The organism is Lachnospiraceae bacterium KGMB03038 (genome assembly GCA_007361935.1).
Classification (GTDB): Bacteria; Bacillota; Clostridia; order Lachnospirales; family Lachnospiraceae; genus Massilistercora.
In genome coordinates, this window is sequence record CP041667.1 from 1,889,898 (window position 1) to 2,005,240 (window position 115,343).

Below are 115,343 nucleotides of genomic sequence, written 5' to 3' on the forward strand. Positions count from 1 at the left end.
CCCGGATACCATTGAAAATGCATACTTTTGCTCCTTTATTTAAATCGGCCCGAAATTCTTCCATGGAGAAATGACAAACCAGGCTTTTCCATAAATATGGCTCCGTTTTACATTTCCCACGTCCGCGTTCCGGCTGTCCTCGCTGTTTTCCCTGTCATCGCCCAGCACGAAATATTCGTCTGAGCCAAGCGTCATCGGTTCTGATAAGATTCCCACATCATCAATATCTGAAGTCTTATAGTCTTCTTCGATCTTCTCTCCGTTGATATAGATCCGGTTCTCAATGATCTCCACCGTTTCTCCCGGAAGTCCGATGATCCGTTTGATATAATAATGGCTGTTCTCATTCCCCTTAGGCCGGAATACAATAATATCCCCCCGCTTAGGTGTGGTGGCGTTGTACACGATCCGATTGACAAGCACCACATCGCCATTTTCCAGTATCGGCTTCATAGAATCTCCCACAGTACTGACCCGCTGTCCAAAATACCACACCGCCACAAAGGCAAAAAGGCAGACGACGCCGATTTTGAAAGCCCACGCCCCAATCTGCGGAAGATATTCCAGATTCAAATGGAATCTCCTGGGTCTTCTCCTTCTTCTCCTTCTGCTAAAGCCAAGTTGGTTCCTTCTTTTCATAATGTCCTCTTATAAAGAAAAGGACAATCTACGCTCTGTAATTGTCCTTTTCCCAATTCCTCTTATTTTACTAATTCCTTTACCTTCGCTCTCTTTCCAACGCGGTTTCTTAAGTAGTTCAGTTTTGCTCTTCTTACCTTACCTCTTCTGACTACTTCTACCTTTTCTACATTTGGTGAGTGAAGCGGCCATGTCTTCTCTACGCCGATCCCGTTAGAATTCTTTCTTACGGTAAAGGTAGTTCTTGCTCCGCCGCCCTGTTTTTTAAGAACGGTTCCTTCGAAAACCTGGATTCTCTCACGGTTTCCCTCTTTGATCTTTCCATACACTTTTACTGTGTCGCCGACACAAAACTCCGGCGCGTTTTCCTTCAGCTGTTCAGCTTCCAGATTCTTGATAATTTCATTCATAATGTGTGACCTCCTTAATTCATCAGACGTTCTTAATACCATACGTACCAGAGGACCATCCATATTTCTTCACAACATGCTATATTTTAGCATACCCCTCACAAAAAAGCAAGGATTTCTTTCACCAGTTCCTGTTCTTCCTCTGTCAATTCTGCTTCTTCGAGAAGATCCGGCCGGTTCCTGGCCGTGCGCAGGACAGACTGTCTTCTCCTCCATTTCTCAATATTCGCGTGATGGCCGGACAGCAGCACTTCCGGCACCTGTTTCCCGTGCCATATCTCCGGGCGGGAATACTGAGGATATTCCAGCAGATGATCCTGAAAACTCTCAAATTCCGCGGAAACATCGTTATGCAGAACACCTGGCACAAGTCTGGATATGGCATCTACCATGATCATAGCAGGAAGTTCCCCTCCCGTCAGGATATAGTCTCCGATGGAAACATAGTCCGTCACAATTTCTTCTAATACTCTCTCGTCAATGCCTTCATAATGGCCGCACAAAAATACCAGTTCTTCCTCCTGGGCGAATTCTTCCGCCATTTTCTGATGGAAGGTCTGGCCTTGCGGCGACAGATATACGACTCTTGGCCGCTTTCCGATTTTTTCTTCCAGGGCATGATAGCACTGGTATACCGGTTCCGCCTGCATCAGCATCCCCGCGCCGCCGCCATAGGGATAGTCGTCCACACTGTTGTGCTTATTAAAGGCATAATCACGGATGTTTACCGCTTCTACACTGAGCAGGCCTTTCTGGATCGCCCGCCCTGTGATGCTGGTATTTAATCCGTTCATGACCATGTCCGGAAATAATGTCATAATATGAAAACGCATATTCTCCCGCTCCTTTATCCGATCAGTCCGTCCATAACACGGATCTTCATCCGGCCTTTCGGAATATCTACTTCCAGGATACATTCTTTGATAGCCGGAACCAGCACTTCTCCATGTTCCAGACTGTCGATCACATAGACGTCATTGGCCCCCGTCTGGATCACATCCTTCAGGGTGCCGAACCGGCGGCCGTCTTCTTCCGCCACTTCCATGCCAAGCATATCGGCGATAAAATATTCATCCTCTTCCAGCGGGACCGCATCTTTTCGTTCTATCAGAAGGGGACACCTGCGGTAGCGCTCCACATCGTTAATATTATCCAATCCCTTAAATTTCAGGATCACAAATTGTTTGAAAAATCGGACGTTCTGGACCTCCAATAGGATCTTCTCTTTCCCCGTATCCAGCAATACCTCCGTCAGATCCTGAAAACGAGCCGGATCATCTGTTGTTGGAAAAACTTTTACTTCTCCCCGGATCCCGTGGGTAGATGTGATCACTCCCACCTGAAATATCTCTTCCATATTTATCTCCTTCTATACAGAATCGGGACAGACCTGAATGCTTCAGGCCTGCCCCTCCATGAAGGGAACTCCCTTAATCCATAATGTCTACGATCACTTTCTTATCTTCTTTGGCTGCTGCCGCTTTGACCACCGCACGGATCGCCTTTGCGATACGCCCCTGTTTTCCAATGACTTTTCCCATATCAGAATCTGCCACCCGTACTTCCAGGATCGTGGTCTTCTTCTCTTCCCTCTCCGTCACTACAACGCTGTCAGGATCGTCCACCAAAGATTTCGCGATCACTTCCACCAGTTCTTTCATTTCGTACACCCCCAGGACTTTGCTTATTTCTCAATGCCTGCCGCCTTGAAAATCTTGCTGACCGTCTCTGTCGGCTGTGCACCTGTGTTCAGCCATTTCTTAGCTACTTCCTCGTCAACGGAAATCGCGCTCGGTTCACAGTTCGGATCGTAGATACCGATCTCATCGATGAATCTTCCGTCTCTTGGAGATCTGGAATCAGCCACTACGATTCTATAGAAAGGAGCCTTCTTCTGTCCCATTCTTCTCAATCTGATCTTTACTGCCATTTGTTTCACCTCCGTAAATTTCGTTTATTTTTTATGATATAAAACGCATAAATTATGCGGTATATCCTGTTAGAAAGGCATCCGGAATCGATTTTTCCTGCCGCCTTTTCCCAGCATTTTCATCATCTTCTTCATCTCAGCAAACTGTTTCACCATCCGGTTGACTTCGCTGATATCCACGCCCGCCCCTCTGGCGATGCGGTGTTTCCTGGACGGATTCAGAAGATCCGGATTCCTTCTCTCTTCTATCGTCATAGAGTAGATCATGGCTTCCATGCGGGCCATGCTCTTTTCCGCCTGGGCCGTCTGTTCTTCGGTGATCCCTTTCTTCCCAAGGCCGCCCATGCCTCCCATACCGCCAAGGCCCGGCATCATGCTCATGATACTGCCCAAACCGCCCATTTTCTTCATCTGCTTCATGCTCTCCAGGTAATCTTCAAAATCAAACTGGGCTTTCTTGAGCTTCTTGCTCATTTCCTTAGCTTTTTCTTCATCGATCTCAGCTTCCGCCTTCTCAATCAAGGTAAGTACATCGCCCATTCCCAAGATTCTGGAAGCCATTCGATCCGGGTGGAACTGTTCCAGGTCAGAAAGCTTCTCACCCATTCCAGCGTATAAGATCGGCTTGCCAGTCACCGCTTTTACAGACAAAGCCGCGCCGCCTCTGGTATCGCCGTCTAATTTTGTAATGATAACGCCGTCAACACCGGCCTTCTCATTAAATTCCTTTGCCACATTAACCGCGTCCTGGCCGGTCATGGCGTCGATCACCAAGATCGTCTGATGGACCGTCACTGCTTCTTTGATCTCCTGAAGCTCTTTCATCATATCTTCATCGATATGAAGCCGTCCGGCTGTATCCAAAATAATGATGTTGTTCCCGTTTTTCTGCGCGTGTTCCAGGGCCGCCTTAGCGATATTGGCAGGCTTATGGTTCTCTCCCATGGAGAAGACCTCCACCCCCTGCTTTTCCCCGTTGACCTGCAATTGTTTGATGGCTGCCGGACGGTAAACGTCGCAGGCTACCAAAAGGGGCTTTTTCCCTTTCAGTTTAAACTTGCCCGCCAGTTTGGCCGCGGTAGTGGTCTTACCAGCGCCTTGGAGTCCCGCCATCAGGATCACGGTAGCCGCGCTTCCCGGCTGGAGCTGGATCTCAGTCGTCTCAGATCCCATCAATTTGATCAGTTCTTCATTAACGATCTTGATCACCATCTGACCCGGATTCAGACCATTCATCACATCCTGGCCGACCGCCCGTTCCTGGACATTTTTGATAAAGTCCTTGACCACTTTGAAGTTGACGTCAGCGGCCAGAAGCGCTCGCTTGATCTCCTTCATGGCCTCCTTTACGTCGTCTTCTGTCAGCCGTCCCTTGCCTCTTAAGCTTTTAAATATATTCTGAAGTTTTTCTGTCAGACTGTCAAATGCCATTCCTATAACTCCTGTATCTTCTATATCTCCCGCGGCACTACAATTCCTCTATGATCTCTCCGGAAATGCGCCGGATCTCTTCCAGGGCTTTCCTGTCTTTCCCCGCCTCGTACCGATCCAGCAGTTCGTCAATCTGCTTCACCTTATTTTTTACCGCCAGGAACCGCTCTACCAGATGCAGCTTTCCCTCATAGCCATCCAGCGTCTGGGTACATCTGCGGATCAAATCGTGCACCCCTTGCCGGCTGATTCCGGCTTCCTTGGCGATCTCAGCAGAAGAAAGATCATCCAGGATAAATCTTCCGTAGATCTCTTTCTGGTGATCTGTGAGCAGTTCTCCATAAAAATCAAAAAGCAGCGCCTGCTTAAGAATCTCATTCATTCTTATCACCTGAGTGGTATCATACACGAAAAAGAATGGGGTGTCAAGTATTTTTTCTTGACAGCTTTTTTAATTGGGGCCGGGGGATTTTTAAAAATCCCCCGGCCCCAATAAACGTTCTACATCCAGAAGGCCCCATCCGTCTCCGCTTCCAGTCCTCCGGCAGCTTTCCCGCAGTTTTAGTTTTATTTCCACATTGCTCATGTCTGGATATTTGGACAGCAGCATAGCTCCCGCTCCCGCCACCACTGGAGTCGCCATGGAGGTTCCGCTTTTTACGATATAGGGCTTCCGGTTTCTCGCGGAAACCCGATTGCAGGATATGATCTGATAGCCCGGCGCCACCAGATCCGGCTTGACTACGCAGGCTTTTGTAGGCCCCCGCCCGGAACACTCTTGTCCTCTTGCTGTTTTTGCGTATGCCCCCACGGTGATCACTTTCCGGCTGTTGCCGGGTATGGCGATGGTTCCTTGCTCCGGCCCGTAATTTCCCGCGGACACCACCACTACTATTCCCGCGTCCCACAGCCGCTCGACCGCTTCCACCAGCCAGTTTTCTTTCTCTTCATTCAATCCCTCCCTGGCCCCGACAGAAATATTGACAACTTTTATGCCAAATCGGTTTCCATTTCGCATAAGCCAGCAGATTCCTTCCAGAATCTGCCTCATATTTCCCTCCCCTTTCTGATCCAGAACTTTAAGGATCACCAGTTTGGCCTCCGGCGCCATTCCCGCCAGGATCCCCCCGGACATCCGTCCGTCTCCGGCCAGTATCCCCGCCACATGAGTGCCGTGTCCGTTATCGTCATAAAGTTCCCTCCTTCCTCCCACAAAATCTTTGAACGCCAGGATCCTCCCCTTGAAATCCGGATGAGGAGCAATCCCGCTGTCTAAAACAGCCGCAGTCACATTCCGGCCCATACATCTCCCATTTCTTGTATCCGCGCACCAATATCGAACAGCTTGTTTTACTCGGTCCATGTTAGATCCTTTTTCTTATTAGAGTATTCTCCAATTGATTTCTTAGTGAATTTGTCGTAGAATAAATGTGTTTCTTAGGGACAATTGATAAGGGGAGATTCTAAATATGGAAGGGAAAACTTATTACGAGATTCTTGGGGTCTCTTCCAAAGCGACTCTGGAAGAGATCACCGCGGCCAAAAACCGGCTGGCCAAGCAGTACCATCCCGATGTGAATATGAAAAACGGCATCGACACCACGGCTCTTATGCAGGAAGTTCTGGAAGCCTACAGAGTCCTTTCTGATACAGCCGCAAGGGCGGATTACGACCGCAAAACAGCCGGGCGTCCTGCCGTCATGCAGACTTATGATCTGCACAGCGCATCTGCTTCTGAAAATCAGGAGGATCCCGCTTTCGTTACCTACTGGAAAGCTTCCAATGCGCTTTATGATATTGTAACAGAAAGCGATGCCCTCTTTCACCAGAAAGACGAGTCCAGCCGCATAGCCCAGCTTGCCATGCAGGCGCTCAAGCATATCATCACTCTGCGCGAGGGACAGATCCCTGAGCGCTACTGGCATCCGGACATTATGAACTGGCTGCTGTTTGCCTGGTATAAAAATCGGAATTTTACTACCACTTATCTTCTTACACTTTATGACGAACACCTCAAAACCGAAATCCCTGTGGTGGATAAGCTGAAACTAAAAAATAAATCCCTCCGCTATCAGCACTCGGTAAAAAGACTGATCAAATATTAGACCGCTTTTATTTCACACATCCTCCTCCCCCGCATATTATGTTACTGTAAATAACCTATATGGAGGACTTCAACATGAGCGATTTGAGTGCTACAAACTGTGGTTGCGGATGTGACGCCGCAAGAAGAGACGGCGGATGTTTCGGAAACAACAGCTGCCTGTGGATCATCCTTCTCCTGTGCTGCTGCGGCGGCTGCGGAAACGGCTTTGGCGGAAACGGAAATGACAGCTGCCTGTGGATCATCCTTCTCCTGTGCTGCTGCGGCGGCTTTGGCGGCGGATACAATGACTGCGGCTGCTAATCACGGATAAAAAGAACGGACGGAGTACATCACTCCGTCCGTTTTGCCCGATTCGCCTTTTGGTTCCCATTTTCTTTTTTTTTCTTCTCTTTTTCCTTTCGCCTTCTTTTCAGCATACAGTCCTCGTCAATCTCATAAACCGCATTTCCGTCAATGATCAATTTTCTGCGCATTCCAATGATTCCTTTCTTGAGAATTCTACCATATAATATATGAGTTTTCTTCCCCTTTGGTCATAACCAGCTTCTGCTGTGCATATATATTTACAACGTTATTTTAAGGAGTGTGCCTGGATGGAAGCAAGGCCCCCGAAACTGATGACCCCTTTCGACAGTCTCGTGATCTCTGATCCGCTCTACACGCTGAAACTGCTCCTTCCCTACACTCCGCCTTCTGCTCAGCGTATGCTGGCTGTCTATATCAAATTCCAGGAATTCCGCTATACATTGGAATATTTCTGGGGCTTTCCCCGACCAGGTTCTCCCGACCATCTCCTCCAGGACCTGAAGCCCTATATGACTCCCCAAGAGCGGGAAACCATGGAACAGATGGAAGGGATGCTGAATATGATGGAATTGATGCAGGAATTCCCCGTCCTTTCCGGGCAAGAGGAAGACGGCGCCGGATCCGGCGGCTTCCCTTCTTCCATCGATCTGATCAAACATATGCTGACCCCGGAACAGCAGGAACTTTTCCACACTTACAGCACTTTTTTTGACGATGCCCTGGCCTCTTCCCAGGGAGAAGACGCCAAAGGAAATAAAAAAGGAGGATCTGAACATGAATGAATGGATGAATCACCCGGCGATGGAGAATATCGATCCGATAAAACTCGAACTGATCAAAACAGCCGCAAAACAAACCCAGGGAAAAAGCGGCAATTCTCTGGCCCCGGTCATGATGGCCCTCATTACCAGCGCAAATAAAAAAGGAATCCGCTTCCAGCCAGAAGAGATCTCGCTGATCATGGATAGCCTAAAAGAAGGGAAAACAAAAGAAGAACAAGAACAGATCGACAGGATGATGCAGATGGTGAAAGCATATCTGAAACGGTAGGACCGGTCTTCAAAAGGCAGTTCCAGTTACCCGCCATGTTAAAGGCGATGGAAAATGGATCTGCCTTTGGTTTCTGCGTTGACGCAGGACTTAGAACCCTTCTTCCCGCCGCATCATGCGCACATCCCTGCGCTTTCTGGCTTTTTCCCACTCTTCCCGTTCTTCCTGGGTTTCCAGTTCCAGTTTTGGCACCGGCGTGGGCTTATCGTTTTGATCCAGGGCAACCATCGTGAAAAACGCGTGGTTGATCGGCGTCTTCACCCCGTCCAAATCTTCTACGTAAGTATCGACTTTAACTTCCATGGAAGTAGTTCCCACGTAAGTCACTTTACCAATGATCACGATCAAATCCCTCTGATATGCTCCCCGCAGAAACCTCAGATTGTCCACGGAAGCTGTGATCACATTCTGATGGGCATGGCGCTTTGCTACTACTCCCGCCACTTCATCGATCCACTGCATCAGGATTCCTCCAAAGAGGCGGCCTGCGGCGTTCAGATGATTGGGCCTTACAATATGCACCGTCTGAACAACGGATTCAGATACTTTTCTGCTGGTCACACTCATTTGTTCCACCTCACTTTATATGTTTGGGCAAGCCCCAGATAGAACTCCAGGGTCTCTTCCTCTTCACAGAAAATCGGAAAGTTTAATCCATAGTTTCCCCAGATGAGCGCCTTTTGATTCCCCGCATAAAAGCTGGAAAACAGCCACTCTGCCGCGGTGATCTCGTATAAGAAATCCAGCTCCTTTTCCGTCACCGGGTAAAAGATCCGGCCGCTTTCCGTATCCAGCGTCTCTAATCTCTCTCTTTGTTCCCCGGAAAGCCCGGCCCGGAACCGTTCCTGCTCCTGTCTGGGAAGTACGGGATAATAAAAATCCGCATACATCGCCCCTGGATTTCTCTGATATACCGCTCTCAAAAAATCTCTTAAGTCTTCTTTCCTCTGCGCTGAAAGAACCGCGCTTTGATATTTCTGAAACGCTTCCTGTACTGTATCCGCGTACAGACAGCCCGCGGAAAGCAGCGCTTCCTTTGCGACCGGCTTTCTTCTGGTCGGCTCTGCCATAACTTTTCTCCTCATTTTGGTCTAAACATTTCACATTTTCCGTGTCTATCTTACCACACCCCGTCCAGGAAGTCCATGTTTCCGTGATATCCCTATTTTTTGTAGAAATATCGTCCTTTCTGTGGTATCCTAGTTATATTGGCAGTTATGATACCTACGACTCTCTATTTAGGAAGGACAGGGAAATCTTTATGAGAAATATTAAACTTACCATAGAATATGACGGCAGCCGCTACCAGGGCTGGAGCCGTCTTGGCAAAAATGAATCCAACAACACCATATCCAACAAAATTCAGGAAGTGCTCCGGAAAATGACGGGAGAATTCCTGATCGAGCTTTCCTGCGGATGCCGGACCGAGGTTGGCGTCCATGCCTACGCCCAGGTCGTCAATTTTAAAACGGAGAGCGACATAGAGACTCAGGAGATCAAACACTATCTCAACCGGTATCTTCCCATGGACATCGCCATTACCGATGTAGAAGAAGTGCCGGAGCGTTTCCACGCGCAGTTAAACGCGGTCTCCCAGACATATGTGTACCGCATGACCATCGCCGATGTGCCAAGCGTTTTTGACCGCAGACACACCTTCCACTGTTTCAAAGTACCTGATAAAAAGGCGATGCAGCAGGCCGCCATGCTTTTGATCGGGACCCATGATTTCAAGAATTTTTCCGCTTCTAAATCCAGCAAATCTACCGTGCGGGAAATCTTGGATATTGATATATATGGAGACGAAGAGGAAATGCAGATCCTGATCTGCGCGGACAACTTCCTTCATAATATGGCCAGGATGATCATCGGAACCCTTCTGGACATCGGCTTTGGAAGCCGCAGAAAGGAAGAAATCGAAGAAATCTTTGAAGGCGCCAGCGCTTCCAGCGCCCCCTGTGATCCAAAGGGTCTGTATCTGCAGGAAGTCCGGTATTAAACCGGACTTCCTGCTTTTTTCTTTATTCTTCTTTTGCCTATAACCTCTAGTCTCTTGGTTTTTCCATCACAGAATCCAGCTTTTCCTGATTCCGGACAAAGCCATATCTATGATAGAACTCCTTCGCATCTGTAGTATGCAGAACCCCGTGGAGTCCTTTCATATCTTCCATGATCCGATCCATCAGCATGGTGCCAAGCCCCTGATGCCGGTATGGCTCATCGATGATCACGTCCATCAGATAAAAGGTTGTCGCATGATCCGTGATCACTCTGGCATATCCAACCATATAATCCGCTTCATCGTAAACCCCATAGCAGAGAGAATGTTCCATGGCCTTTCGGATCATTTCCTTTGGTCTGTCTTTGGCCCAGTAGGACTGGCGCAGCAAAGCGGCCGCCCGTTCCAGGCTCAGTTTCTTTGGATCTTTACTGACATAATATCCCTTTCGCGGTTTCTCTTTTGCTGTCTCTTTCTCAATCTTTCTCATGGTTTCTTCTCTTACTGCCTCCCTTAGCCGCGCAAGATAGGGAATTTTCTTTGCCTCTTCTGTCCCATAGGTCAGCTGCAGATCATACTCCAGAGGAAGCCAGGTGCCGATCTTGGACTCGTTGTGCTGGATCACCGCCTCTATCTTGTCCAGCGCCTTGGCCGTTTTTCCTTCCAGAGTCTTTGCTTTTTCAAACTCAAGGAGCCGGTCCTGAAGTTCTCTTCCTTTAGCCTCCGGAAGAAGAGCCGCCAGCCTTTTTACCGCCTCTTGTTCCTTTTCCTCATGGGATTTATGTTTCTCAAAGGCAGGGATATCCCCGGTCATCGCCTCGCCAAGATCGTGGAGCAGGCCAAGTTCCATCAGACGCTCTATATCCACAGCCGGCAATTCTTCCTTAAGAAGCCAGACCGCGAGGCAAAGCCTCCAGCAATGTTCCGCAACGCTCTCCCTTCGATCGGAAGAAGTCCAGGCATGCCGTGGGATACACTTCAATCGTTCCGCTTCGTGCATAAATGTTAGAAACTGCGCCTCACTGATCCTCTCCTTGCAGTCTTTCCTCTCTTCGCCCTCGTATTCCATCGCGCGGCCTACCCTTCCAGGATCTTTACGAAGAAACGGCGGTTCCTCGGACCGTCAAATTCGCAGAAATAAACATCCTGCCAGATTCCCAGGACCAATTTCCCTTCTTCCAGGATCAGTGTCTGGGAGGGCCCCACACAGGTTGTCTTCAGATGGGCGTGGGAATTTCCTTCCATATGCTGATAGTAGGATCTGCGGGTGGGGAAGGATTCTTCCAGTCCGCAGAGCATATCGTGGACCACGTCTGGATCCGCGTTTTCATTGATGGTAAATCCCGCCGTAGTATGAGGGGAGTATACAACTACAATCCCATTTTTCACTCCGCTTTTTGCGATATCCTCCCGGATCATCCCGGTCACTTTCGTCATCTGCTGCGGGCTTCCGGTAGATATTTTGTGTTCAAACAGATTCATCTCTCATCCTCCTAGCTATGCTTCCAGATATTTAAGCAGTTCATTATACTGCTTTTTCATCAGCCGGTATCCGTGTTCATAAAAGTGCATCAGAGCATCGTAATTTTTCTCCAGTCTGGAAACCGTAGGGATCAGCGGCCGCAGTACGAAGATTTTCCCCTCGTCCTCCAGCTTCTCGATCAAATTCATCTGCCGGTTGTAAATATAGTTTCTCTGAATGGTCACCGACACCAGATTTGGGTATTTCCTGTATGCTCTTCGATACAAATTGGCCAATCCTTTGGATGTGGGTTTCTTCCGATATCCCGGATTCCGGGTCAGGATCAGCACGATCTTGTCATTGCCGATTTCCATCGCCCGCTCAACAGGGATAGAATCTGCCAGACCTCCGTCCAGATACGGCGTCCCGTCAATATTGACCATAGGCGCCAAAAGGGGCATACTGCTGGACGCCCTGCACAGCTTCATCAGCATATCCCGGTCATGGTCTTCCGTCCGATACTCCGCTCTTCCTGTCACACAGTTTGTGATCACAATCTCGCACTCCATCTCCGATGCAAAATAAGTGTCAAAATCAAAAGGAAAGATCTCGTTGGGATAACGGTCAAACACCATATCCATATCCAGCACGCTTTTTTCTTTGATAAAATCTCTCAGTCCATGATAGTAATTATATTCCTTATCTTTCTGGATCATGCAGTCCCTGGTCCTCCCCGGCTGCTTCGACACATAATCCACGCCGTTGCAGGATCCGGCGGACACCCCGATCACATGAGACAGATATAAATCTTTCTCCATCAGATAATCCAGGACGCCGGAAGTAAACACGCCTCTCGTGGCTCCTCCTTCCAGTACCATTGTTCCAGTCACCATATTCATACCTCCCTTCCTTACCTGTTATTATATACCCATTTTCCAAATTGGCAAACATCTCTTGCCATTTCCAGACGGATTTGTTAAGATAGGCGTTGAATGCAACAGTATTGTTTATTTGGAAGTTCAATAAGGAGTCGTAAGCATTATGATAAGTACAAGCAATATTACTTTACGTGTAGGGAAAAAAGCTTTATTTGAAGATGTAAATATCAAATTTACGGAAGGGAACTGCTATGGGCTGATCGGCGCGAACGGCGCCGGAAAGTCTACCTTCTTAAAAATCCTCTCCGGCCAGCTGGAGCCTACCAAGGGCGAAGTCTCCATCACCCCCGGAGAACGTCTTTCCTTCCTCCAGCAGGACCATTTCCAGTATGACGGATATCCGGTGCTGGATACGGTCATGATGGGCAATGCCAGACTGTATGAGATCATGAAAGAAAAAGAAGTGATCTATGCCAAAGAAGATTTTACCGATGAGGACGGCATCAAAGCCAGTGAACTGGAAGCCGAGTTCGCTTCTATGAACGGCTGGGAAGCTGAGTCTGACGCCGCTTCTTTGCTGAACGGCCTTGGAATTGGAACTGAACTGCACTATGAGATGATGAAGAATCTGGATGGTCCCCAGAAGGTAAAGGTACTCCTTGCCCAGGCTCTCTTTGGCAATCCTGATATCCTGCTTCTGGACGAGCCTACCAACCACCTGGACTTAGACGCCATTGCCTGGCTGGAAGAATTTCTGATCAACTTTGACAACACAGTGATCGTGGTCTCCCACGACCGTTATTTCCTGAATAAAGTCTGCACGCAGATCGCGGACATTGACTACGGCAAGATCAAACTGTATGCGGGAAACTATGATTTCTGGTATGAATCCAGCCAGCTTCTGATCCGTCAGATGAAGGAAGCCAACAAGAAAAAGGAAGAAAAGATCAAAGAGCTGCAGGAATTCATTTCCCGGTTCAGCGCCAACGCTTCCAAGTCCCGGCAGGCTACTTCCAGGAAACGCGCCCTGGAGAAGATCCAGTTGGACGAGATCCAGCCTTCCAGCCGGAAATATCCTTATATTGATTTCCGTCCCAACCGGGAGATTGGAAATGAAGTGCTGACGGTGGAGGGACTTTCCAAAACGATCAATGGGGAAAAGGTGTTGGACAATCTTTCCTTTACCCTTAACCGGGAAGACAAAGTCGCCTTTGTAGGCGGAAATGAGCTGGCCAAGACCACCCTCTTCCAGATCCTTTCCGGTGAGATGGAGCCGGATGAAGGAACCTATAAGTGGGGCATCACCACATCCCAAGCTTATTTCCCCTTAGATCCCGGCGACGAATTCGACAACGACTATACCATTGTAGAATGGCTGACCCAGTATTCTGAAGAAAAGGACGTGACCTATGTCCGTGGATTCCTGGGCCGTATGCTCTTCTCCGGCGAGGATGGGGTAAAGAAGGTCAAAGTTCTGTCCGGCGGGGAGAAGGTCCGCTGCCTTCTGTCCAAAATGATGATCTCCGGGGCAAACGTGCTCATCTTAGACGAGCCTACCAACCACCTGGATATGGAATCCATCACAGCCTTAAACAACGGACTGATCAAGTTCCCAGGCGTGATCCTCTTTAGTTCCAGAGACCACCAGATCGTACAGACCACCGCCAACCGGATCATGGAGATCGTGCCCGGCGGAAAATTGATCGACAAGATCACCACCTACGACGAGTATCTGGAAAGCGACGAAATGGCCAGAAAACGTCAGACTTACTCCGTCAACCAGGAGGAAGACGATTAAAACTAAATCTCCATCATCCCCGACATGATGCAGGCGCCGGCCGCTCCGCAGGAGCAGACCTCTTCCACCTGCCCTGTGCCTGGATGGATGCCTCCGATGCCATAGACTGGGATCGGAACGGCCTGGCAGATTTCCCGAAGGAACGAAATTCCTCTGGGCGCCAGGCCTTTTTTACAGTCTGTCACATAGACGTGTCCTGCCGTCAGGCAGTCCGCGCCCAGCCTCACCGCTTCCAAGGCTTCTTCCAGGGAATGGATGGAAGTCCCGATCTGGTCAAAATCTTCTCTCAGGGATGGCTCTCCTTCCAGGCTGCGAAGCAGAGCCAGAGGCAGGTGGATCCGCCGTACCCCCGCCTGCCGCGCCGCTTCCAGATAGGTATGATAAATACAAGGCACCCCATAAGATTCACAGATTGTCTTTACCCTTCCCGCAAGATCCGCGTATACTTCTTCCGGCAGGTCTTTTTCCCTTACGATCACCGCCGCCGGCCTCAGACGACAGATCCGTTTCATCTGCTCTTCATAGGGACGGCTGGTAAGGCGCCGGTTGGTCACCGCCGTCACACGTCCCCAGTCTTCCCGCCTACACATAGAGATACTCCGCCATGACTGGCTGCAGATGCTGAGCTTCCAGAGCCTGGTAGACCTGTTCTACCGTCCGGCCGTCCGCGATCTCAAACTGCTCGTCTCCCTTATCCGCCACTTCTTCTCCATGTTCTCCGATTCCGGTACTGACTCCCGCCGAGATCTTCGTCGCCGCGATCTTCACCAGATTATCCCGGACTCTCTCACATTCCCGGCTGGAAATGGTGATGCTGGCAAAGGGCATAAACAGCCGGTAGGCGCACACCACTTGGAGAAGCTGGGCCTCGTGGACGTCCATTGGATTGATCTTGTCGTTGTTGATGATGGGCCTTAAGCGGGGACAGGAAAAGGCGATCTCCCCGTGAGGATATTTCTTCTGCAGCAAATAGGCGTGTACCGCGGTGGCAAAGGCGTCCCTGCGGAAATCGTCCAGTCCCAGAAGCGCCGCGAAGCCTACTCCCCGCATCCCCCCTTTCAAAGCCCGTTCCTGAGCGTTGAACCGGTAAGGGAAGATCCGTTTATGTCCGGCCAGGTGCAGGGTCTCGTATTTGTCTGAGTTATAAGTTTCCTGGAACACCGTTACATAATCTGCCCCGCAGGCGTGAAGATAGGCGTACTCATCGGAATTCATGGGATAGACCTCCAATCCGATGACCCGGAAATACTTCCTTGCGATCTGGCAGGCTCTTCCTATATATTCTACCGTAGACTTTTTCCTGCTCTCCCCGGTCAGAAGCAGCACCTCCTGCAGTCCCGTCTTTGCGATAGCCTCGAACTCTCTTTCGATCTCCTCTTCGTTAAGCTGTGCCCGGCGGATCTTATTATGACAGTTAAACCCACAGTAAATGCAGTAATTCTCACAGTAGTTGGCAAGATATACCGGGGTAAACATATTCACCGAGTTTCCGAAATGTCTGCGCGTCTCCCCCTGGGCCGCCTGGGCAATCTCTTCCAGAAGAGGCAGGGCCGCTGGCGACAGGAGGGCTTTCAGATCTTCCAAAGAACGGTGGTCTTTCGCCAAAGCTCTCCTTATATCCGACTCTTTATAAATCTCTGGATCGTATTCCTCCATCTTGCGGATCACTTGATCCATGACCTGGGAGCCGATGTCTTCCATATCCGGCAGATAGGTCATGTGGTCGATCCGGTTTTCTTTTTGATGTTCCCGGATCTCTTCATTTAAAATACTTTCATTGATATGCTCTTGTCTACTCATGCCGTTCTCCTTCTTCTCAGTCTCTCAGGTATCCGGTCAGCGGAGAGGACGCGCTTCCTCCATGGCTTCTTACGCTTCCCATTCCGGCCAGGTAGGCCGCTCTTCCTGCTTCTACCGCAAGTCCCATAGCTTTCGCCATAACTTTTACATCCCCGGATGTTGCGATCGCTGTATTTGCCATAACAGCCGCCGCTCCCATTTCCATCGCTTCACAGGCCTGGGAAGGTTTGCCGATTCCCGCGTCTACGATCACTGGCAGATCGATCTCGTCGATCAGGATCTGGATAAATTCTTTGGTGCACAGACCCTTATTGGAACCGATGGGCGCTCCCAACGGCATGATGCAGGCCGCTCCCGCCTCCGCCATATCCCTTGCGGCGTTCAAGTCCGGATACATATACGGCATGGCCACAAAACCCTCTTTGTTCAAGATCTCCACCGCTTTAATGGTTTCCTGGTTGTCTGGAAGCAGGTATTTGGTATCCCGCATGATCTCGATCTTGATCAGATCGCTTCCGCAGACCTCTCTGGACAGTCTGGCGATCCGCACTGCTTCCTCCGCGTTCCTGGCCCCGGAGGTATTGGGAAGCAGGGCTACTTCCTTTGGAATATAGTCCAAAATGTTGGCGGCTCCTCCTTCATTTGCCCGGCGAAGCGCCATGGTCACGATCTGGGCGCCTGCGTTCTCCACTGCCGCCTGGATCAAATCCAAGGAATATTTCCCAGATCCCAAGATAAACCGGGAGGTAAATTCGTGTGTACCAAGTTTCCATGTGTCTTTCTTTTGTTCCATATGTTTCATCCTTTCCTTCTTTCCTTCTTTCCTTCTATTCTTCTCCCAGGATCAGCCGTACTACCAGATTGGCCTGGTGGGCCGCGCACAAGGCCACTCTTGGCGCCATCAGCCCTCTCCCCGCCTCTGCCTCTGTCTTCTCGTCTCCGCAGAGATAGAAATGAGACGTGACTCTCCTGGTATGGATCTCATTGCTGTCCCCGAAACCTGCCATTCCGCTGGCAGCCACCAGATATTTCTCCGGGAACTCCTCCAGCACCGCCTGGGCCAGCATGGCTTTCTGTTCCGGCACATCGAAAGCCTCGCAGATATACTCTTCCTTCCAAAGCAGCTCCTTTACATTATCCCTGGTCACCCGCAGGCAGTGGGTCTCGATATCCAGGTACGGATTGATCCGCTCCAGGGTCTCCGCAAGGGCGTCCGTCTTATAACGGCCGATCTGGTCTATAAAATATTGCTGCCGGTTCAGATTCGTCAGGTCCACTTGATCAAAATCTATCAAATGGAGCCGTCCCACGCCGATCCTGGCAAGGGAAACGGCAATGTTGGAACCCAGACCGCCCAGGCCTGCCACCGCGACGGAAGCCTTGGAAAGCTTCTCCTGTACTTCCTTGGTATGCCGCAGGCAGAGCGCCTGGCTGATGGCTTCTTTCGCAGGCTGTCCTGTTGCTGCTCTTTCTTTTTGCATGTCTTTCTTTAGCCTCCTCCTACAAAATTCACCACTTCCAAAGTGTCTCCATCCTCAAGCAGGGTATCCCCGTAGGTACGCTTCGGCACAATGGCGCCGTTTCTCTCTACCGCGATCCGGTCCATGCGGTACCCGTTTCTCTCCAGATAGGCCTGGATGGTAAGTCCTTCCTCGTATGGCTCTTCTGCTCCATTTACACGGATCATGCTCACACCTCCTTCCTTCTATAAAAAAAGGTTCATGAAACAATACACCCGCGGTGGTGCACCCCTTCATGAACCTTTTCGTTCACTCTCAACTGTTCTCAAGATTCTGTTTTCCATACGGCTAAGCCCGGATGTACCGGTTTTGTCTGCCGCCTTCATGAAAATAGAAACGGGAAATGGTCAATGCCATTTCCCGCAATTTTCTCATCTTTCCCTACGTTGGCATTATCCAAATCAGGTTTCCGGGTCGAAACTTCCAGTTTCCTCTCAGCCTGTCACACAAGCTCCCCTGTTCTATTTCCATGTTCTACTATAAAAGCTTTTCCGCGGATTGTCAATAGGTTTTAGAGCAACTTACCGGATGCGCTCCGGGAAGCCTACCTTTTTCTGAACTTTCCGCAGAGTCTTGTTGGCAAAATATCCTGCCTTTTCCGCGTTTGTCTTGATAATGCCGTCCAGATAGGCTTTATCCTTCTCCAATCTTGCCGCCTCGTCCTGCAGCGGCTTAAGGATCGCCACAACCGCTTCGCCTACCGCGATCTTAAAATCGCCGTAGCCTTTTCCGTCGAACTCTTTCACCGTCTCTTCCGGCGTCTTTCCGGTGCAGGCGCTGTAGATGTCGATCAGGTTCTTTACGCCAGGCTGTTCATCCCGGTACAGGATCTGGCCTTCGGAGTCTGTGACCGCCCGTTTGCATTTGCGCATGATGGTGTCCGGATCGTCCAGCAGATAGATACTGGCGTTGGGGTTCTCGTCGGACTTGGACATTTTCTTCGCCGGGTCCTGCAGACTCATGATCCTGGCTCCTACTTTTCCATAATAGCCCTCCGGTATGGTAAAGACATTCCCATAAATGTTATTAAACCGCTCGGCAATGTCTCTGGTGATCTCCAGATGCTGTTTCTGGTCGTTTCCTACAGGGACCACGTCCGCCTGATACAGCAGGATATCCGCCGCCATCAACACCGGGTAGGTAAAAAGTCCCGCATTGATGTTGTCTGCGTGTTTGGCGGATTTATCCTTAAACTGGGTCATCCGGTTCAGTTCACCCATGTAAGTAAAACAGTTCAGGATCCAAGCCAGCTCCGCGTGAGCCGACACATGGGACTGATAATAGATGCAGTTTTTCTCCGGGTCAAGTCCCGCCGCGATATAGAGGGTCAAAAGAGCGCGGGCCCGCTTGCGCAGCACAGCCGGATCCTGACGGACCGTAATCGAGTGCATATCTACCACGCTGTAGAAACATTCATACTCATCGCTCAAAGTCACCCAGTTTTTCAAGGCCCCCAGATAATTCCCAAGGGTCAGGTTGCCAGTGGCCTGCATACCGCTGAATAATACTTTTTTGTCGTTGATCATAGTTCTATTTCCTCCTGTATTTCCTACCATGGCTTGACAACATCGTCATAGTAGGCCTTATTCTCTGATAAGATGACTGCTTTTCCTTCTGTCACTTCCACTTCCGTGACTCCGCAGTTCTTGTGGACGCCGGTGCCCCAGTATTCGGAGAGAGGCTTCTTCTTCAGATTGTTCAGCAAACCTGCCATGGCCGCCCCGTGGGTAGTGACAAGGATCGTGCTGTCCTTATATTTTTCCTGATGAAACAGCCAGTCCAGGAACTCTCCCGTCCGTTTCTGTACTTCCCGGAAGTCTTCTCCCCCTTCCGGCGCCTCATAGTGGACCGGATCGTCGAAGAAACGCTGGAAAGAATCGGGAACCTCCCATCCTTCTTTGGAACAGCATTTCCCTTCCAGGACTCCAAAGGCCATCTCTTTGATCCGCTGGTCTTCTATGATGGGAACATCTCTTCCGTTTAAGATAAGAAGGGCCGTTTCTTTAGCTCTCCCGAGGGGACTGGTAAAGCAGACGTCAAAGGGAACGTCCGCAAGGCCTTTGGCCGTTTCTCTGGCCAGATGCCTTCCGAATTCATTCAATGGGATGTCCACCTGCCCCTGGATTCTTCGCTCCTTGTTCCAGTCAGTCTCTCCATGCCGTACAAAATAAATCTTCATCCTGTCTGCGCCTCCTTCATGTACCTTTGTAAGTATAGCACATCTTCCCCCTGTTTTCATAGCAAAATCATAGAAAAGATGGTATACTGGGATAGCAGCTCGCAGGATAAGACAAAAAAGTAAACTGCCGCTGATCATTTTTGTTAATTATTATAAAGAATAGGAGTGTTGCATATGGAAAAGATCACAAGCTTCACCATAGACCATTTAAAGCTGGTCCCTGGCATCTACGTTTCCCGTATCGATCATGTGGAAGGAAATCCCGTGACAACCTTTGACCTGCGCATGACAAGTCCCAACGATGAGCCCGTCATGAACACGGCGGAGATGCACGCCATCGAACATCTGGGCGCCACCTTCCTGCGCAATCATGAAACGTATAAAGATAAAGTCCTGTACTTTGGCCCCATGGGGTGCCGCACCGGCTTCTACCTTCTGCTGGCCGGTGAATACCGCTCCGCGGATATCGTGCCGCTGATCCGGGACATGTACACATTCATCGCGGAATTTGACGGAGAAGTCCCAGGAGCCTCTCCCAAAGACTGCGGGAATTATCTGGATATGAACCTGCCAATGGCCAAATACCTGGCCCGGAAGTATCTGAAAGAAGTGCTGGCGGATATTCGGGAAGACCAGCTCATGTATCCGTAATCAATTGGGGCCGGGGGATTTTTAAAAATCCCCCGGCCCCAATTAAAAATGCCCTGTCCCTTTTTGATCATTTCATCGCCCACAAGAATCCAAACTCTGGAAGAGAAACTTTTTCTTCTGCCAGCTTCCTTCCTCCAAGCAGATCCTGGTATGCTCCCGGTTCCGGGAAATAAACCTCTTTTCCCTGGTCAGTGAAATTAAAGATTCCTACCAGTGTTTTTCCTCCAAGCCTCCGCATAAGCCCCAATACGCCGTCGTCTCCGGTCTCCCAGGTGGAAACCTGCGCGTCCGGTCCCAGGATTTCTTCTTTTTTCCGCAGCTCTTCCATCTTGTGTAATGCCTGGAAGATCTGGCCTTCTACCGTTTTTTTCTTGGTCCGCTGTTCTGCCAGATCCCAGCGGAATTTTCCCCGGTGGATATAACGGGAATCCGCCTGTTTCTCCGGGTCCTCTTTATAGGTATAATCGTTCACCTGACCGATCTCGTCCCCGCTGTAGATCATAGGAAGTCCCCGCTGCAGGAACATATAAGCGTGGAGCATCAGATCCTTGCGGATCGCCTTTTCCATCTTTTCTTCATTCTGTTCAAATCCAGCGCTCTCGATGCCGCACATGGAGGCGGCCGTCCCGCAGAATCTGGCGTCCATGGTCACTGGATCGTCATTATAAAGCTCTCCCCGGCTCTCGCTTCCCGGATATCTGCCTGTAAAGTAATCATTCAGGTACTTCTTATGAGGCACTTCTCCCATCTGCCAGGTACTCAAAGTCCCATAGTCCAGTCCCCAGCCAATGTCATCGTGGCACCGCAGATAGTTGAGGAAAGTATACTCTTCCGGAAGCTGGTTGACGATATCCAGCTGCTTCTTCAAAAGTTTTGTTCCCTGTACCGCCACGCTGTGCCAAGTGGTCGCCATGGTGGTCACATTGTAGAGCATGTGACATTCCGGCTTTTCCACCGTCCCAAAATACGGGACCACTTTCTCCGGCTCCATGACCACCTCTCCCAGAAGGGCAACGGCGGGACACACGATCTCCCCGATCATACGCATCATCCGCACGATGGTGTGGACTTCTTTCAGATTCCGGCAGCTTGTGCCCAGCTTTTTCCAGATATAGGGGACCGCGTCAATCCGGATGATATCCATTCCCTGATTCGCGAAGAAAAGATAATTGTACATCATCTCGTTAAACACCCTGGGATTGGCATAATTTAAATCCCACTGGTAGGGATAAAAACTGGTCATCACATAATGATCGATCTGGGGAAGCCAGGTAAAATTCCCCGGCGCTGTAGTAGGGAACACCTGAGGGACCGTCTTCTCAAACTCCTGGGGAATCCAGGGATTATCGTAGAAAAAGTAGCGGCTCATATATTCTCCGTCCCCGGCAAGCGCCTTTTTTGCCCACTCATGTTCGTTGGACGTATGGTTCATGACAAAGTCCATACAAACGTCAATGTCCCGGTCATGGCACTCCTTTGCCAGCGCCGCCAGGTCCTCCATAGTCCCCAGATCCGGCCGGACTTTGCGGAAATCTGCCACAGCGTAACCGCCGTCAGACTTTCCTTTTACCGTATCCAGGAATGGCATCAGGTGGATGAACGTGGCGTTACATTCTTTCACATAATCCAGCTTTTTCCGCACCCCATTTAAATCTCCGGCAAAATTATCAATATAGAGCATCATGCCCAGCATCCGGTTGTTCCGGTACCATTTGGAATTCTTTGCTTTTATCCGGTCCCTGGCCTTCAGCTCAGGCTTGCGCTCCTGGTAAAATTTCAGCATTTGATCGCATAATTCCGCAAACATTGCCTCATTATCATAGAGTTCCATATAAAGCCATTTCAGCTCATCCCGATGTTTTTCAAAACGTGTGATATATTCCTTATTGATCTTCATATTTGTCTCCATTTTTCATTTGGGCCGGGGGATTTTTAAAAATCCCCCGGCCCCGATTGAAAATTATTGTTTTAAATAAATCTGATATGCCAGGTACTCTCCCTCTTCCACCGGAAGAGGAAGCCCCGCTTCCATCAGAGCGGCGCCGCTGTAGCTTTTGCCGCTTGCCTGGTCCTTATAGAATTTCTCCGGATCCAGGCCCTGCAGTTTCACATAATTGACCGTCATATTCCCATGCCGCCGGATCATGACCGCGTTAAAGAGCACTTCTTTTTTGTCCTCCGATACAAAGGCCCACGCTCCCACTTCATCGGTCTGCGGGCTGGTCAGCCGGTAGCAGTCTCCATTCTGGATCAAAGGCGCGTATTGCTTAAATGTACGTACCTGCTCCCTTACTTTCTCCTTTTCTTCTGCCGACAGAACCGCCAGATCCAGCTCATAGCCAAACGTTCCTGCCATGGCTACGATTCCTCTGGTCTCCAAAGGGGTCACTCTTCCTGTCTGATGGTTTGGTACCGCCGACACATGGGCGCCCACACAGGAGGCCGGATAGATAAAGGATGTTCCATATTGGATTTCCAGCCGGTCAATGGCGTCCGTATTATCACTGCACCAGATCTGAGGCGTATAGTACAGCATTCCGGCGTCAAATCTTCCGCCGCCGCCGCAGCACCCTTCGATCAAAATATCCGGGTATCTCTGGATCAGCCGCTCCAGGAATTCATAAACGCCAAGGACATAGTCATAGAGCAGTTTGCCGTGTTCCTCGCCGATCGCTGAGTAAACGTCATTGATGCTCCGGTTCATATCCCACTTGATATATTCTACTCCCTCATCCAGGACTAAACAGATCTGGTCAAATATATAATCCCGGATATCCTTACGGGAGAAGTCCAGCACAAGCTGATTTCTTGCCCGGACCGGATTCCGCCGCGGAATCTTCAGCGCCCAGTCTGGGTGCGCCCGATACAGGTCGCTGTCTTCAGAGATCATCTCCGGCTCGATCCAAATGCCAAATTTCATGCCCATAGCGTTAATCTTCCGAATCAGCTCTCCCATGGTACATCCCAATTTATCTTCGTTCACCTGCCAGTCTCCAAGGCTGGTATTGTCGTCGTTGCGCTTGCCAAACCATCCATCGTCCAGCACCAGCATCTCGATTCCAAGGTCCGCGGACTCCTTTGCCAGACGGCACAGACTTTCTCCTGTAAAATGGAAATAATCCGCCTCCCAGCTGTTGACCAGGATCGGCCGGACCTGATCGCGGTATTTTCCTCTGCAAAGGTGTCTGCGGAAACATCTGTGCAGATTAGAGGAAAGTTTCCCAAATCCCTGGCCGGAATAGGTCAGCACCGTCTCCGGGACAAGGAAGGTTTCCCCTTCCTTCACCGGATAATTGAAAAACGCCTCCGAAAGTCCCATAACAGCACGGGTTTGGTTAAACTGGTCTTTCTCGATCTCCGCCTCAAAATTCCCACTGTAGACGAACACCATCCCGTAGCAGCCTCCAGATGTCTCATCCGCCCCCGGCTCCGCCAGGATCAAAGAAGGATTATACTGATGGCTGGAAGCGCCTCTTGAGCTTCCGACCGCCTGTTTCCCGTGATGGATCCGGTTCCTCTGGAAATTCCGCTCCATAGCGTGGCGGCCGTAAAAGGTGATCAGATCATACTCTCCACCCAAGAAATCCAGGCACGCGGAAGCGGCTTTCTTTACATAAATTCTGTCAGGACCACAGTTGATGATCCTGACACTCCTGGTAATGATATCTTGTTCTGGAAGAACCCCGTACAGCAGAACTGCCTGTACCTTGGTCACCGAATCCTCCAGCAGGACCTCCAGGGTCTGCGCTTCCGTCTCGGAAGCGTAGACTGCCGGAAGTCCATCTAAGCCATATTTGCCTTTTGTGATCTTATGACTTTTATAACGCAGGTCACAGCAGTGGCTCCCATCACCGTTCTGCACCGAAAGGGCAGTAATCCGGAAATCACCGGTTCCCCGCTGCGGAAACTCCTGAGGGAGAGCATCTAAGGAATACGTTCTGTCCCCCTGTACATCGTAAGGGTTTCCAGAAAACCCTCTGTCATAATAGGTCAAGAGATAGTCCATATCTCCATAGACCGTTTTTCCATAATACAAATGTAAGAGGAAACCATAGGCATCCACCTGAAATTGATAGGTTGTATTTGCCGTCTGCAGTGTGAAAATTCTTTTTCCTTCGTGATATGCAATTCCCATTTGCGCTCTCCTTGTGATGTCAAATATTTTCTGATTACTTCACTGCTCCGTTTACAACACCATTCAGAATCTGTTTCTGGCAGATCACATAAAAGATCAAAATCGGGATCAAAGCCAGCAGGTAGGATGCAAACGCCAGATTGTAGTTTGTTCCAAACTGGGTCTGGAAATTCAACTGTGCCAGCGGCAGTGTGTTCTGTCCAGTACCCGCCATAATGATCAGCGGCGTCATAACGTCATTCCACACCGCCAAAGCTGTAATGATAGCAACAGTAGCGTGCATAGGCTTCATGATCGGGAAGATGATCTTCCAATAGGTGCTCCAGGTGCTGGCCCCATCCACTTCCGCCGCTTCTTCCAGCGCGATCGGGATATTTACCAGGTATCCGGAATAGAGCAGGACGTTCATCGGCATATAGAATACCACATATAGGATAATAACGCCAGCCCAATTTGCAAGTCCTAATTCCGCCGTCTGTTTTGCCAGCGGCATCATCAGGATCGCAAAGGGTACGAACATACCGCTGACAATGAATAAGTACACGAATTTATAAAATTTGCTGTGAGCCCGGTTTCTTCCGATGGCATATCCCATCAGAGAATGAATCAGGATCGACAGTACGACCGTAACCACAGTGATCAGGATACTGTTGCTCAAAGACCTCCAGAAATCCGTCACTTCCATTGCCTCCGCAAAATTGCTGAGGCTCCAGTTGCTTGGCAGAGAAAGAATCCCCGCAATACTGTTAGTCATCTCAGAAGGCTGTTTAAAAGCGATCACGATCGCCATATATAACGGAAAGATAATCGTACTCAAGCCCAGGATCAACAGGATCACAACAGGCCAGTTTGTTCTAGATCCAATTTTCGCTTTCATTATAACTGCTCCTCCTTCCTACTGGATATCATCATCTGCGCGGCGGAAAGAGCCACGATCACGATGAAGAAGATTACCGCGTTAGCGCTTTGATAACCAAATGCTCCGCCTTTCATACCATTGTTGTAGATCAGGAAGGAGATGGACTCTGTACTTTGCGCAGGCCCCCCCTGAGTCATTGCCATGATCTGATCGAATACCATCAGGAAGTTCTTGACACACAGAACCATGTTGATGGTGAAAAATGGAATGATCAATGGGAATGTCAGGTGGCGGAAGCGCTTCCATCCGGTAGCTCCGTCCAGGTCGCCCGCCTCATATACATCTTCTGGAACCGTCTGTAATCCGGAAATGTAAATGATCGTGTTCATGGCGATATTCTGCCAGCAGCATACGATCACAATGGCGAACCAGGCCAGATTCTCATTAGAAAGCAGGCTCTGACTCAATACCGGGCTTCCGATCATCTCTCCCAGCGCGGGGATGATATAGGTAAACAAATACTGGAAAATATAACCTACTACCAGCGCTCCAAGAACGTTTGGCAGGAAATAGGCCGCCCTAAAAAAGCTTTTAGCCCGAATCTTGCTGTTCAGACCCAGCGCCAGGATCAAACTGATCACATTTGTCAAGATCGTAGCAACGACAGCCAGTTTAAATGTAAACAGATAGGAACCGCCGATACGGGAATCTCCGAACAGATCCATATAGTTCCGAAGACCTACCCAGTCGTAGGTACCAAATCCTTTAAAGTTAGTAAAACTATACATAATACCCCGGATCAACGGGATGGTGTTAAAACACACGAACAGTGCCAGGATCGGTATTGTGATCAGCAGGTATGTCCGTTTTTTATTATTTTTCATTCTATCCCCACTCCTTTTCTACTCTGCGCTTCCGTTTTCTTCTTCATACTCCTGTACCGCACGGATGGTGTCACGGTTGTAACGCGCCCAGTCTTTATCAAATCTTGCCAGGAAAGCATCCGTATCCTGATTGATCACATAAGTCTGGAGGATAGCGTCTACAGCCATTTCTGACGGATAATAGTGGTCCTGATAGTCGGTCATGTTTCCGGACTCAATATATTCCGTCATACCATCCAGCATAGGAGCCAGTTCATAATCTCCCTCTTTACAGGAAATCGAGTTCTGGTCGTCAATATATGCCTGGATATTCTCATCTTCATATAAGAAATCCAGAACTTCAAAGGCCGCATCTTTGTCCTCGCAGGCTGCCGTGACGCAGAATCCAAGGTCAATACCAGAGTTCAGAGTATTTTCAGCCGGATCGTCGCTGGCCGGCATCACAAAGGAGTCAATGTTGATATCTGGATTTACAGACTGAATCTGCGGAACCGCGTAGCTTCCGATCGGATACATGGCGGAGTCACCGTTGGCAAAAGCAGTACACGCATCGTTATACCCGTACGCTACCGGGTCGTCCGGGCCATACTCCATAAGCTGGATGTATTTCTCCGCCGCTTCTCTGTATTCCTCTGTAAAGGTGGTCTCGCCTCTGTTCACCTGCTTACATACGTCTGCCGGTGCCAGGTCGACCGCGATCGCGTTCCATGGCGCCAGACAGGTCCAGGTATCACGGAATCCAAAATAGAAGGGAAGGATGCCTTCCGCCTGGATATCTTCACACAGGGAGATCAGCTCGTCCCAGGTAGTTGGGATCTCCCAGCCGTGCTCTTCAAACATATCCCTGTTGTAAAGGATACCTGCGGCATTAGCCATATACGGGGCGATATAGGTTCCATCTGTAGGAACCGTCTCCAAACCTTCCGCAATGTCTATATAAGATTCTTTGATATTGTCCATTCCATCCCAATCGGACAGATCTGCCAGAATCTCCGCATCTACATAGTAGGAATAATTGATGTCTCCGCCGATACCAATGATATCCGGGTAATCCTCACGGATGAACCGGGTCCTCATGATCGTGGATGCATCGTTTGGTGAATCAATCGTCAGATGGATATCATCATGGGTTGCGTTAAATTCTTCTTCCAGAGCGTCAAAATAGTCTGTCGCTTCCATCTTGTACTGAATGATCTCAATCTCAGTCTTGCCGCTGTCACTGCCGTCTCCGCATCCCGCAAGGAGCATAGCGGCCATCATGCAGCCGACTAAAAGTACGCTTACTGCCTTTTTCCCCTTTCCCATGTCATTTCTCTCCTTTCTCTCATCTGCAATCCTTTTTTGCATGATAAGCTTATTATAACATCTCAATATGCCAGCTAAAATACCCATATTTTTATGTTTTCATTCCTTTATGCTATTTTTTTACTTATAGATTGAAGTAATCTAGCATTTTGGTATATAATAAAACAAGAGGGAGGGAGAGTTATGGATAATTACTTATTTTCCGTCTTAGAAAACGAAAATTTTATTGATCTTGTCCTATATCAATGCGGCTGGGAACAGTGTATTCCCGCTCATTCCTGCGGTCCTATAGCGAAATCTCATTATCTGTTCCACTATGTGATCTCCGGAACCGGAACTTTGGATGCGCAGGACAGCAATGGAATCTCCAAGAGATATTCTATTCGGTCGGGACAGGGATTTATGATGTTTCCGGGACAGATATGCAGTTACTGCGCGGACCGCGATCTTCCCTGGGAATACACTTGGCTTGAATTCGACGGTCTCAGGATCAAGGAAGCTTTGCAGATTGCCGGTCTTTCTCCGAGTTCCCCTATCTACCGCACCCATTCTAAGGAACTTCGCGGCAAGATGGAAGAAGAAATGCTCTATATCGTGCATCATGCTAAAGAATCTCCCTTCCATCTTCTGGGGCATGGTTTCCTTTTTCTGGATTATCTGACTCACTCCATTGCTCCTTACCAGGTCGCTCAGAGCGGGAAAATCCAGGATTTCTATATCAAAGAAGCGATTGCCTATATTGAGCAGAATTTTCATAACGATATTTCTGTCGAAGGTATCGCCCGGCACTGCGGACTAAACCGCAGCTATTTCGGTACCCTGTTCCGTCAGTCTCTAGGACAGACGCCCCAAGAATTCTTAATCCGCTACCGAATGGTAAAAGCGGCAGAGCTTCTTAAGCTTACCCACCTCTCCATCCAGGATATCTCAAGTACCGTCGGTTATGCAAACCCGCTGCATTTCTCTCGCGCGTTCAAAAAAGTGTACGGGAAATCCCCCCGGATATGGAGGTCTGACCATCAATCGGGGCCGGGGGATTTTTAAAAATCCCCCGGCCCAAATTGAAAATGCCCTGTCCCTTTTTGTATGTCATGCCAGTTCACATAACTCTTCCGGTTTTTCTATGATCCAATCGGCGCCGGCCTTTTCCAGTTCTTCACGACTTCCAAATCCGTATAAAACACCGATACAGTCCAGCCCTTCTTTTTTTGCGCCGATCACATCATGTTCCCGGTCTCCGACCATAACTGTTTTCCCTCGGTCATCAATGCCGCAGCTTTGCAGGGCGTAAGCGATAACTTCCGCCTTTGTTCCCCGGCCTCCGTCCAGTTCCATGCCGGCCACGTATTCAAAATAAGAGGCCAGCCCAAAATGCCGGATGATCCGCCTCGCAAAAGGCTCTGGCTTTGAAGTCGCCACCATCAGCCGCTTCCCTTTTTCTTTTAGTTGTCTCAGCGTCTCTTTCATCCCTTCATAGACTTTGTTTTCAAAAATCCCTATCTCCCGGTAATACTCCCGATAATATTCTACCGCCTCTATCGACTGTTCCGCAGAGAATCCATAGAATTTCTGAAAAGATTCCGTAAGGGGCGGACCGATAAACGCATAAAGTTTCTTCTGGTCTTCTTCTTCGATCCCATACTTTTTTAACGCGTATATCACCGACTTGGTAATCCCAACTGACGAGTCTGTCAGCGTTCCATCCAGATCAAATAAAAAAACATCGTATGCCATCATTCTCTCCTTCGTTCGTTAATCAATCGGGGACGGGGGATTTTTAAAAATCCCCCGTCCCCGATTGAAAATGCCCTGTCCCTTTTTATATTAACAAGGATTTTCCTGTCATTTCTTTTGGCTGCTCCATTCCCATCAACTGGATCAAAGTCGGCGCGATATCTGCCAGGCAGCCGCCTTCTCTTAATCGATACGCCGGGTCTGCGTTCACTAGGATAAACGGTACCGGATTGGTAGTGTGGGCCGTAAACGGCTCGCCGGTTTCCTCATCTATAAGCTGTTCCGCATTCCCGTGATCCGCGCAGATAAACATCTGTCCATCTACTTCTTTGATAGCCTCTACCGCTTTTCCCACGCACTCGTCTACAGCCTCAATGGCTTTGACCGCGGCCGCTTCTACTCCGGTATGGCCTACCATATCTGGGTTCGCGAAATTGATGATGATCACATCGTACTTTCCGGAGCGGATTGCCTCCGTCAGTTTGTCGCACACTTCATACGCGCTCATCTCTGGTTTCAGATCATAGGTGGCAACCTTTGGCGATTTGACCAGAATCCGGTCTTCTCCTTCGTTTGGCTCTTCTACACCGCCGTTGAAGAAAAATGTTACGTGAGCGTATTTCTCTGTCTCGGCGATCCGGGCCTGCTTCATTCCATGAGCGGCCAGGAACTCTCCAAAGGTATTGGTGATCTCTTCTTTTACGAATGCCACCTGCTTATTCTCAATGGTCACATCGTATTCTGTAAAGCACACATACGTGGTCTTCACCCGCGCTCCCCGGTCAAATCCGGTAAATTCATCGTCGCAGAATGTCCGGGTGATCTCCCTTGCCCGGTCCGGGCGGAAGTTAAAGAAGATTATGGAATCCTTTTCTTTAATGACAGCCGTAGGCTTCCCGTCTTTTACCACTACTGTAGGAAGCACGAATTCATCGGTCTCATCCTTATCATAAGACGCCTGGATTCCTTCCGGGCCGCTTGCCGCCTGCTCTCCTTCTCCATATACCAGCGCCCGGTAGGCTTTCTCTACCCGGTCCCAGCGGTTATCCCGGTCCATAGCGTAGTAACGTCCCATTACCGTAGCCACTTCTCCAACGCCAAGTTCTTTCATCTTCGCTTCCAGCTGCTCCACATATTCTTTTCCAGAGGCCGGAGGTGTATCCCTGCCGTCCAGGAAACAATGCACGTAAACCTTCTCAATTCCCTGCCGTTTTGCCAGTTCCAGCAGACCGAAAATGTGCTCGATATGGCTGTGCACACCGCCGTCTGATACCAGGCCCATCAGATGCAGGCTGGAACCATTCTCCTTCACATTTGCGCAGGCCGCAAGAAGCGCCTTGTTCTCAAAGAAATCTCCATCCTGGATTGCTTTCGTGATCTTGGTCAGATCCTGATACACGATCCGACCGGCTCCCATATTCAGATGTCCCACCTCAGAGTTTCCCATCTGTCCGTCCGGCAGGCCGACCGCCATGCCGCTGGCGTTCCCTTTTACAAATGGATACTCCTTCATCAGCCGATCCATGACTGGGGTCTTGCCCTCCGCCACCGCGTTGCCTTTCACGCTGTCATTCAATCCATATCCATCTAAGATCATCAATACTGTTGGTTTCTTACTCATGATTTGCTCTCCTTCTATCGTTTCTTGTCTATTGCCAAATTACAGTGCTCGCTGCCGCTTTCCCAGGACAGTTACTTCTCGCATAACCGCTTTAGCCAAGCTTGCGCCAAATCGATCCAGCATTGGCAGGATTCCTCCACGCCAGATCCATCCAGCCGCTCCACCAGCGGCGACGCCAGGCTCAGTCCATGGGCTCCTTCCGGGAAAATATGCAGTTCCACTGGAACGCCTGCTTTTTTCAGCGCCATTGCCATAAGGAAGGAATTCTCTACCGGCACCGATTCATCTGCCGCGGTATGCCACAGAAAAACGGGCGGTGTATCCTTCGTCACTTGCAGTTCCAGAGAAAACCTCTCTTTTTCCTTCTCAAATTCTTCCCCCAGCAGATTGCGGAAGCTTTCCAGGTGTCCCTCCGGGTCCATCGCTGTGATCACAGGATAACTCAAAAGCAGCCCCGCCGGACGCAGCGTCTCAGCCGTTGTGCCAAGTCTGTCCGCAAGCCATTCCTGGTTCCAGAACACTCCCAACATTCCCGCTAAATGGCCTCCTGCCGATGCGCCATGCAGGATAATATGACTGGTATCCACATGCCACTCTTCTGCATGCCCATGGATCAGCTTCATTACCTCTCCCAGCTCCAGAAGCGGCGTCGGGTACCTTGCGGGGAGCACCGAATACCGGAGCACACAGGCGTGGTATCCCTGATTCAAAAAATGAATCGCTAAGGGCTCGCCCTCCCGGTAGCTCAGCTTATAGTAGCCGCCGCCCGGACAGATCACGATCATCGGCCGCTTCTGAATCCGGATCTTCTCGCCCGGCGTATCCAGGAGATACGTTTCTAACCTTGCGTATTCCAGGGAATCTTCTGTCTGAATCGGTATTTCAAGATATTTCATATAAATCCTCCTTGTTACCGGATGCTATTATACAACAATTTTCTGATTTTGAAAACCTTTCTTATCTTTCACAGATCAATATCCACTTGGTACTTATCCGCGATCAAAATATATTCCTTCCCGCAGTCCCTGCACTGCTCTAGAATCTTCCTGTTTTCCTCCAACGCGGTTTCCATCGTATATCCACTGTCATCCAGCCGCTTTTCTGCAATATCCGCATATTTCTTGATCTCTTGAAAATGAAGCTTCACATAATCGCCGCTCATAACAAGACAGTAGTATTTTATCTCTGAAAGATACTTAGGCTCAAAATCTCTGCGCCAGTCAAATGGAACATAGCAGCCTTCCACGATCAGGTTCTGCCCGTTTTCAATGGCTGTTTTGATGATCTCCCGCAGGATCGGCCACAGATAATCCGTCAAGTCCCCATCACTGCTCAAAGGCGTAAGCTTCGTATTTCCGCTGCGGATCAGCCCCATCTTGATATGATCCATTTCTTTTCACTCCCTTTTTGCCAAATCCAGGCCGAAAAGAACCTTTTCATAGTCCTTTACATAATAGCGGATATTTTTCCGGCCCCTTTGGATAACCGTATGTCCCTCTGCCTCTAGCTTTTCTCTCTGGGCTTCGGTGCCGCCTGGATATTTGGGATTTAACTCGCCGTTTGCCTTCAAAGTCCGCCAATAGGGTGTCTCATTTTCAGCCCGCTGATGACTTGCCCATGCCGCGATAGACACAAAGATTCCCGCCGTGATTGGGTCTGTAAAATCGGCTCCATTGGTTTTAGCCAGATATTCTCTGATAGCTCCCACCGTGATCACCTTCCCGCAGGGAACGGTTTTCATGAGCTTATCGTACGTAAGGGGCGGAGCAAAATACATCCGTTGGCCGCCGTATTTTTGGATCGTCGCCTCATCTGTTACAATCTGTATTTTAGGCATATCAGTTTCTTTATATAACATTGCGTTAAAATCTTTCTTCTCTTCATGAGCCATATCATCCACCTCCTGCCTTCATTATAGAGGATGGGTCATAAAGCTTGCAATGAGACAGTTTGAAAAATACAGGAAATCTTTCATACTTTGCCGGACTGTTGAAAAAGGCGGTCTGCCTTGTATATGATTACAAGTAAACCGCCTTCCAATGGGTCTCCCCTATCTTTTCGCTATATTCTGCAAAATCGTGGCTATTTATTATAGTTTACGATCTTTCCAAAATCCGCCTTCAGAGAAGCTCCGCCTACTAATCCGCCGTCAATATCAGCCTGAGCAAACAGCTCTGCCGCGTTTCCCGCGTTGACAGATCCGCCGTACTGGATGCGGATCTCTTCTGCGGTAGCCGCATCATACACTTCTGCCACGCACTCACGGATTCCCTTGCACACTTCCTCTGCCTGCTCTGTAGTAGCAGTCTTGCCAGTTCCAATAGCCCAGATCGGCTCATATGCGATCACCATAGCTTTTGCCTGGTCAGCCGTCACGTTCTGAAGTCCTACTTTCACCTGCTGACGGATAAAGTCCATGGTCACGCCCTGCTCTCTCTGCTCCAGGGTCTCGCCGCAGCACATGATCGGCGTAATGCCATGCTCAAATGCTTTCAGGACTTTCTTATTCACATCTTCGTTGGTCTCTCCAAAGTAATCTCTTCTCTCAGAATGTCCAAGAACTACGTATTTCACGCCTGCGTCTACAAGCATGGCAGGAGCGATCTCGCCTGTGTAAGCGCCGCTCTCCTCGAAATACATATTCTCAGCGCCAACCTGGATATTCGTTCCTTTACAAGCCTCTACAACAGGAACAATATCAATAGCCGGAACACAGAATACTACATCTACGTCCTCATTTGCTACCAATGGTTTTAATTCTTCAACCAGGGCAACCGCCTCACTTGGAGTTTTGTTCATTTTCCAGTTGCCTGCGATAATTTTTTTTCTTGCCATTTCTCTATCTCCTTCAAAATGAAATAAAATCAATTTTTGTATATTGCTGCGGCGAACTAAGTTCGCACTAAGACTCCACCTTCGCCTCTGGCTCGCTCTCGTCAAGACGGGTTTGTTCACCTCCGCTACAACTCACGCTTCGCATGCCATGCTCGCGTTCGTCAACTACGGCGAACTAAGTAAGCACTAAGACTCCATCTTCGCCTTTAGCTCGCTCTCGTCAAGTGCTTACTTATCGTTAGCGGCCGCTACGCCCGGCAGTTCTTTGCCTTCCAGGAATTCCAGGGAAGCTCCGCCGCCAGTAGAGATGTGGGTCATTTTATCCCCATATCCAAGCTGGTTCACTGCCGCCGCGGAATCTCCGCCGCCGATGATAGTAGTAGCGTCTGTCTCCGCGAGAGCCTTGGCAACCGCCTCTGTTCCATGCGCGAAGTTTGGCATCTCAAAGCAGCCCATTGGTCCGTTCCATACTACCGTCTTAGCGTCTTTCACCGCTTCGCAGAAGATTTTCTCCGTCTCCGGTCCGATATCCAGGCCTTCCCAATCTTCCGGGATCTCTCCGGCTTTTACGACCTTGCTGTTGGCTTCATTTGAGAAATCATCGGCCACTACGGTGTCCACCGGGAGCAGAAGTTTTACGCCCTTGTCTTTCGCTTTCTGGAGCATATCCAGCGCATACTGGCAGTAATCTTCCTCCAGCAGGGATTTTCCAACGCTTCCGCCCTGGGCCTTGCTGAATGTATAGGACATTCCTCCGCCGATGATCAGTGTATCTACTTTATCCAGCAGATTTTCAATAACAGAGATCTTGCTGGAAACTTTTGCTCCGCCCAGGATCGCTACAAATGGACGTTCCGGGTTGTTGACCGCGTTTCCAAGGAAGTCGATCTCTTTTTGCATCAGATACCCCACAACCGCCGTATCCACAAACTGGGTCACGCCTACGTTGGAACAATGTGCCCGGTGAGCGGTTCCAAACGCGTCATTTACGAAAACATCACACAGAGAAGCCAGTTCTTTGCTGAATTCTTCTCCGTTTTTCGTTTCTTCTGCCCGATAACGAGTGTTCTCAAGAAGAACCACGTCACCGTCCTTCATAGCCTCAACCGCCGCTTTCGCGTTTGGTCCTACTACTTCCGGGTCAGCCGCGAATTTTACTTCCTGTCCAAGAAGTTCGGACAAACGCGCCGCAACCGGCGCAAGAGAAAGCTCTGGAACAGGCTGTCCCTTTGGCTTGCCAAGGTGAGAACAAAGGATTACTTTTCCTCCGTCGGCGATCAGCTTTTTGATCGTCGGAAGGGCAGCCACCAGACGGTTTTCATCTGTGATCTTCCCATCGATCAATGGAACGTTGAAATCACATCTTACCAGGACTTTTTTCCCTTTTACATTAATGTCGTCAACTGATTTCTTGTTAAGCATAGGTCTGCCTCCTTAACTCTTATTAAAATATCACCTAGAAAAAGGTCCGGTCCTCGAAAGACCGGACCCTTTTTGAGTCTTAATTATGCTAATTCAGAGAAATATTTGATTGTTCTTACCATCTGGCTGGTGTAAGAATTCTCATTGTCATACCAGGAAACAACCTGAACCTGTGTAGTTCCGTTGTCCAGTGGAAGTACCATTGTCTGAGTAGCGTCAAACAGAGAACCATATCTCATACCGATGATATCGCTGGATACGATCTCGTCTGTATTATATCCAAAGGATTCATTTGAAGCAGCTTTCATAGCTTCATTAATCTGATCAACTGTTACAGCTCCCTCTACAACTGCTGTCAGGATCGTGGTGGAACCAGTCGGGGTCGGAACACGCTGAGCGGCCCCGATCAGTTTTCCGTTCAGCTCTGGGATAACTAGACCGATTGCCTTCGCAGCGCCTGTGCTGTTTGGAACAATATTGCAGGCAGCGGCGCGGGATCTTCTTAAATCACCTTTTCTCTGCGGACCGTCCAGAGTCATCTGATCGCCTGTATACGCGTGAATGGTGCACATGATACCAGACTTGATCGGCGCAAGGTCATTGAGAGCCTTTGCCATCGGCGCCAGACAGTTGGTCGTACAGGAAGCCGCGGAGATTACGGTGTCTTCCGGTTTCAAAGTGTCGTGGTTTACATTATATACGATAGTTGGCAGATCGTTTCCAGCCGGCGCTGAAATAACGACTTTCCTTGCTCCTGCTTTTACATGAGCGGAAGCTTTTTCTTTGGATGTATAGAATCCTGTACATTCAAGGACAACATCTACTCCGATCTCTCCCCAAGGAAGCTCTTCAGCGTTCGCCATTGCGTAGATCTTGATTTCTTTTCCATCAACAATGATAGAATCGTCTGTTGCCTTTACTGTATCGGCCAGCGCGTATTTGCCCTGTGAAGAGTCATATTTCAACAGGTGAGCAAGCATCTTCGGAGATGTCAGGTCGTTGATCGCAACCACCTCATATCCCTCTGCTCCGAACATCTGTCTGAACGCAAGACGTCCAATACGCCCGAATCCATTAATCGCTACTTTTACTGCCATGATTAATTCCTCCTAAAAGTTTGTTTTCGCCGTTTCCGCGGCTTTATTTGTGAACCCTTTAACATTGTTAAAGAATCATCAACTGTAGATAATTGTACTAAATCCAATGCAAAAATTCAAGTCTATATTTGTATTTTTATGGAAGATGCCCGCAAACACGTGGCTTCTTTCACTTTTTTCATATAGATTCACGTCTGAGGCTTCTGTCTATAATCTATAGAACTCTGGTTTTCTATTCTTAAATTCCGCGTAATAGCGGAAACCACATTCCTCCAGAAGACTCGTCACCACATCAAAATCATAGGCGATATGCTCTGGGCAATGGCCGTCCGCCCCTACCGTAATGATCTCTCCTCCCAGCTCCCGGTAACGTTTCAGCACCTCCGGATGGGGATGGGCGAAAGGAAGTCCGTATTTGAGCCCAGCCGTATTCAATTCCAGTCCTTTTCCATTTTCGATCAAAAACTTTAGGATCCCATCGATCTCCTGGGAGAATTTCCGATAGGAATATTCTTTCTCCCTCGTCTTGCCGTAACGGATCACATAATCCAGATGGCCCAGCACGTCAAAATCCTGAAATGCCCGGATATCTTCCAGTGTTTCCGCGAATGCCGCCCGATATGCCTCCTCATCTGTCCTTCCCTCGAAAAGCTTTCCCGTCGCCGGATCAAAACCTCCGACGCAATGGACAGAACCGATCACAAAATCAAAGGGATGCGCAGATACAAATTCCCGATAGTAGTCTCCAAGATACGGCCTTAATCCCAGCTCGACCCCGATCCTTACATCGATCTTTCCCTGGTACTTCTTCTGAAGGGGCGCAAGGATGCGGAAATATTCTTCCGGGTCAAAGATGCTTTCTTCCCCCCACTCCATATCATCCTTATCAAAATGGTCTGTAAAACATACCATTTCAAGACCTTTCTCAAGGGCTGCCTGTATCATCTCTTCCGGCCCCGTCTGGGAATCATGGGAAAAGGACGAATGCATATGCACGTCCGCCCTTACGCTCTGTCTGTTCATTTCTTGTCTGTTCATTTTCTGCCTATTCATTTCCAGTGATCGTTCCTCCTCCCAGGACATATCCATCTTCATACAGGACCACCGCCTGCCCTGGCGTGACGGCTCTCTGCTCCTCCTCAAAAGTACAAAGGATCTCGTCAGACCCTGTTTTCTCTACGGTACACCAGGCTCCCCGGTGGTTATACCGGATCTTGGCCCACACTCTTCTTGGCTCCTTCAGGTCTGGGACAGCCATAAAATTCACCTGTCTGGCCCGCACGGCCGCGGTCATGGACTCTTTGGCCGTTCCCACTACGATCTCATTGGTCTGCGGCCGGATCTCCAGGACAAATACCGGGCTTCCCATAGAAAGCCCCAGTCCTTTTCTCTGCCCCACCGTATAGTGGATAATACCTTTATGACGCCCCACTACTGTTCCGTCAGAAAGAACGAAATTCCCAGGCTCGATCTTCTGCCGGCTATATTCCCGGATGTAGGAAGCATAGTCGCCGTCCGGCACAAAACAGATATCCTGGCTGTCCGGCTTTTCAGCCACCTTAAGCCCCAGATCCTCAGCCATCTTCCTGATTTCTTTTTTCTCGTAGGCCCCAACCGGCATCAGGGTCCTCTCAAGCTGCTCCTGGGTAAGATTATATAAGGCGTATGTCTGGTCTTTCACGCCGGAAGCCGCCGTGTGGAGCGCCAGTCTCCCATTGGGCAGGCGCTCGATCTGGGCATAGTGTCCGGTAGCGATATAATCCGCCCCGATAGCCATGCTTCTTTGAAGAAGAGCTTCCCATTTTACAAACCGGTTGCAGGCGATACAGGGATTGGGGGTACGTCCTTTCAGATACTCTCCCACAAAATAATCTATGACATGTTTTTTAAATTCCTGTCTGAAATTCATGACATAATAAGGAATATCCAGGGCTGCCGCTACTCTTCTGGCATCTTCTACCGCGCTCAATCCGCAGCAGCCCCCTTCTTCCTCCTGGATTTCCTCAGGTTCTTCCTGCCAGATCTGCATAGTCACTCCGATCACATCATAGCCCTGTTCCTTCAGAAGCCATGCGGCTACAGAAGAGTCCACGCCGCCGGACATTCCCACCACCACTTTTTTCTTCTCCATGCCTTTTGTCTTCCTTCTATATCTTAATACTCTTCGTCTTCCTCTTCTTCCCCTTCATGGATATCAGATTTGGGTTTCTCCAGGCCCTCGATCTCAATACCATTTTTCTGTGCGTAATCCCACAGAGCCGCATGGATGGCTTCCTCAGCCAGAAGAGAACAGTGGACCTTCACCGGCGGCAATCCGTCCAGCGCTTCCATGACCGCCTTGTTTGTCACCTTCATGGCTTCCTGCACCGTTTTCCCTTTTACCAGTTCTGTCGCCATGCTGCTGGTAGCCACAGCGGCTCCGCAGCCAAAGGTCTTAAATTTCACGTCCCGGATGATCTGATTTTCATCCACGTCCAGGTAAATCCGCATAATATCCCCGCATTTGGCGTTTCCTACTGTTCCAACGCCGCTGGCGTTCTCGATCTCTCCTACATTTCTCGGATGCTGGAAATGATCCATGACTTTTTCTGTATACATATCCGTCTCCTCCTGTCTTTTTATTCTTCTTTCTCTGCCGCGATTTCTCTGGGATCTTAGTTCTGTTTCTTTATAAAGTCCTCATACAAGGGGGACATTTCCCGAAGTTTTGTTACGATCTCTTTCAAGCTGTCTACCACATAATCCAATTCTTCCTCCGTAGTCTGTTCGCTGAGCGTCAGCCGCAATGAACCATGGGCGATCTCATGAGGCAGGCCGATGGCCAGCAGTACATGAGACGGGTCTAAAGACCCGGAAGTGCAGGCGGAACCGCTGGATGCGCAGATCCCTTTTCCGTCCAACATGATCAAAAGGGATTCCCCTTCGATAAACTGGAAGCTAAAGTTGGCGTTATTAGGCAGACGGTCCGTCCGATGCCCGTTCAGCCGGCAATAGGGGATCTCTGCAAGCACACGCTCGATCAAATGGTCTCTGAGTCTGGTCTCCTTGGAAATTCTCTCTTCCATCGTCTCTGCCGCAAGGCGGGCCGCTGTTCCAAGCCCCACGATCCCAGGCACATTCTCTGTTCCCGCCCGGCGTTTCCGCTCCTGGCTTCCGCCGTGGATAAACGAACGAAGCCGAAGACCTTTGCGGATATAGAGGAATCCAATGCCTTTTGGCCCGTTCAGTTTGTGGCCGCTGGCGCTGAGCATATCAATATGGTACTCATCCACATGAATGGGAACATGGCCAAACGCCTGCACCGCATCGGTATGGAACAGGATCCCCTTTTCGTGGGCGATCTCGCCGATTTCCTTGATCGGCTGGATCGTTCCGATCTCATTGTTGGCAAACATAACAGAGATCAGGATCGTTTCCGGCCGGATGGCTTTCTCCAGTTCGTCCAGCTTTACCACACCGTCTTCATCCACATCCAGATAGGTCACTTCAAACCCATGTTTCTCCAGAAACTCTGCCGAGTGCAGGATCGCGTGATGCTCGATCTTGGTGGTAATGATATGATTCCCCTTGTTCTTATAAGCCTCGGCCGCAGCTTTTAACGCCCAGTTGTCAGATTCCGTGCCGCCTGCGGTAAAATAAATCTCGTTGCTTTTCGCCCCCAGAATTCCCGCGATAATATCTCTCTGCCGGTCCAACACCTCTTTATTAGCGGAAGCAAAGCTGTAAACACTGGATGGATTCCCATAATTCTCTGTAAAATAAGGCAGCATTGCCTCTACCACTTCCGGCGCCGTCCGCGTAGTCGCCGCATTATCCAGATAAATCAGTTTCTCCATAGTTTGTCCCTCCATTCACATCTATCGATTATATTAGTTTCCACATTTAGGATTTTCACATTCACCAGACGGATTCAATTCTTTGCTCTCCTGTACCAGCTCGTCCAAATGAATCTCATCCACCGTCCGGCTGATGCTTTCATTGATCTTCTGCCACACATATTTTGTCACACATCCGCCTGCCGCCATACATTCCTCGCCATCAGAAAGGGCCGCGCATTTCACTGGTTCCAGACTTCCTTCCAGAGCCCGCAGAACATCTCCTACAGAAATTTCCTCCGGATTCCTTGCCAGCACATAGCCGCCGGACGCGCCCCGGATACTTTTGACCAATCCGGCCTTTTTCATCAGCGCTACCAGCTGCTCCAGATACCGCTCAGAGATCTCCTGCCTGGCCGCGATGCTGTTGATCGAAACCGGCTCTCTCTCACTATATCTCGCCAGATCAATGATGGCTCTCAATCCATATCTTCCTTTTGTCGAAAGCTTCAAATCCTCACCTTCTTTTTAATTCCTACTATTTCACTAGGGATTGTGTCAAAAGTAGGATACCACCCATTTTCAGTTCTGTCAATACCTTCCTTTGAATATGTTAGAACAACAGAGCGCTGTTTGCGTTACAGATCTTAAGGTGGTCCTTCTATGTCTGGAAAACACATCCTCCTAAAAGGAGCTTTCGTCCTGACCCTTACCGGGTTCGCCACCCGGTTTATGGGCTTTTTTTATCGGATTTTCCTAAGCCGCGCCTTCGGCGAAGAAGGCGTAGGGCTTTACCAGCTTGTCTTTCCTGTCTATGCCCTTTGCTTTTCTCTTACCTGCGCGGGGATAGAGACCGCGATCTCCAGATGTGTGGCCAAAAAGACAGCGACCGGCCAGCCAAAAGAAGCTCTTGGCCTTCTCTATACGGGACTTTTTCTGACTCTGACCGCCTCCTGCTGCGCCACTTTATTTCTTCAGAATTTTGCCGGATGGATCGCGGACGTCTTTCTCCAGGAACCACGCTGCAGCCATCTGCTTGTGATCCTCTCCTACGTGTTCCCTTTTGCCGCGGCGCACAGCTGCATTGTTGGATACTATTTGGGCCAGAAGGCGACGCGGATCCCCGCTTCCTCCCAGTTGGTGGAACAGACTGTACGGATTCTTTCCGTTTATCTCCTTTACTGGATCGGAGCCAAAAACGGGGCCTCCTTTGGGATCTCTGTGGCGGTGGCCGGACTGGCGGCCGGCGAACTGGCTTCCTCCGCCTTTTGCCTGCGGGCTGTCCTCCGGGAAGTTCCCAGGAAAAGCCGATCTCGGCTCCGCTTTTTTTCTTTCTTTAAATATGCCAGGGAGCTTCTGACTTTCTCTCTTCCCCTTACCGCCAACCGGGTATTGCTCAATATCCTGCAAAGCGCAGAAGCCATCTCCATCCCTCTGAGGCTGCAGATTTACGGAATGTCTTCCAAAGAAGCTCTGAGCGCTTACGGCGTGCTGACGGGAATGGCGCTTCCCTGTGTCCTCTTTCCGTCCGCCATCACCAACTCACTTTCTACCATGCTGCTGCCCACGGTCGCTGAGATCCAGGCGGCGGATAACCGCAAAGCCTTATCTGGCATTATTCAGAAATCTGTCTATTCCTGTGTCTTCATGGGATCTGTCTGCTGTGTCGCTCTGCTTTGCTTTGGACAATGGCTTGGCGTTCTTCTTTTTGACAGTTCTCTTGCCGGAGATTTTATCGTGACTCTGGCCTGGATCTGTCCCTTTCTTTACGCCGGCAGTACACTCATCAGTATTCTGAATGGGCTGGGAAAGACCGCCCTTTCCTTCCTGATCAACGCCGGCAGCCTGACTGTCCGCATCGGAAGTGTTTTCTTTCTGATCCCTGTCTTTGGGATCCAGGGATATCTGTGGGGGCTTCTGGCAAGTCAGGTCTGTGTATTTGTCTTCTGCGGCGTATATCTGTACATCTGGATCCGTTCAGAAACTCCTCTTTAGTCCATAGCTCAGATTCCAGACCCGCTTCAAAACAGCTGTGTCTACTGCTGAAAAGTTCATAAAAATGTGCTAAACTATATCCAGACACACGCAAAGTCTTTCAAGAAAGGAACTCTTACACAATGGAACTCAACCGCCAAAGAGCTGAAATAGAGCTGGAATACGCAGCTTCTTTAAATCCCGGAGACTGGACGGCACATTCCCGTTTTGTGGCCCTTGCCTGTAAAAATATCGCCTCCCGATGCAAGGACCTATGTTCTGAAACAGCTTATTGTTATGGATTATTACATGATATTGGCCGCTATGCCGGGCGAAGTTCGGAAAAGCATTTGATCGACGGATACCGGTTCTGCATGGAGCGGGGCTGGGAAAAAGCGACGCAGATCTGTATTTCCCATGCTTTTATGATCCAGGATATCACAACCTCTATCGGCGTCTTCGATGTATCGCGGGAAGACTATCAGTTTATGGCAGAATTTATCGAAAACGCCCAGTATGACGATTATGACCGGCTTGTCCAGCTATGCGACGCGTTAGCGCTTCCAAGCGGTTTCTGCCTCCTGGAAAAACGGTTTGTGGACGTAGCTCTCCGCTATGGAACGCCGCCTGTTATCGTCCAGCGTTGGAGAAAAACATTAGAGATCAAAGAAATATTTGAAGAAAAAATCAAGGATTCTATCTACCTTTTCCTCCCAGGTGTGGTAGAGAATACTTTTTCCTGAAAAGCAAGATAAAAGCAAGTGAAAGGCCCTGTTTTCCCAGTTCCTCTCACTTGCTTTCTTTCAGCTCTTCCCTCAGGGATCCTCATTTCCTACAGCAAAAATCTCTCCATCGCATCTTTGGCCGCGCTTTGGCAGCTTATCTTTTCTACAGATTCTGCCGCCGCGACATCCACTCTTCCAATCTCTTCTCCCTCCAAGGTGTACACCGCTTCCCCAACCTTATCCCCCTCCTTCACAGGAGCCTTTAGATCATCATTCCACACCACTTTCCGTTCGATGGCGCTTAGGTCGGCTCCGGCGGTATCTACATATGTAAAAGGTTCTTTCTGGACTGTTTTCACAGAGTCCTTTACTCCCCTCCGGATCTCTACCGCTTCTGTCTTTGGCGCTTCTTCCTCCGCGTATCTGGTACATTTCCCAAATCCATAATTCAAAAGGGCTACCGCATCCTTGGTCCGATCCTTGCTGGTCTTCGCCGCCATGATCACTCCGATCAGTTCCATCCCGTCCTTTTCTGCCGTTGCGGAGATACAGAATCCGGCTTTGCTGGTAGATCCGGTCTTCAGCCCTGTGGCATACTCATAATGCCGGACCAGCTTGTTGGTATTGGACAGGCCAAAAACAGAAGTCCCTTTCTGGGTGGTGTGAGTGATATCTTCCATCCAGATCATACAGTAGTCCCGGATCTTAGGATAAGAAGTGATCAGTTCCCTGGACATCAGCGCGATATCCCTGGCTGTAGTCAGATGACCATCCGCGTCCAGACCATTGCAGTTGACAAATGTGGTATTCTCCATTCCCAGTTCCTTTGCCCGTTCATTCATCCGGACCACAAATTCTTCCTCGCTTCCCCGTATATGTTCCGCCATAGCTACACAGGCATCGTTTGCGCTGGCTACCGCAATACACTTGATCATCGTATCCACCGACTGTACTTCTCCCGGTTCCAGGAACACTTGAGACCCGCCCATGGAAGCCGCGTATTCAGAAGTGGTCACTTCGTCTTCCAGGCTGATCTTTCCCTCCTCCAGGGCGTCAAAGATCAAAAGCAGGGTCATAACCTTTGTCACACTGGCCGGAGGAAGCTGTTCGTCCGGGTTTTTCTCATAGATCACCTGTCCAGTCGATGCTTCCATTAATAATGCGGACGGTGCAGAAAGTTCTGCTTCCGCGCCGTCCGCCTTTTCTTCTGTCTCTTTTGTCTCCTCTTCCTGCTGTATGACTCCGTCAACATCCGCTGCCAGCACTGGCTGTACCCACAGCCCCAGACATAGCAGCCAAGCCAAGATTCGCTTCATTGGCAACTCTCCACATACTACGGTTACTACTAATGTAGTAGCCTTTCCGTGAAAATATGACCAGAAATGCAGTCCTCCCCATTCTCTACTGAACAGAAAGCACGGTGTAATCTTTGTCCTCTACCGTCTTCTTGAGCGCTTCATCAGAGATCTCTCCGTTTAAGATCACTTCTGCTGTTCCGTCCTCATGGCTGACGATAGCCTCGTCCACCTGCGGAAGCGCCTCCAGCGCTTTCTTTACCGTTGCCTCACAGTGGCCGCACATCATTCCTTCAATCTTCATCGTTTTCTTCATCTTTGTTTCCTCCTTTTTCTTTGTTCCATTGGCTGGTTTGATTTTTTTATCTTTTGACGCATCGTGCATCCGGAACCAATTCAGACGCAGCGCGTTGGTCACCACACAGAAGCTGGAAAGGCTCATAGCCGCCGCCCCAAACATAGGATTTAGTTTTAATCCAAACATGGGGAACCATACTCCCGCCGCCAGAGGGATTCCAATTACATTATAGAAGAATGCCCAGAACAGATTCTCATGGATGTTCCTCAATGTTGCCCGGCTTAGACGGATGGCCGCCGGCACATCGCTTAATCGGCTCTTCATCAGCACCACATCCGCCGCGTCAATGGCAATGTCTGTTCCCGCTCCGATGGCGATCCCCATATCGGCTCTGGTAAGCGCAGGCGCATCATTAATGCCGTCTCCCACCATAGCGACTTTCCCTTTCTTCTTCAGGGCACGGATCACGCTTTCTTTTCCGTCCGGCAGTACGCCCGCGATCACTTCGTCTACACCGGCCTGCCGTCCGATCGCTTTAGCTGTCCGCTCATTATCTCCGGTGAGCATCACCACATGAATTCCCATATTCTGCAGTTCTTTTACCGCTTGAGGGCTGTCTTCCTTGATCACATCCGCCACGGCGATGATTCCGGCAAGCCGGCCGTTCCTGCTGAAAAACAATGGGGTTTTCCCTCCTTCTGCCAACTGCTCCGCCTGAAGGCGCATCCCTTCCGGGACCTCCGCACATTCACGGATAAATTTCAGATTTCCTCCGATCAGCACATCCTCTCCCAGCCGGCCGGAGAGTCCGTTTCCAGCCACCGCCTGGAAATCCGTAAGGTCTGCCTTGCCTTCCTGCCGGGCTATCTGTTCCGGCAGCCCCAGTTCTTCCGCTCTAAGGATTACCGCGCGGGCCAGCGGATGTTCGCTTTTCTTCTCCAAATGATACGCCATGGAAAGAAGCTCTTCCTCTGTCACCCCTTCCGCCGGGAGCAGGTCTGTCACCTTCGGTTCGCCGCTGGTAATGGTTCCCGTCTTATCCAGCGCCACGATCTGCATTTTCCCAGTTTCTTCCAGTGACACAGCCGTCTTAAACAGGATTCCGTTCTTAGCTCCCATTCCGTTGCCCACCATGATCGCCACCGGCGTGGCAAGTCCCAGGGCGCAGGGACAGCTGATCACTAACACGGAAATCCCGCGGGCCAGAGCAAATCCTACGGTTTCCCCTGCCAAAAGCCACACCAGGATGGTCACTGCCGCAATGGCGATCACTGCCGGCACAAATACGCCAGATACCCGGTCTGCCACCTTTGCGATAGGCGCCTTTGTGGCCGCCGCATCGCTGACCATCTGGATGATCCGGGAAAGCGTGGTATCCTCTCCCACTCTGGAAGCCTGGCATTTTAAGAATCCCGACTGATTCAAGGTAGCTGCTGACACCGGGTCCCCCGCTTCTTTATCTGCAGGGATACTCTCCCCGGTCAGCGCCGATTCATTGACGGCGCTGATCCCTTCCAGCACAGTGCCGTCCACCGGAATGTTTTCTCCCGGCCTGACAACAAATATATCTCCTTTCCGGACCTGATCCACAGAGACTTGTGTTTCTTCTCCGTCCCGGATAACATTGGCCGTCTTCGGCGCCAGCCGCATGAGACTTTTCAGCGCATCGGTGGTCCGGCCTTTCGACCGGGCTTCCAGCATTTTCCCCACGGTGATCAATGTCAGGATCATTGCCGCTGACTCAAAGTAAAATTCATGCATGAAAGACATAATCGCCTCCATGTCGCCCCGCATCTGGGCGTCTGTCATGGCAAACAGCGCATACAGGCTGTAGCCGTAGGAAGCGCCTGCCCCAAGAGCTACCAGGGTGTCCATATTCGGCGCCCGATGCCACAGGCTTTTGAATCCGCTGATAAAAAACTTCTGATTAATGACCATGACCACGGTCGTCAGCAGCAATTGGAGGATTCCAACCGCCACATGATTCTTGGCCAGTATATCCGGAAGCGGCCAGTCCCACATCATATGCCCCATAGAGACATACATCAGGGGCAGCAGAAAACAAAGGGAAGCGATCAGCCTTCGCTTCAGCGCGGGAGTCTCTTTGTCTTTCAGCAGTTCCTCCTGGGCTGCAGCCTTAGTTTCTCCGCTTTTCTCCTGAACCCCCTTCTCTGCCGCTCCATAGCCCGCTTCTTCCACGGCCGCAATGATCGCCGCCGGGGAGGCGGTTCCTTCCACTCCCATAGAGTTGGTCAGCAGGCTGACGGAGCAGGAATCCACTCCTTCCACCTTGGAAACCGCCTTTTCCACTCTGGCGCTGCAGGCGGCGCAGCTCATGCCAGTTACAGTATATTGCTTCATAGGTCTGCACCTTCTTTCTATGAACGAATCACTCCAACATTATTTCATAAGCTTCTGCAGGACATTCACCAGTTCGTCGATCGTCTCTTCCTTTCCTTCCCGGATATCCTCCGCCACACAGGTACGGATATGGTTTGCCAAAAGCACCTTTGTAAAACTGTTGAGCGCGGCGTTTGCCGCGGATACCTGGATCAGGATCTCCGGGCAGTAGGCATCCTGCTCCACCATCTTTTTAATTCCCCTCACCTGTCCCTCGATCCGGTTCAATCGGTTTAACAGGTCCTTGTATTCCTTATCTGACCGTTCTTTCGTCCGGTGACAGCAATCTTTTGTTTCCTTTTTTTCTTCCATTTTTTCACCTCATTTCACGGATGATTATATACCCCGCCAGGGTATATGTCAATGGTTTCTTTTGAGAATTATTCTCTTTTAAAAAGAAAAAACTGCCAGTTTTCCTATGTGATATGATCACGATCTGACAGCTTTTTATCTTTATTATTTTATTCATGGTACAAATTAACACTTCTTAATCAAAATACCATTTTCACTTTATATTTATGGCGCAGTGAGCTCATCATACAATCATCAAATCGAACAATTCCATCATTTTGCAATCTCCCAAGAATGATTCCGGGATCGCGGTCGATCTCTTTTGCAAACGCTTTTATAGCCTGAAGATCAAATTTCTTTTTTGACAAAAAATCATGATAACGCTCAGGAGGGATCAAATGATCCGATGCATAACGATTGGCATCTGCCTCTTTTTCCCCTGTTTCTTTTTCAAATGAAATGCCATAATCTCCATTGACAATATGTCCGATTTCATGAAAAAGCGTAAACCAAAACGAATCCGCATTCAATCTTCTATCGTTTACCATCAACATAATATTATCACCAACTTTTTTTGTTGCGCCATTTGTTTTTGAGCCAGAAATATTTGGCAATATCACAAGCACAACACCTGCTTCAAGAAAAGCTCTGCGAAGCAACGGATAAAATCCCTCATGATCTTTTGTTAAGGTCAACGCATATTCCGCTGCCGTTTCAAATTTCTTTTTATTAAATTTAGGTGCTTCTGTCTTAAGAGTTTTATTGATTGCAATTTGAACCATTACATTCGCTTTAACAATATTTCCTTCTGTAATTTCCTCTGCTGATTTTCTAAAATTAACCGTCATATCTCGTTTCGTAAATACCGAAAGCGTTGCAACATTAAGAAATTTTCTAACTTGTTTAATCTGCTCTTCCTTTTTCCTCGGCAAATCTGGCAGACCATAATTATCTCTAAAATATTTATAATCAAAATATTTAAATACAGCCCGCTCTTTTTCCAATTCCTCTTCTGACTTAAATTCCGCAACCAAAGCCTCATAAGTATTCTGCAGCCGCAGCCAGTAATCAACACTTGTTCCTAACATTCTGGAGAGCTTCATTGAAATATCAATAGAAAGGCTTTGTTCCCCACGAATCAGCAAACTAAGATTCTTAGGTGTGGTATCTAACCTCTTAGCAAAATCTTCTTGAGTAAGTCCGCTTTGTTCGACAATTTCTTTAATGTAATATCCTGGATGAAAAGCAATCTTATCATTACATTCAATGTAATTATTCATAATGCTTACTCACCTCCATAATTTCTACAACTCTTACAATTTCTGCTATCTCGTCAATATTGCAGGGTTCATATGATTTTTAAGAGCATGAAATCTAAAAGCAGGCTGGCAGATGATATCTTTGATATTATCCGCATTGGCAAGAGCATTTATTCTCGCCAACAAATTTACAGTCAATGCTTTATTGCCACCAAAAAGTTTATTTGCAGCCTTTACACTTGTACACTATAATTTCACTTTGTCAGATGCGTATTCAATTTCCAACCCTATCTCCTCATAAAATAAAATTACCTGTTAGGTAATTTTATTTTATGTTCTATTTTTATATTTGTCAACCGAAAACCTGCTGTCTGTCTTCCATCACCGCATCACAATTTCCGGACCCAGCAGGATTCCAAAAGCCAGCCCCGTTATGAGGATCCCAAAGACGATAAAAAGTATGATAAGAACAGGGCTGACTCCCTCAAACCGCTGTACAAATGCTTCTTTGGGCCGCCTCGGGTTATAGTATACATCCACCAGGGACCCCACTGGATATAACTGGGCCAAAGGCGAGACCGCGGCACTTGCGATACTGTTTCTATATTCTTTGATCCTCAGGCTTTTTGGAAGTTCCTCCCGTGTCGTCAGATTCGTCTCATATCTTACCGCCACCGGCTGTCGGGGCGAAACGACCGAGGTTGTGACGATGCTGCGGAATTTTGGACCCGCGACCTTATATGTCCTTCCCTCCGCCGCATATTCTGCCAGAGGGATATGAACCCCGCCCTGCCTAACGGCCGAGTAGCGGATCACTCGTCCCGTCGTTCGCATATGGCACCGCTTCTCTCTCCCCAGTTTCCGAAAACAGCATGCCCAGCCGCAGATCCAGACAGCAATGGCAAATGCCAAACACCACAAACCCCAAAACACATTCCAATCCATAATTTCTCCCTCCTATCGGAGATGTTCTTCCAGTTTCTCATCTTCATAATCAAAAACACACCGCTCAAACGCATTGATCACATGGGTATCCTGATATTTATCATACCGTTTATGCTTTCTTCCATAGGACATATGCACATGGCCGTGAAGAAAGAAACGAGGCTTATATTTCTCCATCAGCGCAAGAAATACTTTAAATCCCTGATGGGGAAGGTCCCTGCCGTCATTTAGCTGATAGGCCGGGGCATGGGTGACCAGGATGTCAAATCCCCTTCTTCGCAGTAATTGGAACCACAATTTTCTGACTCTGTGCCGCATCCCCCATTCCGTATACTGATACGTACCGTTTTTATACCGCATGGAACCGCCTAATCCAAGGATTCTGACTCCCCGATAGACAAAAATCTTATCGTCGATACAGATACAGCCATCCGGCGGTGTCTCTTTATAGGTCTCGTCATGATTTCCGTGCACGTATAAAATCGGCACAGATGTAAACGTTGCCAGAAAGGAAAGATAGTGGGGATCCAAATCTCCGCAGGAGATGATCAGATCGATCCCCTTCAGCTTACTTTTTTCAAAATAATCCCACAGATACGCGGATTCTTCGTCCGCGATCGCAAGTATCCTCATAAATCTATTTGTTCCTTTATTCTATAGTGTTATAGCAGGCTCTTCCGTCCTAATTCTTCCGGACGCCCTGCTCCCAAACCACCGTCTTGGCGCTGTCTATCAGTTCGTCCTCCGTCGGGATCGTTCCGATGATATTATCTGCCAGCCAGTCCATATTGATGATCTCCTCCGCTGAAAGAGATTTCCAGGATTCATCCTGTATCTGTCCGGTCTGAGAATATAAGATCCCAGAAAAAGGATGAAACTCTCCCGTACTGATAGCATGGCGAAGAACTTCTGTCAGTTTCTTTGTTTCCAGAGGAAGATTCTGGGAACAGATGATATCAACTACTCCCGAGGACATACCCCACCAGTAATTGATCGCTTTTACAGAAGAATTCTTATCATCGTATTTCCAGGTGCCGTCCATGATCTTCCGGATCATCTGTTCATAGAATCTGCCCCAATGCCACAAAGGCATAGCCAGGTTTCTCGGATAATCTCCATCCAGCCGGTAGAGTCCAAAATACCTGGAAGATTCCTCTGGAATGACCATGTCTTTCCCGGAAACACAGTCTACCCAGATATCCCTGATCCGATCGTATACATTGCAGCCTTTCCTGGTGGACCACTCCAGATACACCTTGGCCCTTGGATTGATCATCTTAGCTCCCAAGGCGAAGGCATTGATATTCGCGATCTCTCCAAAGATAGGATAATCCGCGATATAAGCCAGCCGGTCATTTTCCGCCATAGCTCCGGCAACGGCTCCCATCAGGAATTTGGCCTCATACATCCTGGCATAATAAGTCCGGATGTATCTGTGAGAAATATTCAGAGAACAGTTTACGATCCGCACTTCCGGCGCGTCAATAGCCGCCTTCACACTGGCCTGAATAAAGGCCGGCGTTGTGGTAAAAATCAAATTGCATCCTTTGGAAATAGCGTCTTTTAAAGCCTCATCCGCGGTTTCCTTCGTAATTCCGGAGTAAGCCATCGTCTGCACTTCTTCTGGGAACCGTTCTTCCAAATGGAGTCTTCCCAGTTCATGGGCGTATGTCCACGCGGAAGTGCCTGGCGTCTTCTCATAGAGGAAGGCGATTTTCTGTTTCTGCGTCCCCGGCGAAAACAGCCGGCCAAGAAGCGGTTTCTTCTCACTGTCTGGATTCATTTTCAGATCGATCTTCTGATCTTCTTCTAAAAGCTCGAATTCTTCCCAGCTCTTGCTGATCCGTGTGCGCAGTTCACTGGTCGTCATCTCTTGCAGTGTCCCATAATCATAGAGGGTAAGCAGGGCAAGAAAGGCATCTCCGGCAGTGATCGAAAGTTTCTCACCGCCTTTGTCCTCATATTCCATTTCAAACCGGGAGTACAGAGAACTAAAATTCAGCTTCTCTTCCTCATTCCATACCTCGCCCGGCTCTTTTCCTACCGCTTTCTGCAGTTTCTTAAAACTCCCCTCCTTGCTGAACCAGATGTAATTAATCTTGGAAGCTTCATAGAAATCCAGGAACTCGTAATAAATCTTATTTTCCTTCTCATCTGTCCGTTTGGGAATAATCCTCGTCACAGAACCGGGAACCGAAACTACCCCGTAATACTTCATGACACTGACCCGTTTATTTCCCTCTTCTACATAAAATTGGTTCATGTATTCGTAGGCTTTGATGGGGTCACGGATTCCTTCATTCTCATGGGCGGTACTCAGATAGGACCACTTATGGGCAAATTCCGTATTCTCTCTTAAGATCGGCATAAAATTAGCCGCGAAAGCGCTGCTCCTTCCTCCCGTCTTGGTACCTACGATCTGTTTCATCGGAATCTGGACCACCCCCAGAGGCACTTCCTTAAAGCTTCCTTTTGCCGGAAGAATATCATCCAGCACCTTCAATGTCGGCGGCAGCCCTTTCATCATCCGATGCTGATATTCTTTCTTTCCAAGTTTATATGCTTTCTCATACTCTGCTGCTCCCATAGAAACCTCCTTGACAAAACTCTCTTTATCGAAACTTTTTAAGAAATGCGTTTCTCGTAGGCCAGCCTCAGATCTCCATCTTCGCAGCCGCCTGCCAGATGAATCTTTCCGCATAGCTCAAATCCCGCCTTGGCAAGAGCTCTTTGCATAGGCAGATTTCCCGGATGGGTATCGATCCTGACCGAATCAAACCCCGCTTTCTTTGCCAGTTCAAATCCGTAGGCAAACATCTGCCCGGCAACTCCTTTTCCCTTGCTTTCATCCGCCACACATACCCGGTGCATGGAAGCATAAGGCGTATCCGTCAGCCACGCTCCGTCGATCACGCGGTAGGAAGGATCCGGAGTGTCCTGGAACGCAAAGATCCCCAGGATCTTTCCTTCTTCCACCGCCAGGTAGGTACAGCCTTCTTCTGCGTCCTGGATCCAGACTTCTCTGGAAGGGTATCCCTTTTGCCACTGATCCAGCCCCAGATTCCGAAGCTGTTCCTTGGCTTCCTCCATGATCTCGCACATACGGTCAATATGTTCCATCTTTGCTTTGATAAATTCCATGTCTTCTCCTTTATCTTCTTTCCTCTCCGCCGTCTTTTTGCTTCTTCCCGGAAGGATATACCTGACAGATGGTAAGCACGTCTTCTGCCACCTGGAACCGGATCTCCATCCCGGCATACGCAAACCCATAGATCCGTTCCGGGTCGTCCTGATATCCCGGTCTTGGATCCAGCGCCAAGATCTGCCGCAGAGCTTCTTCCTGCGCTTCTGAGAGCTGTTCCCGAAGCTGAAGCCGAATCTCCTCTGGGATCTCTATCACTAACCGCTTTTCTTTGACTTGGGCCGTAAACCCCTCCAAAGCTTCCGGATGGCAGTCCACATAGGGAAGGTAAGGCTTAATGTCATAGACAGGCGTTCCGTCCATCAAATCCGCTCCCTCAACTTCCAATACCGGAATCCCTTTTTCCAGGAATTTGACAGATTCCAGCCGGACACAGGACAATCCCACTGGATTGGGCCGAAAGGGCGAGCGTGTGGCAAATACGCCCATCCGCACATTTCCTCCCAGTTTAGGCGGCCGCACGGTAGGGTTCCAGCCGGCGCCTTCTGTCTCAGAGAATCCCCACAGCAGCCAGATATGGGAATATCCTTCCAGCCCCCGCACCACGTCTGGATTCCCGCACTCCCCTTCCAGCACGATCCTGGCTTTGGTCTTCGCCAGTCCGCTCTGTCTGGGGATTCCGAATTTTGCCGGGAACTCCGATTGGATATGCCCCACCGGAGTCAATCTTAATGTTCCTTCCATGCCGCACCTCTACAGCCTCAGCCCGCGGTAACGGTCAAAGGCCGCGTATATCTCCTGCTTCCTGGGAAGCGCCAGATTCCCGGGGATCGTCCCGCCCTCACAGACGGCTCCAAAACCCCGTTTCACAATCTGCTCCGTAATTTCTTCCACAATCTCTTGTATCGTCTTCTTTCCATCTAACACATGCTCTTCCGCGTGCCGCAGGATCTGTCCCAGGCAGGTGAGCTGTTCTGGATCCGCAAGCTGTTCTACATATCTAAGGTCCACCGTCTCGTGATTCAACTGGAATCCGTCGCGTCCCAGGGTCTTTACTTTGATCCGGCCTTTATGGAGGATTCCCGGATTCTTCCTGGGGCAGCGGTCATAACCGGGAAGAGAGCCTTGTCTTTCCGGCAGTTCCAGTTCCGGATATTCTTTGGCCGCTTCCTTGGCCGTCTCCGTGATTTCCTTGGGAATATACCGATCCATCTGGATGATCGTATCAGAAGGCTGGAAATACGCTCCGGAGCTCCCCGCAACCAATATGGTGGAAATCCCGTACTCCTGATATAATTCCCTCATCCGCTCGATAAACGGCGTGATCGGCTCCATATCCCGATGGATCACTCTCTGCATCAGTTCATCCCGCACCATGAAATTCGTAGCGCTGGTATCTTCATCGATCAAAAACGCGGAAGCTCCCGCCTCCATAGCCTCTGCCACATTAGCCGCCTGGGAAGTGCTTCCGCTGGCGTCCTCAGTTGAGAAGGCCGTTGTATCCCGGCCGTTTGGAAGATCGTTGATAAACATAGAAATGTCCGTATGTTTAATGCTTCTCCCATCCTCCGCGCGGATCTTCACCGCCGCCGGATCTGTGACCACATATTCTCTGCCGTCTCCGGCGATATGAGGGTAAACTCCCATCTCTAACGCTTTCAGAAGCGTGGATTTTCCATGATAGCCGCCGCCGACGATCAAGGTGATTCCTTTTCTCACGCCCATTCCTGAGATCTTCCCTTTATAGGGCAGTTCCAATTCCACCTTCAAAGAGGCCGGCGCCGCAAAAGGCACTGCCTGCTTCATAGGCCGCTGGGACACTCCGGACTCTCTGGGCAGGATCGCTCCATCCGCCACAAAAGCCACCAGATCAAGCATCGCCAGCTGCTCACGGATAGACTCTTGATCGACCGCAAGCTCCATCACCTGCTCCGCCTTCTTCTGATCCAGATTCCGGTAGAGCAGCGCCCCATCTACACATTTCGGGAGGAAATCGAACAAAATGCGGACCAGTTCTCCCGCGTTGATCGTCCTTCCGTTGGCCGGAAAGCCCACTTCAAACCTCATTGTCACATCTCCGCTTTTTTCGTCTATAGCGCAGGCGCTTCTCTCCAAGACTTCCTGTCCGCAGCGGGTCACTGACAAAAGTCCGCTTTTCCCTGACCCCTTTGCCTGAAAGGAATATTTCTCGATCTGCTTCGCGAAGCCCCGGATCAAATGATCCTGCAGAGCTATTCTTTTCGTTCTCGTATCATAAAGACGCTCCGGGAATCCCGCGGTTTTCCCTGCCACTTCCACATGCAGCCGGGAAGGCGCCGCGAAAGGATCTCCCTGTACATGGTCGATGACCAGCGCATATTTTCCAAACCGATAGCTGCCTTTGGTCCCTTTATAAGCCGGATATCCTTTCCGATCTATACTATATAATAATTTTCTAAGTTCTTCCCCTGTTTTCATCACTAATATGCCTCCGCCTCTTCTCTTGTCAGCCAGAAATGGATCCCGGTGGTAGAATCCTGCCATCTGTCCTCATTAAAATCTTTTACCTCGACCCACTCTCCCTTCCGGTAGATAAAATTCTCATCCACCAAAGACCAGGCCTCGTCATATTCTTCTTTAAAGTCAAAACTTTTGATCGTCAGCACCTTTGCCTTGCTGCATCGGCAGGATGGCAGCGTTGCTGACGTTCTCTTTGCGTCCGCCGGGATCAGGAGCTGTACCAACCGGTTGTTGAAACATTTCTTATATCCCAGGAACGCGCCCTTCTCCGGGCAGTGAAGACGAAACCACTTTGTCTCCTCATCGGAAATGATTCCGGTTAGATCCGCGTACTCCAATACCGCTCCAAAAAGATCGGCGCCCTTGATATTGCACTTTCTCATATCACAGTATCGAAAAGAGGCTGTCTTCATATTCACATTCTGGAAGCAGGCCTCCTTCATAGGACATCCGTCAAATAAAGCGTTCTCCACGCTGCTCCCGGTAAAATCCGCCTCATTTAAGATCACATTCTGAAACGAGCTGAGAGAAAAATCCACAGACCGAAGATCCCATCCGGTCAGATCCATAGGTTCCAGCTCCCGTTCCCGCAGATCCAGCAATTCTCCTTTTTCACGCTGTTCCAAACAACTTTTCAGTTCTTCTTCCGACAGCTTTTCCATCCTTCCTGCTTCCCCCTTCCCTCATTCACTTAGAACCGGTTTCTGTCAGTCAAAAAGCGGCGTGGAAAAATACCGCTCCGCAGTATCTGCCAGCACTGTTACAACCGTTTTGCCAGGTCCCAGCTTCCGAGCCAGTTTCCTTGCGCCGGCCACATTCGTCCCGCTTGAAATACCGCACATCAGTCCTTCTTTCCGGGCCAGCTCACGGGCTGTCTCCAGCGCCTCTTCATCGGTTACTGTGATCACATGGTCGTAGATCTCCTGGTTTAGGATCTCCGGGATCACACCGTCTCCAATTCCCATCTGCAGATGAGTACCCACCTTTCCTCCAGACAGGATCGCGGCCTGATCCGGCTCCAAAGCCCAGATCTCGATCTCTGGATTTGCCGCCTTCAGCGTTTCCCCGATTCCTGTGATCGTTCCTCCGGTTCCGATTCCAGAACAGAAGCCATGGATCGGCTTTCCTGCCTGCTTTAGGATCTCCCTTCCGGTTTGGTCTCTATGCGCCGCGCTGTTGGCCGGGTTGGCGAACTGCTGCGGGACAAATACATTCCTATCTTCCTTTGCCATTTCAGAAGCTATTTCCATACATCTTGCAATACATTCCCCAATATTCCCATCGTCATGGACCAAGATCACTTCTGCCCCATATCCCTGTACTAGTTTCCTCCGTTCCTCACTGACGGAGTCCGGCATGATGATCTTCGTCTGGTATCCCTTCACCGCCCCGATCAAAGCAAGGCCAATGCCCTGATTGCCGCTGGTCGGCTCCACGATCACCGTCCCTGGATGGATCAATCCTTCTTCTTCCGCCGCCTCGATCATATTCTTGGCTGTCCTGGTCTTAATAGAGCCTCCGATATTGACCGCCTCGAACTTTACTAAAATTTCCGCGTCTTCCGGTCCTGTCATTTGATTTAGCCGGATCAGCGGAGTATTCCCAACCGCGTCCAGTACATTGTCATAAATCATATCTCTGCACTCCTTCATCTTATCCACTTTTTAAAGTGATCTTCGTAATTTATATATGAAGCCAAAAGGCGTTTTGCCCCTATGGTTTCTTTTCCCATTGTATCACAATTTATGCTATAATAAACTACAAATTAAGAAAGGATTCAAAAGAAATGGATTATATTCTGGCTTCTGCCTCTCCCCGCAGAAAGGAACTTCTTACCCAAGCCGGATTTTCCTTCCAGGTGGTCCCTTCCCTTGTAGAGGAAACTGTCACCAAGACCCGGCCGTCCCATATTGTCATGGAACTTTCGTCTCAGAAAGCCTTCGATGTCTATCACCGTCTCTCTCCGGAGGTCTGTACCGTCATCGGCGCGGATACGATTGTGGTCTACCGCGGTGAGATTTTAGGGAAACCCGCCGATGAAAGAGAAGCGTTAGACATGCTTTCCCTGCTTTCCGGCAGGACCCATCAGGTCTATACCGGCGTCACTTTGATCCGCAGGGACGCAGACCATCCGGACACTCTTCCAAAAGTCCGGTCCTTCTTTGAGAAAACGGAAGTCACTCTGTACCCTATTCATCGGGAAGATCTGCTGGATTACATCCGTACCGGAGATTCCCTGGACAAAGCCGGCGCCTATGGAATCCAAGGACCATTTGCCATCCATGTCAAAGAGATCCGGGGGGAATACAATAACGTGGTCGGCCTTCCTATTGGCCGACTCTATCAGGAATTAAGGGGATTTTAAAAGGGCGGTGCACTGACGCACCGCCCTCTCTCTTTGCATGTTAACCCGCAAGCCGCATATCCTGGTATTTTTCTGCTGCTTCTAAGATTGCCTCCTTCATAATTGAGATCAACTGATCCACCTCGTCTTTTGTTACGATCAGCGGCGGGATCATCCGATTTACCCTGTCTCCAATGGCGGTGATCAGCGCCTTTCGTTCCAATGTTCCGTGTTTTACCTCTACCGCGATCGGAAGATCATACTCGCAGCCCACAAGAAGACCTTTTCCCCTGACTTCCTTTACATGCGGAAGTTTGGCCAGTTCTTGGCGGAGATACCGGCCGACTTTTCTTGCGTTTCCGCTCAAGTCTTTATCCAGGATCTCTGTAACCGATGCCAGAGCCGCCGCGCAAGCCACTGCGTGGCCTCCGTAAGTAGAGCCGTGGGTTCCCATGGTAAAGGATGCCGCCACTTCTTCTGTGGCGCAGCAGGCGCCGATGGGCATACCTCCGCCAAGGGCCTTCGCCATAGACACCGCGTCTGGTTTTACATGATATCCCATATAAGCCATCGGAGTTCCGGTCCGCCCCCATCCGGTCTGTACTTCATCGAGCAGCAGCAGAAGCCCTTTCTCATCACACAGTTTCCGCAGCCCTTCCATGAATTCCTGAGTCGCCGGATAGACTCCTCCCTCGCCCTGTACTGGTTCGATCATGATCGCAATGGTATGTTCCGTCACTTTTGAAGCAAAATCCTCTAAGTCGTTAAATCTTGCGTAAGAAAAGCCGGGGACCATCGGCCCAAAGCCCTGCTGGATCGCACTGTCTGGCTGTCCTGTTGCCGCTACCGCCCCCATGGTCCGTCCATGGAATCCTTTTTCCGCGGTAATGATATGATATTTTTCAGGGCCATAGTGATCGATGCCATATTTTCTCGCCATTTTGATCATACATTCGTTGGCCTCTGTTCCTGAATTCTGATAAAAGATCTTATCCATTCCGATGGTATCACAGACCTTCTTGGCAAGCAGGGCCTGAGGCACTGTATAAGGATAGTTAAAGGTATGCATGATATCGTCCATCTGGTCTTTTGCCGCCTGGACCACTCTTGGGTTTCGGTTGCCGGGACTATTTACCGCCACGCCGCCGTAAAAATCCAGATAAGCATTTCCCTCTTCATCATATAGATACATGCCCTCTGCTCTCTCTGCGATGAAATCGTATCTCTCATAGGTCTCTACCATGTACTTGCGTACAATGTCTTTCAATTCTGCCGCCGTTAGGTTTGTGTCTTTCAATCTCATTGCAAATCTCCTCGCTTTCCTCGCTGTTTATAGACATTGAAAAAGGGTGTCGCATCTTTCGATGCGGCACCCTTGCCTTTGATGGGTTTAGTATACCTCTGTCCTATAGATTCGTCAATGTTTTTTTTCGTGTACAATTTCAAAAAGGGACAGGGCATTTTTAATTAGGGCCGGGGGATTTTTAAAAATCCCCCGGCCCTATTCATGCACTTATTAGTTATATTTACGTTTTCTAGCAGCTTCAGATTTCTTTTTACGTCTTACGCTTGGCTTTTCATAGTGTTCTCTTTTGCGAATCTCCTGCTGAATGCCAGCTTTCGCGCAGTTTCTTTTGAATCTGCGTAAAGCGCTATCTAACGTCTCGTTTTCTTTAACGATTACATTTGACATAGTCTCACACCTAACCTCCCCTCCAGTCCTGTATTGTGCATCCTACGACTGTTCGGGTGTATTTCTTGCACTATCTAAGATTATAGCACATATTTTGGGTTCGTCAATATTTTTTGAATATTTCCGTTTGTTTTATAGCTGTTTTTTATCAAACAGACCTGTCAGGAACGTTTCGGCAGCCTGCTAAGAAAGCTGGTCCTCCAGAACTTCTTTCACCGAGGCAACCGCCTGGTCAATGCCTTCTGGGTTCTTGCCCCCTGCTTGGGCCATATTAGGCCGGCCGCCGCCGCCACCGCCTACCAAAGAGGCGATCGCCTTGATCAAGTTCCCGGCGTGGGCTCCTTTCTTAACGGCTCCATCGGTAGCCATGGCCATCAAGGATACCTTTCCATCTACGGCGGAAGCCAGCACGACCACTCCTTCGCCCAGCTTTTCCTTCAACTGATCGCCCAGCTCTCTCAAGCCATTCATATCCACGCCTTCAATCTTAGCCGCCAGAAGCGGAAGTCCCTTGACTTCTGTAATCTGGTCGGTCACATCGCCCATGGCATCCTTAGCCAGCCTGCTCTTTAAGCTTTCCACCTCGCCCTTAAGTTCTTTATTCTCCGCCTGAAGGTGGCCCAGCTTTTCTTCCAGCTTATCCGGAGACGTCTTCAGAAGCTTCGCCGCCCTATGCAGCTTTTCTTCCAATTCTCCATAATATTTCATCAGCCCTTTGGATGTGAGCGCCTCAATTCTCCTGACGCCTGCTGCCACGCCTGTCTCAGAAATGATCTTAAACGCGGTGATCACGCCGGTATTCGGCACATGCGTGCCTCCGCAGAATTCGATTGAGAAATCTCCCATGCTCACTACCCGGACGATGTCGCCATATTTTTCTCCAAATAAGGCAGCCGCCCCGGTCTTTCTCGCTTCCTCGATAGGCAGGTTCTCCACTTTGACCGCCAGATTCTTCTGGATCTGTTCATTGACGATCGCTTCCACCTTCTGAATCTCTTCCGGCGTCAGAGCCGAGAAATGGGTAAAGTCAAAACGAAGTCTTTCCTCGTTGACAGAAGATCCCGCCTGTTCCACATGACTGCCCAATACCATACGAAGCGCTTTGTGGAGCAGATGAGTCGCGCTGTGGTTGTTGGCGGAAAGCGCGCGCTTCTCTGGATCTACCAGAAGCTCTGCCTGATCTCCCGCTTTCAGCATTCCTTTTGTTGCGACTCCCACATGGCCAATCTTGCCTCCCAGCAGTTTGACCACGTCTTCTACCCGGAACTCTCCTTCCTCCGTACGAATCACGCCTGTATCAGCCTCCTGGCCTCCGCTGGCAGCGTAGAACGGCGTCTCTTCCACGAAGATAGTTCCTTTCTGGCCTTCGGTCAAGGCATCCACGATCTCGTTTTCCGTTGTCAGGACTGTGATCGGGGAACAGTGCGTCAGATGATCATATCCGACAAAAACAGAAGTCACGGAAGGATCGATGGAGTCATAAATCGTCTCATCCGTACCACTGTAGGTATGTTCGCCGAATGTTCCCTTGGCCGTCTCCTTCTGGGCCTGCTCTGCTTTCCGGAATCCTTCCTCATCAATGGAAAATCCTTTCTCTTCCAAGATTTCCTTGGTCAGATCCACCGGGAAGCCATAGGTATCATAGAGGCGGAACGCCTCCTCTCCAGCCAGGATGGTCTCCCCGTTTTCTTCCATCTTACTTTCCATACCGGCCAGAATAGAAAGGCCTTGGTCGATCGTCCTGTTAAACTGCTCTTCTTCCTTTGTGATGACTTTAAAGATAAAGTCCCGTTTTTCCTCCAGTTCCGGATATCCATCTTTGGAACCATCTATCACCGTCTGGGCCAGTTCGATCAGAAATTCCCCTTTTATGCCCAGAAGTCTTCCATGGCGGCAGGCCCGTCTTAAAAGACGGCGCAGGACATAGCCTCTCCCGCTGTTGGACGGAAGGATCCCGTCTGAGATCATAAAGGTCACCGAACGGATATGGTCTGTGATCACCCGGATGGAAACGTCCGCCTTCTCCTCTTTCCCGTATTCCACACCGGCAAGGCGGCAGACATGATCCCTCAGCGCGCAGATGGTATCCACGTCAAACATGGAATCTACTCCCTGCACGACACAAGCCAGACGCTCCAGTCCCATCCCAGTATCGATATTTTTCTGTTCCAGTTCTGTATAATTATTATTGCCGTCATTGTCGAACTGGGTAAATACGTTGTTCCAGATCTCCATATAGCGGTCACAGTCGCATCCCACGGTACAATCCGGCTTTCCGCAGCCATATTCCGGTCCCCGGTCGTAGTATACTTCCGAGCAGGGGCCGCAAGGACCGCTTCCATGCTCCCAGAAGTTATCCTCCTTGCCAAAACGGAAAATCCGGTCCGCCGGAATACCGATATCCTGATTCCAGATCTCCCACGCCTCATCATCTTCCAGATAGACCGATGGGTACAGACGATCTGGATCCAGAGCAACTACTTCCGTCAGGAATTCCCAAGTCCAGGCAATGGATTCCTTCTTAAAATAGTCTCCAAAAGAAAAATTCCCCAGCATCTCGAAAAACGTCCCATGCCGGGCAGTCTTCCCCACATTTTCAATATCTCCGGTACGGATACACTTTTGGCAGGTAGCCACCCGCTTGCAGGGCGGAATCTCCTGCCCTGTGAAATAAGGTTTTAAAGGCGCCATACCAGAATTGATCAAAAGAAGGCTTTTATCATTATGGGGCACCAGGGAAAAACTTTTCATCGCCAGATGTCCCTTACTCTCAAAGAATTCCAGGAACATCCTTCTTAATTCATTCACTCCGTATTTCTGCATAACTTCCTCCTATATTCGGGCTATCTTTTAATTATAAAGATAGCCCCGGCGTTTGTCAACGCCGGGGAGTTTCTTTCTAATCCAGCTCGATCTCTTCCAATTCCTTCGGCGGAATCTGTTTCGATGACGCCTTCACAAAATCTTTGATCTTTTTCTGGGCCTTTGCCACAGGGATATTGGTGCCCGCTCCGGCAACACAGCCGCCGGGACAGCCCATTCCCTCGATCAGGCATCCATTCATCTTTCCTGCTTTCGCCAAAGCCAGCGTCTTCTTGCACTCTGCCAGTCCTTCCGCGTGCTCGATATTGACTTCCACATCTGGATAATATTCCCGGATACATTTCTCGATCGCTTCCGCCACGCCGCCTGCGACCGCATACCCTCTTCCGGCTCCTGTGGCGTTGTGGAAGGAGGATTCCGCTTCATACTTTGTAAGATCAATATCTCTGGCATCAAACATAGCCTGAAGTTCTTCAAAGGTAATAACGAAATCCACATCACTGCGCACCGTTCTGCGCATGGCCTCTAACTTTTTGGCCGCGCAGGGTCCGATAAAGACTACTTTTGCTTCCGGATGTTTCTGCTTAATAGTCCGGGCAGTGGCTACCATAGGCGTCAGCTCCTGCGAAACTTCATCGATCAGATCTGGGAAATACTTTTTGGCCAGCATTGCCCAGGAGGGGCAGCAGGAAGTCAAAAGGAACGGCAGTTCTCCGGTGACTACTTTATCAACATAATGGTGCGCCTCCGCGATTGCCCCGATATCCGCTCCCAGGGCTACCTCATAGAATTCTTTAAAGCCCAGTTCCTGCAGAGCCGCTTTCAGATTTCTGGGTGTAATGTTATCTCCAAATTGACCGTAGAACGCGGGGGCGATCTCCGCAATGATCTCATCCCCGTTCTTCAGAGCGTGGGCCAGCTGGAAGATCTGGGATTTGTCCGAGATAGCTCCAAAAGGACAGCTTACCATACACATCCCGCAGGATACACATTTGTCCGAGTCAATATATGCCCGTCCCATCTTGTCTGATGTGATGGCGCCCACGCCGCACGCATGGGCGCAGGGACGCTCTTTTTTGGCGATCGCGTCATAAGGGCATACGGATTTACATTTTCCGCACTTGATACATTTCTCCTGGTCAATATAGGACTTCCCCTTGACAAAAGAAATCGCGCCCTTGGGACAGACCTCCATACAAGGATGCGCAAGGCAGCCTTTACACATATTGCTTACTTCATACCCCTTTTCCTCACAGGCTTCACAGGCAGAAGGAATCACCTGCATAAGCGGCGGCTCATAATATTTGTCAGAAATATTGCTGGCTTCTACTCCCGCCGTCAGATGTACCGGTTTATTCTCCGGACGCAGGGAAAGCCCCATGGCGAGTCTGAGCCTCTCTCTGACAATAGCTCTTGCCCGGTATACACTTTCCCGATATTTAACTTTTGTATCCTCGTTGACAATCTTATATGGGATTGCCTCCATATCATCGTTTAAGGTGTCATCGTTGGACTGAAAACCAAGTCTTGCCACCTCTTCAAACACCTTTCTTCTGATCCTTCTGACCGTTGTGTCCAATCCTCTCATCATAACAGCCGTCCTCCTGATCTTTACTGATTTTGGTCGTTCTGCTAATACTATAAATAGCTGTTAATTTCTTGTCAACCCGGTTTTCTGTTCAATTTTCCGTACATTAGAAAAAAATCGGCCAGGCATGATCCTGGCCGATTTTTATAACAGGAATATCTTGTGTTCTTTACAGATTTTTCTCATTTCTTCCGGCCATATACTTGCCTGCACCTCTCCTACATGAGCCCGGTCCAGAAGCAGCATACACAGCCTGGACTGGCCGATGCCGCCGCCGATCGTATAGGGAAGTTCTCCGTTTAAGAGCATCCGGTGATAAGGCAGAGTCCTGCGGTCTTCACACCCAGCTTTTTTCAGCTGCTCTTCCAGAGACTTTTCATCCACCCGGATTCCCATGCTGGAAATCTCCAGAGCGCAGTCCAATGTATCAAACCAGAACAGGATATCTCCATTCAGCTGCCAGTCATCGTAGTCCGGCGCCCGGCCATCGTGAGGTTTGCCGCTTTCTAATTTCTCTCCGATCTTCATCAGAAATACACATCCGTATTCCTTGGCGATCAGGTTTTCTCTTTCCTTAGGAGTCTTATCCGGATAGCGGTCTTCCAGTTCCTGCGTGGTGATAAAAGCCACGCTGTCCGGCAGATGTTTGACTGCCTGAGGGTATTTATACCACACTTCGTGCTCCATATGCTTGATGATCTTAAAGATATGGCGGACCGTATCTTTTAACACGTCGATCGTCCTGTCTTCTTTGCGGATCACTTTCTCCCAGTCCCACTGATCCACATAGCAGGAGTGGAGATTATCCAGCTCTTCGTCCCGGCGGATCGCGTTCATATTGGTGTAAAGTCCTTCTCCCGGTTGGAAACCGTACTCTTTCAGCGCCATCCTTTTCCACTTAGCCAGCGACTGCACCACTTCCATCTCTTCTCCGGGAACTCCGGCAATATCGAAATGCACCGGGCGTTCTACCCCGTTCAGGTTATCGTTAAGACCGCTGCTTTTCGCCACGAACAGCGGAGCAGAGATCCTTTCCAGATTCATTTCTTTTCCAAATTCCTTCTGGAAGGTATCCCGGATATATTTGATCGCTTCCTGTGTCTCCCGCACGCTTAAGCGCGGATCATAACGTTCTGGTAAAATAAGTCCCATGTCTAATTCTCTCCTTTGAATAAATTCTGTGTATAGTATACGGACTGCATCGCATCTCTGCCATAAAAATCGGCGCCGATCATATCGGCATATTCCTGGTTCAGGACCGCTCCCCCCACCATTACCTTACAGTCAGGTTTCTCTCTTCGCAGCAGTTGGATCGTCTCTTCCATACTGACTACCGTCGTCGTCATAAGCGCGCTTAACCCCACCAGACGGACGTCCTCTTTTACCGCTGTTTCTGCCACCTGTTCCGGCGGAACGTCTTTTCCCAGATCAATCACATGAAATCCGTAATTTTCCAGCAGTACCTTGACGATATTCTTCCCAATATCATGGATATCGCCTTTGACGGTTGCAAGGATCACCTTTTCCTTTTTCTGGTCCCCGTCTGTATTCTCCGGCATCTGCTCCTTTAACACGGCAAAGGCGATCTTGGCCGCATCCGCGCTCATCAGAAGCTGGGGCAGGAACAGCGTTCCTTTTTCAAATCCTTTTCCCACCTCATCCAAAGCCGGGATCATCTCTTCATTGATGATATCTAAAGGCGCCTTTTCTTTCAGAAGCCGCAAGGCGCCCCGGTGGGCTTCCTCTTTCAGTCCCTTCTCAATGGCCTCTTTCAGGGAAAGCCTTTCTTCCGTCTTTACTGGAACCGCAGGGCTCTGGTTCCCGTAGACTCGGATGTATTCCTCGCAGTTTTTATCATATTCCATTAATGCGCAGTAAGCGTGATAGGACCGCATCATGTCCTGAGACAGAGGGTTGATGATCCCCGCGCTCAGTCCTTTCTGCAGCGCCATGGTAAAGAAATTGGCGTTGATCACAGGGCGGGCAGGCAGGCCGAAGGAAATATTGGATACTCCCAGCACCGTACAAACGCCGTAGGCTTGACGCACTCCCTCCAGGGCCTCCAGAGTGGTCCTGGCCCCGGCCGGGTCAGAACTGATGGTCATAGCCAGCACGTCGATCACAATATCTTTCTTGGGGATCCCGTAGCGGGCCGCCTCCCGGATGATCTTCCCGGCAATCTCCACCCGGCCCTGGGCAGTCGCGGGGATGCCGTTTTCATCCAGCGTCAGCCCCACTACCACGCCGCCGTATTTCTGGATCAGCGGGAATACTCCGTCCATGATCTCCCGTTTGCCGTTGACAGAGTTGATCATCGGTTTCCCATTGTAGATGCGCATAGCCGCTTCCATGGCTCCCAGATCCACCGTATCGATCTGCAGGGGCAGGCTGGTCACGCTCTGCAGCTCGGTCACCACCTCTTTCATCATCTCCGTCTCGTCGATATCTGGAAGCCCCACATTCACATCCAGGATATGGGCTCCCCTATCCTGCTGGTTTACTCCTTCTGTCAGGATATAGTCCAGGTCGCGGTCTTTGAGGGCCTGCTTGAACCGCTTTTTCCCGGTGGGGTTGATCCGTTCTCCAATGATCACCGGTTTCTCTCCCAAGATGACCGCCTTTCCATAAGAAGAAACAATGGCCGCTTCCTTAGGAACGGGAAGGTTTCTCTCCTCAAACGCCTTCGATTCCCGGACCCTCTCGATCATCTTTTGGATATGGCCCGGCGTGGTGCCGCAGCAGCCTCCGACCAAGGCCGCTCCCTTCCTTACGATCTCTTCCATATAAGCGGCAAATTCTTCTGGCTCTACGTCATAGAAGACTTCTCCGTCTTTTTGTTTTGGAAGTCCCGCATTGGGCTTTACGATCACTGGAAGGGATGTATACTGTAAGATTTCTTCCAGGATCGGGATCATCTGGGCCGGTCCCATTCCGCAGTTGATGCCAAGCGCATCCACCCGCAGTCCTTCCAGAAGGGCTACCACAGACGGAACATCTCCGCCGGTCAGGAGTTTTCCTTTCTCGTCAAAGATCATGGTGGCGAAAACCGGAAGGCTGGTGTTCTCCTTTGCGGCCAGTACCGCCGCTTTCACCTCATAAGTGTCGCTCATGGTCTCTATATGGATCAGATCCGCTCCGGCCCGTTCCCCGGCCGCGGCCGCTTCCCGGAAAGCCGCGTAAGCGTCCTCAAAACTCAGATCTCCCATGGGTTTCAGCAGTCTGCCTGTGGGCCCCATATCCAGAGCAGTATAAACTTCTCTTTCATTTCCCACTTCCAGGCTGGCCGCCGTTTTCACATTTTCCACCGCGGCCTGGATCACTGTTTCCAGATTGCAGCCGTCATCGTGATATTTTAACGCGTTTGCTCCAAATGTATTTGTCAGCACGATATCACTCCCCGCCGCGAAATACTGGCGGTGGATATCGATCATCTCTTCTCTGCGGCTGATATTCCAGCTCTCCGGCAGTTCACCGGGGGCAAGTCCCCGCTCTTGGAGAAGGGTTCCGGTCCCGCCGTCGAAAAACAGCAGTTCCTTTCCCAGTCGTTCTCTTAGCATCTGTCAGCTCCTTTCTCCTCTTTTGTCATCTCACTCTTGTCTTCGGTACGGACAGTCTGTCTTCTGGCAGGCCTCACATCCCTGTCTGCGGCAGGGAATCTTCTCTGCCGACAGTCCCATGACTGCCGTTACCGACTTGGTTGGCGTCAGCATACAGCCTTCTGTCATCGTCAGGCCGATGCGTTTCGGCGCTTCCAGAAGACGCAGCAGTTCCTTTTGATGCTGGATGGAAAAGTCGCCGTATCCCGGACTGAACCTTGGCCTTGGATACAATCCTTCCAATTCCAGTTCTTCCTTCATCTTCTCCTGCCAGCTATCCAGGTATTCTTCCAGATCCGCGGCCGCGCAGGCCTGCAGGATCACCGCCCGCGTCATATCTGTCCGGCTGTATTTCCTAAGCAGAAGATCCACCTGCGCCCCCAGCGTGGCCGCCAGAAGGATCATCTCCCCACAGCCCTTTAAATTTCTGGCAAGGCCATGGCTGCGGACTTTCATTCCCTCTGTCTCGATCCAGTCTTCGCCTGGGAAGGACACTGATTTTCTCTGCCACACGATCCTTTTTTCTCCGATGCCATCCAGCACTTCCAGCGCCTCCCGGATCAGATCCAGCGTCTGTCCGTCCGCTTCTTTTCTTCCATATCCAAGATACCGGACCGCTTCCCGGATCCGGATATCCCTATCTTTGTCTTTCCGTCTGTCCATGGATTGTCTTTTGCCCCTCTAGTGCTTTACGATCTCAGACAGATTGCGCATGATCGCCGCGGCCACTTCCGGTTTATTCATGGAATATACGTGCACATGATTGATCCCGTTGGCGAACAGATCGATGATCTGATCTGTAGCGTACGCGATTCCCGCCTGTTTCATCGCCGCCGGATCCTCTCCAAAACGATCCAGCACATCCCGGAAGCGCTGAGGAAGTACGGTCCCAGACATCTCGCAGATCGTCTTCATCTGGCTTCCTCTCGTCACCGGCATGATCCCCGGAAGGATTGGCACTGTGATCCCAGCCTCCCGGACACGGTATAAGAAATTATAAAAAATATTATTATCGAAAAACATCTGAGTGGTCAAAAAGTCCACTCCTTTGTCTACTTTCTCTTTTAAATGGCTGATATCTTCCTTCCGGTTTGGCGCCTCCACATGTCCCTCCGGATAGCACGCCGCCCCAATGCAGAAATCCCCTTCCTTTTTGATCTCTTCGATCAGTTCGCTGGCATACCGATATTGATTCGGCAGCGGGAACTCTGATTCCTTTGGAATATCTCCCCTAAGGGCCAGGATATTTTCAATTCCTCTTTCTTTCAATTCATCGATCACCTTATGTACATGCTCTCTTGTAGATGAAACGCAGGTCAGATGAGCCAGGCTCACCGTATCCAGATCATCCTTGATATGAGCCGCGATATTAACAGTATTGGCACTGGTTCCGCCGCCAGCCCCGTAGGTAACGCTGATGTAGGAAGGATTCAGCGCGGCGATCTTGTCCGTAGCATTCAGTACGCTTTCAAAAGCCGCTTCCGTTTTGGGCGGGAATACCTCAAATGATATGTGCGGTGTCGTTTCCTTTAAAATATCTCGGATCTTCATCATTTGTCCTCCTTTTACCTTACTTAAGAAAGAGCAAAGCCCCGGACTTTGCTCTTTCCTCTGCTTTCCTTGATACAGCGATTCTTGCGCGTTTTGTATCTTTACATATTATCGTAGAGTTCCTCGTACTGTCTGGCAGAATTATTCCAGGAGAAGTCTTTTTGCATTCCCCGCTCTACGATCTTGTTCCAGTCTCTCTTCTTGTCATAATAAATCTGCTCCGCATACCGGACTGTTCCCATCATCTCATGAGCATTGTAGTTGCAGAAACTGAAACCTGTCCCTGTCTTTTCATACTCATTATACGGTTCCACTGTATCCTTCAGGCCTCCCGTCTCCCTCACGATCGGAACCGTGCCGTACCTAAGGCTCATCAACTGACTCAAGCCGCAGGGCTCAAAAAGAGACGGCATGAGGAAGGCGTCGCATCCGGCATAGATTTTGTGGGACAGTTCCTCTGAATAGAAAATATTGGCGGATACTTTATCCGGGTATTTCCAGGCAAAATGCCGGAACATATTCTCATACTGATCCTGTCCTGTGCCAAGTACAACGATCTGGATCGCGTCCTGGCACAATTCATCCATCACATAGGCGATCAGGTCGAATCCTTTTTGATCCGTCAATCTGGAGACGATCCCGATCATCATGGTCTTATGATCTGCCGGAAGACCAAGTTCCTGCTGCAGCGCAGTCTTGTTTTTGACTTTCTCTTTTCTGAAATTGTCTACGCTGTAATTTTTCGCGATGTGAGTATCGGTCTGGGGGTTATAGTCTTCATAGTCGATACCGTTCACGATTCCTGACAGGCAATTGGACCTGGCGTTCATCAGTCCGTCCAGCTTCTCGCCATAGAACGGCATCTTGATCTCTTCCGCGTAGGTACTGCTGACGGTGGTCACCCGGTCGGCATATACAATTCCTCCTTTGAGGTAATTGGCATCTTTGTACGCTTCCAGCTTATCCGGCGCAAAATAGTATTTCGGCAGGCCCGTAATATCCATTACCCGTTTGGTATCCCAAGTTCCCTGGAACTTCAGGTTATGTATGGTCATGATCGTTTTGATCCCACGGAAATATTCGTTTCCGTAACGGAAGTTGTCCAGATACACAGGAATGAGACCGGTCTGCCAGTCATGACAGTGGATGATATCCGGCCGGAAGTCGATGAGCGGCAGCGCGCTTAAGACCGCCTTGGAGAAGAACGCAAATTTTTCGATATCCGCGTACATATCCCCATACGGCGCGTATCCATTGAAATAGTACTCATTATCTATAAAATAGAACGTAATTCCCTCGTACTCCAACTCCAGGATCCCAACGTATTGTTTTCTCCAGCACAGATCCATATAGAAATGGGTACGGTACGCAAGGCGCTGTTTCCACTCGTCTTTCATACACATATACTTTGGAAGCATCACCCGTACATCATATTTTTCTTTATTGAAATATTTTGGTAAAGAACCTACAACATCTGCCAGTCCTCCTGTTTTGATGAAAGGGACCGATTCGGATGCCGCAAAAAGTATTTTTTTCATGGCTTTTCCTCCCAACCTCACGATATACGTTATTATATCGCATTTTTTCCCGGAAGAAAAGCCTTATCTGTTTTTATATTCCAGACGGATCGTGTCCGCGATCAAGGCAATGAACTCGGAATTCGTCGGCTTTCCCTTTCCATTGCTGACCGTATAGCCAAACAGCTCGTCCAATGTATCCAGCTTTCCTCTGCTCCAGGCAACCTCTATGGCATGCCGGATCGCCCGTTCCACCCGGCTGGCCGTAGTCTGATGGAGTTTGGCCACCGTGGGGTAGAGGACTTTGGTGATGGCGTTTAATACGTCCATATCCTCCACCGCCATAAGAATCGCATCTCTTAAGTAATGATATCCCTTAATATGTGCCGGTATCCCGATCTCATGGATCATATCGGTCACCCTGGCTTCCAGATTCACCTCTGGCTGGACGGACAAGGTCTTCTCTTCTCCTTGGAATCCCCCGGTCCGATTCTGGATCATCCGGTTTGTATTTTTAATCCTTCCAAGCACCACATCATTGTTGAAAGGCTTTAGAATATAGTAATTCGCCCCCTTTTTGAAGGCATCTTCTGTGATTCTCTCCTGTCCCACGGCTGTAATGACGATAAACGCCGGATGCTTTTTGATCTCTCCATCCGTATTGACCAGATCCATAACACTTAAACCGTCCATTTTCGGCATGATCAGATCCAGAAGGACAACGTCCGGCTGTTTTTCTTTGATCAGCTCGTACACATCCTCGCCATTATTCGCTCTTCCTACCAGATTCAGCTCCTTGTCGCTGTCGATGATTTCGCCAAGCAGGTCCAGGATTCTTTCATTATCGTCGGCTATTGCTACGTTTATTTCACTCATTTTGCGAAATACCTCCTTTCTCGTACAATAAAACCGTCATGACCAATTATATATTTCGCCATATTTCAATTCAAGAAATTGCTGTCGTAAAAAGCAGACATCATGCGACTATTTTCACGCTATTCTACATTTTTCAACATGTTTTCAATGAAAACACCGTATCCCTTCGCTGGGTCATTGACAAAAACATGGGTGACCGCACCCACCAATTTCCCGTTCTGGATTATAGGCGAACCGGACATCCCCTGCACGATCCCCCCTGTCACATCAAGGAGGGCCTGGTCTGTTACTTCCAGTTCCAGTCCTTTATTGGCCTCTTGTGCCTCTGTGTCGATTTTTGTGATCCGAATGTCGTACTCTTTTACTTCTCCTTCTACCGCGCAGCGGATTTTGGCAGGGCCTTCCTGGATCTCTTCTTTGGCCGCCGTCTCCATAGGCTCCTGATCAGAGAATAAGGTGTCTATACGCTGGATGGTGCCGTATATTCCTTCTTCTGTATTTTTCTCTACCGTTCCCAGGATATTATAATTATTGTAGACAATGATTCCCTCCATACCTCCGGGAGTTCCGTTGGCCCCTTTTTGGATATCTTTGATACTGGTCGCATAGAGGGTCCCTTCCGAAATATCCAGAAGATCACTGGTATCTGTATCATGGATGCCGTGTCCCAGCGCTCCAAATTTGCTGTCCACATTCAAAAATGTGATCGTTCCAAGTCCCTGGGTATTGTCCCTTACCCAGATTCCCAGCTTATACTCTCCCCCAGGGCACTGCACCGCCTGGGTCCTGACGTCTATGGTCCGTCCGTTTCTTACCACTGTCAGCACCACATCCTCTTCTGTCAGGGTTTCCACCGCTTGGATCAATTCCGATTTATTATGGATCCTTGTCCCATCCATTTCTACGATATAGTCGCCTGCCTGCACCAGATTCTGGGCCGGCTCGTATTCGTTTCCGTCCATCCCTTCTATTTCATCTGTTCCAAGAACCATTACTCCTTCTGTCTCCAGATAAATTCCTACTGGCATGCCTCCCGGTATCACCATGGTCTCATCCGATGTATCGGCGCTGACTTCTTTGGGGAACTGCTGCCGGTAGCTGTGAATAAGATACCAGCTTCCTCCCGTAGCCGCGGTAAATATTACGATCATGATCAAAATCCTTCGATACCAGTATTTTTTCATAGTTTTGTTCCTTTCTTTTCAACTTAAAAAGACAGGCATCATTTCCGATGCCTGTCTTAGTATATGGAGTTTTCTCTTTTTCCATCCTTCTATTTTGCAGTTCCTGCAAGTTCTTTCATCTCTCTGGCATTTTCCAAAACCCGGTCCGTGATCTTGGCGCCTCCTAAGATCCTGGCCAGTTCCTGAATAGAGGCTTCTTCGTCCAGCTTCCGGATCTGGGTCTTAGTGTCCATCTTTTCCACCGTTTTTTCAATCACATAATGGGAATCTGCCATGGCGGCGATCTGAGCCAGATGGGTAATGCAGATCACTTGGTGGGTCCTGCCGATCAGCGCCATTTTCTCAGATACTTTCTGCGCGGTCCTTCCGCTGATCCCCACATCGATCTCGTCAAAGATCAGCGTTTCAATATCATCCCGTTTTGCCATCACCGTACGGATCGCCAGCATGATCCTGGACAATTCTCCGCCGGAGGCTACATCCTTCAGCGGACGCAGCGGCTGACCCGGATTCAGGGAGATCATAAATTCCACATCGTCTGTTCCATTTCCCGTATAGGTTTCCAATGCCTCAAAATGGATCTGAAAGCGCACATCCGCGAAATTTAATTCTTCCAGTCCTTTCTGGACTGACTCCTCCAGGATGGACGCCTGGCTTTTCCGGATTTTGCTTAATCCCTGACAGGCTTTAGAAAGCCTCTCTTTTTCCTGTTCCATTTTCTCTTTCAGGCCCTGGATATATGTTTCATAATCCTCCAGCCTGGCCATCTTCTCTGCCTGACGTCCCTGATAATCCAGGATCTCATCGATGGTATTTCCGTATTTCACCTTCAGACGGTTGATCTCATTGAGCCGATTTTCCGTCTCATAAAATTCTTCCTCTGAAAACTCACACTCTTTGCTGTAATCCGACAGTTCCCTGTTAAAATCATTGAGAAGGCTGTCCACTTCCATCAACTGGTCCTGAAGCTGTCTGGCACGCTCGTCGCAGTCAGCCGCTTCCGCAAGCGCGCGGATCGCCCGGCTTAGATTCTCGCTGGCGCTGTCTCCATCTTCACTTGTATAGCGATAAGCTTCCGCGGCTCCCTGGGCGATCTTCCTGCCGTTTGCCATACGCCGGTAGAGCGTCTCTAATTCTTCGTCCTCTCCCTTCACAAGCGCCGCTTCTTCAATTTCCTTTATCTCAAATTCCAGGAAAGAAAGCTCCTTCGCCCGTTGGGACTCATCCATTCCCGCTTCTTCCAATTCCTTCCAACAGGCTTTGTAAGCCTGGTAAGCTTCCCGGACTTTCTGCTTCCACGCTCCCGCTTCCTCTCTTGCGAAAGCGTCCAGGATCTCCAGATGATTCTTTTTGTAAAGAAGGGATTGATGCTCATGCTGTCCGTGGATATCGATCAAAACCTGGGATACTTCTTTTAAGAGCGCCATGGTCACCGTCTCTCCGTTGATCCGGCTCACACTGCGGCCTTCCATCAGCCGGCGGCTTAAGACCACCATCCCTTCTTCCGGAAAGATATCCAGTTCTTTTAACTTTTCTTCCTGCCGGGGATTCTCAACCTGGAACGTCAGCTCCACAAAGCCGTAGTCCGCCCCGTTCCGGATGATATCTTTCGTATATCTTCCTCCCAAAGCCAGGTTCACAGAACCCAAAATAATAGACTTCCCGGCTCCCGTCTCTCCTGTCAGGATATTTAGGCCTTCTTCAAATTCTACTTCGATCTCGTCGATCAGCGCGAGATTTTTCACATGCAAACTGCGTAACATACTGCCTCCCGTCACCCGTCAGATGATCTTGCTGATTTTATCCATCACCTTTATCGTATCTTCCACACTTCGGATCGCGCACATGATCGTATCGTCCCCGGCAATGCTTCCCACCACTTCTTTCCATTCCATGGCATCGATAGCGGCGCACACAGCCATCGCCATCCCAGATACGGTTTTGATCACAAGGATATTCTGGGCCATATCCATAGATACAAATCCGTCCCGCAGCACCCGGATATACTTCTCGCCCATCTCGCTGTCTCCGCTCTGATGAGGGGCATACCGCTGCTTTCCTTCTCCGGCAGGGACTTTGGTCAGCTTCAGATCCCGGATGTCTCTGGATACCGTTGCCTGGGTCACCTTGAACCCCTCCTGGTTCAGATAAGAGGCCAGTTCTTCCTGCGTCTCAATCTGATATTTGTTGATCAGTTCGATGATCTTCGCGTGTCGGTTTACTTTCATGTTCTAATTTCCTTTCATCTTTCTGCGCAGCATTTCCAGAAAACTGATCCTGCTAAGCCGCATCAGCCTGGTAGAAGCGCCGGCTTTCCGAATGGTCACTGTATCTCCTGTCACAAGCGGCATGGTATCCGCCCCATCGAAGGCTACCATGGCTTCTTCCACCGCTTCATGGCGTCCCTCGGCGATCTCTACTACAATTTCATCCTCCGCGGACAAGACAATGCTGCTGGTGTTCAGCGCGTGGGGGCAGATGGGCGTGATCACGATCATAGAAGCCGTCGGCTCTACGATAGGGCCTCCCGCTGACAGGTTATAAGCGGTAGAACCGGTAGGCGTGGAGATGATGACGCCGTCCGCCTCATAGGTGTTCAAGAGTTCCCCATTCACATAGATTCGGAAATGAATGATCCGGATCTCTGTTTTCCTGGAAACTACAATATCATTCAAAGACACGTCTTTTCGTCCATCTGATAAGATCCCTTCCAGCATCATCCGGTCTTCCAGGCCATATTCGCCTCTGAGGATCTGCTCGATGGCTTCATCAATATGGTTGACTTCCACTTCTGTCAGATATCCCAGTGTTCCCATATTGATTCCTAATACCGGGATATTCCGGCCTTGGAGAAGCCTCGCTACTTCGATCAGGCTTCCGTCCCCGCCGATCACCACCGCGCAGTCGATTTTCTCTGGAACGCTCTCTCTGATAATCTGCTTATTCTCGTCTTTCCGGCACAGCACGCAAGTTTTCCCCGCCTTCTCAAGCAGCTTCTTTACCCTGGCGGTCACCTGTCCGTCCGCGTCTTTTCCGTCATTTGTCACAATAAAAAAGTGCTCCATCTTTCTCTCCCTTATCCTTTTGCCAGCGCGGCAAACGCCTGCTCCACCGTCTCATCAATATCCACGCCGGAAACAGTCTCTCCCTCTTCCCTCCGGCATTTTTTTAAATGGACCAGATATTCGATATTTCCCTCCGGCCCCCGAATTGGAGAATAATCCAGTTCCAGCACATCAAATCCAATCTGGCGGGCATATCCTGTCACCTTTTCAATCACTTCCCGGTGGGTCGAAGCTTCCCGGACGACGCCTTTCTTCCCTACCTTCTCTCTTCCCGCCTCAAACTGAGGCTTAATGAGAGCCGCGATCTCCCCGTCTTCTGTCAGATAGTCCCGGATCGGCTTTAAGACTTTGGTCAGGGAAATAAAGGACACATCAATGGAGGAAAACTCTACCGGTTCTCCAATGTCTTCCGGAGTCACATAGCGGATATTGGTCTTCTCCATACATACTACCCGCTCATCCTGGCGCAGTTTCCAGTCCAGCTGTCCTCTTCCCACATCGATGGCATAGACTTTTTTCGCTCCGTTCTGCAGCATACAGTCTGTAAATCCTCCTGTGGAGGAACCTACGTCTGTGCAGACCTTTCCTTCCACAGACAGGTCGAATTCCCTCAGCGCTTTCTCCAGTTTCAGCCCTCCCCGGCTTACGTAAGGGAGGGTATGGCCCCGCACTTCAATCCGGCACTGGTCGTCGAACGCGGTTCCCGGTTTATCCTCTTTCTGTCCGTCTACATAGACATTTCCAGACATGATCACCGCTTTCGCTTTCTCTCTGGAAGAGGCCAGATTCCGTTTTACCAAAAGCACATCCAAACGTTCTTTCATCTTCTACAGCTCCTTATAGGTTTCCAGGATCCGCCTGGTCATGGATTCCTGGTCCAAGCCCGATGCTTTGCGCAGAATGTCCACATTTCCATGCTCCACATAATCATCCGGCAGGGATATAGGAAGAATCCGTACCTTCAGTCCTTTCTCCGCCGCGTACCGCTGTACCCGCTCTCCAAAAGCGCCGGAAGGCACATTCTCCTCGATCACCGCGATCAGGCGGTGTTCTTTGGCCAGACGATCAATCATCTCTTCATCCAAAGGTTTCACAAACCGGGCATTAATAAGACTGCAGGAATATCCTTCCTGTTTCAAATGTTCCCGAACGGCGGCCGCCTCCTGAAACATATGTCCCACACTCAGAAGAGCGATCTCTTTCTCTTCATAGATCATTTCGCTTTTCCCCAGTTCGATCGGAGCCCGGAATTCCTGATATCCGTCATAAGCGGCCCCTCTTGGATACCGCAGCGCCACAGGGCCGCTGAAATCCAGGGCAAACCGCAGCATGTCCGCCAGCTCCCATTTATTCTTGGGGGAAAGGATGGTCATATTGGGGATGCTTCCCAGATAAGACAGATCAAAAATTCCCTGATGCGTCTCTCCATCGCTTCCCACCAGTCCTGCCCGGTCTACCGCCAAGACAACCGGAAGATTCTGCAGTCCCACGTCATGGATCAACTGGTCATAGCCTCTCTGGAGAAACGAAGAATAGACCGCAAACACCGGCTTTACCCCTCCAGCGGCCAAGCCGGCCGCAAAGGTCACCCCGTGTTCTTCCGCGATGCCCACATCGAAAAACCGGTCCGGAAACATTCTCCGGAACCGGGACAGCCCGGTTCCGTCAGCCATAGCCGCGGTGATCGCCACCAGATTCGGATTCTTTCTGGCCTCATCGCACAACACTTTCCCAAATACATCTGTATAAGTGTCCTTCTTGTCACCGGAACAGACTTCTCCTGTCTCCACGTCAAAAGGTCCTACTCCATGGAACTTATCCGGCGCCTTCTCCGCCGGAGCGTATCCTTTGCCTTTCTGCGTCAGCACATGCAGCAAGACAGGGCCTTTGATCTTCTTCGCTTCCCGAAAAGCCCGGCACAGCATTGGAAGATTATGGCCCGGCACCGGTCCCAGATACGTGATCCCCATGTCTTCAAAAAACATTCCCGGCACTACCAGCTGCTTGATACTGCTTTTGGTCCTGCGGATCTTCTCGATCATAGGATCCCCCACTACCGGTATCTTATGGAGCGTATCCGTAACTCCCTTCTTAAGTCCTGTGTAAAAATCCGCCGTTCTAAGCTTGGCCAGATATTTGGACATGCCTCCTACATTTTCAGAAATGGACATATAATTATCATTGAGTACAATGATGAAGTTTGTCTCCAAATGAGAAGCGTTATTCAATGCTTCGTAAGCCATCCCGCCTGTCAAAGAGCCGTCTCCGATCACGGAAACCACCTGGTAATCCTCACCTCTTAAATCTCTGGCAGACACATACCCCAGCCCCGCGGAGATCGAGGTGGAACTGTGCCCCGTATCAAACGCGTCGCAGGGACTTTCTTTGCGCTTCGGAAACCCGCTCATCCCTCCGTATCTGCGCAGATCATCAAACCCTTCTCTCCGACCGGTCAAAAGCTTATGGGTATAAGACTGATGCCCCACATCCCAGATGATCTTATCCTCTGGAAGCTGAAACATCAAATGCAGAGCCATGGTCAGCTCCACCACGCCCAGGTTGGAAGCCAGATGTCCTCCTGTCCTGCTCACCTTCTCGATCAGAAACTGCCGGATCTCTCCAGCCAGAATTTCCAATTCCTCCCCATTTAACTTCTTGATATCATTTTCCTTTTGTATCCGTTCCAGCATATCAGCCACTCCTTCTACCTGTCTCTGTGGATCAGCCGGATCAGAAGCTGTTCCAGATATTCATTCTCCCCAGGAAGTGTCTTAAGGAGCCGGACCGCTTCCTGGGATTTTGCTTCCACAAGCCGGGCGGCTTCCTGCGCGCCCATCAGGGTCACATAGGTAGTCTTCTCATTCTTCTCATCGCTGTGCACCGGTTTTCCCAGCACTTCCGGCGTACTGGTCACATCCAGGATATCATCCTGGATCTGGAACGCGATGCCCACACTGGAGGCAATCTTTTCCACCGTCTGGACTTCTTCTTTGGAAGCGCCGGCCAGAATTGCGCCCACCATCATTGCCGCCTCGATCAGAGCCGCCGTTTTCAGTTCATAGATCGTATCCAGGACTTCTTTCTCTATTGCCTGGCCTGTTTTGCCCACATCAATGACTTGTCCGCCGATCATCCCATAGATACCGGCTTTCTTTCCCAGCGTCTGGAGAGCCTCTCCGATCTGTACATGCTCTTCCGGCGCCAGGGCAAAAGCCCGGAAGGATGTCTCGAAGGCATAATTCAAAAGCGCGTCCCCTGCCAGGATGCCCATGTCTTCCCCGTATACCACATGAGTGGTCTTGCGGCCTCTCCGGTAGTCGTCATTGTCCATAGCCGGCAGGTCGTCGTGGACCAGGGAATAGGTATGTATCATTTCAATGGCCGCCATAAAAGGCGCCAGAGCCTTTGATCCTCCTCCAAACAGCCGGTGGGTCTCCCGCATGAGCATGGGACGCAGCCGTTTTCCCCCTGCCATCAGGCTGTACTCCATCGCTTCCATGATCACGCTCTGGTATCCCTGCTTCCCCGGCAGGTACTGCCTTAAAATTTCTTCGATCTCCCGTACTTTCTCTTCCTGTTGTCTATGAAAATCATTGTTCGAATTCATGAACTTCTCCCTCTTCATCCAATACCAGCATTTTTTTCTCGATCTTGTCGATCTTGTCATTACAGGATTTCAGCATGTCCATTCCTCTGTGATAAAGGGCAAAACTCTCTTCCAGAGAAATATCTTCCGCTTCCATCTTCTGGATCAGCTTCTCCAGTTTATCAAAGGTCTGATCTAAAGTTTCTTCCTGTTTCTGTTCCTCTTGCTTTTCAGCCATGCTGTTCCTCCTTCTTATCCAGGACCTCCGCCCGGACCCTTCCATCGGTCACATAGACCTCCAGAACTGCTCCTATCCCGGCCTGTTTGATACTTTTTAGGGCTTTCCCGTCTTCTGCCTGCACATAAGCATATCCTTGATTCAGTTTCTCCAGGGGAGATAAGGCCCGCATTTTCTCCAGATACAATTCCATCCGGTGGCGGGTTTTAAGAAGTGTCTGTTCTGCCCTGGCCCGCATCCGTTCTTCCAGATCCGCCAGACGCTGCCGGTTATCAGCGATCCGTGTCCTTGGATGCAGATATTCCAGACGGATAGATACGGATTTCAGCCGGGCGCGCCACAACTCCAGCTTCTGACGCAGGACGCGGCCCATCCTCCCTTCCAGCTCCCTGATCCGTTCCTGGGTCTGGTAAAGATCATATACCGCAAGCTCCGCCGCCGCGGAAGGCGTAGGCGCCCTTAAGTCCGCCGCAAAGTCCGCGATCGTAGTGTCTGTCTCATGTCCCACCGCCGAGATGATCGGCGTCCGGCAGTTGAAGATAGCACGGGCTACTACTTCTTCGTTAAACGCCCACAGATCCTCTATAGAACCTCCGCCTCTTCCTACAATGATCACATCTACGTCAGATCGATCCAGCAGTTCTATCCCTCGGACAATACTTTCCTTGGCTCCCTCTCCCTGCACTTTGGCCGGATATAAGATCAACTGCACATAGGGATTCCTTCGCCTGGAAATATTGATGATATCCCGGACAGCCGCCCCTGTGGGAGCCGTCACCACACCTACCCTGGAAGCGTAGGCGGGGATCTCCTTCTTATATTCCCGCGCGAACATCCCCATCTCTTCCAATTCCCTCTTCAATGCCTGGAATCTCTCGTAGAGGGCTCCTTCTCCATCCAGCCGGATCTCCTTGGCGTAGAGTTGGTAGGAGCCGCTCCTTTCGTAGACATTCACCTGGCCAAATACGATCACCTGCTGTCCTTCTCCCATACGAAAAGAGAGTCCGCCGCGCTGCCCCGCGAACATAACGCAGGCAATCGTTCCAGACTCATCTTTCAGTGAGAAATATATGTGGCCTGAGGTGTGGTATTTGCAATTGGACACCTCACCTTTCACGTAGATGCGGCCAAGCATGTAATCCTGAGTAAACATATTTTTAATATAAGCGTTGACCTGCTTCACCGTATAAACATTCTGTGCCATAGCTCACCCCGGACTTAATCTGCCAGACGCGCCAGCACTCCGTTGATAAACGAAGGCCCGTCAGGACCACTATACTTTTTCGCCAATTCTACAGCTTCATCGATGGCCACTCCTACCGGCACATCTTCATCCCATTTCATCTCATAGACCGCCAGTCTTAAGATCGTAAGATCCACCTTGTTCATGCGGCTGGTCTTCCATCCTTTTGTATGGGAATTGATCAAAGCATCGATCTCTTCTGTCTTCTCGGCGATCTTTCCAGCCTTTGTCTGAATGTATTCCAAATCCTTTTCTTTGGCATCTTCAAGCTGCTCAAAATAAAGCTTCATCTGTTCGGACATCTCTGTCTCTTCATTGAATTCCAGTCCGAATATCATTTTAAAGATATGTTCTCTTTGCTCTGTCCTCTTCACTTATGCTTCCTCCGGCACGTCAACTCCGGCAACGCGGATATTCACATCCGCCACCTCAAGGCCCGTCATGTTCTCGATGGCCGCCTTTACCTTCTCCTGTACCTGAGAAGTGATCTCTTTGATCTGGTATCCGTATTTCAGGTTCAAGGCAAGGGACACTGTCACGATTCCTTCCAGTACGTCTACCTTAACGCCTTTCGATAAAGATTTCATCCCCAGCTTGCCGATCAGCTCTCTGGTGGCGTTCCCCGCCATAGAAGCCACCCCTTCTACTTCCATTGCCGCAAGTCCCGCAATGATAGCCACGACCTCGTCCGCGATCTTAACCTCTCCAAGATTCTCGTCGTTCTTTATGGTATACGCGTTTCTCTCTTCTTTTCCCATTGCAACAACCTCCTGTCTGGTTTTACACTTCTTATGATTATACCAAATTTAACCTGTGTTTACAAGAGCGCCCGGTCCTATCTGCCGAATTCTTCCAGGATCAACCCTTCATTCCTCTCCTGAGTCATCCGGATACTCCACTCGTTGACGAATAAAAGGAGGGGACGCCCTTTCAGATCTTTGACTTTCTTCATATCGGAAGTTCCGGAGAGCTTGTCCATATCAATCTCCTCATTTCCGATCCACCGGATGTATTCATAGGGCAGGCTGTCCAAACGAATCTCTACTTTATACTCATTTTCCAGCCGGTATTTCAGCACATCGAACTGGAGAACTCCCACTACTCCGACAATGATCTCTTCCATCCCTGTATTATATTCCTGAAAGATCTGGATGGCTCCTTCCTGAGCGATCTGGTTGATGCCTTTGATAAACTGTTTTCGTTTCATGGTGTCCACCTGCCGGACCCTGGCAAAGTGTTCCGGCGCAAAGGTAGGGATCCCTTCATAGGCGAAGCGGTCGCCGGAGGCAGTCAGCGTATCTCCGATAGAAAAGATGCCCGGATCAAACACACCGATGATATCTCCCGCGCATGCCTGTTCTACCATCCTGCGTTCACTGGCCATCAGCTGCTGGGGCTGGGAGAGGCGCACTTTCTTTCCGCCCTGCATATGCCAGACATCCATGCCCGCCTCAAACTCCCCAGAGCAGATCCGCATAAAAGCGATCCGGTCCCGGTGGGCCTTGTTCATATTTGCTTGTATCTTGAAGACAAAGGCGGAAAAATCCGGTTCTGACATCGGATCGATAAGCCCCTGATCTGACATTCTGGGAAGGGGAGGCGTAGTCATCTTCAGGAAATGCTCCAGAAATGTCTCCACCCCAAAGTTGGTCAGCGCCGACCCGAAAAATACCGGCGACAGCTCTCCTTTGCTTACTAATTCCTGGTCAAAAGCCGCTCCCGCTCCATCCTGCAGCTCGATCTCTTCTTCTAACTGGACTCTCTGGGAATCGGTGATCAGCCAGGAAATCTCCGGGTCTGCGATATCTACCTTCTTGACCTCACCCTGGGTCGTTCCTTTCTGGGTATCTGAAAAGATTTCTACTTTCTTCGTCTCCCGGTCATAGACGCCCCGGAATTCTTTGCCTGAACCGATGGGCCAGTTAATGGGACAGGTGGCGATTCCAAGTTCTGTTTCAATATCATCCAGAAGCTCGAAGGTATCCATAGCTTCCCGGTCCATCTTGTTGATAAACGTAAAAATAGGGATATGGCGCATGGTACATACTTTGAACAGCTTGCGGGTCTGGGCTTCCACGCCCTTGGAAGCGTCAATGACCATCACCGCGGAATCCGCCGCCATCAGCGTCCGGTAAGTGTCCTCCGAAAAATCCTGATGTCCCGGAGTATCCAGGATATTGATGCAATATCCCTCATAATTGAACTGCAGTACAGAAGAAGTTACCGATATTCCTCTTTCCTTTTCGATCTCCATCCAGTCCGACACCGCGTGTTTCGCGGTAGCCTTTCCCTTCACGCTTCCCGCCTGGTTGATCGCTCCGCCATACAGCAGGAACTTCTCTGTCAGCGTGGTTTTTCCCGCATCTGGGTGGGAAATTATGGCAAATGTCCGCCGTTTCTCGATCTGCTTTTTCAATTCATTCTTTATCTCGCCCATGACTGTACACTCCTAAATGTATTATATCCTCTCTAAACGCACTTTAAACAGTATAACATAAGAGAGAATACAGCTCAAGCAAAACCAAACAGAACCAGTTCAGATGTACATGGCTGAACTGGTTCTGTCTCCTACTCCTCCGCTTTTTCCCCCTCCGCGTATACAGGCGTGATCACAATATTTTCCGCCGCCACTCCCGTCTTTCTTGTCACAATATCTTCGATCTGCGCCCGGTTGGCGTCGCTTAATTCCGCCGCGTTGACCACTACATCCGCAGAGTCTTCCGTCAGACTGACTACTGCTTCACTGAATCCTTTCGAGGCAAGAAGCGTCTCTGCCGCCGCCTCCTTTTCCGCCATTTCTGTCATAGCCACCATCTGGTTGACCGCTTCCTGCTTCTGCTCATCACTTAAGTTTTCATTGTCAATGATCTCCAGCAGAGATTCTTTGTTCTGGGCCCGGACCTGTTCTCTTGTCACCTTGGCTTCCGCTACCACGCCGCTGGCCTCTCCGCTTGTTAGTACCGCTTCTCCCGGCGTCCCTTCCACGCTTCCGTCCTCAGCTTCTGAATCCTGGCTCTTGATATCTTCTGAGGAAGCGGCCGTATCTTCCTGTGAGATATCCAAAAGTTCCTGGCTTGCCAGATCGGCATTAGCCTCCGCGGCGCTGTCCTCATCGGCAAACAGCCGCCCTGAATAATTCAGATATCCCGCCGCCGCGATCATGACTGCCAAAACCGCAATGATGATCTGATTTTTTTTAAAGATTCGCTTCACTGTCTCTTTCCCTCCTGGCAATAGATTTTAATTCTTCTTCATTATCCTAATCTTATGCGTGTCTATCCCAAATAATGCTTGGACCGCTTCTGTAATATTCTGTACTACCACCGGGTCGTCTCCGCCTTGAGCCAGCACCACCACTCCTTCCACCTGGGGCGTGATCTCTTTGCTCACGTAGGGCTGCTGTCCCTGGGAATCGTCCTCTTCATAAACCGATGTCTCCGTGCTTGTGGAATTGCTGGTAGTCCGGGTCCCTCCCTGGCTGTCAGACTCTGTTACCGTCTCTTCTCCCGCTTCTACATCCTTCTCCACCACCCTTTCCGCGGAAGACTCCAGCGTGACCATAACAGCCACTTCCCCGGCGCCCTCCATCTGGGAAAGGACCTCAGACAAATGCTCCTCCATATACCGGGCGTAATCCTCTTGCGAAATACTCCCGCCCGTTTTCCCGCCTGCCCCTGTTTCTTCCTCCTGCCGGCTTTCCTTTGACTGATTCTCTGTCGGTACAGCGATCACCAGCAGGAGGATCCCCGCCAGGAACAGAATCAGGATCTGGTCTTTCTTCCATTTCCCCAACCGCAGCTTTTCTATCCATCCGCTGATCTGCTTCTTCTTATCTTCCAATCCGGATCTCCTCCACTTCCATCGGTTCTTCTTCCTGGGTTCCTACTGCTTCTGCTTCTTCCTGGAATCCAGAAACCTCTTCCATCTGCTCTAACTCTTTCAGATACTCCTGGCTCTGATACAGTTCCCGCAGCTGCCCTTCCATTCCAAACAGTTTCAGCACCGGAGACAAGACCAGCAGGATCAGGACAAGCCCGGTAAAAAAGCGGATATATTTCTGATAGCCGGATTCCGGCACGATGTGCAGCAGCGCCGTGACTAACACCAGATAAAAAGCAATATTCCGGATCCATTCATATAGATAATCAAACATCTTCTCCCATCCTTTCTCACAGGTCTGTCAGCGCCGCCACAATAACGATCGTCAAAAGAAACAAAAGAGCTGTGGTAAACACCACGCGCATCAGCAGACGGCACCCATCTCCCACGCTTTCTACACATCCAACGATTCTTTTATCAGAAACCGGCTGAATCAGAGCCGCCGTCAATTTGTACATGATCACGATACACCCGATCTGTACCAGAGGACCGACGCAAAGGGCTATGCAGATCACCGCTCCCGTCATCCCAATGCCGTTTTTGATCAGGACGGCCGTCCCAAGCACTACTTCTGTCACTCCCCCGATGGCATCCCCGATTCCAGGAATCGCCTCCGCTCCCCTTGTGATAGCGCTCTGTTTGATAGAATCAATGGCCGGGCTGATCAGCCCCTGGATCACATTTAAGCCCACCACACAGGCCAGAAGGGTTTTTAATGTCCAGGAGATTCCCATCTTGATAAGTCCCGCAAATTTGCTCAAGTATTCTTCTTTGGAAAGGAAATCCAGTACCCGGATCATAAAGTAAATATGGATCACCGGAAGAAGGAATCCCACGATCAAAAGCTGAGCCAGATAGATCAAGAACAGCACCAGGTTATAAAACGCTACCGCCGTCACACTTCCTTTTGCCGCGGCAACCGCCAGAAAGTAAATCGGGCAGAAGACTCCCATGAAGTCGGTAAGATCTTCAATCCCTCCGCCGACCCAGTCTGTCACCGCCTGGAAGGAATTTAAGCACAGGGCGATCAGAAGGATGTAGAGAATATAAAAGCTGACCTCTGAAATCTGACGGTTCTGGAACACGCTGGAGAAATTGGAGAAAACCGCGGCGATCACGGCGATCAAAAAGATATGTCCTAAGTTTTCCCCGCAGCTTCGCAGGGCGTAAAAGAACTGATCCATCACCAGCCGGTTTAAGAGCTGGGCGGACAGCGTCATATCTCCAGATAAGATCTCCATCAGGGTTTCCTTAAAATCCAGCTTTTCCTCCGGAAATAATTCTTCCAGAGAATCGTCAATCCCGCTGAAATCAAACTGTTCTAATACCTCTTCTTTCGCGGCGTCCTCCTGCCCCTCTTCGCTTATGCTGCCCGCGCCAGGGTCGGAAGCCCGCGCCGGAAGAACCGCGCCCCACAGAGCCGCCGCCAGCAGGACTGCTGTCAAAACCCACTTTTTTCCTTTCCTTCTCCCCTTCATGACAGGAACTCCCCAACGGTTTCTAAGAGGGCCGTCAAAATGGGCATACTCAGCACTAAGATCGTTAATTTCCCAAAGATTTCAATCTGTTGGGCGATGGTCTGGTATCCGGCATCTTTGCAGATGCTGGAAGCGAATTCGGCAATATAGGTGATTCCCAGCATCTTGATGAGGGTTCCTATGTAGGCGCCGTCCAGACTGATATAACCCCCGATCATGTCCACGGCTTCTGTGATCACCTGCAGATGCCCCAGGATTCCAAAGAAGATCACCAGGCTCAGTCCCGCGCTGATATAGATTCCGTATTCGGTTTTTCCTCCTTTAAACTGGACCGCCAGAAGGACCCCTGCTACTCCAATGATCCCTGCCTGCACGATATCCATGTTTTGTCCCCCTTATTTGATCGATGCCTTTCTACAGCGAGAACAGATTCTGGATCGCTTCAAACAGATCGTAGATATAAGGTACGATCCAAAACAGCACCAGGAGCAGTCCCGCAAGGCTTGTCAGAAACGCTTGTTCCTCTCTTCCGCTGTGTTTTAAGACCTGGCTTAACACCGAGACCAAGATCCCCACCGCCGCAATTTTAAATATTAAGTTTACACTCATGTACGCCTCCCCTTTTACAACAGCAGGACAGCCACAAACATGCCGCTCATCACGCCCAGGCAGTGGCACAGTCTCACCTTCGTCTTCATCTCTTCTCTCGCTTCCTCAATGGTTCCCCCAAGCTGTTCCAGGTATAGATCTATGGTCCTTATCTGAAGTTCTAAATCTGCGCTGCCAAGCTGAGCGCCAAGGCTTTTCAGCCGCTGGATCTCTTTGTCTGGAAGCTGGGATGTGCCCAGGGATGCATCGATACTCTCCGACCATATCTGCGGAAAGGTTCCTCTCTGGCGTTTCCCCATTTCCTTTGCAAGCCCCGCAAGCCAAGTCCTGTAGGGTTCTTCCTCACGCCTCCCGATCATTTCAAAGATTTCTCCCAGATGGGAGCGGGCATAACGCATCTCCCCCTGCAGGGAGCAGATCAGCCGCTGCAGGCGCAAAAGCTGTGTGTATTGACTGCGGATATCTCCTGCTTTCGCCATCCCCATCAGGGCGGCGGCCCCGACCACTAAGACAGCTCCCGCGATCTTCATCATGACAGGCTCCTTTCCGAATAGAGAAGGCTTCCTCTCTCATCATAGACCCCTTCCACCTGCCCCACATAGTCTTCCCGTCCCAGCACGATATAGCGCTCAAACCGCTTCTTTGCGATCATCTCGCCAAACAGCGGCTTTTTCTTTAACTCTTCCATAGACTGTCCGTGTACCGTCACCAGCATTTTACAGCCGCAGTGCATAGCGTATTCAATAGCATGTACATCTTCCGCTGTGCCGATCTCATCTGCCGCGATCACCTCCGGGCCCATAGAACGGATCAGCATGATCATCCCTTCTGCCTTAGGGCAGGCGTCCAGCACGTCAGTACGCATCCCCAGATGATTCTGAGCCACTCCCATGTAACACCCCCCGATCTCCGAACGCTCATCCACTACCCCCACCGACATGCCGCGGATATAGGTGTTCCCGCCTGAAACCTGCCGGACAATATCCCTAAGAAGGGTAGTCTTTCCGCAGCGGGGCGGGGATACGATCAGCGTATGGCAAAGTCTTTTATTTCCTGTAATAAAAGGAAAAATTTTATCCGCGCATCCCAGCACCTCATGAGACATACGGATATTGACAGAAGAGATATATTTTAGATTCTTCACCCTTCCGCCTTCCATGATCGCCTGTCCTGCCATTCCGATTCTATGTCCTCCTTCGATGGTAATAAATCCCTGGCGCATTTCCTGTTCGTATGCGTACAGAGAATAGTTGCTGACATATTCCAGCAGTTCCCGGATGTCCTCTTTTGTCACCTGGTAAGGTCTGCCCTGGCGCCGTCCTGGAATCAGTTCTCCGCCCCGATAGATCAGCATGAGCGGCTGCCCTACCCGCAGCTTGATCTCCTGAAGAAACGCATATTGCAGTTCTTCCTTTTGGATCAGGATCCGCACGCTTTTTGGCAGTACATTTAAGATTCTCTTTTCCTGCATTGTTGTCCACCTCTTTATACACCAATATATGTTGCGGCTTTTCATTTATTCCTGAATATGTTACAATCCGGGTAATTGATTTTTATCCTGATCTGGTATAAGGAGGTCTGTTATGATCGCTATTTTTTTAGCGCCTTTCTATGTTTTATTTCATATTTACATTTTCCGCTGGCTGATCCGCTGGATGTCTGCCTGCAGCGTGCATTTCCAGAAACCGCTGTCAAAGGGATTGGTCCTGGCAGTCTACTGTTTTCTTGCGCTGTCCATCCTGCTGGCCTTTTTTCTGCCGTTTCGTTGGCTCAAAGCGCTCTCTAATCTTTGGTTCGGAGCGATCTGCTACATATTTCTGGTGGTAGCGGCCGCGGACTTGATCCGCCTGGTTTTGAAATATCTTGTAAAAGTCCCGGCGGAAACCCTTTCTTCCCGGAAAGTCTTCGCTGCCGTTGGAAGTGTGTGTATCCTTCTCATTCTATCCCTGACCGTCTGGGGTTACGCATGCGCCCGCAATATCCAGACTACTTCCTACCAGGTAGCTGTGGACAAATCCTGCGGCCGTCTGGACTCCCTCCGGATCGTCCTGGCGGCTGATCTTCACTTGGGATACAATATGGGCGAAGCCCAGATGGAACAGATGGTAGAAAAAATCAACGCCCAGGATCCGGACCTTGTTGTCTTTGCGGGAGATTTCTTTGATAACGATTTTGATGCGGTAAAAGATCCTGACCGGATTGCCGCCATTCTCCGAAAGATAGAGAGCCGTTACGGCGCTTACGCCTGCTATGGCAATCACGATATTCAGGAAAAGATACTGGCCGGATTTACCTTCCCTTCTAATGAAAAGAAAGTCAGCGACCCTCGGATGGACGCATTTCTTGAAAATTCCGGCATCCGACTGCTGCAGGATGAGTCCCTGCTGATCGAAGATTCTTTCTACCTTATTGGGAGAGCCGACCGTGAGCGTCCCGGAAGAGGCATAGATAAGCGGATGACGCCCGCAGAATTGACAGAAGATATGGACAAGACAAAGCCCATCCTGGTCATAGACCATGAGCCGGATGAACTCGCTGATCTTGCGGCCGCAGGCGTGGACTTGGATCTATCCGGGCACACCCATGATGGACAGTTGTTCCCCGCCAATCTGATCGTCAGCCTTCTGTGGGAAAATTCTTACGGATATCTGGAAAAAGACGGTATGCACAATATTGTCACCTCCGGCGTGGGCGTCTTCGGACCAAATATGCGGGTAGGGACAAAGAGCGAGATCTGTGTGATCGACTGTCAATTGGGGCCGGGGGATTTTTAAAAATCCCCCGGCCCCAATTGACAAGCATCCGTATCTGTTTTACTCATTAGGTTTGAAATAAAACCGTCCAGAGACCTGCTCTGTCCGCAGCACATTTGTAAATGCGTGGGGATCCGCTTCCCGGATAGCCCGCACAACTTCCTTCTGCTCCGCGCTGGAGACAACGGAGTAGACCACCTTCCTCTCCCTGTGCTCATGGGACCCTTCTCCCTCCAGGATCGTAGCTCCGTGATTGCTCGTCCGGGAGATGGCTTCATACACGTCTTTCGCCTGATTCGTGACGACAAGAAGGGTCTGCTGCTGGTATTTCTTGTACAAGATATGCAGCACCTGGGTAGAGGCGTACTGGAAAAAGATAGAGTAAAGCGCCTTGTCCCATCCGAACAGGATACCCGCCGACACCAGGATCACAGCATTGATCCCCAGCACAATATTGAAGGAGTCCACTCCCTTCTTCTCGGACAGGTGAATCGCGATAAAGTCTGTTCCTCCTGTGGTCGCGTTGACCGCCAGGCACATGCTGATGACAAGGCCGTTGATCATGCCGCCAAAAATCGAGATCAGCAGGGTATCGTATGTGATCACATAAGCCGGAAGGATATCCGTCAGCACACTGGTCAGCACGATCGACAGACCTGAGAACAGAGTAAATTTCTTCCCGATATATCGATAGCCGATATATATAGGCACGGCGTTGATCGCCACGTTCAGAACCGTATACGGAATCTCAATATGAAAGAATATCTCTCCCGCGCGCTGGAACAAAAGTGTCAGACCTGTGGCCCCGCCCGGGAAAAGTCCTCCCGTGCGCACGAATGTCTTGATATTCAGCGCCATGATGGCAGATGCGGCAGCAATAACGAGAATCCTTTTGATATCCTTTCCTGGTTCAAATTTCATAATATCCTGAAACCTCTCTTATGATTTTTCTTACCGCCGAAGCGTATATTCACTGATTCCGCTGTTAAAAAAGGCTTCGACAGCCCGAATCATAAAGGCGCAGTCCCGCACGCCCGCAGTCTCATAGGCTGAGTGCATGGAAAGCTGAGGAAGTCCAATATCCACCGCGTTCATAGACACCTGGGACATGGCGATATTCCCCAGGGTACTTCCGCCTTGCATGTCGGAGCGGTTGGCGAAGAACTGAAGGGGAACTCCCGCCTTTGCGCAGATCCCTTTCCACACAGCGATGCTGACCGCATCGCTTGTATACTGCTGCCCGGCATGAGACTTAACGACTATCCCCTCATTCATATAGACACAATTGTTCTCATCCGTCTTCTCCGGATGGTTCGGGTGCACCGCATGGGCGTTATCGCAGCTGACCATAAAGCTGGACGCCACTGCGCGGCGCAGTTCCTCCGCCGTTTTCCCCAGGCCGTCATTGATCCGTTCCAGCACATCCCGAAGGAACGTAGACGCGGCGCCCTGCTTTGTATTGGACCCAACTTCCTCGTTGTCAAAACAAGCGAACACATTCACCGCGCGCTTATCAGTCCCTCTCAAAAATCCGATAAAAGATGCATAAGCGCTCTGCAGATCGTCCAGATGGGGTGCTGAGATAAACTCTCGTTCTTTCCCCCAGATAGAAGGCTGCATGCGGTTGTAGAGATAGAGATCCATACCAAAAATCTCCTCCGGTCCCGCCTCCAGTTCTTCTGCCACGATCTGTCTTACAGCTCCTTGTGCATCGGCCGCTTCCCCCGCAAACAGAGGGAGCATATCCACCTGCTTATTGATGGAACTCTTCTCGTTGATCTCCCGGTTCATGTGGATGGCGACACTTGGGATCAGCGCCAGATCCCGGTCGATCTTCACCAATTTCTCCCGGAAGCCGTCTTCCTCCTTCAGGATAACACGCCCAGCCAGCGAAAGCGGCCTGTCCATCCAGGTGGCGCACAGACCGCTCCCGTATCCCTCTGTGTTGAGCTTCATATAACGGCCCCTTACCGAAAGTTCCGCTTTCTCTTTCAGCTTAAACGCAGGGGAGTCACTATGGGATGCCGCAACCTTAAAACTGTAATCCTCCAGCGCGGAGCCGACCCGGAAAGCAATGATGCTGGATCCGTTCCGCACTGTATAGTACGCTCCGCCCGGCCGGATATCCCAGCTCTCCCGCTCCGGAAGGCACTGGAATCCGTGTCCCTTGAGCATACAGGCAAAATTATCCGCCGCGTGAAAGGCGGTGGGACTGTCCGCCAGAAAACGGATCAGCCCCTGTATATCCTCATCATACATTTCCATGTCTATTTCTCCTCATATGCGGCGTAGCTCTTCAGAATATCTTTAACAATGCCTACTGCCAGATCCATACCCTCTACTGTGATGTGTTCAAAGGGGCCATGGAACGCGGATCCGCCTGTCCCAAGATTCGGACACGGCAGCCCCTTGAAGCTGAGTCTCGCTCCATCCGTGCCGCCGCGCACCGGGGAAATATCCGGTGTAAGCCCCGCGTCTGTGATAGCCTTCTTGGCAATGTCAACCAGATGCATGCAGGGTTCGATCTTCTCCCGCATATTGTAGTAAGACTCCGCGATCTCCAGCTCTACCGTTCCCTCGCCGTACTTCTCGTTCATTTCCTTTTGGATCCGGCGCAAGGTCTCATGACGCTGCTTAAATTTTTCTCCGCTGTGGTCGCGAACCAAATACCGCATCTGCGTCTTCTCCGTATTCCCATTGAAAGCCATCAGATGGAAGAACCCCTCGTACCCTTCCGTTGTTTCCGGCCGCTCGTCCGGCAGTCTGGACTGAATCTCCATGCCGATGAGCTGGGAGTTCACCAGGATTCCTTTTGCGCTGCCAGTGTGCACGTTCACACCGTGGATTGTAAAATATGCTGTGGATGCGTTAAAATTCTCAAACTGAATCTCGCCTTCGATATCTCCGTCCAGCGTATAGGCAAAATCTGCGCCAAAGCGTTCCACATCGAAGTTTTTAGCGCCCCGCGCGATCTCTTCATCCGGGGTAAAGCCAATACAGATCTTTCCATGGGGGATATTCTCCTTCAGGATCTCATCCGCCGCTGTGATGATCTCCGCTATGCCCGCCTTGTCGTCCGCGCCCAGGAGCGTAGTTCCGTCTGTGGTGATAAGGGTTCTCCCTTTCATGTTCTTCAGATGCGGGAACTCTTTGACAGAGAGCACTTTCCCGCTCTCTCCCAGTTTCACGTCCTCTCCGTTGTAGTTCTTGGTGAACTGCGGATGGATATCCTTTCCGGGGAAATCCATCACAGTATCCATATGGGCGATAAGACCGATGGCCGGCTTGTCCTCATAGCCGGGAGTGGCCGGAATCTCCGCGTAGAGGTAGCACATGTCGTTGAGTTCCACTTTTTCAACACCAATGTCCTTTAACTCCTGCGCAAGAAGCCTGCCCAGTTCAAACTGTCTCTGGGTGGACGGAACCGTCTCGCTCGTTTCGTCACTTGTCGTCCAGACATTTACGTACCTTAAAAATCTCTCATATGCCTTCATAGCTTTTTCCTCCTTATTCTTGAAATGCCAGGGATCCGCGTCTTCTTGCGGCCCTGACATTTTTATGTTCGTTCTATTTTATTAATCCTCGTCTTCCACCAGCTTGTTCAGCTTCTTGTTTGTCGCAACCATGAAGAGCGCGCACAGAAGAAGAAGAATGAAGATTGCCACGAGAACCGGGAAGATATTCATGTTCTCAATGATCACCTGAACATAAGGGCTTAACTTGGAAGCGCAGAATGTCGCCACCGTGATAACGCCCATGAGAAGGGACAGGTATTTCTTCGGCGCGTACTTGCTGACGAAGGCGTTGCGAAGCGGTGAGAAGCACATCTCGCCGATGGTCAGAAGAAATACAAATCCTACCATCCACAGTACACTTACCTTATTGCCAGCCGGTGAACCCACGCCGCGGGTGAACTCTGCCAGCACGACCACTCCGAAGGCACATCCAAGGAACAAGAAACTTAATCCAATCTTCTGGAACATGTTCAGGTCGCCCTGGGGTCTCTCGGAAAGCTTTCTCCAAACAGCCGCCATCACACCGCCAAGCGCCACGCACAGCAGTCCGTTAAGAGAGGTGTTGATCCAGCCCGGCGCAATCTCGATCCCTGCCAGGTGCATATCCACGTACTCGGTCATATAGATGGTCAGCGCCAGCTCGTTCTGGTAGTAGAACAGCCAAAAGATAATAGAGAAAGCAGACACAAGGATGATGGCCCACACTCGTCTCTTCTCCGCTCGTGTCAGAGGCTCAGCGGACTTTTCTTTCTTCTTGTCCTTCTTGCTGTCCTCGCCGATGATATTGCCTTGAGTGTCTGTCAGGTATTTAAAGGGTTTTTTGCCCTGGCCCTGAAGAGATTTCCAGTTTGCCACAAACCATACGGCAGCGATCAGGCAGAATACGGCGCTTAAGAAGAAACACTGACGGAATCCCAACACATCGCCGTTTTTAAATGTATTCAGATACAGGTAGCCCGTTGCCACAGATCCCACAAAGGAGCCGATATTTACAAAAGAATACTGGATTGAAAACGCGGAATCCAGCATACTCTTATCATCATACATACGTCCCTGTATCGCGGACAGATTGCCCTTGAAGAATCCGGTTCCGATAGAGATGACGATCACCATCAAGTTCACCATAGCCGCGTTTGCCGCCTTCCAGCCGATCAGGTAGCCAATAGCCATGATAACACTTCCTAAAGGGATGGCGTATCTGGCTCCCAGCCAGCGGTCGCTGATGTAGCCGCCGATGATCGGCGCCAGGTAAGTATAGGCTGTCAGGTTGGCCGCGATCACGGCAGCCTGCGCATTGTCGATCCCCAGACCGCCCTCTCCCACCGCCTTGATCAGAAACAGTAGCAAAATTGGCTTTGCCCCGTAGTAAGCCAGTCTTTCAAACGTGAATGTCAGATTGCAGACATAAAAGCCCCAAGGGTGCTTTTTCTTCACTGCTGTTGTACTTTCTCCCATTTTTCTCATTTCCTCCTAACGTTCAGCATCATACCTAAAATTCTACATCTGTACCACCTGAGACTCAAACAAGAAAAAGCTATGCAGTGATAAGGAAAAGTTATTCTTCCATTTTATCTTTCAATATCTTAATGAATTTCGATACATTCTTTTTCTCCGACGCGCGGAAATAATAAAGCCGAATCGCGCATGTCTCCTCATAGTCCGCCAGCTGTCGGATCTCCCCGTCCCCGCGCCAAAAGTAACGGCTGTCTACAAAGGCGAAGGCATCGTTAAACTCCACCTTGATCTTCATGGTCTCCACATTCTTCACCTCGATGAACCGACACCCGTCCTCCAGGCGGCCGCGAGCTTCCTCCTGGACGCTGCAGCTGTAGGAGGAGGCCAGATAGCACCGATGCCCCCGCAGGTCATCCAGCCGGAGCGGTCCGTAAGGGATCGTAGTATTCTTACCCACATAGACACCGATCCGGGAACCGGTTAGATTCTCCCCCGCCACCCCAGGCTCATCCTCCAGCGCCTGGTTTTCGTAGCCGATGAACACGTCCAGTTCATGGTTCTTCATCATCCGGGCTCCGATCATATTATCCAGATTGTAACACTCCATCTTCTCACCAACCCTCAGGAAATTGGGATCATACACCTGCTCATAAGTCATCCACATCTTCTTGTTGATAGCGCTGTCAATTCCGATGTACGTCACCTCCCGATTCCGAAATTGCTCAATCTCCCGCGTCATCCGCGCCTCTATCTCCAGCATCTCCTTAGCCCGGCGGTAAACAATCTGTCCCAACTCTGTGGGAACTACCTCGCCCTTGCCCCGGTTGATCAGTTTTCCGCCCGCCATTTTCTCCAGAGATGAGATGTTCTGGCTGATGGCCGTCTGAGACACATAGTTGATGTTGCCCGCTTTTGTAAAACTCCTGTTCTCGATCACATCTACAAAATATTTATACTTCCATATACTGCTCACATCCGCGCCCTCCCGCCGGGAAATAAGAACTGGTTATCCGCCTTTTCCAGCTCTAGTAGCTTCACCTTTTTCTCGATTCCCCCTGCATACCCTGTCAGGCTGCCATTGGCCCCTACCACCCGGTGGCAGGGTACGATGATAGAGATCTGGTTATGGCCCACCGCTCCGCCTACCGCCCGGGCGGACACCTTCTTTCCCCCTCTTTTTCCGGCCAGTCTGCCGGCAATCTCTCCATAGGTCATAGTCTGACCGTAAGGGATCGTACGGAGGATTTCCCATACTTCTTTCTGGAAATCTGTTCCTCTTAAGTGGAGCGGCAGGGGAATCCGCGGCTCTTCTCCCGAGAAATAAATGTCCAGCCACTGTTTCGCCGCTTGAAATAGGGGAATCTCTTTTTCTTCCCGCTCTTTGTCAAGATGAAGCCCAAAATATTTCTGTCCTTCAAACCATAATCCGGTAAGGCATGTTTCGTCTGCCGCCAGCAAGATCCTGCCTATAGGCGACTGATAATGACTGACATACTGCATAACCATTCCTCCTTCTTCTGAATTTTTCTTTTTGAAAAACCCCGTATCCGTCTCACACGGTTACGGGGTTCCTATGCTCTTTATGGATCCTTTTATTCTATTCTGTCAGAAAGACGGCTTATTCCGCTACATCCTTCATACTGAATGAGAATCTTCCCATCTTGTCTTTTCCAAGGCATACAACTTTTACAACATCGCCCAGTGTCAGTACATCTTCCACATGGTTGACTCTTTCTTTCGCAAGTTTGGAGATATGCACCATTCCCTCTTTGCCCGGCGCGAATTCCAGGAACGCGCCGAACTCTTTGATGCTGACTACCTTTCCTTCCAATACCTGTCCCGCCTCAAAATCGGTGACAATGATATGGATCAGCTTGCGGGCCTCTTCCATGCTTGCCGCTTCTGTTCCGCAGATGGATACGGAGCCATCGTCCTCAATATCGATCTTCACTCCAGTCTGCTCGATGATCGCGTTGATGGTTTTTCCTCTCTGGCCTACCACATCGCCAATCTTCTGAGGATCGATCTGCATCTGGATGATCTTCGGAGCGTACGGCCCTACTTCCGGTCTTGGCTCGGCGATAGTCTTTGCCATCACTTCATCTAAGATGTACAGTCTTGCCTTCCTTGTGGCCGCGATCGCCTCCTCGATGATCGGTCTGGTCAGGCCGTGGATCTTAATATCCATCTGGATCGCGGTGATCCCTTCATGGGTTCCAGCCACCTTGAAGTCCATGTCTCCAAAGAAATCTTCCAGTCCCTGGATATCGGTCAGCACCAGATAATCATCATCGGTCTCACCGGTCACCAGTCCGGCAGAAATACCTGCCACCGCAGACTTGATCGGCACTCCCGCAGCCATCAGGGACATAGAGGAAGCGCACACGCTGGCCTGAGAGGTAGATCCGTTGGACTCGAAGGTCTCTGATACGGTACGGATCGCGTAAGGGAACTCTGTCTCATCCGGCAGTACCGGGAGAAGGGCGCGCTCTGCCAACGCTCCGTGTCCGATCTCACGGCGTCCCGGTCCTCTGGAAGGTCTAGTCTCTCCCACAGAATAGGAGGGGAAATTATAATGATGCATATATCTCTTGGAAGTCTCCGCCTCATCCAATCCGTCCAGTCTCTGGGCCTCCGCAAGGGGAGCCAGTGTAGTAATCGTACAGATCTGGGTCTGTCCACGGGTAAACATAGCAGAGCCGTGGACTCTCGGGATCAGATCTACTTCTGCCGCCAAAGGCCGGATCTGGTCAATCGCTCTTCCGTCCGGACGCTTGTGATCCTTTAAGATCATCTTGCGCACCGTCTTCTTCTGATACTGATATACTGCCTCGCCAAGCACTTCCAGCCAATCTTCTTTCTCTGCGAAAGCTTCTTCCAGCTTCTCCGTGATCTGGCGGATATTTTCCTCTCTTACCTGCTTTTCATCAGTAAATACCGCTTCTTCCATCTGAGCCGGAGGCACGATCTCCTTAATTGCCTCGAACAATTCTTCCGGAACCGCGCAGCTCTCATAAGAATGTTTCGGTTTTCCGCACTCTGCCACGATGGTCTCGATGAATGCGATCACCTTCTGGTTCAGCTCATGCGCGGCAAAAATCGCGTCGATCATCTGCTGTTCCGGAACTTCCTCCGCCCCAGCCTCGATCATGATCACTTTCTCTTTGGTAGACGCAACCGTCAGAGACAGTTTGGAGACTTCTCTCTGGGCCGCTGTCGGGTTGAATACCAGTTCGCCGTCGACCAGTCCCACTTGAGTAGAAGAAATCGGGCCGTCAAAAGGAATGTCTGAGATGGTAGTGGCAATCGCCGCTCCCAGCATAGCCGTCAATTCCGGGGAACAGTCCTGATCTACAGACAATACCAGATTCTCCAGCGTTACGTCATTGCGGTAATCCTTTGGGAATAACGGACGCATGGGCCGATCGATCACACGGCAAGTCAGGATCGCGTTCTCAGAAGCCTTGCCCTCTCTCTTGTTAAAACCTCCCGGAATCTTTCCTACTGCGTACAGACGCTCGTTATACTCCACGCTGAGCGGGAAAAAGTCGATTCCTTCCCTGGGTTTCTCTGAGGCGGTAGCCGTACAGAGCACGGTTGTATCTCCATAATGCATCAGCACCGCTCCATTTGCCTGCTTCGCTACCCGGTCCACATCCACGCGCAGCGTTCTGCCGGCAAGTTCCATTTCATACTTTTTGTACATAGTGGTCTCCTTTATCTTTTTTTCTTCAGGGAAGGGAGCGCCGAAACTACTGAAAAATACACTTTGCGAAAAGAAAATATACTTTTCAGTGGTCTCGGAGTCTCTCCCTGCCCATAATCTTAGTTATTGTATCATATCTGCCGGGATAACGCAATTAGGGACGGGGTATTTTTAAAAATACCCCGTCCCTAATGAAAAGAATTACTTTCTCAATCCAAGTCTCTCGATCAGTGAACGATATCTCTCGATGTCGATCTTCTTCAGATATGCCAGAAGTCCTCTTCTCTGTCCTACCATCTTCAGAAGTCCTCTTCTGGAATGATGATCCTTCGGATTGTTCTTGAAGTGCTCTGTCAGGTCATTGATCCTTGCTGTCAGGATCGCTACCTGAACCTCCGGTGAACCTGTGTCTCCCTCGCTTCTTCCATACTCAGCGATAATCTGTTCTTTCTGTTCTTTTGAGATCATTCTAGTCTCCTCCTTTATAAACTTCATCTAAACGCCAGGTATTAAGTAATGGTCGGAGTTTCCGATTACCGAACACCGGCTGCTGCCACTAGGACAGTATAGCATATGCCTCCATCCTTCTTCAAGCATTTTTTATAAAATATTCCCGTCCGCTTTCAATATCCCGGTCAATCGCCGCTTTCATCTCCTGGATATCCGCGAATTTCCTTTCCGGCCTGCGGAAATCCAAAAGCTCCACCCGGACTTCTTTGTCATAGGCGCTGCCTTCATAGTCAAAAAGAAAACTTTCAGCCAAAACTTTATCTTCTGTGGAAACTGTTGGTTTGACTCCCACATTCGTAATCCCGGCATAGCATTTGCCGTCTAGCCAGGTTCTGCTGAAATACACGCCTCTGGGAGGAACAATCTTAGCCTGGGGCCACTCTACATTAAAGGTGGGGAATCCAAGTGTCCGTCCAAGTCTCCTGCCGTGCTCCACCACTCCTTTGATGCTGTAAGGATACCCCAGCAGCTTGTCCGCCAGCTGGATATTCCCTTCCGCCATCAATTCTTTGATATAGGTGCTGCTGATGATCCTGCCCTGGTACCGTTCTTTCTCCAGAACGATGGCTTCATAGCCATAAGCCCCGGCATATTCTTTCAGCATATCCGCGTCTCCGCCCTGCCCATATCCAAAATGAAAATCCGTTCCCACCACCACGTATTTGGCGTGGAACACTCCGCAGATGATCTCTTTGATGAATTCTTCCCCGCTCATTTTCCGAAGTTCTTCTGAGAAGGGACATTCCACCAGATAATCCATAGAATCTTCCAGATGAGCCGCCCGCTCCTCCTTTGTCATAAGGATTCCAGTCCGCTTCATATCGAAGGCGCAGACCGCCGCGCGGACCTGTTCTGTCTGCCTAAGCTGCGCCACCTTGCGGATCAAAGTCTGATGGCCTCTGTGAAGCCCGTCAAACTTACCAAACGTAACCGCGGATCTGCGGGTATCTTTATAATGTTCAAGTCCTTTTAAGTATTCCATAATTAATCCCTTCAGCTGCCGCAAAACATTTTTACTGCTTTATATTCTTGTGTCTTTTTCTGGTAACCATACAAGGCAAGGAAATCTCCTTTTTCATTATACAGCCTGACCCGTTCTCCATCTTCCGCGCGCCCTTCTGTCCGGATCATTCCCCGGCGGAGACTGTTCCCATTAAGCGCCAGCTTCTCCCACCTGGCTTCCACATACACGGCGGGATATTCCTGGAACAGAGAATCAATAGATCTTAAGATTTCTCCCAGGGTTCCCTGTTTCTGCCTCTGCTCGATTTCTTCCAGCGTATGGGCGCCGCTCTTTTCAAAAGGTCCTGCCTTTGTCCGCACCAGGGATTCCATACATCCAAAACATCCAATCTCTCTCCCGATGTCATCGCATAAGGTTCTGATATAGGTTCCCTTGGAACAGTTGACTCTCATCCTTATCCTTGGAAAATGGATATCCAGAATCTTTATCTCATGGATCCTCACCCTGCGCGCCTTACGTTCTACCGTCTTTCCTTCTCTGGCAAGTTCATAAAGCTTTTTACCATTTACTTTCAGCGCCGAATACATGGGTGGAATCTGATCATAGTCTCCTATGTAATTCTTCACCGTCTCTTTCAGTCTTTCCTCAGTTACGGCTGAGGCATCTCCTTCTTCCAGCACTGTTCCGGCTGTATCCTGCGTATCTGTCCGCACTCCCAGAAGAAGCACCGCCTCATAGGTCTTGTCCTGATCTGTCAAAAGCTCGCATACCTTTGTGGCCCGGCCAAGACAGATGGGAAGGACCCCTTCAGCCTCCGGGTCCAGCGTTCCCGTATGGCCGATCTTTCTCTGACCTGTGATTCCCCTCAGCTTAGCCACCACATCATGGGAGGTGAAGCCTTTCTCTTTATAAACATTCAAAATCCCATTGATCATACCGGTTCCCCCAGCTGATCCTCGATCAGGCCCGACAGATTGTTGAGCACGTCATGAGGGGTCCCGGCCATAGTGAAACCGGCTGCTCTTTTATGGCCGCCGCCGCCCAGATACTGAGCTATCCTGCTTACATCCACCTGTTCTTTCGAACGCAGGCTGACTTTATAGACACTGGGTTTCAGCTCATACATGAAAACGGCGACTTCTACTCCTTTGGTATCCCTAAGATGGCTGACAATCCCATCCAAAGCTTTGGGCTCTACGCCATAGAATTCCATCTCCCGCCTGCGGATATAAGAGGCGATACATCTTCCATCCATGAAAAGAATACTCTCCATCAGCGCCCGCCCCAGCACCTGGTTCTGGGCATAGCTCTTTTCTACATAGGTCTTGCGGATCAAGGCAGGCGCATCCACTCCCCGTTCCATCAGATCCGCCGCCGCCCGCAGAGTGGCCGGCGAGGCGCAGGAGTACTGGAACACTCCGGTGTCATGGACGATCCCAAGATACAGAGCCTCCGCTACAGGAAGCGTGATCTTCTCCTTGTCGATCAGATCATAGATCAATTCTGATGTGGAACTCGCATCGGGGACCACATAATTTTCTTCCCCGAAGCCTTTATTGCTGATATGGTGATCCACACAAAGCGTATGGGCCGCCTGTTCAAAAAGAGTCTGTGAGAATCCAAGTCTTTCCTTATCTCCACAGTCCAGACAAATGAACAGATCATACTTTTGATCCTTTGGCGCCTCATGTCGGATCTCCCCGGAACGTTTCAGAAACTGGTAGGACCTGGGAATCTGTTCCAGATAAATGTCCACCGTCTTCCCGCTGTAATTTTCCAGGATATAAAGATATAATCCCATACAAGAACCGGTACAGTCCCCATCCGGCCTCTCGTGGCCTCCAATGGCGATAGTATTTGCCTGCGCGATCATTCTATTGAGCATCTTTTTCACCTTCCGTCTCCATTTGGCCAGTTACTTCTTCTATCTTTTTAGACATATTTACACCATATTCAATGGATTGGTCCAGTATGAAATGAATTTCCGGTGTATTGCGCATGTTCAAAGTCCGTGCCAGTTCCCGGCGGATATACCCTTCCGCGCTTTCTAATCCCTGTATCGTCTCCTTCTGGGCCTTCTCATCTCCCAGCACACTGATATACGCCTTGCATGTCTTTAAATCCGGGGCCACCTCCGCGGCCACCACAGACGTCCATGGGGCAACCCTTGGGTCTTTCAGGCCGCCCCGGATAATGCTGCTTAATTCCCGCTGGACTTCTACATTCACTCTAGTGTTCTTAATACTTCTTTTCCGCAATTTTCTTCCTTCTTTCTTTTCAAAGCAGGAGGATTTTGAAAGGCCGTTTCAGATCCAAGACTATCTTGGAACTTCCACCATCTTGAACGCTTCCACCTGGTCGCCTTCCTTCACATCATTAAAGTTTGCGAATACGAATCCGCATTCATATCCTGCCCGCACTTCTTTCACATCGTCTTTGAACCGCTTCAGCGAAGCAAGAGAGCCTTCGTAGACCACGATACCATCCCGGATGATCCGTGCGGAACAATCTCTCTCAAAAGTTCCGTCCAGCACATAGGATCCCGCGATCGTACCAACGCCGGAAGCCTTGAACAGCTGGCGCACTTCCGCATGGCCCAGAACCTTCTCCTCGAATACCGGGTCTAACATACCCTTCATAGCCGCTTCCACATCTTCAATGGCATTGTAGATTACCCGGTACAGACGGATATCCACTCCTTCTCGTTCCGCGGTTTCTTTGGCTGTAGCATCCGGCCGCACATTGAATCCGATAATGATCGCGTTGGAAGCGGAGGCCAGGCTCACGTCTGACTCATTGATCGCTCCGACGCCGCCATGGATGATCTTCACCACTACTTCATCGTTGGACAGCTTCAGAAGGCTCTGCTTAATGGCCTCGACAGACCCCTGCACATCTGCTTTCACTACAATGCCCAGTTCTTTTAAGTTTCCTTCCTGGATCTGAGTAAACAAGTCATCCAGAGAAAGTTTCGTCTTTGTCTCTTCCAGAAGTTTTACTTTGCTCTGAGAAATAAAGGTCTCAGCGAAGCTTCTGGCTTCTTTGTCATTTCCGCAGCCTACCAGTACTTCTCCCGCATTTGGCACATCGTTCAGTCCCAGGATCTCTACCGGCATAGACGGTCCGGCCTCTTTCACTCGGCGCCCTTTGTCGTCCATCATAGCTCTGACCTTGCCGTGAGCCGCTCCTGCCGCCACCGCATCGCCGATACGCAGGGTTCCTTTCTGTACCAGCACTGTCGCCACAGGACCTCTTCCTTTATCCAGCTCAGCTTCCAGCACAAGTCCTCTTGCCCGCCGATTTGGGTTGGCTTTTAATTCCATAACCTCCGCGGTCAGAAGAATCATCTCCATCAACTCATCCAGACCTTCTCCGGTCTTTGCGGATACCGGTACAAAAATGGTGCTTCCTCCCCAGTCTTCCGGAATCAGCTCATACTCGGTCAGTTCCTGTTTTACCCGCTCTACATTGGCGCTTGGCTTATCAATCTTATTCACTGCCACGATGATCTCTACACCCGCCGCTTTGGCATGGTTGATCGCTTCAATGGTCTGCGGCATCACGCCGTCGTCCGCCGCTACTACCAGAATAGCGATATCTGTAGAGCTGGCTCCCCGCATACGCATCGCTGTAAAGGCTTCATGGCCCGGTGTATCCAGGAAGGTGATCTTCTCCCCGTTTCTCTCTACCACGTAAGCGCCGATATGCTGGGTGATACCGCCGGCCTCTCCGCCGATCACATTGGTATGGCGGATCGCATCCAAAAGGGAAGTCTTACCATGGTCTACATGGCCCATGACACAGACAACCGGAGGACGTTTCTTCAGTTTCTTTTCATCCTCTTCTTCCTCTTTCAGAAGTTCTTCGATCACATCCACCACTTCTTCTTTCTCGCAGAGGATATCGAATTCCAGCGCGATCTCTTCCGCGGTTTCATAATCAATCTCCTGGTTTACCGTCACGATCTTGCCCTGCATAAAGAGTTTCTTCACGATCACAGAAGGTACCACCTTCATCTTATCTGCCAGATCCTTGATAGTAAGGACTTCAGGAATCGTAATGGATTTGATTTCTTCCTCCTGCTTCTGGGCTTTCGGCTGGGGTTTCTGAAGCTGCGGCTTTGGCTCTGCCTTCTGCTTCTTTCCCTTTGGCTTGCGATCTTCTTCCTCACGGCGGTACTCTTTTTTCTTATAATCGTCTTTCCCTTTGCCTTTGCTTCTCTGCGGTTTCTGAGCCGGCGTCTCCGGAGCCGGGATGCTTCCCTGGTTCCGTCTTCCTTCATTGTTCCGCCTTTCTCCATGTCCGCCGGAACGGTTCTGGCCTCTCTCACCGCCCCTGCTCTGGCCTCTTTCGCCAAAGTTTCGATTCTGGTTTCTGTCGCCGCCTCTGCTCTGGCCTCTTTCGCCGGAATTCCGGTCGTTCCTTCCTCTTTCGCCGGCAGGTCTCTCCGCGTTTCCGCGCTCGCCGCCGTTTCTATCCGCGGCGCTTCTTCCGCTGCTATTCTTTTCGCTTGCGTTTACGGCTCTTCCCTGAGGCTGCTCAGATGGACGGCTGCTCTGCGCCGGCTTGGGGCTGTGATCCGCCTGAGTTTTCACCGGCTGCTGGGTCTGAACCTTTGGCGCCGCTTCCTGTTCCGCCGTCTTCGGCTGCTTTTTCTCAAGCGCTTTCTCAAATGCCTTCGCCACAGATTTTTCCGTTGAACGCACAGGCGCCTGCCCTTTTTCCGCCGCGGGACGGCCCGGCTGTCCCGGACGGTTCTGCGGTTTCGCCGGACGGCCGTTATTTACCTGCATAGGTCTTCCCTGGGAGATCCCAGACTTGCCGCCTCCTGCCGGACGTCTTCCCTGACGCGCTCCATTCTGGGTGTTCTGCGGACGGAAGACATGGACGATATTCTTCTTCTTTGGCGTTTCCCCCGCGGGTTTCTCTGCCTTCTCCGAAGACTTTTCCTCCTCTGCCCCGCTTTTGTTAAAGGCGGCTTTTACCATCTTTACTTCCTCTTCTTCCAGAGAGCTCATATGATTTTTCACTTCTATCTTCTTCCCCGCAAGGAACTCTACCAGTTCCTTGCTTGGAACATCTAATTCTTTCGCTAACTCGTATACTTTCATCTTCGACATACACACTACCTCCATTATGCAATTGTATTCTCTTCTGTGTCCAAATGTTTCCTGATTCCTTTTGCAAACCCCTCATCCGTCACCGCAAGGGATGCCCGGAACTCTTTTCCCATTGCATGGCCCAAGGTATCTTTATCTTTATAAAAATAGATTGGTACTCTATAAAAACTGCACATATTCTGGAATTTCTTCTTCGTATTCCCGGAGGCGTCCCCGGCTACGATCACCAGCGCGGCCCGGCCGGATTTTACCTCTTTCTCTGTGCAGAACTCTCCGCTTGCCACTTTCCCGGCCTTCACAGCCAGACCGATCAATGACAGCGCCTTATTCTGACTCAAGACATTCCATCTCCTTTTCCAGGGATTCATATACCTCCGGCGGGATCGCCTGGCCAAAGGATCGCTCCAAGCCTTTGCATTTCCTTGCTTTTTCCAGGCACTCTCGGTTGGGACACAGATAAGCTCCCCGGCCATTTTTCTTTCCGGTAGCATCCAGCAGGAACTCCTGCTCAGATGTGCGGATGACCCGGATCATCTCTTTTTTGCTGCGCATTTCCTGACAACCCACGCATTTCCGCAACGGTATCTTTTTATTTTTACTCAAATGATCACCTTATTCCTCTTCTGACTCCTGCTCTCCATCTGCTTCCCCGTCATAAACGGCATCTTCCGGCGCTTCCTCATAAGACTCATCATAGCCTTCTTCGTAAGCCCCTTCTTCGTAAGATTCATCCTCGTAAGACTCATCGTAGTCTTCTTCATACATTTCTTCCTCAAACACGCCTTCGCTCATCTCCATATAGTTCTCCGGCAGTTCTCCAGATTCGATCGCCTGAGTCTCGCTCTTGATGTCGATCTTATATCCTGTCAGCCTCGCGGCCAGTCTGGCGTTCTGTCCTTCTTTGCCGATAGCAAGTGAAAGCTGGTAGTCCGGCACGATAACGCTTGCCGTCTTCTCATCCGGGTCTGCCATAACAGAGATGACCTTCGCCGGGCTTAACGCGTTCTCGATCAGGATCGCCGGGTTATCGCTCCAATTGATGATGTCGATCTTCTCTCCCCGCAATTCATTGACGATGGCATTGACTCTGGCTCCATTCATTCCCACACATGCGCCTACCGGATCTACATCCGGGTCGTTGGACCATACCGCGATCTTGGTCCTGCTTCCAGCCTCTCTGGCAATGCTCTTGATCTCCACAATCCCGTCTCTGACTTCCGTCACCTCTGATTCAAACAGACGCTTTACCAATTCCGGATGAGTACGGGACACTAAGATCTTTGGCCCTTTTGTGGTGTTCTTTACTTCTACCACATACAGTTTGATCCTCTCTGTCGGCTTAAACACCTCTCCTTTTACCTGCTCGTTTTCTGTCAGCATGGCGTCTGCCTTACCCAGGTTGATGCTGATGTTTCTCCCCACATAGCGCTGTACGATTCCCGTCACGATATCTTTTTCTTTCTCAAAATACTGATCGTAGATCACCTTGCGCTCTTCTTCCCGGATCTTCTGCAGGATCAGGTTCTTCGCGTTCTGGGTCGCGATACGTCCAAAGGATTTAGATTCAATAGGGATCCGCACGATATCGCCGATCTCATAAGTACTATCGATCTCTTTTGCCTCTTCCAGGCTGATCTGCTCCAATTTGTCTTCCACTTCTTCTACCACCTCTTTCTCGGCGTAGAGCTGGTAGTCGCAGGTCTCCCGGTCCATGATCAATTTGATATTGTCGGCTTTCCCAAAATGGTTCTTACAGGCATTTAAAAGAGAATTCTCGATCGCGTCCAGCAGAGTCTCTTTGCTGATGTCTTTCTCCTTCTCCAATAGGTTCAATGCTTCCAGTAATTCCGTATTCATTCGTTTCTCCTCCTTAATCTAAAAATCAAACGCCAGGCGGATCAAAGCGATATCGCCTTTGTCAAATGTTTTTTCCGTCTCGTCTGCAAGCGTAATGGTTACTGTATCTTCATCGTAATCTTTTAAGATTCCGGTAAATTCTTTCTGTTTGTCGATCATGCGGTAAGTCTTGACCTCTACCTCTTCTCCCAGGCTCCTCTTGAAGTCCTTCTCCTTCTTCAAAGGACGGCCAAGCCCTGGGGAACTCACTTCCATGATGTAGGCGTCTTCGATAAAATCTTCCTGATCCAAAAGATCCGAAAGTCTTCTGCTGACCTTCTCACAATCATCGATGCTGATTCCTCCGGTTTTATCAATGTAGGACCGGAGGTACCAGGTACTCCCCTCCTTGACATACTCCACATCTACAAGCTCAAATCCATATTCATCCACAATGGGCTGCAGAAGCTGTTCTGTTTTCTGCTCGTAAACTTCTCTTTTAGACAATGTAAAATTCCTCCTTACCAACAAAGAAGAGTGAACTTTCGTTCACTCTTCTGCCGGATTTCTATGTAACTGTAGGTTAGTATAGCACTCCTTTTGCAGAAATTCAAGGGTTTTCCTAATCTTTTTGAACTTTTAAACACCAAAAAACAAAACGTATTTGTGCAGATCTACTTTTCGTGCCGTCTCCACATTTTTCCAGTTCCTATTCCAGCAATAATAATTCCAGAAAGAGCACAAACCAATAGCCATATCTCCACCCCTTTATCGCCTGTATCCGGTGTTTGCTGTTGTTCTCTCATCCCTTCACTATCCGCCGAATTGTCTTGTTCATCTGGATTAGTTCCCATTCCTTCCTGAGAACTTAGTTTTGATAAGGTCACTTTCTCCAGCGATGTCTCAATCATTCCATTCTCATCTTCATAATAACGGTCACACTCTGGACAATACCAATACTCTATATTTCCAGTATGTTCACTATCCGGCTTCTTCTCATCTACTTTTTCCAAAGGATGTGTACAAGCCCCTTTACTCCGTACAATCACCTTACAAACGGCCATCTGATCTCTGTTGTCTTGTGATACACAATAAATATTTGTGGTTCCTTTGGATATTGCGGAAACTTTCCCTTCTTCCACTCTTGCAATATTTTCGTCCCCAGTCAACCAGAAAACCTGTTGCCGTGTCGCTTCATCTGGGGAAATCTTCACCTCCATTAATGCACTTCCACCAGTCTCTAATATCAAAAAAGTTTCTTTCAATTCTAAGCTCTCTACTGGCCGATAAGTTTCTTCTGGATTCTTATTTAAATAAATTGTATTTTCTGTCACTCCATTTCCGTCTATATCTAGCTCCACTGTACCATCACCACGGATTTGTTCAATCGATGTCCGTAATATATTTCCCGCTTCGATTCCCTGATTTTCAAATGAGTATGTGGTTATTTCTCCTTCTTTTTCCTCCGCAAGCTCAAAGCTCACAAGCCCTTTATCAACCCCTGCTATTTCTAATTTGTAATCCGCATCCTTGTAAAAACAGAGCACTTTTGCGTATTCTCCCGAATACGGTCGATAAACAACGGAAAATTGTCCATATTCATTTGAAATATTATTTTCCTCGCCGTCACGAAGTTTGGCAACCAATGTGCCATCTGGCGCATATACCGATACATCCACTGGACAGGATATAACTGATTTCAACGCAAACTGAACAGATTCTGGAATCTCTATTCCTTCTTCCAGATTAAAAAAGCATCTCTCTTCCAAAGTTTGGATTGTTTCCTTAACAACTTCCTCTTTCTCAGAGTATCCACAATCCGTAAAAATATTAATCAGGCCTTCTACTTTACACATATTCAGATAGGCTTCTTCTCCTTTTACACGCAACATATACAAGAGAGAATAATTATCATAGAAATCCCAGGCATTTTCAGCACTTTGATCAGTCAAAAAATTCTTTTTGCTTTCTTCGAGCTTTTCCCTATAGTGGGAAGATAACGTAGAGTAACCTTCTACATATGCAACTCCTTGCACCAGTTTTCCCACATCCATAATCCGATTTACAAAATAGGCTTCTATCTTAAGCACTAAAAGAAATTCATTTAAAGTTGCTGCACCTGTCTGTCCAATAGCAGCTTTTAGGATTGCATCTGAAATCTTAGCTTTTACCGATGTCTTATCCACAATATCCATTGCAAAGTCTGTTAATTCCCCCCAGGTCCCCTCTTTCATATCCCTTAAAATCTTTTTTGCAGCCAACCGCATTTCCAAGGGGAGGTCTAGGGCCAATTCTACTTCATTTAGAAATGTCCGGTACTGTTCATATACCTGCAATTTACTATCTAATTGTATGATATCTTCCACATGCTGTATTGACATATCTACAATATCCAGCGTTTTTGTCGCATACCCCATCGCTTTATAAAACTGTCCAAACCCAGAGGTCTCGTCCAGAGTAAATGATAATTTAAAAGAGTTCAAATCACTCCCCTGTGTTTTTACATCGCTATAAACTCCAATTGCTTCATTGGATCTTAATGCCTTTCGAAGTTCATTACGGTTCTTACATTCGTTCAATTTTTTAATCAACTGATCTGCATATACCTTTCCCGCTTCGGTTACCGTTCCTGACAATTTACTGACATCAGAAATATATGTCATTTTTTCCACATCGAAAGAAGCTGTTTCCATAAAATCATAGAGCATGTCCTGATACTTGACCACACCAGGATAATCCCCTTCTATATAGGTCGACAAATCCGTCCAGTCACTCAATTCATTATTGAAGATTAGACCGTCCGCAATCAAAAGACCTCTCGCAACTGCTCCTTTTCCGGTATTATGAAGCCAGTCATAAAAATTGTAAGCGCAGTAAGTCTCATCCGTAGTTAAGGTGAGATAAGCATAGCGCTCATTCGTCGTTTTACTTAAATACTGGATTCCTTCCTTTGCGTCTAAAAAACCGTACTGATTAAACAGCTCCGTATACCGCTGAAATTTTGTTTCCTCAGAAATTTCACTGTTGCTGATCTCTTCCCATTGTGCATAGACTGCATCTGAGGTGTACTCCTTTACTTTTTCAATAATAAACTGATCCGTTTTACTGGTTTCCTGATTGCCAGAACCGTTTCCATCCTGCCAAATAAAAATTGGATACTTCTCCCCCATTTTCCAAATATCCACAAAATCAAAGCCTGAAAAGTTGGATTCTAACTTAAACTCTTCTTCAGAAAGCTCTAATACACCAGAGGCACTTCCATCGGTATCTACTTCAGCAGTTCCCTTCGCATAATAACAATTATTTACTTTGACAGTTTCTATATCTCCTAAATATAAATTTGCCCACCCCACTAAAGAAGCTACTTTAGTCTCTGCCGTTACTATTCCTACATTATAGGATGAGTTGACATCAAACCTTGTACTTACACCTATAATTCCTCCTACACAAGACGACCCTTGTATTTTTCCTATATTATACACATTTCTAAAATAGCCATCTCCCCTATCTAAGGCAGCTTCTCCACATATTCCACCAACGCAATCTTCTCCAAACACATTCCCTTCATTACAAATTTCTTCTAAAGATGCTGAAATTGAATCAGCAGCAACAACATCTATACAACCGCATATTCCACCTGTCGATTCCTTTCCTGTCACTGTTCCAAAATTTTGAGTTCGTTCAATATCAAATCCATTACAATTCAAATTTATCCGTAATTGTCCTATAATTCCGCCCGTATATGATACCGTCCCTAAGATATCTCCATAATTATTACAATTTTTCAAAATAATCTTTTCAGAACCACCTCCTGACGTATCGGATCCCAAATTGTTTCCAATAGAAGCTCCACCCCATATTCCCCCAGTCCTAGTCCTACCAGATACTTTTGCTCTATTTGTTACAGAAGTTAGTGTTAACCCTTTATTCCCTCCAGAACTAAAAAATCCTCCTATCCCCCCTATATCTGAATTTTCTCCTATGACCTCGCCTTCCACATTACAATTCGTTATTTCTACTTTACAATATGCATATCCAACCAAACCGCCCACATATGATTGTCCTTTAATATAAATATTCTTCAATTGCAAATTTTTAATAACAAGTTTTCTATCAATCCAATTATATACTTCAATTGAATTAAACAACCCCACTCTATCCGAATCGCTATTCATATAAAGCCCATAAATTGTATGTTGTTTCCCGTCAAATGTTCCGAAAAAGTTCTCTACTCCTGGCCATTCATTTTTTGGTGCTGTCTTATCCCACTCATCATAATCTGTTATATCATTCAAGTAAATATTTTTTGCCAAAGCAAAATGGGCTGTCTGATATTCTCCTTCCTGATTGTTTACAACCTCTGCAAAAGCTAATAGTTCCTCATCTGAAGAAATCAAATATGGGCTTTCCTCCGTTCCATTTCCACCAGAAAATGGTGATTCATTCTCTACGCTCAATCGATTTTTCTGCTTTTGGGATTTTGCATTATTACTTAATTCAGAATTATCTTCAAAAGGCTTGTCTTCTTCCTGATTATCCAGCACATTGGAATCATCTTTCCCCAACTCTTGATTATCTTCTGTTATATTTTCTTTCTCTCCATTTTCAGGAGTATCGGTTACTTCTACCTCATTCTCTACTTCCGTTGGTGTAGCTGCCACTGTTTGCATAATACTTCCCGCACTTAATATAATCGCTACAATTAATGCAATTACTTTTTTCCACTTTATGCTCATATCTTTTCATCCCCCTCTATAATAATTCCCAAAATTATTATGAGGATTTTTCCTCATATCATCATAGATTAATTATATGGGATAATTAACAAATAGTAAAGGATATTTTTAATCATATATGAACAGTAGGGAGTAATTTATGATTTCATTTGAGCCTTTCAGAAAATTATTAAAAGAAAAAGGCATCAGCACCTATTATCTAAGACATAAATGTGGATTATATAATTTGGATAGTAAAACAATTCAAAGACTTATGGCTGACGAATCAGTTTCAACAAACACTCTAAATGCTTTATGCAATATTTTTGATTGTGATATTTCGGAGATTGTACAATTCATTCCAGACAACAATATTTCTCAAAACGAATGAAAGAAGTCTTGACTTTATCGCCAAGACTCTTTTTTCTCCTGTCATTATATTTTTCCCTCTTTAAACGCCATCATCATAGCATTGGTCAGGCTTAAGTCTTCTTCCTTCACCGGCATATCCTCCCGCTCAAACCATTCCGCCATGGAAAGTTCTTCCTGGTCTATGGAGATTGTCCCATCCCCATCCAGTTCGCAGAAGAATCCCATCAGCAAGGTATCTGAAAAGGACCAGGGCTGGCTCTTAAAGTATGTAATATTTTTCACCTTCAGCCCCACTTCCTCCATTACTTCCCGCTTTACCGTCTCTTCAATGGTTTCCCCCACCTCGCAAAAGCCTGCCAAAAGAGCGTACTCTTTGAAATCCCTCCCCGCGTATTTGGACATCAGGATCTTATTGCCGTGGGTCACGCCAATGATCACCGCCGGGCAGATCTTGGGAAATTCCATCAATCCACATTCCGGGCAGCGCATCATCCGTTCCTTCTCATCGCGCACCATAGGGACTCCGCAGCGGCCGCAGAACCGATGGCTCTCATACCAGCGGAACAACTGCCATCCGGTAATGCCGGCAAATCGCAGATATTTGGGTTTTGCTGTCCGGAACAGCCAATTGTCTTCCCAGGCAAATCCGTCCGCCTCTAGTCTGCGGCCTTCCACCTCCGGGTGGAGATAGAATCGGATCTCTTTAAGAGCCGTTTCCTTCCCGCCAGACTCATCGGGACGCCGGATGGAAAACAGATAGACCGCTCCCTGGTACAGCGACTCTCTCTCCTTTTCCCACCCCTTTTCCGCGTCCTGGAAAGTCGGGAAAACAATCTTCTCCCCATTTTGTTTCACCAGGGTCCGGTTTCCCTTATAGCACAGCAGGAAATCCTGTGCTTGCGGCAGCGCCGGGTGATAGACGTTATCATATTGATATGGCTGTATATCCTGTATCATGATCCTACCTCGCTTTCGTTCCCGTTCCATCCCGCTTCGCTGCCTTAAGGCGGTTCAGCGTGATCTCCCGGTCTCCAAACTGGACTTTCGTCTCTGTTCCTTCCTCAAACAGATACACCTCTTCCAGTTCATCTTTTTTCTTTAAGCGGATGCCCCTCACGCCCACGGCGCCTTTCTTCTTCTCTGACACCTCTTCCGCCCCAAACCGCAGAAAATATCCTTCTTTTGTCCGAAGGACTACCTGCTGGCTGTCGCTTACTACCTGTACGCTCACCACAGCATCCTCCGCCTGCAGCTTGGTGGCGGCAATGGTCCGTTTGGACACCTGGAATTCTGTTCCTGACACCTTCTTGATCATTCCCATCCGGGTGGCAAACAAAAGCTGGGCAAAGCGCATCTGTTCCGCATCGCAGATATAGATGATCTCTTCCTGGGTACTGTCATAGTTGCTCACATTGTCTATAGGCTGGCCTTTATCCCGGAACTTTCCAAAGGGAAGATCCAGCACTTTGACCTGATGCATCTTCCCATCCGCCGTGAAAATGCAAAGCTTTCCTGTATTCAGACAGCTGATCACGTATTTGTTCTCGGAATCCGCCGCCTCCCGATTTCTCTCATAAGTCGCCCGGTCTACGGTTTTCGCGTATCCAAACCGGTCCATCAGGAAGATAACCTCCTGCTCCTCGATCTTCTTCTCTTCAAACACCGCTTCCTGGGCGTTCTCGATCTGAGTTCTCCGCTTCCAGGAGAATTCTTTTTTCAACTGGTCTAAGTCCTGGATGATCACATCCGCCATCGACTCATAATTATTCAGGATATCCTCATAGCGTTCAATATTCTTCAGGGTTTCCTCATGTTCCTTCATCAAGGCTTCGATCTCCAGGCCGATCAGACGGTAGAGACGCATTTCCAGGATCGCTGTAGCCTGGCGCTCAGTAAAACGGAGCATGGCCGCCATCTTCTTGGAGATGCTGGATTTGAACTTAATATTCTCTGTCACGCCGTTTGTCAGACATGCCTTGGCATCTTTTACCGACTGGCTGCCCCTTAAGATCTCAATGATCAGGTCGATCACATCGCAGGCCTTGATCAATCCTTCCTGGATCTCTTTTTTATCCTTTTCTTTCGCTAAAAGCGTCTGGTATTTCCGGGTGGCCAGTTCAAACTGGAAGTCCACATGATGCTCGATGATCTTCTTTAAGCCCATGGTCTCCGGCCGGCCGTCTGCCACCGCCAGCATATTTACGCCGAAGGTATCCTCAAGCCTGGTCTTTTTATAGAGCATGTTGATCAGATTTTCCGCGTCTGCCCCCCGCTTCAGTTCGATCACGATGCGGATGCCTTCTTTGGAAGACTGATTGGAAATGTCGGTGATATCGCTGGTCTTCTTAGATTCCACCAATCCATAGACGTCGTTTAGGAACTTGCCGATGCCAGTTCCGATCATGGTATAAGGAATCTCTGAGATCACGATCTGGCTGCGGCCGCCTTTTAATTCTTCTACTTCCACTTTGCCGCGCAGCTTGATCTTGCCTGTCCCGGTCTCGTAGATCTGGAGCAGATCGTCTTTGTTTACTACGATCCCTCCGGTGGGGAAATCCGGCCCCTTGATATATTTCATCAGCTGCCTGGTGCTGATCTCGTTATTCTTCATATAGGCTTTCACGCCGTCGATCACTTCTCCCAGGTTGTGGGTTGGGATGCTCGTGGCCATGCCTACGGCGATGCCTTCCGCCCCGTTGACCAGAAGATTCGGGACTCTCACCGGAAGTACTTCCGGCTCTTTCTCCGTCTCATCAAAATTAGGGACAAAGTTCACAATATCTTTGTCCAAATCCTGCAGGTAGGCTTCCTGAGTGATCTTGGCCAGCCGGGCTTCCGTGTAACGCATAGCCGCCGCCCCGTCGCCCTCAATAGAGCCAAAGTTTCCGTGGCCGTCTACCAGTACCGTCCCTTTCTTAAAATCCTGGGCCATCACCACCAGGGCTTCATAGATGGAGCTGTCCCCATGGGGATGATATTTACCCATGGTGTCTCCCACGATACGGGCGCATTTCCGGTAAGGACGGTCGGCTTTCAGCCCCAGTTCATGCATATCATAGAGCGTCCTTCTCTGGACCGGCTTTAAGCCGTCCCGCACATCTGGAAGCGCTCTGGAAACGATCACGCTCATGGCATAATCGATATAGGATTTTTTCATCACGTCCGAATACTCGGTTCTTATGATCTGTGAATTCTGCATAATCTTTTCTCTCCTTTAGACGTCCAGCTCTGCTTCCAGCGCATTTTCATAAATAAATGTCCTTCTGGGCGGCACTTCTGTGCCCATCAACATCTCTGTCACACCAGAGGCCATCCTGGCGTCCTCGATCTCCACCAGTTTCAGCATCCGGCTCTCCGGGTTCAGGGTCGTCTCCCAAAGCTGCTGGGCGTCCATTTCTCCCAGACCTTTGTATCTTTGAAGGGTAAATGGGCCGTCATGAGTCTTCCGGTAATGTTCCAGAGCCTTATCGTCGTACAGGTACTCTTCTTCCCCTTTCTTGGGCATAGCCTTATACAGAGGCGGCATAGCGATATACACATGCCCTTCGTAAATAAGTTCCGGCATAAACCGGTAAAACAGCGTCAGCAGCAGGGTGGAGATATGGGCTCCATCCACGTCCGCATCTGCCATGATGATGATCTTGTCATAGCGCAGCTTGCTGATATCGAAATCATTGCCATAGCCTTCTGAAAATCCGCAGCCAAAAGCATTGATCATGGTTTTGATCTCTGCGTTGGCCAGGATCTTGTCAATGCTGGCTTTCTCTACGTTCAAGATCTTCCCCCGGATCGGCAGGATGGCCTGATACATCCGGTCTCTGGCCGTTTTGGCGGAACCGCCCGCCGAATCTCCCTCCACAATGAAGATCTCACATTTGGATGGATCCCGGCTCTCACAGTTTGCCAGTTTCCCGTTGCTGTCAAAAGAATATTTCTGTTTGGTCAAAAGATTGGTCTTCGCCTTCTCTTCTGTTTTCCGGATCTTGGCCGCTTTCTCCGCGCAGCCGATGACTTTCTTTAAGTTCTCCAGGTTCCGGTCAAAATACCGCACGATCTCGTCTCCCGCCACCTTGCTGACCGCGCGGGAGGCATCCGGGTTGTCCAGCTTTGTCTTCGTCTGCCCCTCAAACCGGGGGTCTGGATGCTTGATCGAAACGATAGCCGTCATGCCGTTCCTTACATCGGCGCCGGTAAAGTTAGCGTCTTTCTCTTTCAGGATTCCCAATTCTCTGGCGTACTGGTTGATCACTGTGGTAAAGGTAGTCTTGAATCCGGTCAGATGGGTTCCTCCCTCTCCATTATAGATGTTGTTGCAGAACCCCAGCACATTTTCATGAAACTCGTTGACATACTGGAAGACCACTTCCACCTGTATACCCTCCGCCTCTCCTTTAAAATACACCGGCTCATGGACCGTTTCTTTCTTGGAGTT

At 49.5% G+C, this 115,343-nt stretch carries 116 protein-coding genes and 1 riboswitch (2 of these 117 cut by a window edge); of the genes, 13 read left to right on the forward strand and 103 right to left on the reverse strand.

Translation table 11 applies throughout. The features are described 5' to 3' along the window. The 10 genes from ylqF to FND36_09080 all read right to left on the reverse strand — a co-directional run. Nucleotides 1–23 carry the 5' end (the start) of a ribosome biogenesis GTPase YlqF gene (ylqF, locus tag FND36_09035; GenBank protein ID QDW74157.1) on the reverse strand. It extends 829 nt beyond the left edge of the window, so 23 of the gene's 852 nt are visible here — the first part of the coding sequence; it begins with the start codon at nt 21–23; the stop codon falls past the left edge of the window. A gap of 16 nt (nt 24–39) precedes the next feature. Continuing rightward, nucleotides 40–639 (reverse strand): signal peptidase I, encoded by a 600-nt coding sequence (lepB, locus tag FND36_09040; protein QDW74158.1) that lies wholly within the window; start codon nt 637–639, stop codon nt 40–42. Nucleotides 640–701: 62 nt separating this feature from the next. Further along, entirely contained in the window at nt 702–1,049 is a 348-nt protein-coding gene (gene rplS / locus FND36_09045; GenBank protein ID QDW74159.1) for a 50S ribosomal protein L19, read from the reverse strand. A gap of 98 nt (nt 1,050–1,147) precedes the next feature. Next, entirely contained in the window at nt 1,148–1,882 is a 735-nt protein-coding gene (gene trmD / locus FND36_09050) for a tRNA (guanosine(37)-N1)-methyltransferase TrmD (protein QDW74160.1), read from the reverse strand. Between the two features lie 14 nt (nt 1,883–1,896). Beyond that, the gene (gene rimM / locus FND36_09055; GenBank protein ID QDW74161.1) at nt 1,897–2,406 is read right to left on the reverse strand and encodes a 16S rRNA processing protein RimM; all 510 of its coding nucleotides are present in this window, start codon (nt 2,404–2,406) and stop codon (nt 1,897–1,899) included. A gap of 73 nt (nt 2,407–2,479) precedes the next feature. After that, the gene (locus tag FND36_09060; protein ID QDW74162.1) at nt 2,480–2,710 is read right to left on the reverse strand and encodes a KH domain-containing protein; all 231 of its coding nucleotides are present in this window, start codon (nt 2,708–2,710) and stop codon (nt 2,480–2,482) included. 23 nt (nt 2,711–2,733) lie between these two features. Continuing rightward, nucleotides 2,734–2,979: a 30S ribosomal protein S16 gene (rpsP, locus tag FND36_09065; GenBank protein QDW74163.1), complete on the reverse strand. Its 246-nt coding sequence runs from the start codon at nt 2,977–2,979 to the stop codon at nt 2,734–2,736. 69 nt (nt 2,980–3,048) lie between these two features. Next, nucleotides 3,049–4,410 (reverse strand): signal recognition particle protein, encoded by a 1,362-nt coding sequence (locus tag FND36_09070; protein QDW74164.1) that lies wholly within the window; start codon nt 4,408–4,410, stop codon nt 3,049–3,051. A 37-nt stretch (nt 4,411–4,447) separates the two neighbouring features. Then, nucleotides 4,448–4,792: a DNA-binding protein gene (locus tag FND36_09075; GenBank protein QDW74165.1), complete on the reverse strand. Its 345-nt coding sequence runs from the start codon at nt 4,790–4,792 to the stop codon at nt 4,448–4,450. Between the two features lie 90 nt (nt 4,793–4,882). Further along, the gene (locus FND36_09080) at nt 4,883–5,773 is read right to left on the reverse strand and encodes a S8 family peptidase (GenBank protein QDW74166.1); all 891 of its coding nucleotides are present in this window, start codon (nt 5,771–5,773) and stop codon (nt 4,883–4,885) included. A 106-nt stretch (nt 5,774–5,879) separates the two neighbouring features. On the opposite strand from FND36_09080, the gene FND36_09085 reads away from it, so the two are divergent. From FND36_09085 to FND36_09100, 4 genes are all read left to right on the forward strand, one after another. Further along, entirely contained in the window at nt 5,880–6,515 is a 636-nt protein-coding gene (locus FND36_09085; GenBank protein ID QDW74167.1) for a J domain-containing protein, read from the forward strand. A 74-nt stretch (nt 6,516–6,589) separates the two neighbouring features. Next, on the forward strand, nt 6,590–6,817 hold the full coding sequence (locus FND36_09090; protein ID QDW74168.1) for a chorion class high-cysteine HCB protein 13: 228 nt from the start codon (nt 6,590–6,592) through the stop codon (nt 6,815–6,817). Nucleotides 6,818–7,110: 293 nt separating this feature from the next. Next, nucleotides 7,111–7,605, forward strand: a complete 495-nt coding sequence (locus FND36_09095; GenBank protein ID QDW74169.1) for a hypothetical protein — start codon at nt 7,111–7,113, stop codon at nt 7,603–7,605. Then, nucleotides 7,598–7,873 carry a hypothetical protein gene (locus FND36_09100; GenBank protein QDW74170.1) on the forward strand — a complete coding sequence of 92 codons (276 nt, stop codon included), beginning with the start codon at nt 7,598–7,600 and terminating at the stop codon, nt 7,871–7,873. Before FND36_09095 ends, FND36_09100 begins: the two co-directional genes overlap by 8 nt. Nucleotides 7,874–7,963: 90 nt before the next feature. Here FND36_09100 and FND36_09105 read toward each other — a convergent pair whose 3' ends face one another. Beyond that, a complete protein-coding gene (locus tag FND36_09105) occupies nt 7,964–8,440 on the reverse strand; it encodes an acyl-CoA thioesterase (GenBank protein QDW74171.1) in 477 nt (158 codons plus the stop codon). Next, nucleotides 8,437–8,943, reverse strand: coding sequence for a hypothetical protein (locus FND36_09110; protein ID QDW74172.1), 507 nt, complete (start codon nt 8,941–8,943; stop codon nt 8,437–8,439). The genes FND36_09105 and FND36_09110 overlap by 4 nt, the downstream gene beginning before the upstream one ends. A gap of 191 nt (nt 8,944–9,134) precedes the next feature. Here FND36_09110 and truA point away from each other — a divergent pair, with 191 nt between their 5' ends. After that, nucleotides 9,135–9,872, forward strand: coding sequence for a tRNA pseudouridine(38-40) synthase TruA (truA, locus tag FND36_09115; protein ID QDW74173.1), 738 nt, complete (start codon nt 9,135–9,137; stop codon nt 9,870–9,872). Between the two features lie 46 nt (nt 9,873–9,918). Here truA and FND36_09120 read toward each other — a convergent pair whose 3' ends face one another. Genes FND36_09120 through FND36_09130 form a run of 3 tightly spaced genes read right to left on the reverse strand, consistent with a single transcriptional unit; the run spans nt 9,919 to nt 12,227 of the window. Next, complete coding sequence (locus FND36_09120) at nt 9,919–10,941, reverse strand: GNAT family N-acetyltransferase (protein QDW74174.1); 1,023 nt, start codon at nt 10,939–10,941, stop codon at nt 9,919–9,921. A gap of 8 nt (nt 10,942–10,949) precedes the next feature. Continuing rightward, nucleotides 10,950–11,354, reverse strand: coding sequence for a YjbQ family protein (locus FND36_09125; protein QDW74175.1), 405 nt, complete (start codon nt 11,352–11,354; stop codon nt 10,950–10,952). Between the two features lie 15 nt (nt 11,355–11,369). Next, on the reverse strand, nt 11,370–12,227 hold the full coding sequence (locus FND36_09130; GenBank protein QDW75594.1) for a patatin family protein: 858 nt from the start codon (nt 12,225–12,227) through the stop codon (nt 11,370–11,372). A 148-nt stretch (nt 12,228–12,375) separates the two neighbouring features. Between FND36_09130 and FND36_09135 the strand changes: the two genes are divergently transcribed. Then, nucleotides 12,376–14,010: an ATP-binding cassette domain-containing protein gene (locus FND36_09135; protein ID QDW74176.1), complete on the forward strand. Its 1,635-nt coding sequence runs from the start codon at nt 12,376–12,378 to the stop codon at nt 14,008–14,010. A gap of 2 nt (nt 14,011–14,012) precedes the next feature. Here FND36_09135 and FND36_09140 read toward each other — a convergent pair whose 3' ends face one another. The 7 genes from FND36_09140 to FND36_09170 form a co-directional block, all read right to left on the reverse strand. Further along, on the reverse strand, nt 14,013–14,600 hold the full coding sequence (locus FND36_09140; GenBank protein ID QDW74177.1) for a thiamine phosphate synthase: 588 nt from the start codon (nt 14,598–14,600) through the stop codon (nt 14,013–14,015). Continuing rightward, nucleotides 14,593–15,810, reverse strand: a complete 1,218-nt coding sequence (gene thiH, locus FND36_09145) for a 2-iminoacetate synthase ThiH (protein QDW74178.1) — start codon at nt 15,808–15,810, stop codon at nt 14,593–14,595. Before thiH ends, FND36_09140 begins: the two co-directional genes overlap by 8 nt. A 16-nt stretch (nt 15,811–15,826) precedes the next feature. Then, the gene (locus FND36_09150) at nt 15,827–16,612 is read right to left on the reverse strand and encodes a thiazole synthase (GenBank protein QDW74179.1); all 786 of its coding nucleotides are present in this window, start codon (nt 16,610–16,612) and stop codon (nt 15,827–15,829) included. Nucleotides 16,613–16,637: 25 nt separating this feature from the next. Next, nucleotides 16,638–17,291, reverse strand: coding sequence for a sulfur carrier protein ThiS adenylyltransferase ThiF (thiF, locus tag FND36_09155; GenBank protein ID QDW74180.1), 654 nt, complete (start codon nt 17,289–17,291; stop codon nt 16,638–16,640). Nucleotides 17,292–17,299: 8 nt separating this feature from the next. After that, on the reverse strand, nt 17,300–17,497 hold the full coding sequence (gene thiS, locus FND36_09160; GenBank protein QDW74181.1) for a sulfur carrier protein ThiS: 198 nt from the start codon (nt 17,495–17,497) through the stop codon (nt 17,300–17,302). A gap of 193 nt (nt 17,498–17,690) precedes the next feature. Further along, nucleotides 17,691–17,797: riboswitch (TPP riboswitch) on the reverse strand. Between the two features lie 54 nt (nt 17,798–17,851). Continuing rightward, a complete protein-coding gene (gene trpS, locus FND36_09165; GenBank protein QDW74182.1) occupies nt 17,852–18,856 on the reverse strand; it encodes a tryptophan--tRNA ligase in 1,005 nt (334 codons plus the stop codon). Nucleotides 18,857–18,879: 23 nt separating this feature from the next. Next, complete coding sequence (locus tag FND36_09170; protein ID QDW74183.1) at nt 18,880–19,509, reverse strand: histidine phosphatase family protein; 630 nt, start codon at nt 19,507–19,509, stop codon at nt 18,880–18,882. Between the two features lie 174 nt (nt 19,510–19,683). Here FND36_09170 and FND36_09175 point away from each other — a divergent pair, with 174 nt between their 5' ends. Continuing rightward, nucleotides 19,684–20,160 (forward strand): S-ribosylhomocysteine lyase, encoded by a 477-nt coding sequence (locus FND36_09175; protein ID QDW74184.1) that lies wholly within the window; start codon nt 19,684–19,686, stop codon nt 20,158–20,160. 67 nt (nt 20,161–20,227) lie between these two features. On the opposite strand, the gene FND36_09180 is transcribed toward FND36_09175, so the two are convergent. The 5 genes from FND36_09180 to FND36_09200 all read right to left on the reverse strand — a co-directional run bounded on the left by FND36_09180 (nt 20,228) and on the right by FND36_09200 (nt 27,343). Next, complete coding sequence (locus FND36_09180; GenBank protein ID QDW74185.1) at nt 20,228–22,057, reverse strand: amylosucrase; 1,830 nt, start codon at nt 22,055–22,057, stop codon at nt 20,228–20,230. A 63-nt stretch (nt 22,058–22,120) separates the two neighbouring features. Further along, nucleotides 22,121–24,295, reverse strand: coding sequence for an alpha-galactosidase (locus FND36_09185; GenBank protein QDW74186.1), 2,175 nt, complete (start codon nt 24,293–24,295; stop codon nt 22,121–22,123). 34 nt (nt 24,296–24,329) lie between these two features. Continuing rightward, nucleotides 24,330–25,172, reverse strand: coding sequence for a carbohydrate ABC transporter permease (locus tag FND36_09190; GenBank protein ID QDW74187.1), 843 nt, complete (start codon nt 25,170–25,172; stop codon nt 24,330–24,332). After that, nucleotides 25,172–26,038: a sugar ABC transporter permease gene (locus FND36_09195; protein ID QDW74188.1), complete on the reverse strand. Its 867-nt coding sequence runs from the start codon at nt 26,036–26,038 to the stop codon at nt 25,172–25,174. The genes FND36_09190 and FND36_09195 overlap by 1 nt, the downstream gene beginning before the upstream one ends. A gap of 18 nt (nt 26,039–26,056) precedes the next feature. Then, nucleotides 26,057–27,343, reverse strand: a complete 1,287-nt coding sequence (locus tag FND36_09200) for an extracellular solute-binding protein (protein ID QDW74189.1) — start codon at nt 27,341–27,343, stop codon at nt 26,057–26,059. A gap of 183 nt (nt 27,344–27,526) precedes the next feature. Here FND36_09200 and FND36_09205 point away from each other — a divergent pair, with 183 nt between their 5' ends. Beyond that, nucleotides 27,527–28,387 carry an AraC family transcriptional regulator gene (locus tag FND36_09205; protein ID QDW74190.1) on the forward strand — a complete coding sequence of 287 codons (861 nt, stop codon included), beginning with the start codon at nt 27,527–27,529 and terminating at the stop codon, nt 28,385–28,387. A 45-nt stretch (nt 28,388–28,432) separates the two neighbouring features. Here FND36_09205 and FND36_09210 read toward each other — a convergent pair whose 3' ends face one another. The 13 genes from FND36_09210 to FND36_09270 form a co-directional block, all read right to left on the reverse strand. After that, complete coding sequence (locus FND36_09210) at nt 28,433–29,077, reverse strand: HAD family hydrolase (protein QDW74191.1); 645 nt, start codon at nt 29,075–29,077, stop codon at nt 28,433–28,435. A gap of 85 nt (nt 29,078–29,162) precedes the next feature. After that, on the reverse strand, nt 29,163–30,698 hold the full coding sequence (locus FND36_09215) for a 2,3-bisphosphoglycerate-independent phosphoglycerate mutase (GenBank protein QDW74192.1): 1,536 nt from the start codon (nt 30,696–30,698) through the stop codon (nt 29,163–29,165). Nucleotides 30,699–30,769: 71 nt separating this feature from the next. Beyond that, a complete protein-coding gene (locus FND36_09220; protein QDW74193.1) occupies nt 30,770–31,594 on the reverse strand; it encodes an alpha/beta hydrolase in 825 nt (274 codons plus the stop codon). A 68-nt stretch (nt 31,595–31,662) separates the two neighbouring features. Further along, on the reverse strand, nt 31,663–32,088 hold the full coding sequence (locus FND36_09225) for an adenylate kinase (GenBank protein ID QDW74194.1): 426 nt from the start codon (nt 32,086–32,088) through the stop codon (nt 31,663–31,665). 6 nt (nt 32,089–32,094) lie between these two features. Continuing rightward, complete coding sequence (locus FND36_09230; GenBank protein ID QDW74195.1) at nt 32,095–32,589, reverse strand: methylated DNA-protein cysteine methyltransferase; 495 nt, start codon at nt 32,587–32,589, stop codon at nt 32,095–32,097. A gap of 191 nt (nt 32,590–32,780) precedes the next feature. After that, complete coding sequence (locus FND36_09235) at nt 32,781–33,533, reverse strand: triose-phosphate isomerase (protein ID QDW74196.1); 753 nt, start codon at nt 33,531–33,533, stop codon at nt 32,781–32,783. 228 nt (nt 33,534–33,761) lie between these two features. Next, nucleotides 33,762–34,955 (reverse strand): phosphoglycerate kinase, encoded by a 1,194-nt coding sequence (locus FND36_09240; GenBank protein QDW74197.1) that lies wholly within the window; start codon nt 34,953–34,955, stop codon nt 33,762–33,764. A gap of 83 nt (nt 34,956–35,038) precedes the next feature. After that, a complete protein-coding gene (gap, locus tag FND36_09245; protein ID QDW74198.1) occupies nt 35,039–36,052 on the reverse strand; it encodes a type I glyceraldehyde-3-phosphate dehydrogenase in 1,014 nt (337 codons plus the stop codon). A 207-nt stretch (nt 36,053–36,259) separates the two neighbouring features. Next, entirely contained in the window at nt 36,260–37,042 is a 783-nt protein-coding gene (locus tag FND36_09250; GenBank protein QDW75595.1) for a histidinol-phosphatase HisJ family protein, read from the reverse strand. Nucleotides 37,043–37,097: 55 nt separating this feature from the next. Continuing rightward, complete coding sequence (mnmA, locus tag FND36_09255) at nt 37,098–38,183, reverse strand: tRNA 2-thiouridine(34) synthase MnmA (GenBank protein QDW74199.1); 1,086 nt, start codon at nt 38,181–38,183, stop codon at nt 37,098–37,100. Nucleotides 38,184–38,206: 23 nt separating this feature from the next. After that, nucleotides 38,207–38,650, reverse strand: coding sequence for a Fe-S cluster assembly scaffold protein NifU (nifU, locus tag FND36_09260; GenBank protein QDW74200.1), 444 nt, complete (start codon nt 38,648–38,650; stop codon nt 38,207–38,209). A gap of 56 nt (nt 38,651–38,706) precedes the next feature. After that, nucleotides 38,707–39,888, reverse strand: a complete 1,182-nt coding sequence (gene nifS / locus FND36_09265; GenBank protein QDW74201.1) for a cysteine desulfurase NifS — start codon at nt 39,886–39,888, stop codon at nt 38,707–38,709. Nucleotides 39,889–39,921: 33 nt separating this feature from the next. After that, nucleotides 39,922–40,380, reverse strand: coding sequence for an Rrf2 family transcriptional regulator (locus tag FND36_09270; protein ID QDW74202.1), 459 nt, complete (start codon nt 40,378–40,380; stop codon nt 39,922–39,924). A gap of 150 nt (nt 40,381–40,530) precedes the next feature. Between FND36_09270 and FND36_09275 the strand changes: the two genes are divergently transcribed. Both FND36_09275 and FND36_09280 read left to right on the forward strand, forming a co-directional pair. Then, nucleotides 40,531–41,862, forward strand: coding sequence for a polysaccharide biosynthesis protein (locus tag FND36_09275; protein ID QDW74203.1), 1,332 nt, complete (start codon nt 40,531–40,533; stop codon nt 41,860–41,862). 122 nt (nt 41,863–41,984) lie between these two features. Next, nucleotides 41,985–42,584, forward strand: a complete 600-nt coding sequence (locus FND36_09280) for an HDOD domain-containing protein (GenBank protein ID QDW74204.1) — start codon at nt 41,985–41,987, stop codon at nt 42,582–42,584. Nucleotides 42,585–42,673: 89 nt separating this feature from the next. On the opposite strand, the gene FND36_09285 is transcribed toward FND36_09280, so the two are convergent. The 12 genes from FND36_09285 to cysK all read right to left on the reverse strand — a co-directional run bounded on the left by FND36_09285 (nt 42,674) and on the right by cysK (nt 56,329). Beyond that, a complete protein-coding gene (locus FND36_09285) occupies nt 42,674–43,882 on the reverse strand; it encodes a D-alanyl-D-alanine carboxypeptidase (GenBank protein QDW74205.1) in 1,209 nt (402 codons plus the stop codon). Between the two features lie 85 nt (nt 43,883–43,967). Continuing rightward, complete coding sequence (locus tag FND36_09290; GenBank protein ID QDW74206.1) at nt 43,968–46,520, reverse strand: heavy metal translocating P-type ATPase; 2,553 nt, start codon at nt 46,518–46,520, stop codon at nt 43,968–43,970. A 39-nt stretch (nt 46,521–46,559) separates the two neighbouring features. After that, a complete protein-coding gene (locus tag FND36_09295; protein ID QDW74207.1) occupies nt 46,560–46,871 on the reverse strand; it encodes a metal-sensing transcriptional repressor in 312 nt (103 codons plus the stop codon). A gap of 179 nt (nt 46,872–47,050) precedes the next feature. After that, a complete protein-coding gene (locus tag FND36_09300; GenBank protein ID QDW74208.1) occupies nt 47,051–48,130 on the reverse strand; it encodes a HigA family addiction module antidote protein in 1,080 nt (359 codons plus the stop codon). 360 nt (nt 48,131–48,490) lie between these two features. Next, nucleotides 48,491–49,054 carry a DUF3592 domain-containing protein gene (locus FND36_09305; GenBank protein QDW74209.1) on the reverse strand — a complete coding sequence of 188 codons (564 nt, stop codon included), beginning with the start codon at nt 49,052–49,054 and terminating at the stop codon, nt 48,491–48,493. A 12-nt stretch (nt 49,055–49,066) separates the two neighbouring features. Continuing rightward, a complete protein-coding gene (locus tag FND36_09310) occupies nt 49,067–49,687 on the reverse strand; it encodes a metallophosphoesterase (protein QDW74210.1) in 621 nt (206 codons plus the stop codon). A gap of 49 nt (nt 49,688–49,736) precedes the next feature. Next, nucleotides 49,737–51,641 carry a BMP family ABC transporter substrate-binding protein gene (locus FND36_09315; GenBank protein ID QDW74211.1) on the reverse strand — a complete coding sequence of 635 codons (1,905 nt, stop codon included), beginning with the start codon at nt 51,639–51,641 and terminating at the stop codon, nt 49,737–49,739. A 38-nt stretch (nt 51,642–51,679) separates the two neighbouring features. Beyond that, on the reverse strand, nt 51,680–52,324 hold the full coding sequence (locus FND36_09320; GenBank protein ID QDW74212.1) for a GNAT family N-acetyltransferase: 645 nt from the start codon (nt 52,322–52,324) through the stop codon (nt 51,680–51,682). After that, entirely contained in the window at nt 52,206–52,940 is a 735-nt protein-coding gene (gene tsaA, locus FND36_09325; protein ID QDW74213.1) for a tRNA (N6-threonylcarbamoyladenosine(37)-N6)-methyltransferase TrmO, read from the reverse strand. Before tsaA ends, FND36_09320 begins: the two co-directional genes overlap by 119 nt. 9 nt (nt 52,941–52,949) lie before the next feature. Beyond that, the gene (locus FND36_09330) at nt 52,950–54,653 is read right to left on the reverse strand and encodes an isopentenyl-diphosphate delta-isomerase (protein QDW74214.1); all 1,704 of its coding nucleotides are present in this window, start codon (nt 54,651–54,653) and stop codon (nt 52,950–52,952) included. Nucleotides 54,654–54,655: 2 nt separating this feature from the next. After that, nucleotides 54,656–55,357 carry a pentapeptide repeat-containing protein gene (locus tag FND36_09335; GenBank protein QDW74215.1) on the reverse strand — a complete coding sequence of 234 codons (702 nt, stop codon included), beginning with the start codon at nt 55,355–55,357 and terminating at the stop codon, nt 54,656–54,658. A 45-nt stretch (nt 55,358–55,402) separates the two neighbouring features. Next, a complete protein-coding gene (cysK, locus tag FND36_09340) occupies nt 55,403–56,329 on the reverse strand; it encodes a cysteine synthase A (protein QDW74216.1) in 927 nt (308 codons plus the stop codon). Between the two features lie 152 nt (nt 56,330–56,481). Here cysK and maf point away from each other — a divergent pair, with 152 nt between their 5' ends. Further along, nucleotides 56,482–57,060, forward strand: coding sequence for a septum formation protein Maf (gene maf / locus FND36_09345; GenBank protein QDW74217.1), 579 nt, complete (start codon nt 56,482–56,484; stop codon nt 57,058–57,060). 40 nt (nt 57,061–57,100) lie between these two features. Here the strand turns inward: maf and FND36_09350 are convergent, their stop codons facing one another. The 30 genes from FND36_09350 to spoIIIAA form a co-directional block, all read right to left on the reverse strand. After that, nucleotides 57,101–58,342, reverse strand: coding sequence for an acetylornithine/succinylornithine family transaminase (locus tag FND36_09350; protein QDW74218.1), 1,242 nt, complete (start codon nt 58,340–58,342; stop codon nt 57,101–57,103). Between the two features lie 213 nt (nt 58,343–58,555). After that, complete coding sequence (locus tag FND36_09355; protein ID QDW74219.1) at nt 58,556–58,732, reverse strand: 30S ribosomal protein S21; 177 nt, start codon at nt 58,730–58,732, stop codon at nt 58,556–58,558. Nucleotides 58,733–58,915: 183 nt separating this feature from the next. Then, nucleotides 58,916–61,555 (reverse strand): alanine--tRNA ligase, encoded by a 2,640-nt coding sequence (gene alaS / locus FND36_09360; GenBank protein ID QDW74220.1) that lies wholly within the window; start codon nt 61,553–61,555, stop codon nt 58,916–58,918. Nucleotides 61,556–61,631: 76 nt separating this feature from the next. Further along, the gene (locus FND36_09365) at nt 61,632–63,146 is read right to left on the reverse strand and encodes a 4Fe-4S dicluster domain-containing protein (GenBank protein ID QDW74221.1); all 1,515 of its coding nucleotides are present in this window, start codon (nt 63,144–63,146) and stop codon (nt 61,632–61,634) included. A gap of 141 nt (nt 63,147–63,287) precedes the next feature. Continuing rightward, nucleotides 63,288–64,295, reverse strand: coding sequence for an aspartate--ammonia ligase (locus FND36_09370; GenBank protein QDW74222.1), 1,008 nt, complete (start codon nt 64,293–64,295; stop codon nt 63,288–63,290). Between the two features lie 2 nt (nt 64,296–64,297). Beyond that, nucleotides 64,298–66,700: a homocysteine methyltransferase gene (locus tag FND36_09375; GenBank protein QDW74223.1), complete on the reverse strand. Its 2,403-nt coding sequence runs from the start codon at nt 66,698–66,700 to the stop codon at nt 64,298–64,300. A gap of 30 nt (nt 66,701–66,730) precedes the next feature. Further along, entirely contained in the window at nt 66,731–67,402 is a 672-nt protein-coding gene (locus FND36_09380; protein ID QDW74224.1) for a Vitamin B12 dependent methionine synthase activation subunit, read from the reverse strand. A gap of 18 nt (nt 67,403–67,420) precedes the next feature. After that, nucleotides 67,421–68,290, reverse strand: a complete 870-nt coding sequence (gene metF / locus FND36_09385) for a methylenetetrahydrofolate reductase [NAD(P)H] (protein ID QDW75596.1) — start codon at nt 68,288–68,290, stop codon at nt 67,421–67,423. 101 nt (nt 68,291–68,391) lie between these two features. Next, on the reverse strand, nt 68,392–69,828 hold the full coding sequence (glgA, locus tag FND36_09390) for a glycogen synthase GlgA (protein QDW74225.1): 1,437 nt from the start codon (nt 69,826–69,828) through the stop codon (nt 68,392–68,394). A 63-nt stretch (nt 69,829–69,891) separates the two neighbouring features. Next, nucleotides 69,892–70,683 (reverse strand): sporulation transcription factor Spo0A, encoded by a 792-nt coding sequence (gene spo0A / locus FND36_09395; GenBank protein ID QDW74226.1) that lies wholly within the window; start codon nt 70,681–70,683, stop codon nt 69,892–69,894. Between the two features lie 119 nt (nt 70,684–70,802). Further along, on the reverse strand, nt 70,803–71,867 hold the full coding sequence (spoIVB, locus tag FND36_09400; protein ID QDW74227.1) for a SpoIVB peptidase: 1,065 nt from the start codon (nt 71,865–71,867) through the stop codon (nt 70,803–70,805). Between the two features lie 89 nt (nt 71,868–71,956). Beyond that, nucleotides 71,957–73,630 carry a DNA repair protein RecN gene (gene recN, locus FND36_09405; GenBank protein QDW74228.1) on the reverse strand — a complete coding sequence of 558 codons (1,674 nt, stop codon included), beginning with the start codon at nt 73,628–73,630 and terminating at the stop codon, nt 71,957–71,959. An 18-nt stretch (nt 73,631–73,648) separates the two neighbouring features. Continuing rightward, nucleotides 73,649–74,095 (reverse strand): arginine repressor, encoded by a 447-nt coding sequence (gene argR, locus FND36_09410; protein QDW74229.1) that lies wholly within the window; start codon nt 74,093–74,095, stop codon nt 73,649–73,651. A gap of 3 nt (nt 74,096–74,098) precedes the next feature. Further along, nucleotides 74,099–74,932 (reverse strand): NAD(+)/NADH kinase, encoded by an 834-nt coding sequence (locus FND36_09415; protein QDW74230.1) that lies wholly within the window; start codon nt 74,930–74,932, stop codon nt 74,099–74,101. A gap of 11 nt (nt 74,933–74,943) precedes the next feature. Beyond that, nucleotides 74,944–75,756 (reverse strand): TlyA family RNA methyltransferase, encoded by an 813-nt coding sequence (locus FND36_09420; GenBank protein ID QDW74231.1) that lies wholly within the window; start codon nt 75,754–75,756, stop codon nt 74,944–74,946. 3 nt (nt 75,757–75,759) lie between these two features. Beyond that, nucleotides 75,760–77,622, reverse strand: a complete 1,863-nt coding sequence (gene dxs / locus FND36_09425) for a 1-deoxy-D-xylulose-5-phosphate synthase (GenBank protein ID QDW74232.1) — start codon at nt 77,620–77,622, stop codon at nt 75,760–75,762. 14 nt (nt 77,623–77,636) lie between these two features. Beyond that, nucleotides 77,637–78,539 (reverse strand): polyprenyl synthetase family protein, encoded by a 903-nt coding sequence (locus FND36_09430; protein ID QDW74233.1) that lies wholly within the window; start codon nt 78,537–78,539, stop codon nt 77,637–77,639. Next, entirely contained in the window at nt 78,523–78,756 is a 234-nt protein-coding gene (gene xseB / locus FND36_09435; protein ID QDW74234.1) for an exodeoxyribonuclease VII small subunit, read from the reverse strand. The genes FND36_09430 and xseB overlap by 17 nt, the downstream gene beginning before the upstream one ends. Beyond that, nucleotides 78,749–79,960: an exodeoxyribonuclease VII large subunit gene (gene xseA / locus FND36_09440; protein QDW74235.1), complete on the reverse strand. Its 1,212-nt coding sequence runs from the start codon at nt 79,958–79,960 to the stop codon at nt 78,749–78,751. Before xseA ends, xseB begins: the two co-directional genes overlap by 8 nt. Nucleotides 79,961–79,974: 14 nt before the next feature. Further along, nucleotides 79,975–80,373, reverse strand: a complete 399-nt coding sequence (gene nusB, locus FND36_09445; protein QDW74236.1) for a transcription antitermination factor NusB — start codon at nt 80,371–80,373, stop codon at nt 79,975–79,977. Beyond that, nucleotides 80,374–80,757 carry an Asp23/Gls24 family envelope stress response protein gene (locus tag FND36_09450; GenBank protein ID QDW74237.1) on the reverse strand — a complete coding sequence of 128 codons (384 nt, stop codon included), beginning with the start codon at nt 80,755–80,757 and terminating at the stop codon, nt 80,374–80,376. It abuts the gene before it with no gap. 77 nt (nt 80,758–80,834) lie between these two features. Next, the gene (locus FND36_09455) at nt 80,835–82,436 is read right to left on the reverse strand and encodes a peptide chain release factor 3 (protein ID QDW74238.1); all 1,602 of its coding nucleotides are present in this window, start codon (nt 82,434–82,436) and stop codon (nt 80,835–80,837) included. Nucleotides 82,437–82,567: 131 nt separating this feature from the next. After that, a complete protein-coding gene (locus FND36_09460; protein QDW74239.1) occupies nt 82,568–83,212 on the reverse strand; it encodes a SpoIIIAH-like family protein in 645 nt (214 codons plus the stop codon). Nucleotides 83,213–83,239: 27 nt separating this feature from the next. Beyond that, on the reverse strand, nt 83,240–83,839 hold the full coding sequence (locus FND36_09465; protein ID QDW74240.1) for a stage III sporulation protein AG: 600 nt from the start codon (nt 83,837–83,839) through the stop codon (nt 83,240–83,242). After that, a complete protein-coding gene (locus FND36_09470) occupies nt 83,829–84,152 on the reverse strand; it encodes a stage III sporulation protein AF (protein ID QDW74241.1) in 324 nt (107 codons plus the stop codon). The genes FND36_09465 and FND36_09470 overlap by 11 nt, the downstream gene beginning before the upstream one ends. Nucleotides 84,153–84,168: 16 nt before the next feature. Next, entirely contained in the window at nt 84,169–85,356 is a 1,188-nt protein-coding gene (locus FND36_09475; GenBank protein ID QDW74242.1) for a stage III sporulation protein AF, read from the reverse strand. Continuing rightward, entirely contained in the window at nt 85,353–85,739 is a 387-nt protein-coding gene (locus FND36_09480; GenBank protein ID QDW74243.1) for a stage III sporulation protein AD, read from the reverse strand. Before FND36_09480 ends, FND36_09475 begins: the two co-directional genes overlap by 4 nt. 31 nt (nt 85,740–85,770) lie before the next feature. Continuing rightward, nucleotides 85,771–85,965, reverse strand: coding sequence for a stage III sporulation protein AC (spoIIIAC, locus tag FND36_09485; protein QDW74244.1), 195 nt, complete (start codon nt 85,963–85,965; stop codon nt 85,771–85,773). 14 nt (nt 85,966–85,979) lie between these two features. Beyond that, on the reverse strand, nt 85,980–86,498 hold the full coding sequence (locus FND36_09490; protein QDW74245.1) for a hypothetical protein: 519 nt from the start codon (nt 86,496–86,498) through the stop codon (nt 85,980–85,982). Beyond that, nucleotides 86,495–87,436: a stage III sporulation protein AA gene (gene spoIIIAA, locus FND36_09495; protein ID QDW74246.1), complete on the reverse strand. Its 942-nt coding sequence runs from the start codon at nt 87,434–87,436 to the stop codon at nt 86,495–86,497. Before spoIIIAA ends, FND36_09490 begins: the two co-directional genes overlap by 4 nt. Nucleotides 87,437–87,548: 112 nt before the next feature. Here spoIIIAA and FND36_09500 point away from each other — a divergent pair, with 112 nt between their 5' ends. Then, nucleotides 87,549–88,739 (forward strand): metallophosphoesterase, encoded by a 1,191-nt coding sequence (locus FND36_09500; GenBank protein ID QDW74247.1) that lies wholly within the window; start codon nt 87,549–87,551, stop codon nt 88,737–88,739. A gap of 39 nt (nt 88,740–88,778) precedes the next feature. On the opposite strand, the gene FND36_09505 is transcribed toward FND36_09500, so the two are convergent. The 18 genes from FND36_09505 to FND36_09590 form a co-directional block, all read right to left on the reverse strand. Further along, nucleotides 88,779–89,639 (reverse strand): YitT family protein, encoded by an 861-nt coding sequence (locus FND36_09505; protein ID QDW74248.1) that lies wholly within the window; start codon nt 89,637–89,639, stop codon nt 88,779–88,781. 30 nt (nt 89,640–89,669) lie between these two features. Further along, nucleotides 89,670–90,977, reverse strand: a complete 1,308-nt coding sequence (locus FND36_09510; protein ID QDW75597.1) for a M18 family aminopeptidase — start codon at nt 90,975–90,977, stop codon at nt 89,670–89,672. Nucleotides 90,978–90,985: 8 nt separating this feature from the next. Then, the gene (pepT, locus tag FND36_09515; protein ID QDW74249.1) at nt 90,986–92,212 is read right to left on the reverse strand and encodes a peptidase T; all 1,227 of its coding nucleotides are present in this window, start codon (nt 92,210–92,212) and stop codon (nt 90,986–90,988) included. Between the two features lie 81 nt (nt 92,213–92,293). Next, nucleotides 92,294–93,688 carry a peptide MFS transporter gene (locus FND36_09520; protein ID QDW74250.1) on the reverse strand — a complete coding sequence of 465 codons (1,395 nt, stop codon included), beginning with the start codon at nt 93,686–93,688 and terminating at the stop codon, nt 92,294–92,296. A gap of 100 nt (nt 93,689–93,788) precedes the next feature. Further along, nucleotides 93,789–94,685 carry a LysR family transcriptional regulator gene (locus FND36_09525; GenBank protein ID QDW74251.1) on the reverse strand — a complete coding sequence of 299 codons (897 nt, stop codon included), beginning with the start codon at nt 94,683–94,685 and terminating at the stop codon, nt 93,789–93,791. After that, nucleotides 94,658–95,188 carry a methylated-DNA--[protein]-cysteine S-methyltransferase gene (locus tag FND36_09530; GenBank protein ID QDW74252.1) on the reverse strand — a complete coding sequence of 177 codons (531 nt, stop codon included), beginning with the start codon at nt 95,186–95,188 and terminating at the stop codon, nt 94,658–94,660. Before FND36_09530 ends, FND36_09525 begins: the two co-directional genes overlap by 28 nt. A 118-nt stretch (nt 95,189–95,306) precedes the next feature. After that, nucleotides 95,307–97,394: a polyribonucleotide nucleotidyltransferase gene (locus FND36_09535; protein ID QDW74253.1), complete on the reverse strand. Its 2,088-nt coding sequence runs from the start codon at nt 97,392–97,394 to the stop codon at nt 95,307–95,309. A gap of 201 nt (nt 97,395–97,595) precedes the next feature. Continuing rightward, on the reverse strand, nt 97,596–97,862 hold the full coding sequence (gene rpsO / locus FND36_09540) for a 30S ribosomal protein S15 (GenBank protein ID QDW74254.1): 267 nt from the start codon (nt 97,860–97,862) through the stop codon (nt 97,596–97,598). A 121-nt stretch (nt 97,863–97,983) separates the two neighbouring features. Further along, on the reverse strand, nt 97,984–98,886 hold the full coding sequence (locus FND36_09545; protein QDW74255.1) for a bifunctional riboflavin kinase/FAD synthetase: 903 nt from the start codon (nt 98,884–98,886) through the stop codon (nt 97,984–97,986). A gap of 11 nt (nt 98,887–98,897) precedes the next feature. Next, nucleotides 98,898–99,803 (reverse strand): tRNA pseudouridine(55) synthase TruB, encoded by a 906-nt coding sequence (truB, locus tag FND36_09550; protein ID QDW74256.1) that lies wholly within the window; start codon nt 99,801–99,803, stop codon nt 98,898–98,900. Further along, nucleotides 99,800–100,753: a bifunctional oligoribonuclease/PAP phosphatase NrnA gene (locus FND36_09555; GenBank protein QDW75598.1), complete on the reverse strand. Its 954-nt coding sequence runs from the start codon at nt 100,751–100,753 to the stop codon at nt 99,800–99,802. Before FND36_09555 ends, truB begins: the two co-directional genes overlap by 4 nt. Further along, nucleotides 100,743–101,126, reverse strand: coding sequence for a 30S ribosome-binding factor RbfA (rbfA, locus tag FND36_09560; GenBank protein ID QDW74257.1), 384 nt, complete (start codon nt 101,124–101,126; stop codon nt 100,743–100,745). The genes FND36_09555 and rbfA overlap by 11 nt, the downstream gene beginning before the upstream one ends. 60 nt (nt 101,127–101,186) lie before the next feature. After that, nucleotides 101,187–103,988, reverse strand: coding sequence for a translation initiation factor IF-2 (gene infB / locus FND36_09565; protein ID QDW74258.1), 2,802 nt, complete (start codon nt 103,986–103,988; stop codon nt 101,187–101,189). A gap of 14 nt (nt 103,989–104,002) precedes the next feature. After that, nucleotides 104,003–104,326 carry a 50S ribosomal protein L7ae gene (locus tag FND36_09570; protein QDW74259.1) on the reverse strand — a complete coding sequence of 108 codons (324 nt, stop codon included), beginning with the start codon at nt 104,324–104,326 and terminating at the stop codon, nt 104,003–104,005. Beyond that, a complete protein-coding gene (locus tag FND36_09575) occupies nt 104,313–104,591 on the reverse strand; it encodes a YlxR family protein (protein QDW74260.1) in 279 nt (92 codons plus the stop codon). Before FND36_09575 ends, FND36_09570 begins: the two co-directional genes overlap by 14 nt. A gap of 9 nt (nt 104,592–104,600) precedes the next feature. Further along, entirely contained in the window at nt 104,601–105,845 is a 1,245-nt protein-coding gene (gene nusA / locus FND36_09580) for a transcription termination/antitermination protein NusA (GenBank protein ID QDW74261.1), read from the reverse strand. 18 nt (nt 105,846–105,863) lie between these two features. Continuing rightward, a complete protein-coding gene (rimP, locus tag FND36_09585; GenBank protein ID QDW74262.1) occupies nt 105,864–106,331 on the reverse strand; it encodes a ribosome maturation factor RimP in 468 nt (155 codons plus the stop codon). A 167-nt stretch (nt 106,332–106,498) separates the two neighbouring features. Further along, on the reverse strand, nt 106,499–110,560 hold the full coding sequence (locus tag FND36_09590; GenBank protein ID QDW74263.1) for a hypothetical protein: 4,062 nt from the start codon (nt 110,558–110,560) through the stop codon (nt 106,499–106,501). Nucleotides 110,561–110,699: 139 nt separating this feature from the next. Between FND36_09590 and FND36_09595 the strand changes: the two genes are divergently transcribed. Beyond that, nucleotides 110,700–110,930, forward strand: coding sequence for a helix-turn-helix transcriptional regulator (locus tag FND36_09595; protein ID QDW74264.1), 231 nt, complete (start codon nt 110,700–110,702; stop codon nt 110,928–110,930). Between the two features lie 44 nt (nt 110,931–110,974). On the opposite strand, the gene nudC is transcribed toward FND36_09595, so the two are convergent. The 3 genes in view from nudC to FND36_09610 are tightly spaced (at most 15 nt apart) and all read right to left on the reverse strand, a layout consistent with a single transcriptional unit that may run on beyond the window. Next, entirely contained in the window at nt 110,975–111,868 is an 894-nt protein-coding gene (gene nudC / locus FND36_09600; GenBank protein QDW74265.1) for an NAD(+) diphosphatase, read from the reverse strand. A gap of 4 nt (nt 111,869–111,872) precedes the next feature. Continuing rightward, on the reverse strand, nt 111,873–114,110 hold the full coding sequence (locus FND36_09605) for a DNA topoisomerase 4 subunit A (GenBank protein QDW74266.1): 2,238 nt from the start codon (nt 114,108–114,110) through the stop codon (nt 111,873–111,875). A gap of 15 nt (nt 114,111–114,125) precedes the next feature. Further along, on the reverse strand, nt 114,126–115,343 hold the 3' portion of the coding sequence (locus tag FND36_09610; protein QDW74267.1) for a DNA gyrase subunit B. The gene runs 705 nt beyond the window's last position; 1,218 of the gene's 1,923 nt are visible here — the last part of the coding sequence; its start codon lies beyond the right edge, outside the window — the gene reads right to left on this strand; its stop codon occupies nt 114,126–114,128.

What these genes read in the sequence shown, in the direction of transcription:
- lepB (QDW74158.1), bottom strand. Translation starts at nt 639, where the DNA reads ATGAAAAGAAGGAACCAACTTGGCTTTAGCAGAAGGAGAAGAAGGAGA.
- rplS (QDW74159.1), bottom strand. Translation starts at nt 1,049, where the DNA reads ATGAATGAAATTATCAAGAATCTGGAAGCTGAACAGCTGAAGGAAAAC.
- trmD (QDW74160.1), bottom strand. Translation starts at nt 1,882, where the DNA reads ATGCGTTTTCATATTATGACATTATTTCCGGACATGGTCATGAACGGA.
- rimM (QDW74161.1), bottom strand. Translation starts at nt 2,406, where the DNA reads ATGGAAGAGATATTTCAGGTGGGAGTGATCACATCTACCCACGGGATC.
- FND36_09060 (QDW74162.1), bottom strand. Translation starts at nt 2,710, where the DNA reads ATGAAAGAACTGGTGGAAGTGATCGCGAAATCTTTGGTGGACGATCCT.
- rpsP (QDW74163.1), bottom strand. Translation starts at nt 2,979, where the DNA reads ATGGCAGTAAAGATCAGATTGAGAAGAATGGGACAGAAGAAGGCTCCT.
- FND36_09070 (QDW74164.1), bottom strand. Translation starts at nt 4,410, where the DNA reads ATGGCATTTGACAGTCTGACAGAAAAACTTCAGAATATATTTAAAAGC.
- FND36_09075 (QDW74165.1), bottom strand. Translation starts at nt 4,792, where the DNA reads ATGAATGAGATTCTTAAGCAGGCGCTGCTTTTTGATTTTTATGGAGAA.
- FND36_09080 (QDW74166.1), bottom strand. Translation starts at nt 5,773, where the DNA reads ATGGACCGAGTAAAACAAGCTGTTCGATATTGGTGCGCGGATACAAGA.
- FND36_09085 (QDW74167.1), top strand. Translation starts at nt 5,880, where the DNA reads ATGGAAGGGAAAACTTATTACGAGATTCTTGGGGTCTCTTCCAAAGCG.
- FND36_09090 (QDW74168.1), top strand. Translation starts at nt 6,590, where the DNA reads ATGAGCGATTTGAGTGCTACAAACTGTGGTTGCGGATGTGACGCCGCA.
- FND36_09095 (QDW74169.1), top strand. Translation starts at nt 7,111, where the DNA reads ATGGAAGCAAGGCCCCCGAAACTGATGACCCCTTTCGACAGTCTCGTG.
- FND36_09100 (QDW74170.1), top strand. Translation starts at nt 7,598, where the DNA reads ATGAATGAATGGATGAATCACCCGGCGATGGAGAATATCGATCCGATA.
- FND36_09105 (QDW74171.1), bottom strand. Translation starts at nt 8,440, where the DNA reads ATGAGTGTGACCAGCAGAAAAGTATCTGAATCCGTTGTTCAGACGGTG.
- FND36_09110 (QDW74172.1), bottom strand. Translation starts at nt 8,943, where the DNA reads ATGGCAGAGCCGACCAGAAGAAAGCCGGTCGCAAAGGAAGCGCTGCTT.
- truA (QDW74173.1), top strand. Translation starts at nt 9,135, where the DNA reads ATGAGAAATATTAAACTTACCATAGAATATGACGGCAGCCGCTACCAG.
- FND36_09120 (QDW74174.1), bottom strand. Translation starts at nt 10,941, where the DNA reads ATGGAATACGAGGGCGAAGAGAGGAAAGACTGCAAGGAGAGGATCAGT.
- FND36_09125 (QDW74175.1), bottom strand. Translation starts at nt 11,354, where the DNA reads ATGAATCTGTTTGAACACAAAATATCTACCGGAAGCCCGCAGCAGATG.
- FND36_09130 (QDW75594.1), bottom strand. Translation starts at nt 12,227, where the DNA reads ATGGTGACTGGAACAATGGTACTGGAAGGAGGAGCCACGAGAGGCGTG.
- FND36_09135 (QDW74176.1), top strand. Translation starts at nt 12,376, where the DNA reads ATGATAAGTACAAGCAATATTACTTTACGTGTAGGGAAAAAAGCTTTA.
- FND36_09140 (QDW74177.1), bottom strand. Translation starts at nt 14,600, where the DNA reads ATGTGTAGGCGGGAAGACTGGGGACGTGTGACGGCGGTGACCAACCGG.
- thiH (QDW74178.1), bottom strand. Translation starts at nt 15,810, where the DNA reads ATGAGTAGACAAGAGCATATCAATGAAAGTATTTTAAATGAAGAGATC.
- FND36_09150 (QDW74179.1), bottom strand. Translation starts at nt 16,612, where the DNA reads ATGAAACATATGGAACAAAAGAAAGACACATGGAAACTTGGTACACAC.
- thiF (QDW74180.1), bottom strand. Translation starts at nt 17,291, where the DNA reads ATGCAAAAAGAAAGAGCAGCAACAGGACAGCCTGCGAAAGAAGCCATC.
- thiS (QDW74181.1), bottom strand. Translation starts at nt 17,497, where the DNA reads ATGATCCGTGTAAATGGAGCAGAAGAGCCATACGAGGAAGGACTTACC.
- trpS (QDW74182.1), bottom strand. Translation starts at nt 18,856, where the DNA reads ATGATCAACGACAAAAAAGTATTATTCAGCGGTATGCAGGCCACTGGC.
- FND36_09170 (QDW74183.1), bottom strand. Translation starts at nt 19,509, where the DNA reads ATGAAGATTTATTTTGTACGGCATGGAGAGACTGACTGGAACAAGGAG.
- FND36_09175 (QDW74184.1), top strand. Translation starts at nt 19,684, where the DNA reads ATGGAAAAGATCACAAGCTTCACCATAGACCATTTAAAGCTGGTCCCT.
- FND36_09180 (QDW74185.1), bottom strand. Translation starts at nt 22,057, where the DNA reads ATGAAGATCAATAAGGAATATATCACACGTTTTGAAAAACATCGGGAT.
- FND36_09185 (QDW74186.1), bottom strand. Translation starts at nt 24,295, where the DNA reads ATGGGAATTGCATATCACGAAGGAAAAAGAATTTTCACACTGCAGACG.
- FND36_09190 (QDW74187.1), bottom strand. Translation starts at nt 25,172, where the DNA reads ATGAAAGCGAAAATTGGATCTAGAACAAACTGGCCTGTTGTGATCCTG.
- FND36_09195 (QDW74188.1), bottom strand. Translation starts at nt 26,038, where the DNA reads ATGAAAAATAATAAAAAACGGACATACCTGCTGATCACAATACCGATC.
- FND36_09200 (QDW74189.1), bottom strand. Translation starts at nt 27,343, where the DNA reads ATGGGAAAGGGGAAAAAGGCAGTAAGCGTACTTTTAGTCGGCTGCATG.
- FND36_09205 (QDW74190.1), top strand. Translation starts at nt 27,527, where the DNA reads ATGGATAATTACTTATTTTCCGTCTTAGAAAACGAAAATTTTATTGAT.
- FND36_09210 (QDW74191.1), bottom strand. Translation starts at nt 29,077, where the DNA reads ATGGCATACGATGTTTTTTTATTTGATCTGGATGGAACGCTGACAGAC.
- FND36_09215 (QDW74192.1), bottom strand. Translation starts at nt 30,698, where the DNA reads ATGAGTAAGAAACCAACAGTATTGATGATCTTAGATGGATATGGATTG.
- FND36_09220 (QDW74193.1), bottom strand. Translation starts at nt 31,594, where the DNA reads ATGAAATATCTTGAAATACCGATTCAGACAGAAGATTCCCTGGAATAC.
- FND36_09225 (QDW74194.1), bottom strand. Translation starts at nt 32,088, where the DNA reads ATGGATCATATCAAGATGGGGCTGATCCGCAGCGGAAATACGAAGCTT.
- FND36_09230 (QDW74195.1), bottom strand. Translation starts at nt 32,589, where the DNA reads ATGGCTCATGAAGAGAAGAAAGATTTTAACGCAATGTTATATAAAGAA.
- FND36_09235 (QDW74196.1), bottom strand. Translation starts at nt 33,533, where the DNA reads ATGGCAAGAAAAAAAATTATCGCAGGCAACTGGAAAATGAACAAAACT.
- FND36_09240 (QDW74197.1), bottom strand. Translation starts at nt 34,955, where the DNA reads ATGCTTAACAAGAAATCAGTTGACGACATTAATGTAAAAGGGAAAAAA.
- gap (QDW74198.1), bottom strand. Translation starts at nt 36,052, where the DNA reads ATGGCAGTAAAAGTAGCGATTAATGGATTCGGGCGTATTGGACGTCTT.
- FND36_09250 (QDW75595.1), bottom strand. Translation starts at nt 37,042, where the DNA reads ATGCATTCGTCCTTTTCCCATGATTCCCAGACGGGGCCGGAAGAGATG.
- mnmA (QDW74199.1), bottom strand. Translation starts at nt 38,183, where the DNA reads ATGGAGAAGAAAAAAGTGGTGGTGGGAATGTCCGGCGGCGTGGACTCT.
- nifU (QDW74200.1), bottom strand. Translation starts at nt 38,650, where the DNA reads ATGTATACAGAAAAAGTCATGGATCATTTCCAGCATCCGAGAAATGTA.
- nifS (QDW74201.1), bottom strand. Translation starts at nt 39,888, where the DNA reads ATGGAGAAACTGATTTATCTGGATAATGCGGCGACTACGCGGACGGCG.
- FND36_09275 (QDW74203.1), top strand. Translation starts at nt 40,531, where the DNA reads ATGTCTGGAAAACACATCCTCCTAAAAGGAGCTTTCGTCCTGACCCTT.
- FND36_09280 (QDW74204.1), top strand. Translation starts at nt 41,985, where the DNA reads ATGGAACTCAACCGCCAAAGAGCTGAAATAGAGCTGGAATACGCAGCT.
- FND36_09285 (QDW74205.1), bottom strand. Translation starts at nt 43,882, where the DNA reads ATGAAGCGAATCTTGGCTTGGCTGCTATGTCTGGGGCTGTGGGTACAG.
- FND36_09290 (QDW74206.1), bottom strand. Translation starts at nt 46,520, where the DNA reads ATGAAGCAATATACTGTAACTGGCATGAGCTGCGCCGCCTGCAGCGCC.
- FND36_09295 (QDW74207.1), bottom strand. Translation starts at nt 46,871, where the DNA reads ATGGAAGAAAAAAAGGAAACAAAAGATTGCTGTCACCGGACGAAAGAA.
- FND36_09300 (QDW74208.1), bottom strand. Translation starts at nt 48,130, where the DNA reads ATGAATAATTACATTGAATGTAATGATAAGATTGCTTTTCATCCAGGA.
- FND36_09305 (QDW74209.1), bottom strand. Translation starts at nt 49,054, where the DNA reads ATGGATTGGAATGTGTTTTGGGGTTTGTGGTGTTTGGCATTTGCCATT.
- FND36_09310 (QDW74210.1), bottom strand. Translation starts at nt 49,687, where the DNA reads ATGAGGATACTTGCGATCGCGGACGAAGAATCCGCGTATCTGTGGGAT.
- FND36_09315 (QDW74211.1), bottom strand. Translation starts at nt 51,641, where the DNA reads ATGGGAGCAGCAGAGTATGAGAAAGCATATAAACTTGGAAAGAAAGAA.
- FND36_09320 (QDW74212.1), bottom strand. Translation starts at nt 52,324, where the DNA reads ATGGGTTTGCGTATGCCGGGATGGAGATCCGGTTCCAGGTGGCAGAAG.
- tsaA (QDW74213.1), bottom strand. Translation starts at nt 52,940, where the DNA reads ATGGAAGGAACATTAAGATTGACTCCGGTGGGGCATATCCAATCGGAG.
- FND36_09330 (QDW74214.1), bottom strand. Translation starts at nt 54,653, where the DNA reads ATGAAAACAGGGGAAGAACTTAGAAAATTATTATATAGTATAGATCGG.
- FND36_09335 (QDW74215.1), bottom strand. Translation starts at nt 55,357, where the DNA reads ATGGAAAAGCTGTCGGAAGAAGAACTGAAAAGTTGTTTGGAACAGCGT.
- cysK (QDW74216.1), bottom strand. Translation starts at nt 56,329, where the DNA reads ATGATTTATGACAATGTACTGGACGCGGTTGGGAATACTCCGCTGATC.
- maf (QDW74217.1), top strand. Translation starts at nt 56,482, where the DNA reads ATGGATTATATTCTGGCTTCTGCCTCTCCCCGCAGAAAGGAACTTCTT.
- FND36_09350 (QDW74218.1), bottom strand. Translation starts at nt 58,342, where the DNA reads ATGAGATTGAAAGACACAAACCTAACGGCGGCAGAATTGAAAGACATT.
- FND36_09355 (QDW74219.1), bottom strand. Translation starts at nt 58,732, where the DNA reads ATGTCAAATGTAATCGTTAAAGAAAACGAGACGTTAGATAGCGCTTTA.
- alaS (QDW74220.1), bottom strand. Translation starts at nt 61,555, where the DNA reads ATGCAGAAATACGGAGTGAATGAATTAAGAAGGATGTTCCTGGAATTC.
- FND36_09365 (QDW74221.1), bottom strand. Translation starts at nt 63,146, where the DNA reads ATGATGAGAGGATTGGACACAACGGTCAGAAGGATCAGAAGAAAGGTG.
- FND36_09370 (QDW74222.1), bottom strand. Translation starts at nt 64,295, where the DNA reads ATGGGACTTATTTTACCAGAACGTTATGATCCGCGCTTAAGCGTGCGG.
- FND36_09375 (QDW74223.1), bottom strand. Translation starts at nt 66,700, where the DNA reads ATGCTAAGAGAACGACTGGGAAAGGAACTGCTGTTTTTCGACGGCGGG.
- FND36_09380 (QDW74224.1), bottom strand. Translation starts at nt 67,402, where the DNA reads ATGGACAGACGGAAAGACAAAGATAGGGATATCCGGATCCGGGAAGCG.
- metF (QDW75596.1), bottom strand. Translation starts at nt 68,290, where the DNA reads ATGAAGATCCGAGATATTTTAAAGGAAACGACACCGCACATATCATTT.
- glgA (QDW74225.1), bottom strand. Translation starts at nt 69,828, where the DNA reads ATGAAAAAAATACTTTTTGCGGCATCCGAATCGGTCCCTTTCATCAAA.
- spo0A (QDW74226.1), bottom strand. Translation starts at nt 70,683, where the DNA reads ATGAGTGAAATAAACGTAGCAATAGCCGACGATAATGAAAGAATCCTG.
- spoIVB (QDW74227.1), bottom strand. Translation starts at nt 71,867, where the DNA reads ATGAAAAAATACTGGTATCGAAGGATTTTGATCATGATCGTAATATTT.
- recN (QDW74228.1), bottom strand. Translation starts at nt 73,630, where the DNA reads ATGTTACGCAGTTTGCATGTGAAAAATCTCGCGCTGATCGACGAGATC.
- argR (QDW74229.1), bottom strand. Translation starts at nt 74,095, where the DNA reads ATGAAAGTAAACCGACACGCGAAGATCATCGAACTGATCAACAAATAT.
- FND36_09415 (QDW74230.1), bottom strand. Translation starts at nt 74,932, where the DNA reads ATGGAGCACTTTTTTATTGTGACAAATGACGGAAAAGACGCGGACGGA.
- FND36_09420 (QDW74231.1), bottom strand. Translation starts at nt 75,756, where the DNA reads ATGAAAGAACGTTTGGATGTGCTTTTGGTAAAACGGAATCTGGCCTCT.
- dxs (QDW74232.1), bottom strand. Translation starts at nt 77,622, where the DNA reads ATGCTGGAACGGATACAAAAGGAAAATGATATCAAGAAGTTAAATGGG.
- FND36_09430 (QDW74233.1), bottom strand. Translation starts at nt 78,539, where the DNA reads ATGAATTCGAACAATGATTTTCATAGACAACAGGAAGAGAAAGTACGG.
- xseB (QDW74234.1), bottom strand. Translation starts at nt 78,756, where the DNA reads ATGGCTGAAAAGCAAGAGGAACAGAAACAGGAAGAAACTTTAGATCAG.
- xseA (QDW74235.1), bottom strand. Translation starts at nt 79,960, where the DNA reads ATGGCACAGAATGTTTATACGGTGAAGCAGGTCAACGCTTATATTAAA.
- FND36_09450 (QDW74237.1), bottom strand. Translation starts at nt 80,757, where the DNA reads ATGGGAAAAGAAGAGAGAAACGCGTATACCATAAAGAACGACGAGAAT.
- FND36_09455 (QDW74238.1), bottom strand. Translation starts at nt 82,436, where the DNA reads ATGGGCGAGATAAAGAATGAATTGAAAAAGCAGATCGAGAAACGGCGG.
- FND36_09470 (QDW74241.1), bottom strand. Translation starts at nt 84,152, where the DNA reads ATGTTTGATTATCTATATGAATGGATCCGGAATATTGCTTTTTATCTG.
- FND36_09475 (QDW74242.1), bottom strand. Translation starts at nt 85,356, where the DNA reads ATGAAGGGGAGAAGGAAAGGAAAAAAGTGGGTTTTGACAGCAGTCCTG.
- FND36_09480 (QDW74243.1), bottom strand. Translation starts at nt 85,739, where the DNA reads ATGGATATCGTGCAGGCAGGGATCATTGGAGTAGCAGGGGTCCTTCTG.
- spoIIIAC (QDW74244.1), bottom strand. Translation starts at nt 85,965, where the DNA reads ATGAGTGTAAACTTAATATTTAAAATTGCGGCGGTGGGGATCTTGGTC.
- FND36_09490 (QDW74245.1), bottom strand. Translation starts at nt 86,498, where the DNA reads ATGATGAAGATCGCGGGAGCTGTCTTAGTGGTCGGGGCCGCCGCCCTG.
- spoIIIAA (QDW74246.1), bottom strand. Translation starts at nt 87,436, where the DNA reads ATGCAGGAAAAGAGAATCTTAAATGTACTGCCAAAAAGCGTGCGGATC.
- FND36_09500 (QDW74247.1), top strand. Translation starts at nt 87,549, where the DNA reads ATGATCGCTATTTTTTTAGCGCCTTTCTATGTTTTATTTCATATTTAC.
- FND36_09505 (QDW74248.1), bottom strand. Translation starts at nt 89,639, where the DNA reads ATGAAATTTGAACCAGGAAAGGATATCAAAAGGATTCTCGTTATTGCT.
- FND36_09510 (QDW75597.1), bottom strand. Translation starts at nt 90,977, where the DNA reads ATGTATGATGAGGATATACAGGGGCTGATCCGTTTTCTGGCGGACAGT.
- pepT (QDW74249.1), bottom strand. Translation starts at nt 92,212, where the DNA reads ATGAAGGCATATGAGAGATTTTTAAGGTACGTAAATGTCTGGACGACA.
- FND36_09520 (QDW74250.1), bottom strand. Translation starts at nt 93,688, where the DNA reads ATGGGAGAAAGTACAACAGCAGTGAAGAAAAAGCACCCTTGGGGCTTT.
- FND36_09530 (QDW74252.1), bottom strand. Translation starts at nt 95,188, where the DNA reads ATGCAGTATGTCAGTCATTATCAGTCGCCTATAGGCAGGATCTTGCTG.
- FND36_09535 (QDW74253.1), bottom strand. Translation starts at nt 97,394, where the DNA reads ATGTACAAAAAGTATGAAATGGAACTTGCCGGCAGAACGCTGCGCGTG.
- rpsO (QDW74254.1), bottom strand. Translation starts at nt 97,862, where the DNA reads ATGATCTCAAAAGAACAGAAAGAACAGATTATCGCTGAGTATGGAAGA.
- FND36_09545 (QDW74255.1), bottom strand. Translation starts at nt 98,886, where the DNA reads ATGGAATACTTAAAAGGACTTGAACATTATAAAGATACCCGCAGATCC.
- truB (QDW74256.1), bottom strand. Translation starts at nt 99,803, where the DNA reads ATGATCAATGGGATTTTGAATGTTTATAAAGAGAAAGGCTTCACCTCC.
- FND36_09555 (QDW75598.1), bottom strand. Translation starts at nt 100,753, where the DNA reads ATGCTCAATAGAATGATCGCGCAGGCAAATACTATCGCCATTGGAGGC.
- infB (QDW74258.1), bottom strand. Translation starts at nt 103,988, where the DNA reads ATGTCGAAGATGAAAGTATACGAGTTAGCGAAAGAATTAGATGTTCCA.
- nusA (QDW74261.1), bottom strand. Translation starts at nt 105,845, where the DNA reads ATGAATACGGAATTACTGGAAGCATTGAACCTATTGGAGAAGGAGAAA.
- FND36_09590 (QDW74263.1), bottom strand. Translation starts at nt 110,560, where the DNA reads ATGAGCATAAAGTGGAAAAAAGTAATTGCATTAATTGTAGCGATTATA.
- FND36_09595 (QDW74264.1), top strand. Translation starts at nt 110,700, where the DNA reads ATGATTTCATTTGAGCCTTTCAGAAAATTATTAAAAGAAAAAGGCATC.
- nudC (QDW74265.1), bottom strand. Translation starts at nt 111,868, where the DNA reads ATGATACAGGATATACAGCCATATCAATATGATAACGTCTATCACCCG.
- FND36_09605 (QDW74266.1), bottom strand. Translation starts at nt 114,110, where the DNA reads ATGCAGAATTCACAGATCATAAGAACCGAGTATTCGGACGTGATGAAA.